The organism is Pseudomonas sp. KBN10P06128, assembly GCF_037574945.1.
Lineage (GTDB): Bacteria > Pseudomonadota > Gammaproteobacteria > Pseudomonadales > Pseudomonadaceae > Pseudomonas > Pseudomonas aeruginosa.
Genome location: NZ_JBBELR010000001.1, coordinates 1,921,390 through 2,032,629, shown reverse-complemented (window position 1 = coordinate 2,032,629; position 111,240 = coordinate 1,921,390). Strand labels below are relative to the sequence as shown.

Here is a 111,240-nt window from a genome sequence, read left to right as displayed (position 1 = left end):
TTGGCGTGGTGCCGAACCCGACTACCTCATCCGGGGCTTTGAACAAGACTTTCCAGAAGCCACCCGATACACCCTGCCGCACACGTTCCGCTTTGGCCACATGCTTTCGATCGCGGCCAGCCAGGTAATCAGCTGCAACACCAATCGCAACCCCAAGATCAGCATCTCTGCGGAGGGCACACCGCGCACGCGTATCCACTGCCTGCCGCTGGCCCTCGGGCTGGCTGACCTGGGAGAACACGTAGCAGAGCGGCTCACCTCCGGGCTGAAGCTCCAGGACATCGCGGTGCTGGTGAGGACCTACGACCTGAGCGTCACCTTGGAGCTGGATCTGCACCAACGCGGTATCCCCTATCACGTCTATGGCCGGCCGCCGCTGATGCGTATTCCCGAGATCAGCGCGCTGCTCGGTGTCCTCCAGTTGGCCAGTGGCCGCTGGAAAACCTTGGATGCCAACCAGCTCCGATACGTCATCAAGAGTTTGATGTACCGCCCTACACTCTACTTGGACAAGGCAGCAATAAACCGTGTCGTAGAGCTCGTCGTGCGTCAGCCAGAATGCCTTGTTGAAGCCATCCGCTCGACCATCACACTGCAAACCAAAGACTATCAAGCCAACCAGATTCGTGACCGTGCGGATTTGCTTGAGATCCTGGCGACCGCCACCGATCCGCAGGATAAGGTGCTCACCGTCCTGGATCGCTATCTGCTGGCAACGGAGTTCGAACGCAATATCGAAAAGCAGTCCCCCACCGCGGATCAGGCGGCTGCCGTCATGGCGAACGTCCAGGCCTTCCGTCTCATTGCCAGCCGGCATGAAGGCAGCATCGACGCGTTTCTGGATAGCATCGACCCGCTCATCGACTCATCGGCCATGGAACCACCAACAACGCCACACGTGTGGATCAGCTCCATTCATCGAGCGAAAGGGGCACAGTGGTCAAGGGTCTTCGTACCTGGAGTCGTGAGAAGCGGCTTTCCCAGAGACGACCTAAGCGCCGATGAAATCGAGGCAGAGCGCCGGCTGTTCTACGTGGCCATCACGCGCGCCGTCGATGAGGTTTTCATTGCTCACCCCAACGACCTGGAGTTTCAGCGCAGCCTGGAGCGCCCGGACATCACTGAAACGCATCCGGAAACGAGCTCCGTATCTCGCTTTCTTTGGGAGATGGATATTGCCTTGGCTCGGCATGCAGGAGCCGCTGTCGAAGAAGGACGCTTCGCGGCCCTTGGAGAGGTAGACCGCCCCGAGGTCGCGAATACCTATTTCGCAACCTTCCCTTTCTCTAAAGACTGGCGCTATGCAAAGCGCCCACAGCCGCCCTCACCCGCGTCCGCGGGAGCAAACCACGACGTCGTCGGCGCGGCAAAAGGAACGCGGGTAATTCATGCCATCTTCGGGAGTGGAACCATCGACAGATGGATCGACGATCGCGTTCTGCGAGTCGTTTTTGACGATGGGGATACGCGTCTGCTGGTGGCCAGTATGGCGCCGATGAAGATAGCGTCGGCATAAAGACGGTACTCTAGGTCAGTAAGGGCGTCACTCGACACCATGTACAAGCCAATGGGTATCACATTGCGCGGAGTTCTATCCCATTTCCACGGGCAGTTTGAAAAGGGCTGAAAACTTCGAATCTTGCCGGACGACTCATGGGTTAGGGCTTAGTAACCGCGAAGGATGTGACTGTAGTGGTCTACTGATCCCGGACACCGATTTAGGCGAAAATCCTCGCCGAGAGAGAAGTGTCTGATGAGCAAGCAACGGCGTACGTTTTCCGCTAAGCTAACAGTACCCGCTGTACATTCGTCCCCTGTTTTGGGAAAGTTTGATTTGCAGCTACATGTATCTGCGCGCGCCCCTAGAGACCTGCACAGACTGCTCGAAATGGCAGTTCATGAGTTGCAGGAGAAAATCAATACGAATGGAACTGTGGCAATGAACGAGCACAGGAAATACCCCAGAGGCATGTCGGGCACCCTGGGTAACTACCAGTTCGAGCTTGGCATTATCGGCGAGGCCAGCCATGAGTGACTCAAATGAAGCTAAGGTAGCGAAGTGGATGGAGAAGGAAACGCTGGCTGAGCATCTGGGGCCTCTGCTTGAACGTTACGATGTAAAATACCGTGGGCATGGGATTATTTATGTCGACCACGAACAATACAATATTTTAACCATTCAGCAAATTCTTGCGGACATGAGTTCCTATCTAGGCGTTTCAAAAGAGCTGATTCGCTCTAGGTTGATAGACTTTGGTTGGCTCATCGATGTCCGCAGAGTCTTGCCTGTCCGGGACAGTGCTGCGCGTGTCATTGACAATCTGGAGTCTTGGGCGGCGGACGAACCAGAGGAGAATGCCCCCGAAATGGACGATCAATATGACCGAGATTAACTCCAAGTCACGCCCTCCCTTGGCTGCGAGACTGTATGCACCCAGAACACTTTGATTTATCTAGCTCTCCATTCCTACCGGTTGCGACTGAAACCTGCTTAAGTTTGTTAGGTGCTAATGGCGCAAAATCTCTTACCGATCTGACGGATCCAGAGCTGGCTGCGATCTTGGTGATCCAGAACTTGGCGAGTGAGGCAGCGGAGCAGCTCACCTCTCATTGGGTAGAAAGTGTTCTGGCCAAGCTCATTGCTTGGGCAGTTGACACTCGGAAAACAGAGGCCCCAGGATTATTGTCGGAGGCACAACGACTTTTTGAGCCGGGTAAGTTCTACTCTGGTTGCAAGGTTGCTAAACGTTTGAATCTGCGATTTCTCCTCCCTGATGAAGTTTCAGCACGGGATTACTTGTTGCCAAATGGAAAATGGGATGTCACATTTAAGGCCCGCCACTGCAGAAATAAAAGCCCGTTTAGCGAGCAGGTAGTTACGCCCTGGCACCGTGAGCGATGGTTGACCCCTGCGCAGGACAAATTGATCAGGACTTTCCGCGCCAATCTGGATGAACACCTGCATATTCAAGGTTATGCAGGGATAGGCAAGAGCCATCTGTTAGGCGCCCTGAGAGAGTGCCTGCGCCCCGAAAACACGTTGGTGCTGGCACACACAGAGGGAAAGCTGGAAGCTCTTCGCAGACGCATGGGCGGAGCGCATGCCAAGGAAACGAGCTTTACCTTCATGAGGTTCGCACAGAGTCTTCTGCCCGTATACAGACCTCAATCTGGGAGCGCGCCGGCCAGGAACCCAAGCAAGTTAGCATTGTCGCAGGAGCTGAGTATCCTCGGTCTTGCTGGATACGATAAGCTTGCGACGCTGAATATCTGTTTGAAGGTGATCGAGCGCTATTGCCAGTCTAGAGACGTCTTGCTATCAGCCAAGCATCTACCTAAGTTTCAGCCCCCCCTGTCTAACTTGGATACCAGGGTGCTTCTGCAATATTCAAGTCGTCTATGGATGTACGTTGAGGCAAATCCAACCTTGGACAAACTGGTTGGGCTCGAGACGTTACTGCCGATAAAGCGCGCAAGTCTAGCGGGCTGTGTGGTTCCGGCGCGTTATTCCCACGTCCTCATCGACGAAAGCCAGGACCTCCCTGAATCGCTGCTTCAAATCATTGAGCGTGGCCGCCAAGTGCTAATTACCCTTGGTGATGAATATCAACAAGCCGGTGGCGCAATAGTTAATAGAAAACGTGAAGTTAGGCGAAGCGATATTAGCTATTCCGTTCGCTCAGGTCGTAACGTCGAGAGCCTGGTCAACCCACTAATCTACCGGCACTCGAAGAAAGGTAAGATCCCCTTCGAAGGCGCTAGCGAAGATGACGTCGTTATCAAATATTACCCCCAGAACTTTCTGCCCTCAGACGGTTGCGTAGTACTGACTGCATCATACTGGGACACGATGAGATGGATCATCCAGATGAACGCCGTCGAGCGACCGCTAAGTCTATGGAATGCAAACGCGCTGATGGATTTTAAGCAGTTTATGGCTACCGCCATAGCACTGTTCAAACCGGACTTCTACAGAGTCGATCAAATTAGTGGTGGACCGCATCTGTATTTTAGTGAGACGTCTAACTGGCAGCAGGTGCGTGAGGCGAACAAGTATGACGGGGCGTTTCTTTGGGTGGAGGCTGAACTGGAAAAAGGCTTCAATATTGCCGATATGAACCAGCTAAAATGGATGCTCGGCCAGCAAGACAAAAGCTGTACTATAATGATGGCGAGAGAGGCCGGAGGGATGGAGTTCGACCGAGTCTTTCTGACCCCTGAGCTACTTACAAACGAAAAATTCAAAAATTCGGATGAGTTCGATGAACAAATCTGTGCTGTATACATTGCGATATCTCGTGCAAAACGGAAACTCTACCTTCCTTGCGACGTGATCGAGTGGGTCGAACTTCACAACCGCCAGCAATTCCGCGAGCTGAGTGGCTACTAATTGAGTTTGCCCTCACGCCAATCAGCTTTGGATCCAAAAGCGAGAATGGGATTCGTTCACTCTTTGCCGCTTGCTGCCAGTCAGCATCGGGTCTCGGATTGAGATGCACTCGAAATCGCCATGCAGCTGAATGGTGAAAGATGGCACATTGCCAACAAAATACCCTTCCCCGCTACCGTTGTTTTATCGTTGTTGCCAGCCCTGATCTGGCGGAAAAGCCCGCTCCATGAATCGTCATGGAGCTTCCCATGTTTCAACTCCTTTCCTGGATATCCAGGAAGCCGTCCCCCACCCCACCAACCAAAGCTGCCCCAGGGGGATTCATCCCTCCTCTGAGCAGCATGGAACTGCTCGGCACGCCTCGGCGCCGGCAGCTACTGGAGAACATCTGGCAACGTGCCTCGCTATCCAAGCAGCAATTCGAGGAGATCTACCGGCGGCCACTGGCCAACTATGCAGAGCTGGTCCAGCAGCTCCCTGCCTCGGAAAACCATCACCATGCCCATCCAGGCGGGATGATCGATCACGGCCTGGAGATCGTGGCCTACGCACTCAAGGTACGGCAGACCTACCTGCTCCCGATCGGCGCAGCGCCGGAGTCACAGTCAGCCCAGGCTGAAGCCTGGTCGGCCGCCGCGGCGTATGGCGCCCTGGCTCACGACATAGGCAAGATCGTCGTAGACCTGCAGGTGGAGCTGCAGGACGGCAGCACCTGGCGCCCTTGGAACGGACCGATCAACCAGCCATACCGCTTCAAGTACGTGAAGTCCCGCGAATACCAGCTCCACGGCGCTGCCTCAGCACTCCTCATCCACCAACTGCTACCGCGCACGGCACTCGATTGGCTCAGTCGCTTTCCAGAGCTGTGGGCTCAATTGATCTACCTGTTCGCTGGGCAGTACGAGCACGCCGGGATCCTCGGCGAGATCATCGTGAAGGCAGACCAGGCCTCAGTTGCACAGGAGCTAGGAGGCAATCCGGATCGAGCTCTGGCTGCACCGAAGCAGTCGCTGCAGCGGCAGTTGGCAGACGGCCTTCGCTTCTTGGTGAAGGACAAGTTCAAGTTGAATCAACCTAGCGGCCCGTCCGATGGATGGCTGACCCAGGACGCACTCTGGCTGGTGAGCAAGCCTGCCGCCGATCAACTGAGAGCCTACCTACTGGCCCAGGGTATCGAGGGGGTGCCCTCCTCCAACGCGCCGTTCTTCAACATGCTTCAGGACCAAGCCGTCATCCAGACAAATGCCGAGGACAAGGCCATCTGGACGGCCACGGTAGACAACGGTGCTGGATGGAGAAACAAGTTCACGCTACTCAAGATTGCTCCAGCCTTGATCTGGACAGATGCTGCCGAGCGCCCCTCACCCTACAGCGGATCACTGGTCGTTGAAGATGGAACCGCCTCAACGGAAAAGCCGGAAACGACCTGTGAAATTCCCAACGAGCCGGCTGAACAGCAGCAAGCACCAGAAACGAAGATGACGCTCCATCAACCTGCGCCGAGCGTTGCGAAACCGTCAAACGAGATGCGGGCGATTGCGGAGCCCTCAACTGATGACCAGGAAGAAACAGACGATTTGTACGCGCTTCTTGGTAATATCACTTCGCCATCAGAAGAGCTAGACACTAGCCACGACTCACCGGCTGCTTCTCCTACGAACACTCGCGGGGAGGAGAACCTACAGCAGCCACTAGGGAACAAGGAGCCAACAGATTGCGCTCCTGAAGCAGTTGAAGATGTATTTATGCCTAGCAGAAGCACTGATCTGGGACAGGGATTCGTTGGCTGGATGAAATCTGGTATCGCGACCCGTCGCCTGTTCATCAACGACACCAAGGCTTTGGTGCATACCGTCGACGGGACCGCCATGCTGGTCACGCCAGGAATCTTCAAGCGTTATGTCCAGGAGCATCCAGAGCTCGAAAAGCTGGCCCAGGCCAAGGATACGACTGGCTGGAAGCTGGTGCAGCGCGCGTTCGAGAAACAAGGTCTTCACCGAAAGACCAGTAAAAACCTGAACATCTGGACCATCAAGGTTTCTGGTCCTCGCAAGACGAAAGAGCTCAAGGCCTACCTGCTCCAGGATCCCAAATTGCTGTTCCCTGAGCAGCCTCTGGACAACCCAAGCCTCACGGTCATCACCGATGCCGAAGGAGGTGTGGAATGACGCCGCAGCAGCTCACCGAAGAGTACATCTTCGCGCACGATCTCCGGGAAGCCAGCGCGAAGATCTACCGCGCCGCGACCAAGGCGCTGCTCAAGCACTTCGGTCCTACGGCAACCGTACAGGACGTGGACCACCGGGCTGTCCTGGGATGGCGGCGCAAGGTACTGGAACAAGGCCTGTCGAAGCGGAGCTGGAACACGTACTCGAATCATCTGCGGACGATCTGGGGCTATGCCATCGAGCACGAGCTGGTGACACACTCCCAAGTCAACCCGTTCAGAAAGACCACCGTCATCCCCCCCAGGCGAGCAAGCAAAACCGTCGCCGCCGAAGCCATCCTGCGCGCCCGCCATTGGCTCAACATGCAGGTCGGCGCCGAGCGCGGCACCGGCGAACGCGCACGGATCACGCCCGCCTGGTTCTGGCTTTGCACGTTTGAGGTCTTCTACTTCACCGGCATCCGGTTGAATGCGCTGTTGTGCATCCGCAAGCGCGACATCGACTGGGAAAATCAACTGATCCTCATCCGCGGCGAGACAGAGAAGACTCACAAAGAGTTCGTAGTGCCAATAACGGAGGGGCTTGTGCCTCACCTATCGAGGCTCCTGCAAGAGGCCGATAGAGCCGGATTCGCCGATGACGACCAGTTGTTCAACGTCAACCGGTTCTCGCCGCACTACAAGAGCAAGGTGATGAACTCCGACCAAGTCGAAGCCATGTACCGGAAGTTGACCGAGAAGGTTGGGGTGCGGATGACCCCGCACCGTTTCCGGCACACCCTGGCCACCGACTTGATGAAGGCACCCGAGCGGAACATCCACCTCACGAAGTGCCTGCTCAACCACTCGAATATCCAGACCACGATGAGCTACATCGAGGCCGACTACGATCACATGCGTACCGTGCTGCATGCTAGAAGCCTGGCCCAAGGCGCGCTAGAGAATATCAGGAAGGTGGATTACAGCGGCTCCCCGCAAGCCTCTGCCAAACCGAAACCATGCGGGCAACCTCTCGCTCGAGTGAGTGAAGCGCCGCCACCGGAGGCCAGGACAGAGCCTGCAGAACCAAGGGAGCACACACCATGGACAGGCATTCAGGGAGGTCCAACCGCGTGGGAAGCAGAAGCGCTACCACAGCCACCTGACACCTTTGAGCAAAGCGTGCTGTTCACTCTGATGGCTCAACACTTATCGAACCGTGCCGCCTCGGCGTCCGCGGCTCCCGCTGCAACAAGTGGAACTGGTGGATGGGGATCTGCCGCCCGAAGCAGTCTCGCCTAGCGATACCGGTACTGAGGGGCCGGCTACCGGACGAAAGGTAGCCGCGCCTCCCAGCAGATCGCTAGGCCTGTAGGAAAAATCTGGAATTACCGAGAGCGCCTGGATTCCAGCGCCGGCATGCTGGCAGAGCCTCGCATTTTCAAGGCCAACACCGCAGTACCCTCTGTAATCGCTGATTACGTCGGGGGCACATTGCTACGCCTGCAGAATGGTTTTAGGGCCTTAGAAACAGAAAAGCCCACCTAAAAAGGCGGGCTATTCCATATTGACATCACGTCAATGCGGGCCTAATGTTCGGCCCAGACGGCTGCAAGGCTAGAACGGTGCAACACCCCCTTCCTAGACCTACGCAACTCGCCCCTCTGAAAATGGTGGGTCGTGTAGGATTCGAACCTACGACCAATTGGTTAAAAGATAATTGGTTGCAGGCCTAGAACCCTCATCAGGAAGAAGCCAGAACTACTACCGCCGCAGCCTCTAATGACCCCACATTAGAGGCTGAGAACATGATAGCGACTTCGGTCATTTCCACGAAGGGTGGTGCAGGCAAGACTACCACCACCGCCAACCTCGGTGCGATCTGCGCCGATGCCGGCCTAAAAACCCTCCTCATCGATCTGGACCCCGTCCAGCCCTCCCTATCCTCGTACTACGAGCTTCCGGAAGTTGCCCAGGGCGGCATCTACGACCTGCTCGCCGCCAACATAACGGACCCGGCGAGGATCATCTCCAGGACGATTATCCCCAATCTGGACGTCGTGATTTCCAACGACCAGAACAATCAGCTCAACAACCTACTGCTCCAGGCACCCGATGGCCGGCTACGCCTGGCGAACCTGATGCCCGCTCTGAAAGAAGGCTACGACCTGGTGCTGATCGACACCCAGGGTGCGCGCTCAGCTTTGCTCGAAATGGTTGTGCTTGCATCGGACCTGGTTGTTTCCCCCCTCCAACCCAACATGCTTACCGCCCGTGAGTTCAACCGCGGCACCATGCAAATGCTCGACGGCCTACGCCCCTATGAGCGTCTCGGCATGCGGATCCCCAATGTTCAGATCGTCATCAACTGCCTGGACCAGACCAATGACTCCCGGGCAATTCACGAGAATGTGCGTGCCATCTTCGATGAGCATCAGGACATTTCTGTGCTCGAAACGACTGTCCCGGATGCCGTCGTGTTTCGCAACGCAGCATCGCGCGGGCTACCAGCGCACCGCCTCGAAACGCGGCAACCCTCCAATCGCACATCAGCGCCCGCGCTGGAAATCATCCGCAACCTGGCCATCGAGGTCTTTCCCGAGTGGACTGACCGCTTCCTGGCGCTGACGCCGGAGGCGGTTGCAGCACTGGTCAAGGGAGGGCGCTGACATGGCGAAGACTCCTATCACCCAAGCCCGCGACGTCGACGCGGAACTTGTGCTGCAACTGAACAAGTTCGGCAGCGCCGCCGACCTTCGGAGCCAACAGGCCAAGTTGACCGGCGCTGCGCGAGAAATACGCAAGCTGACTGGTGGCGGTACCGACCTGTTCGGGAAGCTGGGTGGCTACTTGAGCTTCGAACAAAAGCAGCTCCTACAAGACGCTGCGCGTTTGCTCGACTCGGTGAACAAGCAGATCGAGCATGCGAAGGAAAAGCGTGATCGCGACGAGAAACAAGCCAAGAAACGGCGTGAGCTGCGTGGGCGCCTGGCCAAGCAACTGGTCGCCTCGAACTACCCGCTTCCGGCAAACACGCTCGAAGAGCGGCTGGAAATACTGCAGATCGCGCTGATCTACAACCGGGCCAAGGTGTTCGATCCCCTGTACTCCACCCGAGAACTCCACTCAAGACTGAAAGGTTGGCTGGAGCGCCCCAAGAGGGACATCGGTTGGCGCAGTGAGGCCGAGTATTTCGCCAGTTGGGTAGGATGTCTGCGCAGTGAATTCATTCAAAGCCTGACCGACGAAATCGCCTACGACGATGGCAGTGAAGTCGAGGAGCGTCTGCGCGTCATCAAGCAGAAGGTCGCTGACTGCACCGCTCAAATCGCTCTGACCAGCGAGGAGCAGGAAACCCTTCGGCTCTGGAAAGACGCTCTGCAATCGGCTCCGGAGGGCTCCATATGAACCTCCAGAACCGCAACAACCTCCTCCTGAGCTTGATCGCCGAGACCCAGTTCGACGCCTACGTGCAAGGCTACATGGCCAAAGCAGGCGCTGCCGCCGGTGCTTCCGAGAATCTGCAAATCGAGGCTGAAGGTGCTGCGATGTTGCAGGGTCTGGTCGCTCCCGTTCGCGATCAGCAGCGTGCCTGTGGACAGTCCCTGCAGAACGCCCTGCTCCAAATCGCCCACGACCTACTGTTGCAGACGAAGTCGCAACTGGCCATCGCGGCCAATGCCAGCTCGATCCACGTGGTCCAGCGGGACATGAACAGGGCCATCTGGAATATCGCGACTGCCATCGATCACCTGGCCGAGTTCTCCCAACCCTCGCAGGACACTGTGAGGGTCATCGAGCGGCTGATGCTCTTCGTCGGCAGCTCACCAAGCACTGAAGGCCAGCAACTGGCCGCCGAGGCAAGTGCGGTGCTCGGCATGAGCGTGGGGGGCCTGGCATGAAACCTATGATTCAGGCCCACCTGGTCGAGCGCGATCAGTTCGGCTTCTGGACCCATCCGAACTATCCGGACCTGGCCGACAACTGCTCTTCCAACGAAGCGCAGGAAACGCTGCGCCGGCTTGGCCTTGAGTTGCAGACCGTCTTCATGGAGTCGGATGCGCCTCGCCTCTACGACTCTGCACGATCGGACCAACGATACAGCGAGTGGATCCCAACGCGGCCCGAAGGCTCCGGTTGGTTCGTGCTGTCTATCCACGATACCGAGAACGGCCCGGTGTGCCAGTACGTGAGGCCCCTCGCAGAGAGCCTCAGCCCAATCGATCTTGATGCGGCAGCAGAACAGCATGAGCGCCTGCTCAGCGAGGCTTGTGCCAAGGCCTTGAATCAGCGCGACGCCGCCCTGGCAAGGGTCGCCTCGCTTGAGTCCAAGCTGGCGGAACTGGAGAAGCAGGAGAAGCAGGAGAAGCAGGAGCCGGTAGCCTATCGAATTGAGGCCAGGGATGAACGCGGCATCGTTCGCCGCGATTATCTGTCGCGCACGCCATTGCTCAAGCCCTGCCCGCTCTGCGGCAGCACGAACATTCGTATGCTGGAACCCGAGCAGTTTGACTCTGGTGCCTGGAACTGTGCCATTGAATGCCTGGACTGCCAGGTTTACATCGGGCCGTCCTACTGCGAGCCAGACACAGTAACAGCGAGGTATTCAGCACAGGTCGACTGGAACAGGCGCCCAAGCGCAAAAAACCACGCGGACGAGCGTGAGCAGTTCTTGATGGCCAACCTGCTCGCCGCCCTGGAGGTCGCACTGGGCGACGTAGCAGCCCTGGCTATTGTCGACCGGGTAAGGCAGGTCGCAGACCGAATTTACCCCACCTCGAGCCTATCCCCTGTTCCCCAAGCATGGCTCGATGTCCAAGCCGAGCGCCGCCGGCAGATCGAGGCCGAAGGCTGGACGCCAGAGCACGACGACGAGCACAGCCACGGCCAGATGGCCCGAGCCGCCGCCTGCTACGCCCTGGCCGGATCCAGCGCTCCGAACGATGGAACCGCCGCCCTGCTGGTGTCGCTGGCATGGCCTTGGGATGAGCAGTGGTGGAAGCCAACCACCGTGCGACGAGATCTGGTCAAGGCCTGCGCCCTGGCGCTGGCTGAGATCGAGCGCCTGGACCGCACCGCGCCCGTGCAGGGCTCAACCTGCTGCAAGGGGGACGCGTAATGGACAAGCAAAAAGTCCTCGCCAAGGTCGAGAAGCTGATGGCCCTGGCGAATGCCAAGGGGGCCACGCCGAACGAGGCGGAAACCGCATTGCGCCAAGCCGCGATCCTGAAGCGCCAGTTCGACCTCAGCGAAGCGGAGATCTCGGCCCACACGGTGGAAACCGCGTGCGTACCCACACGTACCAGGCGCTCTCCAGCACCGTGGCTGCATGACCTGGCCGGGATCTGCGCCAGTTCCTTCGGCTGCGACTACCTGGCTGCTTACGCGATGCCAGCGGGCTGGACGTTCAAGTTCATGGGTCGTGGGATCGGCCCTGAACTCGCCGCTCATGCCTACTCCTCGCTCCACCACCAACTGGTGGCGGCGCGCTCGGCTCATGTCGCCCAACAGAAGCGCTGCAAGCTGTCGACCAAGCGCCGTCGCAGCAAGCTCTTCGTCGAAGGCTGGCTTCTCGCAGTGCGTTCGCTGGTACGTGACTTTGCCGGCAGGCCGGACGAGTCGACTCAAGCAGCCATCAAGGCCTACCTCGAACTACACCATCCGGCGTTGAAGTACCTGGAGCCAGCAGCGCTTACGAAGGTCCTTGCCTATGACCAGGCCTCGCTGCAAGCAGGCTGGGAGCACGGCAAAAACACTCGCCTGCACCGCGGCGTCAGCCGGCGAGTTCATGGCGCGCTCGAGCAGGGAGGTTCCCGATGACTCGCTCTGCTCTCTCGACCCTCGCCTACGAGGCCCTGGTGCGCGCCCGCCGCAAATTCAGCAACCGAGAGGAGCGCTGCATCCGCGAAACCTGGACCGCCGAACAGGAACTGGTGCTGCTGCGCCTGTATCCGGATATGCCGAACGAGGTCCTGGCAGCCAGGTTGAACAAAACGCTCCAGCAGATCTGCTCCAAAGCGTATCGGCTCGGGCTGAAAAAAAGCCCCGAGTTCTCCAAGAAGATCCGGCAGGACTGGGGCAGCGCAACTCGGTTCAAGAAGGGGCAAAAGCCCCACACATGGCTCCCAGTCGGCAGCACGCGGATCAGCGCTGATGGCTACCTGCAACGAAAGATCTCGGATACCGGCTATCCCCCCCGGGACTGGAAGGGCATCCACATCCTGCTCTGGGAAGAACACTTCGGCCCCATCCCAACCGGCCATTGCGTCTGCTTCAAGGACAACAACAAGCAGAACGTCGTCATCGACAACCTGGAGCTCATCACCCGGGCCGAACGCATGCGCCGCAACTCCATCCATCGCTATCCACCTGAGCTGAAGAGCGCAATCCGCGTCATCAGCAAGCTCAAGCGCACCATTCAGGAGGTCGAGCATGAAGAACAAGATTGAGGATCTGCGAAATCACCTCTTTGCCACCATCGAAGGGCTGCTTGACGAAGACAAGCCCCTGGATATCGAACGCGCGAAAGCGGTGGCTCATGTGGGTTCGGTGATCATCGAGTCCGCCAAGGTGGAAGTGAAAGCGCTGGAGATCATCGGCTCCCCGGACGGCAGCGGAAGCACGTTTCTGCAGATCGGCCGGGAGGACTCGAAGTGAGTGTTCTGGAACTTACGCCGCCGCACTCCGTCGAGGCGGAGCAAGGGGTACTCGGCGGCCTGATGCTGGACAACGCGGCATGGGACATTGTCGGCGATCAGTTGCAGAAGGAGGACTTCTTCCGGCATGAGCATCGGCTGATCTTCACCGCCATCAGCGAGTTGGCCGCAAAAGATGCTCCGTTTGATGTCGTGACTGTGTCGGAAGCGATCGAAGACCTTCCAGAAGCTGGCGGGCTGGCCTACCTCGGCCAGCTCGCCGACAACACGCCCTCCGTGGCCAATATCGAGGCTTACGCGCAGATCGTTCGCGATCGGGCGCACCTGCGGCAGTTGATGTCTCTCGGGCACCACTGCACCAGGACCGCCTCGAACCACCAGGCAAATCCCTCTGAGGTTCAGGAGGAGATTGAGCAGAAGCTGTTCGCCCTCGGCCAGGACCACCACAACGCCGATTTCGTCGATATCAACAAGAGCCTCACGAAGATCGTCGACACCATCGATTACCGCTTCAACAACAACGTGACGGTAACGGGGGTCCCGACAGGCCTGAAGGATCTCGACGAACTCACCGGCGGACTACAGAAATCGGATCTCATCATCGTCGGTGCCCGCCCCTCGATGGGCAAGACGTCGTTTGCCCTCAACCTGATCGACGCGGCGCTGCAGAGCGACCAACAGAAGTCTGTTCAGGTTTACAGCATGGAAATGCCGGCAGAGCAGTTGCTGTTCAGGCTTACCGCCCTGTTCGGCCACCTGGACCTGGGCAAGCTGATGAAGGGCCAACTGCAGGAGGAGGATTGGCCCAGGCTGTCTCTCGCGATCCAGCGCATAAACGACTATGGCAGCCGGCTGGTTATCAACGACCAGAGCAACCTGACGCCGACAGAGCTGCGCGCCAAGGTTCGCCGCGCAGCCAGGAAGTACGGTCACCCCGTACTGATCCTGGTCGACTACCTGCAGCTGATGCGCTGCCCAGGCCTGGAAAACCGAGCCACCGAGATCTCGGAAATCTCCCGCTCGCTGAAAGCACTGGCCAAGGAAATGGATTGCCCCGTCGTGGCCCTGTCCCAGCTCAATCGCGGCTTGGAAAACCGGCCGAACAAGCGGCCGAACAGCGCGGACCTGCGCGAGAGCGGCGCAATCGAGCAGGACGCGGACGTGATCATGTTCGTGTACCGCGACGAGGTCTACCACCCCAACACCGAGGCCAAGGGCATCGCCGAAATCATCATCGGCAAGTACCGCAACGGCCCTATCGGCACCGTTCACACCGCCTTCATCGCCAACCAGACCCGCTTCGCCGACCTTGCACCAACTTGGCAGGGAGCTCTTGCGTGAGCCCCTTCATTGAACTTCCGATCTCTCGCCGGCGGGAGCCGGCAAGGAGTCTAGTCATGCGTGACCAGCAGCCCGCTAACAATCCCCCCTCGATAGCGAGCGCCGAATGGATACAAGCCTTGCAGAACTTTTGCCACCGCGGACGGGTGTATGACGGGTCCGCCGCCAATGCCTGGCTATTGGATGCCTGCCTACTTGTTCCCAGTGCTGCCCTCATCCACGGTGTCATCGAGTACGTTCTTAACAGCCGTGAAGACATTCCATACGGAGGGCTACGCCCAAGCTGGGTAGCTCAGCGGCTCGAGCAGGAGGGATTGATTAGTCACCGGTGCGGGGCAGTCTTGCACTGGCAGGAGCACGGCTATCGCTTTTCCACGGTGGTCAGGATCGACCCCGAACAGATTTGGCCCGATAAGCGCTCGAGACCCGAAGCATTCGTTACCGGACCACTAGATAGCCAGGAGCTTGGGGTAATTGAAATCCTGGCGCATCCGAACGCCAGACGTCGTAGTCCGTCCCCGGTGCGCCTGGCAGCACTGGTTCGATCTTCGCTAGCCATACCTGCTGAGCCTCTTCATCCCATTGCAAATCCGCCAGCTCTTCATGCAGTGCTAGCCACCTATCCCGAATTGGCATCTCCCGAATGGTTTCCAGTGGCCAGGAGTAGCAACGCATGAGCGCATACTCAATGGCATCCATGCCCCATAGCCTCCAGCCTTTGTCACGTGCCAGTGAGTTACCAAGGGTACACAGCACAAAGACTTGGCTTATCCATTGCGCTCTGGCCATCGTCATAGGCAATCCGTCCCCCTTTTGTGAGTCAGGAACGCATGCCTGGATCTGGATAAGCATCTCGTCGTATCCAAAGCGGTATTCGTTCTTCATGCCGGACCTCCTGTGGTCTGGGTGGGTTTGTTTGGCGACGCCAACCTTACCACCGGATGCGTCCGGCTCCCTTTCGCGCCTGTGGCCACAGGCTGCACGACGCCCTGCCGTCCCTGCCCTCCCCTCCGATCTCTCGCCGGCGGGAGCCGGCAAGGAGTCTAGTCATGCGTGACCAGCAACCTGCTACCAATCCTCCCCAGCCTTGCGCCCAGAGTCCAAGTCCAGACTGGCTCCAAGACCTGTCCCATGCACTGATCGAGTCACTCATGGCCGAGCCCAGTGGTTTTCATGGCGAAGCACAGGCAGAGGCCTTCCTGCGAGCTCATTTGGCACGGCTCCCCCACTACGAACGACTGGGGCTGTCGAAGGCTAATCTCGTTCCCCTGATGCAAGATATCTTCAGGCAACTGCAGCACACCTTTTCTTTCCTGGGTATCGATGCGACCTGGCTCAGGCAGCGCCAGCTCGAGCGACAAGTCGCTCAGACGAATGCTTACTCTGTCTTGAAGGCACTGCAAAGCGCCGTCGCACAGTTGCGGACCCACGAAGGGCCGAGCCCCGTACTCTGGTTAACGGGGCTCGACCGGACGACCCGGCCGTTCGTTCGGGCTTCGGCATTAGAGGGAGCCCTACGCCAAGCACTTACCGACAAAGGCTGGACGACCTCGCAGATCGAGGACGCCTGGCCAAGCGCAGGCCTGCAACCTTACCTACAGGCCCTTGGCCTGTGCCGGCAGACGCTCGCCTTCGCGCTTGACGACCCCAGCCAAGCCCTGGACCTGCCAACCCAGCGTGCAGCCATCCTGGCCGCTCATGACGAACTCATCATTGAGCTGAGGGGGCGGCCTCTCTGGGAGAGCTGGAACAGTCCGCCAGCAGACTACGAATGGGGTGAGAGAGCGACCGTTCCAATGACCTCTAGCTCGTCCACGGATACTACTGGGCAAACGCTTCCCGCCACACCTCGAGGTCGTCCTTCCTACTATCTATGGGAACTGGTCCCCACACCTGTCTCTCATCGCGCCACACCCGACGCGCCTCTTCCGGGACATGAAGCGGCTCCAGCTCATCGCAAATGGCTAGCCATTTATGAGCAGGAGACAGCGCCTGCACCTGCGGCGGCGTCCAGGAGTAGCGTCTTATGAGCGCGAAATCGATCGCGACGACCTCACCCAGGGGCCAACTGTACTTCTCTGCAAGTGCAGTGCCCAAGACGTTGAGCAAATACTGCTGCTGGAGCACCACTACATCTTCAGTGGCCAGCGGCTGGTCCTTTTCCAAACCATTGTCCTTCCTATATCGCTCGATTAGGCGGGTGAGTATGCGCTCGTACGCCTTTACACCCTGCGACATCCCCTCTTTGCCTGCGTTCATGCCGGACCTCCTGTGGTCTGTCTGGTTTTGGTTCGCACCGCCGACCTTACCACCGGATGCGTCCGGCTCCCTTTTAGCAGCGACCGTCACGCCTTCAGCGCTACCGGTCCTGCAACCTCATTTTTCATCTCATCTTCAACTGCCAGTTGCTGGCCCACGCCGGCAAGGAGCCCATGCATGAACACTTCCCAGCACCTGGTCACCCACCAGTGCATGAATTGTGGCCGGCACCACCCACACCACTTGGTGCGCCAGGTTCTCCCCGCCGAGAACACCCCAGAAGGAGAAGCCGAGGTGTTGGTCTGCCCCTGCTGCGGGAGCTACGACGTCCATCAGTTGGAGGCTGTCTTTGATGAACACTGAAGCCCGCTTTCCGAGTATCCACGCCTCGGCCGCGTTCACCGACTCGGCAGTGGTTCATGCCAATCACGTTGGGGTCAACCCCATCGAGCTGGACGCCCTCAGCCAAGTGATCTCGCGCCTTTCGCGGGACGAGAGCACGGTCGCACCCAGTTCGATGGAGCGAGAGCTTCGTGAGCTGGAGGAACTGGGGTACATCGAAATCTCGACCACCCAGGCCGGGACTCTGGTGGTCACTACGCGCGCTCCGGGGCAATTGCTTTCGGCTTACTTCTGGTCGGTATGGATCCCGCGACACCTGTTCAGTTGCTCGCTGAAAGTGAGCCTGGTGCCGTACCTCTGCTGCGGCACTCAGGACTCCCAGCACCTCACCGCCGTGTTCCGCATTGCAGGCAGCAAGGACGCCGCGCGCGAGTTCCTGCATCAGTTGGCCAACAACTATCCCGGGCATGAGCCGGAGTTGCCCGAACTGGTGGCCGTTCAGGTCGGTGATGCACTCAGCAAGGAGGCCGAATCATGAAGGCGTCCCAGACCTATCAGTGCATCGTCAAGTTCGATGGCGCCGGCTTCTGGACCAATACCATTCAGAAGCAGCGTGCGACCTGCACCTGGAGCGACAAGGTTGCAGCCTCCCGCCTTGCCGAACGGCTGTTCGGCGAGGACAACGCCTACATCACCCGTATGCCGGCACAGGCAGGCGACCACGAAAAGCGCATCGAGAGCCGCTGGGAACTGTCCTGTAGAAATCCCAAGGAGGTAGCGCACGATGCCTGACGTCACCGCTTACCGGCCGGCTGAGGACGAGCTCGCTCAACTGCGCACAGAGGTCCGCATGCTGCGTTCCGCGCATGACGACCTGGCCTGCAGCCGACAGAGCGATCGTCGCAGCCTTCAGGCACTGGTGAGGCGCCTCCTGGATGCCGCCGCCACCGACAGCCTTCCCCGCTCCCTGGCAGAGATGGAGACCTGGCTGCAGCTCAACAGCGAGGAGACCACGAATGCGTAGTTTCCTTCGCGGCGCCCGGGAAAGCGTTCGCCGGCTGGTGGCCTTCGCTCAAGCAGAAGGCTGGAGCGTCGACCGCTCCGCAGGCGGCCACTTGAAGCTCAGCAAGATCGGCTGCGCCTCGATCTTCATTTCTTCCACGCCAAGCGACGCACGCGGCGAGCTCAATGCCCGCGCCCTGCTCCGTCGAGCCGACAGGCAGCGTTCCCTGAACCAGGAGTCTTTCTGATGCCTATCAAACACGCCATCGTCCACCTGATCGAGAAGAAGCCCGACGGCACCCCGGCCATGCTCCACGCACGCGACGCCGAGCTGGGCGACTCCCAGGCCATCGAGAACCTGCTGGCCGACCTCAACGAAAGCTACAACGCCAAGAACAAGGCCTGGGGCTTCTTCCAGGGCGAGTCCGGGGCCTACCCGTTCAGCGGCTGGCTCGGCGATTACCTGGAGGGCGACCGCGACTTCGTCGGCTTCAGCCGCGAAGCGGTCGAGCACCTGCAGAAGCTGATGGAGGAGTCCAATCTCTCCACCGGCGGCCACATCCTGTTCGCCCACTATCAGCAAGGCATGACCGATTACCTGGCGATCGCCCTGCTGCACCACAGCGAAGGTGTGGCGGTGAACGAGTCGCTGGAGGTCACCCCGTCGCGCCACCTGGACCTCGCCCAGTTGCACCTGGCCGCGCGGATCAATATTTCCGAATGGCGCAACAACAAGCAGTCGAAGCAGTACATCTCGTTCATCAAGGGCAAGGGCGGGAAGAAGGTCTCCGACTATTTCCGCGACTTCATCGGCTGCCAGGAAGGGGTGGATTCGCCGAGCGAGACGCGCACCCTGCTGAAAGCCTTCAGCGATTTCGTGGAAAGCGAGGACATGGCCGAGGAACAGGCCCGCGAGAAGACCGAGACGCTGGTCGACTACGCCACCTCGCAGGCGCGCATCGGCGAGCCGATGACCCTCGACGCGCTCTCGGAACTGATGGACGACCAGCAACCGCGGGCGTTCTACGACTACATCCGTAACAAGGACTACGGCCTGTCGCCGGAAATCCCGGCGGACAAGCGCACCCTCAACCAGTTCCGCCGCTTCACCGGCCGCGCCGAGGGCCTGTCGATCAGCTTCGAGGCGCACCTGCTGGGCTCCAGGATCGAGTACGACGAGGAGCGCGACACGCTGCGGATCAGCAGTCTCCCCACTCAGCTTCGCGACCAGCTCAAGCGCCGCAAGGCGGAGCAGGAGAGCACGTCATGAAAGGGGTTCGTCGCCCAATCCTGCGCTACCACGGAGGCAAGTGGAAACTTGCTCCCTGGATCATCCAGCACCTGGCGCCACATCACACTTACGTCGAGCCCTTCGGCGGCGCAGCCTCCGTCCTGCTCCGGAAAGCCCGCAGCTACGCCGAGATCTATAACGACCTCGACGGGGACGTGGTGAACCTGTTCCGCGTCGCGCGGGATCACGGTGAGGAACTGCGCCAGGCCCTGGCGCTTACCCCGTTTGCCCGGGAAGAGTTCGAAGCCAGCTACGTCGAAACAACCGATCCGCTCGAGCGCGCGCGGCGGATGGTTATCCGAAGCTTGCAAGGTTTCGGTACCGCAGCTGCGTCCGGCGAACGTACAGGGTTCCGCTCAACCTCGACCAGATCCGGTACCGGACCTGCACTGGACTGGCGCAACTACCCCGACACGCTGACCGCGATAACAGAACGCCTGCAGGGCGTGGTGATCGAGAACCGCGACGCCCTCGCGCTGATGGAGTATCACGACCGGCCGAATACGCTGCACTACGTGGACCCGCCCTACGTCCACTCGACCCGCAGCACGAAGGTGCGCCACAACGCCACCGGCAAGTCGTACCGGTACGAAATGGACGACAACCAGCACAAGGAGCTGGCGGCACTCCTCAAACGGCTGCGCGGCATGGTGGTGCTCTCCGGATATCCCTGCCCCCTCTACGACGAGCTCTACATCACCTGGCACAGAGTCGACCGCCACGCCTATGCAGACGGCTCCAGAGAGCGAATCGAATGCCTCTGGCTCAACAGCGCAGCGCTTGAGGGGTTGGCACAACTGGACTTCTTCCAGGCCAGTAATGCGTCTCCATCGCCCTCATTCCAGACCACGGCCGCTCATTACTGAGCGATCTGCAGGAGAACAACATGAAGAACGTTACTTCGATCAGCCGCAAACACGCAGAAGACAAGTTTGTTGTACGCATGCCGCAAGGGCTCCGCGATCAGCTCAAGCAAAAGGCCGCGCATAACCACCGCTCGGCCAACAGCGAGATCGTCTACCGACTGGAGCGCAGCAACGAGCTCGAGGAAGAACTCGCGCGAGCAAACCGAATGGTCGACGAGCTCCTCGCCAAAAATCAGCGCCTGCAGGCAGAGCTGGCGGCGGCGAACGCGCCTCAGGTGGCGGAGGCATGAGTATGGCCAAGATCAACCCGCAAGATCTGAAAGACCGGCTACTTGCCCCTGGTTTTACCGCGCCGCCCAAGGTTCTGGAGCAGCTGTCGGACCCAGTCAGCGACACGCCCATGGTCCTGACGCTCGACCAGGTCCTCCCCTGGCACGATAACCCCCGGACCACTCGAAACCCGAAATACGATGAGTTGAAAGAATCGATCCGGCATCGAGGCCTCGATACGCCGCCACCAGTGACTCGACGCCCTGGGGAAGACAAATACCGCATTCGCAACGGCGGAAACACTCGCCTGGAAATTCTCAACGAGCTCTACAAAGAGACCGGCGACGAGCGTTACTTCCGCTTCAACTGCCTATTCCGCCCCTGGGATCAGCAGCGCGGCGAAATCATCGCGCTCACCGGTCACCTGGCCGAAAACGATTTGAAGGGCGACCTCAAGTTCATCGAGCGGGCCGTCGGCATTCAGAAAGCGAAGGCCTTGTATGAGAAGGAGAAAGGCGAACCCGTCGGCATCCGCGAGCTGTCACGGAAGCTCACCGATGACGGCTATCCTGTTTCACACTCACACATCAGCAGAATGCTGGATGCCGTTGAGATACTGCTTCCAGCCATCCCTGTGATGCTGTATTCAGGGCTCGGTAAACCGCAAATCGAAAAACTCCTGTCACTCAGAAAGTCGGCATCCTCCTGCTGGGCACGTCTATACGCCGGTGAAGGGATTGACTTTGAAATGCTGTTCCAGGACACGCTGGCAATCTTCGACAGTAGCCCTGACGAGTTCATATTCGACCGCTTCCAGGACGAGCTCATCGATCAGATGAAGCGGCCCCTGGGCCTGCGTTATGACCAGATCCTGCTCGAGATCACCAACGGCCAGCAGGAACAGCGCCGGGGCACTCTGGTCGACCTGCCCGCACCTGCCTTACCACCTGAAATCCCACCAGTAGGGCAGGAAAGTCCTGCCGCGTCGACTACTGGACAAGCACAATCACAGAGCCCCGCTGCCGGCCTCCAAACGTCCAAGACCAATAGCCTCCCGGGTAATCCCTCTACCCCGCCAACTCCGCCGCTACCTGTACAACAGCAGCAACTGACCGATGAGGAGCGTGCAGCGCTCTTGGCAGGCCATATCGTGAGTCCGGTATCGACCAAGATCCAGCAGACTCGCCAACGTCTGGCCGCTCTCGAGGGTGAACATCTACCTGTCTTCGAAGAAACAGCTCTTCACGCAATCCCGGTGCAAGTCGGCGGCCTGCACCCGATTACCGACCTCTGGTACATCGAGCGGTCGATCGATACCTCCGAAATCCTGCGACAGCACATCGCTGATCTGGCTGAAGAAATCGCTCTGCACGTCGGCGCCCCAGGCGAGATCGTCAGGATCCAGGGCGGTGTGGGTTACACGTATCGCGAGCCCAATGAAGACCCTGAGATTACTGATTCAGCGCTGCACCTCATGACGCTGCTTCAAGCGCTCAGCGGCCAGGTCCAAGTCGTCCTGAACTCACACGACCAGCAGACCTGCCGCGACGCCCTGGGCGAGTTTCAATTCTCAGCTGGCCTCGCTCAGTTGCTGCTGGGCCAACCCACCACAGGCGATCAGCCATCCAGCCAGGCAGGCCGTCTCAATGACGAAGCCCTGGTGAAACTGTTCCGGATAATTCGTCTTGCCCGACGCCTGGTTGACCTTGAGCTGCCGCCGGCCGCCTCCGAGCAAGCAGCTACCGACCAGTGATTTCGCACGATTTGGGGAGGGATCGACATGTCGAAGTCGTTGATCAATGAAGCGGTCCTGACGCAGGTGATCAACCACCTGCGCAACGGCCAGCTCAGGCGTTGTGCCGAGATGGGACTGCGGCCGGAGATCCTGGCCCAGCTCCAACAGCCCGCCGTCATGAGCATCCTGACCAATACCCCGGTTTCTTGGGTAGACGTCAGAGTGAACATCGACGTCATGGAGAAAATCCTGGCCACAGCCGAGCGCAGCGCGCAGGAAGAGCTGCAGATCGAACGCGCACTGAAGCTGGGAGCCACCACAACGATGATTCAGAGCTTTTTCGGTCTGTCGCCGGAGGACACCGCCACCAAGCGCTTGATCTTGGAGATCCACCCGCGCCGCGGTCGCTGGCGGCAACTTGACGAACAGACCGAACGCCAGATTTGGTTCCGCTGGGAGCACCTGATGCAAGAAAACCAGGTCCGCCTTGAGGACAGCATGGAGTTGCTGGACATCGCGATGATCCTCACCGAGGAAGTCAACGCCGGAGTCGAACAAGACAGTCCAGAGTTCATCAGCCTCGCCATCGTTTGGTCTCTCATCCAGAGCTGGTTGAAAGACAGCCTCTACCAACCAAACAGGAAAGAACAGGCCAAGCCCGCCACCCTTTACCTGGCCAACGTCAGCGCTCACCTCCCCTCGCCTACGGCTCACCCGCCACAGAGCCCCCGCTTGGAGATTGAGTCTGCGCAGCAGCAACTCCTCAACCTGGTTCAGTCCGAAGGCGATACGACACCATGACAATGAGGCTGTCGCGCTTTCCCATTTCGACTCTGCTGGACTCGGCCTCGGGACATCTCGAGGCCCACTTGTTTAAGAAGCGGCTTGATGCCGAGAGCGGCGAACCGCTGGCTCAACAATATTCCGGCATCATTTTCAGCGGTAACCCGCATGAAACCGTTCCTCGGCGCCTGCTGCTGGATAAACGCCTCACCCCGCTGGAGCGGAACTGCTGGCAAGTGTTCCGCTTGCTCATCAACGACGACGGGCTGACCGCGTTCCCTACATACGAGCAACTACGCCCTTATCTCGGCATGCAGCCGGGTAAGATCGCCTCGCGCGAAACCATCGCCAAGGCACTCAAGGTCCTTCGGTTGACACGCTGGCTCAGTCTCGGCCGTCGCCTGCGCAACGACCTCAACGGGCAAGTACAGGGCAACGTCTACATCCTCCACGACGAACCGGTATCCCCGGCAGAAGCCCTGGAGCTGGACCCCGACTACATGCAGTTGCTGAGCCAGTCCACCGGCGACAGCAACCGAGCCATACGCGAAATCGGCCAGGTCACATGGCGGGAGTTCAGGGATGACCCGGACGTTGGTCGCCGCCTCCCAACCCATCTGGAGAAGCTCGAGGGACGCTTGAACCACCAGCAATGGGCTATTGATAGTCAGCTCGAAGCGGATCCAGCGGCAGAGTTCGGCATCCGAACTCTGCCCGATCTACCTCATTCAACCCCGAGTTCGGATGCCGAACTCAGTGAAATCAGCGGCAAGCAATGCGCTTTACCGCTGAGTTCGGATGCCGAACCCAGACAGAATCCGCCGAGTACGCCCTTGGTTCGGATGCCGAACTCATATAGTACGTATACATACAAACAAGATTCAGTATGTAAAAAGCCAGTACAACCGCGAACACGCGAGAAAGCACATCCGAACTGGCAGGGCCTCTTGCACGCACTGGAGGCCGAGCAACGGATCCAGGCGGTAAGCGCGCTCCGACGAGTGTCCGAGGATCTTCGGCTACCCATCATCGAGCAGTGGCAGCACCGATGTGCCGGCGGAACCGTCGGTAATCCGTTCGGCTACCTCATGACGCTCATCCAGCGTGCAGTCCAGGGAAAGTTCAACGCTTCTTGGGCTCCGGAAGAACCGGCTGAGCGAACCATCCCAGCAGCGGAACGCCCCATTCGTGCTCCAGCACCATCAAACCCCACAACGCTTGAACAGCCCCAAGTTCAACTGCGGGGTGATACCCGGACAGGGAGCGAGGTACTCAGCCGGCTCAAGGACCTCATTCGGCCCAGGCACGGATCGAGCGTGCCATCCGAGCGGGGTGATGAGCCATGAGAAAGTCTCGGTCGGGCGTCGTGTTTTTTGGTGATGCGGCCCGCATCACTCTGCCAGGTCCTGACCTCGGCACCGGTGGCGAACTGGGTGTTTCCAGTGGAAACACTCTGCCAAGGATCGACCTCGGCGCCGCCGGCGAATTGGGTGGCTCCACTGGAACCACTTCACTAGGAACCAACCTCGGCGCCGGCGGCGAGCTGGGTGTTGCCACTGGCAACACTCCGCCAGGACCAGGCCTCGGCGCCGTCGACGAGCTGGGTGGTGCCACTGGCACCACTTCACCAGGATCCGGCCTCGGCGCCGGCGGCGAGTTGGGTGGTGCCACTGGCACCACTTCACCAGGATCCAGCCTCGGCGCCGTCGACGAGCTGGGTGGTGCCACTGGCACCACTTCACCAGGATCCGGCCTCGGCGCCGGCGGCGAGTTGGGTGGTGCCACTGGCACCACTTCACCAGGATCCAGCCTCGGCGCCGTCGACGAGCTGGGTGGTGCCACTGGCACCACTTCACCAGGATCCGGCCTCGGCGCCGGCGGCGAGTTGGGTGGTGCCACTGGCACCACTTCACCAGGATCCAGCCTCGGCGCCGTCGACGAGCTGGGTGGTGCCACTGGCACCACTTCACCAGGATCCGGCCTCGGCGCCGTCGACGAGCTGGGTGGTGCCACTGGCACCACTTCACCAGGATCCGGCCTCGGCGCCGGCGGCGAGCTGGGTGGTGCCACTGGCACCACTTCACCAGGATCCGGCCTCGGCGCCGCCGACAAGCTGGGTGATTCCACTGGAATCACCCCACCAGGGACCGACCCCAGCGCCGGCGGCGAGCTGGGTGATTCGGCCCGAACCACTTCACCAGGGATCGACCTCGGCGCCGCCGGCAAGCTGGGTGTTGCGGCCCGCAACACTCTGCCAGGTCCTGGCCTCGGCGCCGAGGGCTATCAACTTCTCCCTCCCAATAGGAACCGAAAAGATGTGCGACTCAATCGTGTATGCCCCTATGGACGAACTCGAATTCGAGCGGCTGCTAGGGCTGGCAACCCTATTCAACGACAACGATGAATGGCCTATCGACTTTACGGAGCTGCAGGAACTGAGCGAGCTGCTCGGCAAGCTCAAAAGTTGCGTCGACGTAGCGATAGACAACGCCCCTGAGGCGGCCAAGAGCTGAAGGAAGCCAACCTCCATGAGCCGCAAGCGGGATGATGATGAACCCGCACTGCCAGCGGAAATACCCCAGCTGCGAACTATGTATTTCCTACTGCGCGCTCCTACCCCGATCAGCACGATGTGGCCGTACCCTTCCCTATAAAGGAACACTGCACCATGGCTGAAACCCATCGGCTTCAGATCGGCTCTCTCCGCAGCGATGTCGCCCTGACGCTTCACACCTATCACGCCGCCCGCATCTGGACCGGCCGGCAGAAGTCGGATGCCAAGCACAGCATCCTCGGCCTCTCCGGCTTCTGCGCATACGTGAATCGCATGCACCGCGGGGCAGCACAGGACGATCCGTACTCCGACTGGTGGCTGGTTCAGATCGAAGAGAAAGTCGAGAGCTGCCAAGCCGCGCTCAAGGCCATCGACCAGCGCCTGGATGACGTCATGGCCAAGCTGCCAGCGACCCTCGATATCTCCGAGAACTTGTCCGTCACACCGGTCAAGGTCCCGTTGTTCATCTCCAACCCTCTCGGCTTCAAGGCGGTCTATCTCTTGACCAACTATGACGAGCTCGCTCGCCGAATCCTGCTGGCCCAGCACGTCGGGCTGGTCGGTCGCCGCGACATGGAGGTCTGGCTCGACGAAGGCGCGTCGGTGCTGCGCAGCCTTTTTGGTCTGGCCCAGAGCTACCAGTTCTCGGGCGCCACTCGCGACGACTTCGCCGCGAACAACGCTCGCGCCGAAGCCGCGCGGAAGATGTACGAGAAGTTCGGCGAGATCCCGCAGGACATCCTGGAGGGTACCCGACGCTCGAACTTCGCTCCGCCGATCACTCGGGGCCGCTCTGACGGTGATGCCGATGATGACGCTGACCGTGTCGAGCTCGAGGACTGATCGGAATGCGGCAGCTCGATAAGGACCAGCAAGGCGCTCTGCAACAAAGTGCCTTCCGCCCACTGCAACAAACTGCCTTCCAGGCGCTGCAACACAGTGCCTCACTAAAAGGCCTTTTAAAGCCTTTTAAAGGTAAGGGGGAGCTGGCCCAGTTGGCGGAGCAATGCGAAGTCCTGGAGCAGGGATTGCTTGAGCTTGCCCAGGGACTGCTGGCCCAGGTTCGTCGCCCGCCCTTCACTCTTCTGCCCACCCGACTCATCGAGCAGCGCACATCCGCACGCACCACCTTTCTTCGCTGGCAGCACATTGCAACCCGGCGGATGGGCGTCGGGGTGTGGGCGGAAATGCTGCGCCAGGACAAGACCCCGGAATACCTGCTGCAAGACCTCTACGAGATGGAGCTGCAGCGCATCACCCTCAACATGCAGATCAGCCTGATCCACTCCATCGGCAAGCAGGCCGCCGAGTGTGCGGAAAAGATGGGCCAGGCCGAGGCCGAGTTCATGGGCCGACTGCAGCAGAGTCAGACCCGCCCTGGTTCCGTGGGCATGTAGCTGTACCGCTCTACCTTCGACGAAACGATCACCAACGGAGAGACAACATGAGCAACATCAGCAGCAAGACCGTTTCCAACACCAAAGCCCAGCCCTCCACCGAGGTCAGCGTCGAGATCATCGGCGGCAAGCCCACCACGACCAGCCTCGACGTCGCCAAGCATTTTCGGAAGAGGCACGACAACGTGTTACGGGATATCAAAAACTTGGAATGTCCCGAGGATTTTGCACTCCTCAATTTTGAGGAGTGTTCCCGCACGGGAGCGAACAACAGGCCAGAGCCATACGTGCGCATGACTCGCGACGGCTTCACCCTTCTCTGCATGGGGTTCACTGGCAAGGAAGCTATGCACTGGAAGGTCGCTTACATCAACGCCTTCAACAAGATGGAACAGGCGATCATCGAGCAACCCGAGATCCTCAGCCACAACCACCTGCTCCAGTTCGCTATCAAGACCCTCGACCTGATGCGCGACCACACCCTCGGCGAGCCGGCCCGACCCAGGACAGAACAGGTCGTATGCAACTACCTGGCCGTCGAGTCCTTGGACGCGGCGAATCCCGAGCAGATCAAGCAGGCCCTGAACTTCCTCCAGGGGCAGATCATCGGTGAAGGTGTGGCCGCCAAGTCCTTGCCCAGCGTGGCCGGCTCCTCCATCGCCAAGGACCTGCTCTACGGCTTGCTGCGCTCCGCTCATGACGCGGAGCTGCTGTTCAACTCCCTTTACGACAGCGGCGTCGAAAAGCTGGCCAGCGAAGTGTTCAAGGAGCACATGGCCAACACCTTGGCTGCAACGTCTCGGCAAACCCGTGAACTGCTCGGGTACGTGGCCAGCCGCGCCACTCGCTCCCCCTTCAAACCACGCTCCACCCACTAACCCCCGACTCAACCGACTGGAGATTCATCATGGCTACCCCCGTCTTCTGGGAAGGCAACATCGGCTCGGCGCCGGAGCACCGCAGCTTCCCCAACGGCAACAATCCCCCGCGGCAGTTGCTGCGTCTCAACGTGATGTTCGACAACTCGATTCCCGATGGCCAGGGTGGCTACAAGGATCGCGGCGGCTTCTGGTGCAGCGTCGAGTGGTGGCATCAGGATGCCCAGCGTTTCGCCGAACTGTTCGCGAAAGGTATGCGCGTCAAGGTCGAAGGCCGGGCGATCATGGACCGCTGGCCGGACAAAGAGTCTGGCGAAGAAGTACAGGCGCTGAAGGTCGAAGCCTCGCGCATTTCCATCCTTCCGCATCGCCTGGCCGAGGTCACCCTGTTGCCGTCTACCAACGGCCAGTCGACACAACATCAGCAGTCTCGGCAGGTGCCGCCGCAACCTGCTCAGCAGGATGCGCAATCGCAGCAGGACTACGACAGCGCCTTCGACGACGACATCCCCATGTAACAGGCGGCTTAATTTTTGGCCGCCCATTCGTGAAGCTGCGGGTGGCAAGCACTACTCTTCGCCGCCCGCAGCCTCTTAAAAACACTCGAGCAACTGGATCAACCACAATGATCGGAAATCGACTGAGGGAAGAAAGGCTTCGACTGGAAATGAGCCAAGACGCCTTTTCACAGCACTGTGGGGTGACGAAGAACACTCAGGTTTCGTATGAGAAGGGACGGCGCAGTCCCGATACCACCTATCTGCTTAAAGCCATCGAGATCGGAGTCGACGTTCTATACGTAGTCACTGGCCGACATGTTCCAGCGGCGGTGAAAGCGCTCACTCAAGAGCAGCTGGATATCCTCAATTACATGTCCGGAATGTCCGAGCAAAACCGCGCCGATCTCGTTCGCGTGGGAAGGGCAATGTATGACGCCAACCAGTTTCGAAGGATGGCGCCTGCAAACTCCCTGTCTTAATTTTGGCCGCCCGTTCGTGAAGTCTCTGGTGGCAAGGGCTTCCGATTCGGAAATCTCGACCAGTACGAGGTGCAGTGTGTCAAAGAAAGCTACCGATACCGACAAGCTGGACAGACGACACTTCAACGATCCCCACCGGACTGTACGGGCTATTGGTGCTGAGGCCGCGCGGAAAGGGCTACGGGTGTTCGACTGCCCCTACAGTCATCCTGCGATGCGGGCGTCCTGGTTGAAAGGGTTTGCCCAGGAGCAGCAACAGCAGCTCGACTTCTGATCGATCCCGCTCTACAGCACCTCCCGAAAACTGCAACAGCGTACCGTCCATTTCGCATTGTTGGCCCGCTCTCTGACCGCGACAGTTCGACCGACTGTTCCGAGAGACTCCGCCGATGCACCTTGTAATCATTGAAGCCCCGGGCAAGCTGAAAAAGCTGCGGTCCCTTCTCCCCTCCATTCGTCCCGACGTGACCTGGCAGGTCGAGGCGACAGCCGGCCACATCAGAGACCTCCCCGTTCACGGCCAGGATCCGCAGATGCTCACCGTCGGCGTGGGCCAGGATTTCAAACCGCACTACCAGATCCTCTCGGGCAAGGAAAAAGCCGTCGCACGGCTGAAGGATCTGCAGCAGAAAGCTCTGGAGATCTACGTCGCATCCGACCCGGATCGGGAAGGCGAAAGCATCGGCTGGCACATACTCCAGGCTGCCGGGATCAAGAACTACAAGCGCGTTGCCTTCAAAGAGATCACCAAGTCATGCATCAGCGCCGAACTCAGCTCGCCGCGTCGCCTGGACCTCCCGAAGGTCGCCTCGCAGGAATGCCGTCGCGTCATCGATCGCCTGGTGGGGTATCTGGTCACGCCAGAGTTGCGGCGCGTGATGGGCAGGCCAACCACCGCCGGGCGCGTGCAGTCCGTCGCTGTGTACCTGGTGGTCCTGCGAGAGCGGGAGATTCGCGCCTTCACACCAATCAAGCATTTCGGGGTGGAACTGGCCTTCGTTTCGCCCAGCGACGGCCGCACCTGGAAGGCGGAGTGGGATCCAGTGCCCACGTTTGCCAGCAAGGAATTTCCGTATATCCAGGATCGTCAACTCGCAGAACTGGTGGGGGCTATACGCAATGTGATCGTCGAGACCTGCATTGATGGCGAAGAAACCGATATGCCTCCGGCGCCGTTCATCTCCTCTTCGCTCCAGATGGCAGCCGGAAATGCACTGAAGTGGTCACCCGACAAGACGATGAAAGTCGCCCAGCGGCTGTATGAACAGGGGCTCATCACTTACCACCGAACGGACAACCCCAATATTTCGAAGGACTCGATGCCGGATATCCGTGCTGTCGCCAAAGCCTTGGGGCTGAAGTGTGTAGAGCAACAGCGAATGTTCAAAGCGGACCAAGACGCTCAGGAAGGCCACCCCGCCATCACCCCTACCGACTGGATGGCCGCTACCGCCGGTGAAACTGCTGATGAGCAGGCGCTGTACCAGCTCATTCGAGTTCGCGCGCTTGCCAGCCAGATCGAAGCTGCCGTGTACGCAGTGAGAACCATCACCCTCCTGGGCGTCGGCCCCGACAAAAAGCCACTGCGCTTCGGCGCCAAAGGGAAGCTGTTGAACGTGCCTGGATGGAGAAAACTGCTGCAGGGCGATGATGCCGAGGAGCAAAAGAACGAAACGCCTTCAAGCCCCATCCCGGCGCTGGAGCCAGGCCAGATACTCAAGGTCTACAGCGGCGAGGTCCTGGAGAAGAAAACCACCCCTCCCAAACGCTTCACCGATGCCAGCCTGGTGGGCGAGATGAAGCGCCGCGGGATTGGTCGGCCATCCTCCTACGCCTCGATCGTGAAGAACATCATCGACAAGGGCCAGGTGCAGATGAAGGGCCGAAGCCTGATCCCCGGCGAGCTGGGCGAGGCCACCATAGCGCTCCTGGAGCACAACTTCAGCTTCCTCAGCCTCGACTTCACCCGCAACCTCGAGGTCGCCCTGGACCGGATCGCCAACAGCGAGGACACCTACATGAACGTGGTCCAGCAGTTCTACCAGCTCCTGCAGTCAGAGCTGCAGACGCTGCGCGCGCTCCCCAGCGCACAGGGCGACCCGCGAGCAAGCTCTACCGCCAGCGCTCCCTCGGCGCCGGCCAGTGACTTCCTCTGCGGCAAGTGCGGTCTGCCCCTGGTCCACCGAAAGAAAGCCGGCAAGGGCGGCTTCGACTTCTGGGGTTGCAGCGGCTATCGCAGCACCGGCTGCAAAGTCAGCTACCCCACCAAGGACGGCCAACCTGACTTCGACAACCCGCGCGGGCTATAGGTAAATACATGAACATGCAGACCAGCACCGACAGGAACCTCAATTTCGACTTCGTGCGCAGGCAAGTCGAGCAACCGCCAGCATGGGCATCAGAGGTCCTGCTGTCGTGGGAGGAAGCCTACCCCCAGGAAAAGCACGCCTTCCTTCAAAGCCACTACTGGACCGAGACGGGATCGATCAATGTGTTCCGCGTCGTGGGTACCGACCGCAAAGACTACCGGGGAAGGTCCTGGCTCGACTTCCTCACTGGCGGCAAGCGAATGCAGCGAAACCTGCAGGCCTTGCTGGACAACCCGAGCTACTACCTGCAGCCAACGGAGCGTAGGCCCGCGATCCACTACAACACGCTCGATGGCTTGAGCTTCTACGTCGGCTCCGACGGCAACCACCGCACCTGTATTGCTCGATTCTTCCTGGCCGAGCAGCAGAAGAGCCAGCTCCACGACGTGACGCTCAACCACTACCAGGTCAACGACGCCTTCTACCGCCTGTACGGGCAACTCCGGCAACAGGTCCTGCTACAAGGGCTGCCTGTACAAGTTCATCCGGAGCGCGTGCAGTTGGGCCGGGAAGATACTGCTGGCTGGAAGATGGATACCTACCAGACCACTTTGAACTGGCTGAACCTCAAGACTCAGGAGGAAATATCTCTGAACGAAGCCCAGGCGCGGGAGCAACTCATCGACCTCATTCGGAGAAAACCATCTGAAGAGCAACCGCGAGGCTGGAAGGCAAGGCTGAAATGTCTCATCTCAGGCTGAGCTCGCGGTCAGACCTGCAAGAAAATTCAGGCCGCGTGGCCTGAACATTTCCCATCGATCCGAAGCACACCAACCGGCCACAGTGCTACTCGCTTACACAGGAGCAAGCGCGTGGTACCACTCGACAATGCCTCCCCTAGCGGGCCGCTACAGGATCCATCCCTGGCCCGCTACAGCGAGCGGCAGCTCGCCGTTGCCAACACCTGGGCAACCCATTTTTCCCTCGCAGGGACAGCTCGAACCAAGTTCATCCGTCACTACCTGCGCAGCACCTCTACGACCAGGTGCTGGTGCATCACCGTCGCTGCTGACAACGGTGTGCGCTACACCATCATGCGTGCAGGGCCACTGCTCCAGGTATTCGACGGTCAACTAATCGGTGCGTGGGAGTGCAAGCCTGCCCATCGTATCCCGGCAAGCACGCCGTCCCCAGCAGGGGCGTTGAAGCTGCTACAGCGCCTTCAAAAGTTCGACGACGCAGTTGCTGTACTCAGCTCATACACCAGACGAGCGCACGACCTAGCCACACAGATGGCCAGGGACGATCTCGGACTTCAACATCGCCTCGTGTATCCGAGCCACAGCAACAAGCGCTACTACGCACCAAGGCGCCAGTTCTACTTGAAGCAGATCGGAGCGGTCTTGCGAACCTTCAGACAGCTCCTGGACCAAGACCTGCTGTTCGCCATCTGCTCGGTTCGGTGCCTCTCGCCCCAGCTCTACAACTGGCTGGCTCAAGGCAATCAGGCGCGCCGGCTGCAGATGCTGAAGGCTCAGCCGGTCTTGACGCCGCTACTGGTGGATTGCGAGGAGGGAGTCTGGCCTCACACGACGACCAACGACAACGGCGAGAGCATCTGCCATTTCCTTCCTTGCCCTTTTTCCCTGCTTGACAGTGAACGACCGCAGGCCGCCGCCGTGCCATGCGACTTGTACCTCGATATGGGCCGTATTCTTGGGCAGGTCGCGGACGAAGGGATTTCGGTCATCAACTTTTTCGCCTGGCTATTTCAGGCGCCACGGTCCTCGATTCGATTTCTTAGTCACGTCAGTCCCGGCCGTGCGGGAGGAGCTCTCTTCCATCGCAAACGGGAAGGCCGATATTCGGGATGGCATGCTCTCCTACTGGCAGCATCGTTAGGTAACCGGCGGCCGATCACTCGCGCTCAATGGACAGCATTCTATGCCGCCTACAATGCGATCCCTTGGCAAATTCACAACGCCAAGCCCGACTACAACCGTCTCTTCAACGGCTGCCCGTCGGATTGGCAGGATCCGGCATGGCTTGCAATCACTGCACGGCTGAGCGACATCAAGGAATTCTATTCCGCCCTCGACCAAGGGAACTCACAGGTTGTTCGGCAGGCGCGCAGCGCCCTGAAAGCGTATCTGGGTCATTGTACCTACCGACAGGCTGGCAACCTGGTGGACGACTACCACCAGGTCCAGAGGGAACTGCGTGCTGCAGTGCAGAGCAGCCTGCCCGATCTGGTCGACACCGACGAGTACACCACCTGGGAGGGAATGCTGCATGTCGGCCTTGTCGATTGCCCTAATGGCCTGCAGATCGTCGAGCTCCGCTGTCCTGCCGACCTCTATGCCGAACATATCGCTCTGGCACATTGCATCGATAGCTACGACCAGGCCGCCTACCGAGGAGACTGCCGACTGCTCTCAGTACGTGAGGCTGGTCGTCCGCTGGCCTCTGCCGAATTGGAGCTCAGGCGTGAGCATGGCGAGCCTCTAGGTAGGCCCTGGAATCCCAAGCACCTTTCCACGGTGCAACTGCGCGAACTCGATAATGACCCCGTGCCGGCCGACTCTCCTGCCGGCCAGGCATACCGCTGGTTCATGGAACGGATTCGCTCTGGAGCCATAGCGACGAACCTGAACTGGCCCGACATGACCGTCTACATGACGCGCTTCGCCGATGGTCGCTGGAAGGCGGGCCTCGCCGAAGCCACGGCGAAGTGGCTGCTCACTCGGTTGGAAAACCGATGAGCCGTCCACGTCTGGTCAACCGTACCTCCGCGACTCCTTCGACGCTTCTGCAGCGGGCTATCTTCGACGGCTACGACTTCGGCTTGAAGATCCCCTACATCGCAGGCAGCAACCGCGCGCTGCTGGAACTGTCCGGCTTCTTCATCAGCGCCCGGGAGCATCCGTTGCACCGCTACTGGCGGGTCCCCAAGGGCAAGTTGCTGCCCGAACTGGACTCGCTGTACAACCGACTCGCCGAGCTCGCTGGAGGCCTCCACTCACAGTCTTGGCGGGACTTCAGCGGCATGGTCGAATCTGCACAGGCCTCGCTTGACCGACAGGCCTTCACCTGGGGTTTGCTGCTGCGCATCGCGCCGCTGGCCGAGGGCGGCGTCTTGCTGTCAGGCGAGTTCCATCCCGGTGTGGTGGCGGTGGCTCGGCGGATGCGCGGGGTGTTCCTGCGCCCATCGAGCTCCTGGCGCATCGACGCCACACCTGAGCTGCTCCGCAGCAACCTGATCCTGGAGCTTGGCCTCGCCGAGGAACAATTCGAGATCCTGGATACCGTCCAGGAGCTGCTCAGCGACGGTAGCTTCGCACCGGCGACCGAGCTGCCCAGCATGAGCATCGGCGGTCCACAGCAGGAACCGGCAGCGCCATCCCTGGAGGACGAGTCAGCTTGTGACATCTACCTCGCCGCGGTGCCAGAGATCGAGCGCACCGAGTACAGCTCGGCTGATATCGAGGCGGCGCTTCAGGGCTACTCGCTACTGGCCCACCAGCCTGCCGGCATCGCTCACCTGCTGCAGAGAACCAGCGCCCTGTTGGCCGACGACATGGGATTGGGCAAGACCCGCCAGGCGGTCATCGCCGCTTCGATCCGAGCGGCGGGCAGGCCAATTCTGGTCATCACCCTGGCCACCCTGTTGATCAATTGGCAGCGCGAAATCCAGCAGGTCTATCCCTCGGCCACCGTGGCTATCCAGCAGGACAACCCAGAGGCGCAGTGGATCCTGGTCAACTACGAGCAGTTGAGCCCCTTCGTCGCCAACGCTTCGCGCTTCGCCGTGATGGTCATCGACGAGGCGCAGCGGATGAAGGAACCGACGGCGCAATGCACGCGGCACGGTTTCGACATTGCCGCCCAAGTGCCGAACCGCTACCTGCTTACCGGCACGCCGGTGCTCAACCGTGAAACCGAGCTGCACACCCTGCTTCGCCTCTCAGGCCACCCCATCGGCCAACTGCCGCTGAAAGAGTTCTGCGACCGTTTCGCCGGCAACCCGGAGTTCCGCCAGAGTCTGCGGGCGGAGCTGGGTGACTGGATGCTGCGCAGGCGCAAAGATGTGCTGCCCAGCCTCAAGGGAAAGCAGCGGCAGTTGCTGAAGGTGGCCCTCTCCACCGAGGAACGCCAGCAATACGACGTGCTGCGCCTCGAGGACCGACCGGTCTTCGCGCGACTCGGCGCGCTGCGGCGTTACCTGGAAACGGTGAAGGTTCGCGTGGCGATGGACCTGTTGAGCGAGCTCGACGCCGAGGACAAGGTGATCCTGTTCTGCGAGTTCAAGCCGACCGTGGCTGCGCTGAAGGAACTCTGCGAGCAGGCCGGGCTCGGCTGCGTCACGCTGGTGGGCAATGATTCGCTCACCAAGCGGCAGAAGGCGATCGATCGCTTCCAGCAGGATCCCGACTGCCGGGTGTTCATCTGCACAACGGCGGCCGCCGGGACGGGCAACAACCTCACTGCGGCGAACTACGTGTTTTTCCTCGGCCTGCCCTGGACTCCCGGTCAGCAGGAACAAGCCGAAGACCGCGCGTACCGCAACGGCCAGCTCCGCATGGTCGTGGTGAAGATCCCACTGGTCGAGGGCACGATCGACGAGCAGCTGTGGCAACTGCTCAACGCGAAACGCCAGGTTGCCCAGGACCTCATCGAGCCCGAGCAGGTCGACGGAAACCGTGCGCTTTTGGCCGCAAGCCTTGCCGAACGCTGATTACTCGGGTTGAACCAGCCGCTGATCGACACAGCAAAAAAACTACTCGCACCAACCGAGCACTTCCTGCTGCAACACGGAGGAGCAGGAAGCAAGCTCGATCACAACGACACGACTGTTCAGCAGGAGATGCCCCAAAAATGAGATTCGAGCAGCCCTCACCGACTATCGACTACAGAAGAAATATGGTGCTGCAAGCGTTGCTGAAGATCGAGGCGCTCTACGAGCTCGCACATGCCGCCTCTCCAGAGCTGCTAGCAAACATTAAGGAAACGCTGGCCGACCCAGATAGACTTTGCGAAATGGCGACAGCAATCGCCTTATATTACCTTCACCGGGAACCTACAGTTCCAGCGCTATACATAGAACTCGTCGAGGATGAAGTTGCACGCTACCCCTTCACCTATGACGAGATAGAGTCAGTGATGGATTCAAAGATTAGGGAAGTCCTATTCCCTAGGTATGAGCGATACCACGATACATGAGTGAGCCCAGCAACTCGATTCACCAGTGATAGCCAAGGATCGGGAGAGAGAACTCTAACTGGACGAGTTCTCACTGAGCATGCGGGCGGGCGGTCAGATCAACTCCCAGAGCTCGCATTACTGCCAGCATGGTTTTCAATGTAGGGTTCCCGCGCTCACTAAACGATTTGTAAAGCTGCTCCCTGGCCAAACCCGTTTCCTTGGCCAACTCCGTCATCCCCTTGGCGCGGGCCACGACTCCCATAGCCTTAGCGATATAGGCGGTGTCTCCAGTATCCAAAGCGTCTGCGATGAACAGAGCCATGGCCTCCGGGCTATCCAGCGCTTGCGCGGGGTCATAATCATAAATTTGCTCGGTCATTGCGGCCTCCACTCATTTGCCAGGCGTTTCGCCATTTCTATATCCCTGGCCTGGCTGCTCTTGTCTCCACCACATAGCAGGATGACGATTTCCGTCCCGCGCTGCTGGAAGTACACCCGATAGCCTGGGCCATAGTGAATCCTCAACTCGCTCACACCCTGGCCGACTGGTGACACATCGCCGGGTAGTCCATTCGCCAATCGGAAGATACGGGCGGCGATCACGGCCTTTGCCCGCCGATCCTTTAGCTTGCTTTCCCATGCCATGAAAGTGGCGGTTTGTTTGACTTCAACCATGGATCAACTGTGACTTATAAATCACAAACAGTCAATCGCTCGCAGCCTTAGCACACGCTTTGTTCCAAATTCTGTTGGCTCCCCTTGAAGCACAATCCTTCGGATAGGCAAAATAAATCCCCTCCCCTGTTGCCGAGTATTTCCTGCTGAAGCATGGCGATTGGCCTGCCATTGTGTGCCCCATCATCAAAGGGGGCCTCAATGACCAGGCAGTTGACCACTCTCACGCTGTGCCTGCTGCTCGCCAGCTGCACGACCCACAAGGCTGAGCCGGCCAGGCCCGCCTTCGACAGCAGCCGCAATCCAGACCTGCTCTCACCGGACCTGTACCCGAATGGCGTACAACCGGAGAAGGAGCCCGTCGTGCGCTACGGGCGCTACACCCTGGTCAGCACCCAGCCGGACGCTGGCCAGCGCGACCTGATGGCACAGATCATCGACGTGACCATCCCGTCGAGCATGAACCCGAGTGTCAAGGATGCCATGCAGTACGTGATGAGCCGCTCGGGTTACTCGCTGTGCCCGGCAGAGGCCGGTCATGTGAACATCCTCTACACCCGGCCGCTGCCGGCGGCTCAGTACAAGCTCGGCCCCATGACCCTGCGCAACACCCTCCAGGTCCTCTCCGGTCCAGCCTGGCAGGTTAAGGTCGACGAAGTGGCGCGGCAGGTCTGCTTCGTGCTTCGCCCGGGCTATCAACTTCCCCCGGCGCCGAGGCCGAAACCAGTCCAGCAACTGTATGCGAAGCCCGCTGCCCCAACTCCAGCGGCGGTAGCGCAACCCTCCTCCACGGAGAAAGTCAGCACGCTGGAGTCGCCCGTCGTGGTCGCCTCGGTGCCAACGCCGGCGCCGATCACAACCAGCCCCGCTCCGACCAAGAAGCCTGAATCCACCACTGTGTTCCCCCCAGCAGCACCGGCCAAGGATGGCCACCCCTCTTCTCCTCCCGCGGCTTTGGCACCGATCAAGCCCTTGGCTTCCGCCGTGAAGTCCATGCCGCCCACTCCGGCCGTGGCTTCCGCCCCTCCGGTCAAGGTGCTCACGCCGGCGGAGCCGAGCCGGCAGTTGGCACAGTCCTGGTCAGCCGAGACGGGATCAACCCTGCGCGACACCTTGGAAGCCTGGGCCAAGCGCGCACGCTGGACGGTCCGCTGGGAGCCGCAGGATCTCAACTATCCGATCGAAGCTCCCCTGAGCTTCCACGGCTCCTTCGAGGACGCGGTATCCGAGCTGTTCCCGCTGTATGACGCTGCCGAACGGCCCTTCCTGGTGAACGCCAGCCGCCCGCAGTCCCTGATCATCATCAAGGAGCGCAAGAACTGATGCGTGCCCCCCTGAAGAACCTCTTGCCTTGCCTCCTGATCCCCGCGCTGGCCAGTTGCTCGGTCACGCGGGTGAACGAGTCGGCGGATCGTGTCGAAGCTACGGCAGATTCCGCGTCGACGATCGCAGCACAGATGCGCAACACCCGACCGGATCGCCGCGATACGGTGGTGTTCTCCGACAAACCCTGGGTCAGCACGAAGCCCCTGAGCGTTTCGCACACCTTGTCCAGTGACTGCATCGTGACGTGGCGCCCTGCAGGCGCAGCGTCGCTGCAGGAGGCCGCCCAGGAAGTCATCAACCAATGCCACCTGGCGGTCAGTATCACGCCCGACGCGCTGAACCCGGCCGCTTTTGCCCTGCAACCTCAGCAGCGCGCGAGCAACGCCCCGCCGCCCATCCAAGGCGGCCAGGACATGGCCACCATGCTGTTTCCTGCCTCCGTCGCCAACGGCATGTCCCTAGGTGCCGGCGGCAGCATGGGATCGAGCTTCGGGTCCTACGGCCCGCGGTCGCTGTACAACATCAAATGGAACGGCAAGGTCAGCGGGTTCCTCGATCTCATCGCCGCCCGCGCCGGCGTGTCCTGGCGCTACAACCCAACCGAGAAACGGGTCGAGTTCTACTACCTGGACACTCGGACCTTCCGCATCTACGCCTTCGACGACGTCAACACGGTGGACTCCACCGTGCGTTCCGGTATGACGACGGCCGCCGGCATCAGCGGGGATGGCTCCGGATCCACTGGACAGAATGGCAGCTCCGGCATCAGCGGCGACTCCGGCAGCAAGCAGACCACCAGCTCCGAGCTGAAGACCTCGATCCTCAGCGACATAGAGAACAGCATCAACTCGATGCTGACGCCGAGCATGGGACGCATGTCGCTGTCGCGTGCCACGGGCACCCTGACCGTCACCGACCGACCAGAGGTCCTCAACCGCGTCCAGCAGTTGGTCAACCGGGAGAACGAGAGCATCACCAAGCAGGTGCTGCTGAACGTCAACGTGCTCTCGGTCGCCCTGACCGACAAGGATCAACTGGGGATCGACTGGAACCTGGTCTACAAGTCGCTCAACAACAAGTGGGGCATCGGCCTGAAGAACACCATGCCAGGCATCGATCAAAGCGCGATCTCCGGCTCCGTGAGCATCCTGGATACCGCCAACAGCGCCTGGGCAGGATCCAAGGCCATGGTCCAGGCGCTGGCCCAGCAGGGCCGCGTCTCGACCGTCCGCTCCCCGTCCGTGACCACGCTCAACCTCCAGTCGGCGCCGATCCAGATCGGCCGCTACGACAGCTACCTGGCCTCCAGCCAGATCTCCAACGTCGCCCAGGTCGGCAGTACCACCTCGCTGATCCCGGGCGCAGTGACCAGCGGCTACAACATGAGCCTGCTGCCGTTCGTGATGGAAAGCGGCGAGATGCTGCTGAAGATCAACATCAACATGACCTCCCGGCCGACGTTCGAAATGCAGACCAGCGGAGACTCCAAAGCCCAGTTCCCGAGCTACGACATCCAGCTGTTCGACCAGAAGGTACGCCTGCGCAGCGGCGAGACCTTGGTGCTCTCCGGCTTCGACCAGACCACCGAGGATACCAACAAGGTCGGCACCGGCGACGCCGGATTCTTCGGCCTTGGCGGCGGGCTGACCCGCAATACCAAACGCGAGGTCATCGTGGTGCTGATCACCCCCGTCGTGCTGGGCTGAACCATGGAGAAACCTGACATCGGTAGCCGTGGACCAGACGTCTCGATCCTGAGCTACCACGGCAACAAGTTCGTCAGCGGCCTGTTCTGGCGGCCGCTATCCAGCCAGCGGCAGTACATGAAGGAAGCGCGCAAGCTGGGCAAGGAAGAGCATCTGGACATCGTTGCCATCCGCCATTCGCCGACAGTGATCCAGGCCGGCTTCGTTTCGAAGTCGCAAGGCGCAGTCAAGGGCATGTACTCCCTGGCCTCGGCGCTTTCAGGCCAGTTCGAAGGCGACTTCCTGGCCTGCTGGAAGGTCGACGAGGACCGCTACGCACTGGTCGCCACGCTCGATGGCGCGATCGTCCCCGGCCAGGACCTGGTCACCACCTTCGACGAAGCCAGGGACCGGGTCAGGAAGCTCTCTACGCGCGGCGTGCTTCGAAACGCACAGGTCTTCGTTCCCGAAGGATTCGATTTCCCCGTCAAGGACTTCGACATCGAGGAACTGCTCGCGCCGAAGCGCCTGCGGCGCGACTACCGCCTCCGGCAACTCACCTTCGGCTTGTCCGCCAGGGAGTGGACGGCAGTGGCCCTGCTCGGTTGCCTGGTAGGCGGGTCGCTAACCGCCTACTACCTATGGAATGCCCACCAGCAAGAGCTCGCCAGACAAGCCGCGCTCCTCGAGGAGCAGAGGCGCCTCGCCGAGCTGGCCGAGAAGAACGCCCAGGCCAAGCAGCCGCTGGACCTGGCGTCATTGCAGAAGCCCTGGACGCTCATGCCTGACCTCGAGGACATGCTACGCGCCTGTAGCAAGGCAACGGGGGTACTGTCGCTGTCGATCCAGGGCTGGCTCTTCGAATCCAGCAAGTGCGACGGCAGGGTCCTGGTCGCCACCTACCACCGTACCGGCAACAGCACGGCAGCCGACCTGACAGCGGCCAGCCAGCACCTGTTCGCCGACCGCCCCGCCTTCGTCATCGACAACGGCAACACCGCGGCCCTGAAGGTCGACCTGAAAGTCGCCATCGGTAGCGATGAGCCGCTGCAGCCAGCCGACGACGCGCTGCAGGCGCTCACCAGCCATCTGTACCGTCAGGGTGTCGAGCCCAAGCTGTCGATCAGCCAGGAGACAACTCCGCCCCTTCCTGGCGCGGAAGCGGCGAGGGAGCAGCAAGTGGTGTTGCCTTCCTGGAAGAAATTCACCTTCAGCGCCCAGACCAGGCTCCCGGCAGACCTGACCTTCCAGGGGCTGCCCGCCGCCGGGGTCCGCATCACCAACCTCGAAACCACGCTCAAGGACAGCCAGTTGGACTGGACTGTCACAGGAGAAATCTATGCGAACTGAGCCGATCGGCATGGCCGTGGCCGTGCTCTTCCTCCTCGCGTCCGGCCAGGCCTGCGCCGGCACCGTTGGCGAACTGGCGGAGATCCAGGCCCAGGCCATCCTCACCGAGGCCAAGGTGCGTCTGGCCACGGCGCAGCGGCAACTGGAGGGCAAAGGCGAAACCGGCCAGATCGTCAGCGCCCAGGGGCAGACGTTCGCCATGCCGGTGCCGGCGGCGCCGCCGACGATCACGCAGCCGGTTCCGCCGGTGGTGCGGACCATCTACGGCGCCGGAGGCAAGATGACTGCCACATTCTTGTTCCCGGGCGGGTACGAGATTGACGCCGCCAGCGGCGCGGAGCTGCCGGGCAACTACCGCGTCGAGTCGATCTCCCTGGACCAGGTCGTACTCACCGACAAGGACGGCAACCGCGTGCCCGTGGGCTTCTCCAGCGTTGCCCCCACCCAAGCCGCCTCCTCGGCCCAAGGCGCCTCCGTTCCGCCGGCGCTGCCCGGGGCGGTACCGCAGCCGTTCATCCAGTAGGTACCGCCATGACGAACCTTCAAATTGCCGCGCTTGCACAGCCCTCCATGGTGACCCAACTGCTCACCGCCGACGGTGGCGAGTGGGAGGTCTCGAAACACCTGCAAGAGATCATGGCCCTGGCCGCCGACGGCACGCTCTATCTATCGGAGAGCCACCAGAACGACATTCACGTTCTGTCGTTCATCGACCGTCTCGATCGCCGTGGCTTCCGATACCAGCTCAACCTCACCGACCTGCAGACCATTCACCAGCTCTACCGCGCCGTCGCCATGGACGGCCTGGTCGATAGCGATGGCCAGCGCGCCACCCAGATGCAGGAGCGCGTGGTCAAGATCATTCGTAAGGCCACTGAGCTGCGCGCCAGTGACGTGCATTTCGTCGTGAGTCCCGCCGGCACCGGCAGCAAGATCCGTTTCCGCGTCGACGGCCTGCTGAAGACCGTCGAGCAGTACCGCAGCCAGGAACTGCACGAACTTTGCGCAACCATCTACCAGTCCATGTGCGACGTGGCCGAGCCGCTTTTCAAGCCACAACTTGACCAGGACGCGCGGATGAGCCAGGCCTTCGTCGAGAAGCTGAACCTGTTCGGCGCCCGGATCGCGACCCGCCCGCGCGCCGGTGGGTTCCTGATGATCCTGCGGCTGCTCTACGACGATACCGGCCTCGACAGCCTGGAGCAGCTCGGCTACCTGCCCGAGCAGAACGCGCTGTTCGATCGCATGATGCGCATGCCTTACGGCATCAACATCCTGTCCGGCCCCACCGGGTCAGGGAAGTCGATGACCTTGAAGGTCACCATGGAAGGACTCGATAAGCTGCATGGCGGATCCAAGCATATCCTGACCATCGAGGATCCACCGGAATACCGCATTCGCGGCGAAGGCATCAACCAGACCCCACTGGTCTATGACGCCACTGACCCAGACGCAGAACGCCAGGCCTGGGCCGCAGGCATCGCCAACGGCATGCGCCTGGATCCGGACTACATGATGATCGGCGAAGTGCGCGACCTCTTCGCCGCTGTCGCCGCCTTCCGTGGCGCGATGACCGGGCACGGCCTGTGGTCGACCCTGCACACCAATAGCGCGATCGGCATTGTCCAGCGCCTCAAGGACCTGGGTGTCGACCCCGGCTTGCTGTTCGATCCGGCCCTGCTGACCGGTCTGATCAACCAGAGCCTGCTGCCCAAGCTCTGCCCCCACTGCAAAGTGCGCTTCCAAGACCACCAAGACCAGCTCGCGCCCGATCTGGTCGAACGGGTCCAGCGCTTGACCGATGTTTCCCAGGTGTACGTCAAGGGGCCTGGCTGCCAGGCCTGCCGTGGCTCCGGAGTCAACGGCCGCTCGATCGTCGCCGAGGTGGTGCTGCCCACCCTGGCCTTCATGCGTGTGTTCGCCAAAGGCGGCCCAGCCGAGGCACGCAACTACTGGGTCAAGACCATGCAGGGCATCACCAAGCACGCCCACGCCATCCGCCGCATCAACGAGGGCATGTTCGACCCGCAGATAGTCGAGGATTTCATTGGGCCACTCGACTTCGATGAGCATCTGCTCGACGACAGCTTCTACTCGCAGGAGGCGTGCTGATGGGGGGCTTCTGGGAGCAGTTGCAGTTCGCCTTCTACAGCAAGCAGTTCGGCCGCAAGGAACGCCTGCAGTTCTACGAAAGCATGTCCACCCTGCTCGAAAACGGGGTCCCGTTGAAGGACGCTGTGGCAGAGGTGCACAAGATCTTCGCTCATGAGGGACAGCATCCGTTTCATCCGGTGGCCATCGCCAGTCGCGAAGCGCTGATGGGGCTGTCCAACGGCAAGCGTCTGGCCACCGCCATGGCGCTCTATCTGCCCGCCCAGGAGCGAGCGCTGATCGAGGCCGGCGAGATGAGCGGCAACCTGGTTCAGGCCATGGGCGATGCCGTCTCCCTGGTCGAGGCCCAGGCCAGGATCCGCGCCACCATCTGGCAGGCGCTGCTCTATCCCTCGGCGCTGTCCGCCATGATGGTGTTCCTGCTGTGCATCGTGGCCTATCGCATGGTCCCCAGCCTGGCCAGGCTCTCCGATCCAGTCACGTGGACCGGCCCGCTCGCCACGCTCAACGCCATTGCCAGCTTCGTCACAGGACCTGGTATCTACGTTCTGGTCGCCGTCATCACCCTCACGGTGGTGGTCATCGTCACGTTACCGACCTACCGCTGGAAAGGCCGGGTCTGGCTGGACCGGATGCTGCCGCCCTGGTCCATCTACCGCATGCTCCAGGGCACCACCTTCCTGCTGAACATGGCCGTCATGCTCAACGCCGGCATACGCCCCTACGACAGCCTGGCCAGCATGATCAAGATCTCCCCGCCCTGGCTGAAGCAGCGCTTGGAAGCTGCCCGCTACGGCGTGGGCCTGGGCCAGAACCTGGGAGTCGCCCTTCGCAGCGCCGGTCACGATTTCCCCGACCGACAGGCCATCCAGTACCTGTGCATCCTCGCCAACCGGGGAGGCTTCTCCGAAGCTCTGGTCAAGTTCAGCCGCCGCTGGCAGGAGACCAGCCTCAAGCAGATCGAGCTGGCCGCCGGGCTGGTGAAGAACTTCGCCCTGATCTTCATCGGCGCGCTGATGATCCTGGTCCTGCTCGGCGCCTACCAGGCACAGCAGCTCATCCAATCCATGAACCACTGAAACCTCACCAAGGAGCGCTCCATGAGCACTACGCAACGCACCTCCCGTCCGACGCAGGGCGGTTTCGTTTCCATCGAGATGATCATCGTGCTGATCATCATCGCCATCGGGGTCGGCCTGGGCCTGGCCGCAGCGGCTGGGATGTTCAGTTCGTCCAACGCCAACGAGGAACAGCGCAACATCAGCGTCATTGCGGCCAACGCACGTGCCCTGAAGACCTCTTCGGGCTACGGCTCCAGCGGTACCAACCTGATCCCGAGCCTGATCGCAATCAACGGCGTGCCGAAGAACATGAGTGTCTCCTCCGGCGTCGTCTACAACGTCTACGGCGGATCGGTCACTGTCTCGTCCACCGGCATGGGCTTCTCGATCACCACCAGCAAGCTGCCCAAGGATGCCTGTATCACCCTGGGCACCAAAATCGCGAAGAACACCTTCGAGCAGACCAAGATCAACAGCGGCACCGCTATCACTGGTGAGGTCACCACTGCGGCTGCGACCCAGGCCTGCAGCAGCGATAGCAACAGCATTACCTGGACCTACAGTTCGTGAGTGTGAACCCGATCATTCAGGCTCAGTTCGTCGACCTTTACCTCGGTGAAGGCTTCGCCGACGTGAAGGGCCTGGCCGGCGTCGGCGCGCGCCGAGTCGAGGTGCCTCGCGAGTGGGAGTCGCACGCCCAGGAACTGCTCCAGCTCTGCAGGCAAACGCTGGAGGAGCTGCAGGATCCCGAGTTCGCCATCGTCGTCGACGGTGTGCTGCTGCGCGTCACCCAACTGGAAGATGCTTTCAACGGCGGGAGTGTCTTCGTGCTGCGCCGGTCGACAGCCCAAGTTCGAAGCTTCGAGGATATCGGCTATCCGAGCGAGGTGGTCGCTACGCTCCTGAACCCGCAACTGCAGGGCTTGATCCTGTTCTGTGGCGATATGGCGACCGGCAAGACCAGCTCCGCCGCCTCGCTGATTCTCGCCCGACTGCAGACCCTGGGCGGGGTTGGCTTCACAGTCGAGGATCCACAAGAAACCAATCTCAGCGGCCAACATGGACTCGGCCGCTGTATCCAAGTCAGAACCTCACGACGCTCGGGAGGCTACAGCGAAGCCCTGTTGCGCACCCTGCGTACCGGAGCCGACCTGATATTGATCGGCGAGATCCGCGACGAAGACACCGCCTATCAGGCTTGCAAAGCTTCGCTGAACGGCAACCTGGTCATATCGACCATCCACGCCAAGAACTGCCCGCAAGCCATCGAACGGCTGATCACCCTGGCCAAACCCCTCGCGTCCAATGCCTACGACGTCGTGGCTGAAGGCATTCAGGCCGTGATCTGCCAGGAGTTGGTAAGTGATGGCGGCGCTCGAAGACTGCACGCAGAACCGTTGCTTTTCACCGGAGTGGACTCCGTCGCCATGCGCGATAAGATCCGCCGGCAGCAGATTCATCTACTTGAGGACGATGTGAATCGCCAGGCTCGCAAAAGCCTGTGGGAGCCTATCTATGAATAACCTCAAGCTCAGCCGCGGCTTTATCTCAATTGAATTAATGATCGCCTTGATCGTTATCGCCATCGCGACTACCGGCGGGATTTCAGTCTTGATGAGCTATCTAGACGGCCTGAATGAACAGCACGCGGCCCAGCAGCAACAGCAGGTGGCCAAGGCAGCGGAGAAGTACCTGAAGGACAACTTCAGCACGGTTCTGGCCAGCGCCGGCGCCACGGCCCCGGCGGTGATCACCGTCCCGATGTTGCGCAACACCCGTTACCTGCCCGCAGGCTTCCGCGACACCAACATCTACGGCCAGCAATACCAGGTACTGGCCCGCAAGCCGGCGGCCAACCAGCTCGAAACGCTGATCGTGACCACGGGTGGACAGGTAGCTTCCGAACTCTCGATCCGCCGGATCGCGCAGCTCATGGGAGCCACCGGGGGCTACATCTCGAAAACCAACACCAGTGTCGCCCAGGGCGCCGCCTGGCAGGTGGCCTTGAGCAATTTCGGTAGCGCTCCCGGCGCTGGACACCTGGCGACGGCGCTGTTCTTCCAGGACGGCGCCATTGCCAACGAGTACCTCTACCGCAATGCCGTCCCGGGTCATCCCGAGCTCAACCGGATGAACACGGCATTGAATATGGGCGGCAACAATATCGCCGCAGCCGGAGCGGTCACCGCCAGCGGAAACATCACGACCAGCGCGGACATCAGCGCGCGCAACGTGACAGCCACTGGCACGGTGAAAGCCGGCACTGCTGACGTCGCCGGCGAGACGTACACCGGAGGCTGGTTCAGGACCCGCGGTAACTCAGGTTGGTACAACGAACGGTGGGACGGTGGCTGGTATATGAGTGACAGCACATGGGTCAGGTCGTGGATGAACAAGAACGTTTATACCGGCGGAGAATTGAGAGGGGGAAAGCTCAGCTCCGAAGGTAGAACGACCGTCGGCGAGTACCTTCAGATCAATGGTTTGGCGGCAGAAAATGCAGGATGCGCCCCCAATGGCCTGGTAGGCAGAGACAACAGCGGCCCCCTATTCTGCACCGATGGGCTGTGGAAACGGCCCAGTGGCGTGAATATCGCCACCCCTGTGGTGCTGGCACAGTATCCCGCCGATAACCGACCCCGCACCCACTGCCAAGCGGTATCCAGGGACGCGCTGATCAATGGCTCCGGCCCCGGCGTTCTGCGCCTGGAAGTCGATGGCGTGATCGTTGGTCAAGCGCGCTCCACCGCTGGGCGAAACGCTGACGTAGTTGAAGACGCCTCGATCTCCGCCATGGTGAAAGCCGGACACCGGTTCTGCCTTTACAGCACCGTTGTGCTCGCAGGATTCGGCAACTCCGCCGGCATGCGTGTGACGGCCACCTACCTCAACTAGGGAGTCCTCCAGATATCATGCCGCTGCTCTGGATTGCCCTATTGCTCACCCTGCTCACCGGAACCTGGCTGAGTGTACAAAGCGACCACGCGACCTCGAGCGCCGAACTGGCCGAGGTCGATACCCTGGCCAGGAGCTTGCTGCTCTACCGCTCCAGGCTGGCGGAGTACGCACACGCCAACCCCGGTTTCAGCGGTTCGCCGGCGGACTCCGCTCTTGGTTTACCGGCCTGGTTCCGCAAGCCAGCGCGGCTTCAGGGCTACATCGCCGCCGACACCAGCTACGCCTTCATCGCCTCGCCGCCGGCAGGGCTGGCGGCAGCCGTGGATGCCGGTACGGAATCCGACCTAGTTGGTGTCAGGCGCAACGGCCAGTTAGTCACGCGCCGCCTCGGAGCCACTGCCATTGCGCTCCCTGCGCCCATCCCCGAGGGCGCGGTGGTCGCGGTCAAATAACCTCCAGAGGCCAGTAAACCCCGGCGCTGCTTGATAAACCAGCCTTCTGAACACATAATGCCATCAACTTTGATTTCACCCCGCTGGCTACTGACGGTCATCAGTAGCGCCCTGGTGATGCAGGTTCGCCTCATCTCCAAACCGTAAGCACGCTACAACACCGGGTGGGGCGTGCGGATCTGGTTGAGAATTCTCCCTGTGTCTCCCTGTTCTTTTGCTTGTCATGCAGCCGTCAACTCGTGTCGAGCGAGTTTAAAGGCACATAGGGTTCTCAAGAGGTTCGGTGTTTCCTCGATTTAAGGGTCGTACTGGTGTTACGGCCCCTCCTTTTCCCCTCTCCATGGGTAGCCTGATGCTCCTGCTCCAGGGGCATCAGGCTACCCATCGGGATCCTTCTCCCTGCCGGTGGCCCGCCGGTGATACGCAGGGCTCCCTTTGTACGCGGATGCGTGCCTACTGTTTGCTGGCCAAGCCACGATAATGGCCGGGTGATGGGATCGAGACGATCAATGCCCAGGGATCGACGATTCAACCACAGGTGGCTCACTTGACTCCCCTTCCAGACACGGCTGGGGAAACCTTTGACAGGGTTTCTACCAGCCGCGCTCTTCCGCCCTCGCTCTCCGCCCGCTGTATCCTGCATCCGCTCCCCCTCCTGCTTGACCTTGACACTTTCGCCCCCTGCTTCGATGATGAACGCGTGATCTGCTGACGTTGTCAGCGACATGCCCCCATGCAGCTCGGATCCGAAATGCTGCAGCACAGCCCACCGTGTTGATCCAACCCAAGACCGCATAGCTTCTGGTAGCGCGGTCGGTCGGCCTCGGTCGATAGAAGCTCCCTTCCGCAACCCAGCGGGGAATCCACTTCCCCGCCAGGGCCAGTGTTTTCTCCGCACCCTCAACCTGCAGGAGAAACACCATGTCCAAGCAATCCACCAGCTTCGAAATCGGCTTTGCCCTCGGCAGTGTTGTGCGTGAGTTCCGCAGAGCGCTCAGGCGCCCTCCGGTCGTAGTGCAAGCACAAGCGCCGGTTGCGTTGAGCGTCCAGCGCATCGATCCTGCCTTCCTGGCCGGCCCGACCGCTGGCGAGCTAGAACACATCAGCGACATCCCAGCCATCGTCCGGCTGAAGAATGTCAACCTGAATGACTGGTATCTAGCCAATACGCGCGAGGTGCAAAAGCCCAAGCGCGCACGCAAACCCAAGCCGGCCAAGGCGACCGCCAAAGCTGAAACGCCAGTCAGGAAGGAGCTCAAGATGGGTTCCCTCGACCATTTGATTGCACCCAACTCCGAAAGCGAAATGGGGAGGCCCCCTCTCCAGTTAGAGTCCCTGAACGATCATGAGATTGCTCTTTTGCCAGCACCTCCTGGTAGCGCAGTCTCTTGGGAACTCCATCGGCGTACTCAGGAGCAATACCACCAACGCTGGCAGGACTACTTGTCCACCATGACGGATGAACAAGTAGCTGCTCTCGGCCGCTAATAGCCACTGCTACCACCCCCAACCCTGCCGGGAACCATCCCGCAGGGTGGTTTTCCGGCATTTTTCGAGGAAAACCATGGGTTCCGCAAAACTTTCCGCAATCGCAGAAGATCTACGCAAGATTGGAACCACGGCGGTAGCCGCTGGTTTGATCGGTATTTTTCTCGGCGAGCATCGCATCCTGACTGCCCTTGCGCTGTCGGTAGGTGTGGTAATCTGGTCTACAGGTATCTACCTGACTCAGGAGGAATCTTGAGATGAGCCAAACGACTTTCGGCGTGATCATGCTGACCGCCTTGCTTGTAGTGTGCTTGTCGATGGCGGCCTGGGCCGATTGGCCCAACCTCAAGCGCAAGCTTACGAAGTTTAACCATCGGCACCGCCCGCACTGACCTCAAGCCCCTCCGTGTGAGGGGCTTTTTCATTCGCGGGGGCTTGACAACTGCAACAGGCCTTTTCATTCTTTGCACCGTGAGCTGCTGACGTTGTCGGCAATCCTCCCCCAGTAGTCATGATCTGAAAGACTACGACACGGATTTCCGTGTAGATCGAACCCAAGATCGCACCAGCTTCCGGTAGCGCGATCAATCAACCACAGGTTGATGGAAGCCCTCTCCCTCAGATTTACCTCCCAATACCGACCCATGCGGGGAATACTTTTCCCTGACGGGCAAGGTGTTTCTCCGCTTTCGCTTACGAAACTGGAGAACCATCATGAGCAACAACACCCAAGCCCAAGAAGCCAAATATTTCGACCTGCACACCACCGGTATCGGCTACCTCAATCGCATCCGCGAAGTACCGATCCGCCGAGGTGAACCGTTCCTCGCCGCTACTGTTGCTGCCCTCCATGGCGCGGCAGACAGCGTGGAATACTCCTACATCGATTGCAAAGTGGTCGGCGCCCAAGCTGAAAAGCTTGTCCGCCGTTGCAAGGAAGCAGTCGAGGCCGAGAAGAAGGTGCTGATTTCTTTCCGTATCGGCGACATCTGGGCGGATCCCTTCACCTACGAGAAAGGCGAGAAAAAAGGCCAGTCCGGCGCAAGCCTCAAAGGCCGGCTGCTCTTCATCTCCTGGATCAAAGTGGATGGCACCACCGTCTACGATGCGAAGGAAGAAGCTGAGAAAGCCCAGCAAGGCCAAGGCGAACCGCAAGGTGAACCCGCAGCCCCCGCTGAGCACGCTGAACAAGCCGCTGCTTGAGCACGGCTTGATCGAATACCGGCCCTCATCCCGAGGGCCTTTCACTACCTACGCTATGCGCCACTCTTCATCGCATACCCACCCGGGGGGCACCATCTCCCCCAGGGCGTGGTGTTCTCCATTATCTGGAGATCATCATGAGCAATATCCAAATCGTAGATCTGCCCGCCCTGCCGGAAGTAGAGGAGGTTAGCCTCAGCGACGTCGAGGACGAGCTGCTGCTCAGCAGTCAGTTCTGCAACTTCGCCTGGCTGTTCCTAGCCAGCAACAATGCCCAGGTATCTGCCTTGGCCTAACCGCCAGACATTTCCCATTTAGGGGACCTCAGTCCCCTTGGGACTGGTGTTTCCTACCGAAAGGAGAATCACCATGCAATACGGAAAGCGGGCACTCGCCCATCTTCGTCTCGAACTGCCGCTGCAGGTTCTTATGTCCAACGCCGGCTTTTATATCGGCACCCTTGATGAAGAAGGACCAGCTTCGCGCGAGTCGGTTGAATACTACCCCTCCCGCGAACTTGCCCAACAGGCATTAGACAACGGCACGTGGTCGCAACGGGAATATTAAGTTTTACCCTTTTGCCTATGTGCCTCTGCTAATTCAACCCAGACGGGGTCATCCCCCTGTCGGGTGGTGACTTCTCCGAATTGCGTTAACCGCAACGACTCTACATCACCAGGGCGCTTCGGCGCCCCTTACTTCCCCTGGAGGTCCATAGTCTCTAAGGGCATGGGCTTCCCGGCTACTGGAGATACCCCATGACTCAATATAATCCGTTTATCCACGGCTATACTGACTTCAGAATCGAGCGAACGCTACAGATAACATACGAAGATGATTGCCCCCCCTGCTATCGCGCGTTGCATCCATCGCAGCAAATCCTCTCCGATACTCAACTACAGTGCTTTCCATGCATCTTCAATGACGACTTCGCCCTAGTTACTGAAGGTCGAGAGATCGATACTGCACTTTCTGACCGCTGTCCTTACAACGGTCTGGTGCGCAATGTGCTCTACGGCATCCTTGCCGAGCAGGACGGTCAGCAAAAGCACATAGGCGATCTGTATTCCTTGGCCGAAGCCCAGAGTGTCGTTCGTCACCTTTCGTTCGGTGGCGGTTACAACCGCTGCTGGGAGATCAGAAAAACACATCTACCCATCAGCGCGTGGAATAGCCTCTACGAAAGGTTCTCGACCAAGATGCCAATCCGCTTGCCCTCGGTGTTGGTATCGCTCTTCTGGTGTAACGAGCACGGTGCGGTGGGCTTTCGCTTGCACAACACCCCTTGGACGGATGAGTGTCTGGAGATCCTGGAGATGACCGCAGCCGCTCTTCGACAAGAACAGCTTGCCTTCGGCCTCGACGAACACCTGGTCGATCTACTTCACCTCGCGGGACAAGCAGACATTCGGTTCCTGGTACTCGATCCATTCGCGCCCACGCTTAAGGGCCTGCCACTTTATGACGATTGAGCAATCCGGCCGGCGGGACATCCCGCCAGCCCTCGAATTCGAATTGGCTCGCTGTCGTTGACAGCGCCTCCCAAGGAGCCAGGGTTTAAGGCTCCGGCGCGCAAGCGCTAACCCACCCAAGACCGCCACAGCACTCGGCAGCGCGGTCGCATCACGCAAGTGATGGAGTGCATCCTACCCACCCACGCGGGGACCTCATCCCCGCGGGAGAGGCCTGCGTATTCGGAGACCTCTCATGACCTCTCTCAACAACCACTCCAGCGCAGGCCACACTGCTGCGTACCTCAAACTCCCGATCGTTCTCACCAACGCGGCCTGGCTGCGCCTGGTCTATCTCGCCAACCCTGCCAGGGTCGACGAGATGGGCACCCGGCTGGCCAGTGTCGTTCAAACCGCCTGGCAGGAGCTTTCGCTCCAGCCGACCGCGAAGCACATCCAATTCCACCTGTACCACAAGGAGGAAGAGGGGCAGGACCGCGCGCTCGCGCTGCTGGTCCTCTCGATAGTCGAGCCGTCCGATGAGCCTTCCTACCTGCGCATCGAGCTGCAGGAAGAAAGCCTCCCGGGCAACCCGGATACCGAGTAGTTCTCCCCTCACCACGATCCCGCTTCGGCGGGATCATCCTTTTCGCAGGTCACGCCATGATCAACATACCCGGCCAGTTGGCCATTCGAACCATCAACGGTCGCAATGGCGAGTTCAACGTGGGAAAGCTCTCGACCTCGATCGGGGAGTTCGTCATCAAGGACGCTCTCCTGGACCAGCACATCGAAGGCAAGTACCGCGGTGATTTCGCCATCACCGAGATCCGTCCCTCCTACTACACCACCGGCGGCCGGCTGGTCGTCGAGATCCGCGCAAAGCTGGACAGCATGACGCTGGACGACGTGGACAACCTCAGCGACGAGGAGGCAGAGCGTCTCTCTGGCAATGAGGTGGATCCGCTCGACGAAGTGCCCGCGATCCAGCAGCCCACAGTAGCCCCGGCGGTACCGCCGAAGTCGCCCCAGAAACCGAAGCCTCTGCGCCCCGCTGCAACAGGGGAGGACGCGCCTTTCGGTATGTCCCCTCCGGCTCCTGCAGAGCAGGCCGCCACTCCGGACACAGACGCAGATGCAGAGCTGTTCGGGACGGTCTGGCCGCTAGGCGAAATCGTCAAGCTGGACACCACGGTCGACCGCAAGCGGCTACGTCAACAGTGCGTGCGGCTCGGCGCGCTGGGCTATGAGCTCGACTTCAAACAACAAGTGTGGACCCGCAAGGAGGCCGCATGAAATCGATCTACAACACCCCAGGCTTCAGCGAGGAGTTGTTGCTGGTTTGCGCCTCGCTGCGCGAGGTCGGACTGGACAATCTGGCTGACCAGTTCCGCGATGCAGTGTTCGACCGATCCGTCGTCGACCAGGCCATCATCGCACTGCGTGAGCGGGTGAAGACCCCTTCGCCGGAGCATGCGGCCGACAACGAGCCATGGCTGTACTGCGACTGGCAGGCCAGGCAAACAGCTTACCGGCTCCTCCAGCGCCTTGAGCGCGCAACACGCTGAAGCATCACCCTACCCACCCCTGCCGGGTTCTCCCGTCAGGGAGACCTGGCCAACCACAGGAGCACACCTATGGGATGGCTTTTCTCACATCAGACGAAGGAAGACCTGCTGCGTGAGCTGCTGGCCCCAACCAGTACTTTCGCAGGCAGCACCAAGGTGCTGGCACACGCAGTCTCCGGCAATGAACTTTGGACTGTCGTAAAACGAACCTTCCACCTTGCCGGATTCTATTTCGGCAAGCCGGCCGGTCACTCGATCACCATGATCGAGCTGCACTTGCTGGACTGCTCGGCCGGGCAATGGGGCTACAAGACCATTCCAGAAAGTGCCGGCCCGTTCTACTACGGCTGTCCGCTGGAGTTCCTGGACCTGGCTCACGATGAGGTCAACCAGGAGTGGCGTGAACGTCTGACGCACGAACACCAAGCCTGACCGCACCAACCACTTCCCTTGAGGGGCGCCCTCGAGGGCGCTCCTCGTCTACCACCAGGAGCGCACCATGAACCCGCTGTTCACCAACCTCACCCAGGAAACCCTCGCTTACCTCGAGGACCAACTGTCCAACAACGACGTCGCCGGCGACGACGAGCTCATCGACCTGTTCATCGAGGAGCTGTCGCTGACCTTGGAGCAGGCGGAAGCGGCTGTCGCGCTACGCGATCAGTACCTCTGCCAGGTCTTCCTGGTCGGCCAAGGGCCGCTGCACCGTCCTGAAGCCGATGGGCTCAGCTTCGACCCTCACACCAAGAGCGTTCGGTGACCACCACGCTCCCCTGCACCAGTTGGACTACACCCCCGAGGGGCTTCACCGCCCCTCGAGGGCGGCGTGGCTCCTCCTTCAAGGAGGTTCCTATGCCCAGTCCCACCCCGCTCTACCAGATCGAAGAATGCCCAGACCTGTACGTTGACGCCTGCGTGTGCGACGAGCAGCGCAACCTGGTCTTTCTTTCGGCCTGGGGCCGCGACACCGTGACACAAGAGTTCCTGGCCAGGCTGACGCTGGACCGGGAAGAAAATGGCATCGACCATTTCCACATTATCGTGGACGGCCGGCGCTTACCTGTCTTCCCAAACCAGGATCTCCTGGAGAAACGCACCACCCGCCAGTTCCGCGGCACGTTGTTCGGCAGCCTGCTCAACCTCTGGCTGTTCGATCGGCGCGCCTCGGCGCCCGACCGAGGCAATCACCTCGCCTTCGCACTCCTGCAGCGCGATGAGGATCCACACCAAAGGCTCTGGCCGCTGGTGATGGAGACCTGTCCGCTCCCCCTCCTGCAGCACTGGCGCGAGCCAGTGATGGAGGTCCTCACCCAGCACCAGATGTTGACCGCCCTGCCAGGGACGATCGGCAACGTCTGCGCCTGGCGACTCGCCCTGCGGGTCGACGTGCTCGAGCCCACCCTCGGTGAGCTGATCCGCGAAAGCATTCTTACCACCGATGCTCAGGCACAAGCCTGAGCCATCCCTCTCAGACTCAAGGAGGCCCCATGGCCCTCATGTTCCCGCGCTTGGCGCGCAACTTTGCACGCAACGGCTACTTCCCTACCGATGAGGTCACCCTCGAACGCGCTCTGCAAGCCCTCGCTCCCGCCCCGTCGGGCAGGATGAGGATCTGTGATCCCTGCGCCGGTGAGGGGGTTGCCCTGGCTGAGGCAGCACACATCCTCGGCCGCGACAAGGTCCAAGCCCTCGCTGTCGAGTACGACCGCGAGCGCGCCGACCATGCTCGAGGCTTGCTTGAGCGAGTGCTGCACAGTGACCTTTTCGACACCATGATCAGCAGGCAGTCGTTCGGACTGCTCTGGCTCAACCCGCCTTATGGCGACCTGGTGGCGGACCACTCCGGTGCGTCGCAGTACCAGGGCAGCGGCCGCAGGCGTCTGGAGAAAGCGTTCTACCAGCGCTGCCTGCCGTTGCTGCAGTACGGCGGCGTCATGGTCCTGATTGTTCCTCACTACGTCTTGGACGATGAGCTGACCGGTTGGTTGAGCAACCACTTCACCGGCCTGCGCATCTACGCAGCCGCGGATCCTACCTTCAAACAGGTGGTGATCTTCGGCATCCGGGTCCGTCGACAGGACCTGGCCCGGGCGGACGCCAATCAGGTGAGGTCTCGCCTGCAGGCGATCGGCGCGGGCCAGGAAAAGGCCGAGGAAATTCCAGCGGCTTGGCCGTGGGAACCCTATGTGGTTCTGCCGGCCACCAGCGAGCTGGAGCACTTCTATCGAGTAACCCTGGAGCCGGAGCAGTTCGCCGGCGAGATCCAGCGGCTGCGAGGTCTCTGGCCTGACTTCAACCTGCACTTCGCGCAAGCGGGGCTGCAGCCCCGCCCACCAGTCCGCGAGCTGTCTCGCTGGCACCTGGCCCTGGCCTTGGCCGCCGGCGCGATTTCCGGCGTCGTGCGCTCGAAGTCGGGCCGGATCCTGGTCGTGAAGGGTGACACCTACAAGGACAAGGCCCGCAAGACCGAATTCACCGAAGACGAAGACGGCAACATCACCGAGGTGAGGATCCTCACAGACCGTTTCATCCCGATCATCCGGGCATGGGAAATGACACCCTCCTCGGTCAATCAGGGCCGCGTGCTGACCATCAGCTCGTCGGCTGCGACCACGGAAGAGGCTGAAGAGCCCCAACCTGAGCCGGCCCCCGAACCGCTGCTGTTCAGCCCTGGCCAAGTCGTAATGACCGCTGCCGTGAGCCACCTGGTGGAAACCGGTCAACTCAACCCAGCGCCTTTGCTGAACCGCCATCTGGCGGGAGATTGGGGGACGCTGGACCAGGAAGACTGGAACACCAACCAGAGAGCCCTGAAGTTCGGCGATAGGCTGCTGTCGTCCTACGACATCGATGCCGGCGGCGAATCCAGGCTCTGGATCATCACCGAGGCAGACCGCAGCTCAACCACGCTTTTGCTCCCTAGCGACTACTGACCTCGCCCCCACGGCGATTCCTTCCACTCCACCCTGCAGGGTATGGCGATACCCGAAAGGGACGTGCATGCCCTGCTTTCTTCCTTCACCTGCAGGAGATGCACATGAACGCTCAGACCCAACCGGCCGCCCTGGCCGCCTCCTCCCTGAACATCAACCTGACCGACTTCATCGACGAGTTCGGCGACGAGCTCCTGGAGTCGCTCAATCGCTCCAACCCCCCGGTCTATACCGGCTCCGACAACGCTCACCGCCAGTTGGTGATGGACCGACTCAAGCGCAAGCCCTTCGCGGCCCAGGCCGAGGTCGTCCAGGCCATCACCGCCCTGCTGCTGGACCGTAACGAGCAGGCCGGGATCATCAACGCCGAGATGGGCACCGGGAAAACCATGATGGCCATCGCTGTCGCAGCGGTCATGCACGCGGCCGGCTATCGCCGGACCCTGGTTGTCTCTCCGCCGCACCTGGTCTACAAGTGGCGCCGCGAGATTCTGGAGACCATCCCAGCCGCCCGCGTCTGGGTACTCAATGGCCCAGATACTCTGCTCAAGCTGCTCAAGCTACGAGATCAGATGGGCGACGCCTACGACGGACGCCAGGAGTTCTTCATCCTCGGCCGCGTGCGGATGCGGATGGGTTTCCATTGGCGGCTCGCCTGCTGGAAGAAGCGCGCCGCCGGCGGCCAATTGCTCGCTGCGTGCCCGGATTGCGGCCAGGTCCTCGAGGACCTGGAAGGCAACCTGGTCACGGTTGAGGAGTTCGAGCGTGGTGACCGTCGACGTACCTGTTCCTCCTGTCGTGGGGCGCTCTGGACGCTGATCCGGCCAGGCAAGCCTGACGGCGGCAACCGGCGCGCAACGATCCTCAAGTCGATGTGTCGGATTCCAACCATCGGCCCGGTCAGGGCGGAGCGCCTGCTGAACGACTTCGGCGAGGACTTCCTGGCCACGATGTTGGTGGACAACGTCTCGGAGTTCATCAACCTGATGGACGCCAAGGGCGACTTCGTCTTCAGCGATCGGCAGGCCAAACGCATGGAGCGATCGATGGCGAACATCGAGTTCGGCTTCGGCGAAGGCGGCTACCAACCGACCGAGTTCATAAAAAGACAACTTCCCAACGGCTACTTCGATCTGTTGGTGGTGGATGAGGGGCATGAGTACAAGAACAGCGGTTCGGCCCAGGGCCAGGCCATGGGCGTTCTCGCAGCCAAGGCACGGAAAACCGTGCTGCTGACCGGAACGCTCATGGGCGGCTACGCCGACGACCTGTTCTACCTCCTGTTCCGCATCCTCACCCAGCGCATGATCGAGGACGGCTACCGGCCCAACGCGCGTGGCAGCATGGCTCCAGCAGCCATGTCGTTCATGCGCGACCACGGCGTGCTCAAGGACATCTACACCGAACGCGATGGTGACTCGCACAAGACAGCCCGGGGCAAGAAGCTCTCGGTACGCACGGTGAAGGCTCCCGGCTTCGGCCCGAAGGGCATCCACCGCTTCGTATTGCCGTTCACCGTGTTCCTGAAGCTCAAGGATATCGGTGGCAACGTACTGCCCGACTACCAGGAGGAGTTCGTCGACGTGCCGATGGCGCCTGATCAGGCTTCGGCCTATCAGCGCCTGGCGGCCACGCTGACAGCGGAGCTCCGCCAGGCTCTGGCGCGACGAGATACCACGCTCCTGGGCGTGGTCCTCAACGTGCTGCTGGCTTGGCCGGACTGCTGTTTCCGACCGGAGATCGTCAAGCATCCGCGAAGCCGGGACACACTGGCCTTCGTGCCAGCGATCTTCGGCGACGAGCAGTTGATGCCCAAGGAGCAGGCGCTGGTGGACCTCTGCCTCGAGGAGAAAGCGAAGGGCCGCAAGGTTCTGGCATACACCGTCTACAGCGGGACGCGCGACACCACGTCCAGGCTGAAGAAAGTGCTCGAGCAATCCGGGCTGAAGGTGGCAGTGCTACGTGCTTCGGTCGATACCGCTCGACGCGAGGATTGGATCCTCGACCAGGTCGATCGCGGCATCGATGTGCTGATCACCAACCCGGAGCTGGTGAAGACCGGGCTGGACCTGCTGGACTTCCCGACCATCGCGTTCCTGCAGACGGGGTACAACGTGTACACCTTGCAGCAGGCCGCGCGGCGGTCGTGGCGGATCGGGCAGAAGCACCCGGTGCGGGTGGTGTTCTTCGGCTACGCCGGCAGCTCGCAGATCACCTGCTTGCAGTTGATGGCGAAGAAGATCGCTGTGGCTCAGAGCACGTCGGGAGACGTTCCCGAGTCAGGTCTCGATTCGTTGAACCAGGACGGGGACTCGGTGGAGATGGCGTTGGCACGACAACTCATTGCAGCATGAACTCATAGGCCACCTTCGGGTGGCCTTTTTTTATATCAGCTTGGACGTACAGCGCCCTTGAGTAACTGCCAAGACAGTAAGACAGCATCATCCGCCCCAACCTCCTTTGCCGCCCAGCGCTGGACTGCCTCAATGTCAGTGTCGTATTCGATGGGGAATTCAATGTCTATTTGTCTCGTATGCCTGTTGGAAAGCCCCTTCCCCTGGCGCACGGACATGAAATGGACGTGGTATCGCGGCATGGCCCTTTTCTCTCCTACCTAGTGACCGTTTTATATTCAGCGAATAGATCGCCAGCAAACTCACGTCGCTTCCCTCAATCAGTTTGCCGCTGCTGGCGATGGTATGCGCCGGTATTTTTCGGCCTCGTCCAGCTGTTTGGCCAGGAGCATAACATCGGCCTCATACTCTGCGATTACCTTGTCACGCACGGCCACCGGGCCGAACCACAAGATAGCGAACGTGAAAATACAACCCAGGACGAAGGCCGGCATTGCGACCATGAAAACCCAAGCCTGGCGGCTTGGCTCTTGGTTCTTATTTTCCGTGAGCCTGGGGTAGAACTGCTTAGTCATGAGCATTTTCCTCGGTAATCAGACCTTTGCCAACTCGCCCTCCAGAACTCGCAAATGAGTGGGTCGATGAGGCAACCACGCCCGAACGGGCAGAGCAGATGGTACTGCAGGAAAGTGAGGCTCCAGAAGTGTTCACCTGGTATCGCGTCGACCGCGCGGTCGGCAATGTTCGCAATCAAGGGGTACACCTCATAGAGCCTCAGCGGACCGGGTAGGCTTAGTTCAACTATCGGCTGCCAGGAATTGCAGGAGGAAGTATCTGGCGATGAATCGGGGCGTTATCCTTCCCCTGTCGCCAGCGACGAAGGTCCTCGCTCACCCAATCATTCAGTGAGGCCGCGGACAAGGTTCCCCCATTCTTCAGGTAATATGCAACCTCCGCCATAGCTTGGTGATAGCCGCGCCGGTAAGTACCCTCTATTTGTGAATCGGCAGGACCAATATCTGAGCCTGGCCCCAACTTACCATTAACCATCCTCTCGAGAAGACTGTTTTCACCACTCATAATAACCCCCTATGGTTATAAATCAGTTTTACAAGCTTGATACAACCAAGGAACCTTAACCATTTTTCTCAATGTTCTTCAAGTGCATCAAGGGAGCAATTCGTCATAGCTTAATTCCTAGGAATAGCCTTTCAGTCAACCTATAGGCAACTGGCCGAGCACCAAAAGCGTGCTCAGTGCATGGTAGCGAGCCAGGTATTCGCTCCATGCCTCATCGACGTGCGCGCTCTCAATCCCTGCCTCCCTCTTGCGATAAAAAGCAGCCACGGCGGCCAGTTCCTGGCGCGCTATATCGATGATGGTTTGTTCGAGCTGGGGAAGGTCTGTATTCATGGCCTAGGGCTTCCTCGAAGCAGTGTTAACCAGAAATGACGCAGCCTGGATGCGTGTGAAGGGCACCCAGAGTCGACTGATCTTCGCATAGCGAATCAGGCCCGGCGATTCGCCAGAATCCTATCCAAAAAAATCCCACCCCCACTCACCGAGTATTTCCTACTGCCTCAATGGGGGCAGTCTGAGAGGGTGTCTCTGGCTTCGCGCGAGGACACTCATGAAACGCCCATCCCCTGCATCAATGATTCTTGGCCTCTGCTTGACAGCAATGGCCGGCCTGCTGGGCTACCAGCAGTACCAACTCATTCAGCTCCGATCAGGCGTGGACAGTGCCGCGGAAAAGACCTCGCTAGAGGCGATCCTGGCGCGCTTGAATCGAGTCGACGAGCGCCTCGACGCCGTGGATGGACAGCACCTGGTCAGCAACGAGGACTTCCGCTCAGGCCAGCAGGCGCTGTCCAACCGCATTGACGCCGCGCAGGCCTTCGCCAAGCAGGCCTCCGACGCCGTCGAGAACCTGGCTCAAACCACCGCCTCGGCCGGCGATCTCCTGGTGCTCAAGGCAACAGTGGAGACGCTGGACGGTTCTGTCCGCACGCTGCAAGAGAAGCAAGCCAAGGCTCCGCCGCTGATCGTGCCTCCACCGAAGCGCGGTGCCTTCCCTGTCAAGCCCAAGCCGAAACCCAAGCCGATCGAGCCTCCGCCCTTCTCGATCCTTGGCGTGGAGTATCGCGGGGGCGAACGGTTTCTGTCGGTTGCACCTCCGGGATCCACCCAGCTCAGCCAGATCTACCTCATTCGCCAAGGCGATGCCGTCGCCGGCACGACCTGGCGACTGACCGACCTTGACGATCGTACCGCGCACTTCGACGTCGCCGGCGCCTCGCGCAGCGTTCGCATCCAACCATAGGACCCCGCCCATGATCAGAACCGTATCGCTCCTGTCCGGCCTGGTGCTGCTGCTGAGCTATCCCGCAGTCGGCCAGGAGGCTGCGGCAAGCCGAGAGACCAGCAGCCAGCTGTCCGGTAGCCAACTCGGCACGCTGAAACAGCAGACATCTCAGAGCGACCTGGCCCAGGAGTGGGGACTGAACCAACAGGAATGGACCCGCTACCAGACGCTCATGCAAGGCCCCAGGGGCGTGTACTCGCCTGGCATTGACCCGCTGACTGCGCTGGGCATCGAGGCGCGATCGGCAGAGGAACGGCGGCGGTATGCCGATCTACAGGTCCAGGCCGAACGGCGCCGGGTCGAGAAGGAACTCGCCTACCAGCGCGCATACGACGAAGCCTTCGCCCGCGCCTATCCAGGCGAGGGGGTGATCCGCCTCACCGAAAGCAGCACGGCCAACCCGTCGGGCACCCCGAACATGAGCCCAGCGTTGCAGAGCAGCGGGCGCCTGGCCCTGTTCGTCCAGGACAACTGCACCGCCTGCATCCAGCGGGTCCGCGACCTGCAGCAGCAGAACAAGGAGTTCGACCTCTACTTCGTCGGTAGCCAGAACGACGCAGAGCGAGTGCGGCATTGGGCAATCCTCGCCGGCGTCGACCCGAAGAAGGTTCGCAGCAAGCAGATCACGCTCAATCATGACGAGGGCCGCTGGATGGCCCTGGGACTGGGCGGGGCCCTTCCCGCCCTGGTCCAGGAGGTGAACGGCCGATGGCAACGTCTGTAATCCGCGCCCTCCAACTGGCCGCCCTGCTGGTCCTGGCCAACATCGCTCAGGCCGCCGTGGATCCACCGCCGGCGTATAAGCAGATCGCCCTGCCCAAAGGGGTTCCGGCCGAGGTGCTCTACTCGGTCGCGCTGACCGAGAGCAAGGTCCTGCTGCGCGGCGAATACGTTCCCTGGCCTTGGACATTGAACGTCGCCGGGAAATCCTACTACTACGCGACCCGCACCGCCGCCTGCACCGCGCTACTCGCGGCGATCAACCTCTACGGGGCCAAGAGCGTCGATTCCGGCCTCGGCCAGGTCAACATCGGCTGGAACGGACATCGTTTCTCCAGCCCCTGCGAGTCCCTGGATCCGTACAAGAACCTGGACGCCACCTCCGACATCCTGATCGAGCAGCGGGACGCCCTGTATGCATCCGCCCCGGGAAGACCGGTGGACTGGATCCAAGTTGCCGGCCGCTACCACCGCCCCGCCGGCGGCGCGCCTGCCGCCAAATACCGTAGGACGGTATCCCGCCACCTTAGCCAAGTCCTCGGCGTCAACCTACTGGTGACCAATCCATGAAGAAGATCCTTGCCACGCTGGCATTTTGCACGGCGTTCGCGACTCAAGCCTGGGCCGCCGGGCTGATCGTTGTCGAAGACCTGGGCGGCGCCTCGGCGCTCCCCTACTACCAAGGCCTGGATCCGCAGCCATCCGCTGCCGCACCAGGACCTGGCGACCTGGGCGTCCGTGGCTCAGGTGCGTTTCCAGTTCGCTCCGCCCGTCTTTCGCCAGGACAGGTCCAGGGGCGCGCCATCAACGCTCCAGGCCTGCAACCGCTGTTCCTGGTCGGCGACGACACGCTGTCTCAAACCTGGCTGAAAGAGCGAGGCGACGAGCTCCGAGACCTCCAAGCCGTGGGCCTGGCAGTGAACGTGGCCAGCGAAGCGCGCCTGACGGAGATCCGGGCCTGGGGGAAAGGACTTCAGATATTGCCGGCGCCGGCGGACGACCTGGTCGACCGGCTAGGGCTGCAGCATTACCCCGCCCTCATCACATCCACCGCCATCCAGCAGTAGGAGTCCTCATGACTACTCATCTGATCACCCTGGTCATCAAGCAGCCGAGCGACGCTCAGGCACGCCAACTCATGTACCAGGAGTTGCTCGGCCTGATCTCACGCTACGGCGGTGAGGTGACGTCCAAGGCCTTGGAGGACGAGTCGACCCTCTGCGAGCTGCTGGAACAGATGCTGCCTGATGATGAGGTAGAGCAAGCCAGGAAACAGGTGCTGGAACTTCATGCCAAGCGCCGCCAACCGGGCCGCCTGGACTCGCCGGCGAGCCTGAAGGTGTAACCCATGGCTGGCCAGTACCCGCTGGAAGCGCTCTTGCGGCCGGCCGTGGAGCTCTACACCACCACCGTGTGCTTCACCGCGGCCGCGCTCTGTATCGTCGCGCCGTGGACGTTCGCCCTCACTCCGCTGTTCGGCATCGTGGCCGCACTGGGCTTCGCCTGGCTGGGTATCGTGCGGCTGAAGCAGGCCGGCGTGGTGCTCCGCTACCGGCGGAACATCCGCCGACTGCCGAAGTACACGATGACCAGTGCCGAAATGCCGGTCAGCAACGAACACTTGTTCATCGGCAAGGGCTTTCGCTGGACGCAGAAGCATACGCAGCGCCTGGTAGATACCTACCTGCCCCAGTTCGCCTCCTACGTCGAGCCCTCGCCGCTCTACGAGCGCGCGCGCCGGCTGGAGAAGCAGCTTGAGTTCGCCCCCTTCCCTCTGAAGCTGGTCGCCAAAGCCACTGCCTGGGACGTGGCCTGGAACCCCGCACGGCCGCTGCCGCCCGTGGGCGGTTTGCCTCGGCTCCATGGCATCGAGCCGCGCGAACAGGACGTAGGCCTGCAACTGGGCGAGCGCGTCGGCCACACACTGGTACTCGGCACTACGAGGGTGGGTAAGACGCGACTCGCGGAGCTGTTCATCACCCAGGATATTCGCCGTACCCACTGCCGGGGCCGACGCCGGCGGGCGAAGATGGGCCGGCGGACCCAGACGGTTCACCACGGCCACCGGCGCCGGCGCGCAGAGGAGCAGCCGGACTACGAGGTGGTGATCGTCTTCGACCCGAAAGGCGACGCTGACTTGCTGAAGCGTATGTACGTGGAATGCGAACGTGCCGGCCGCCTCGATGAGTTCTACGTGTTCCACCTCGGCCACCCTGACCTGTCGGCACGCTACAACGCCGTCGGCCGGTTCGGCCGGATCTCCGAGGTCGCCACCCGCGTCGCCGGCCAGCTCTCCGGCGAAGGCAACAGCGCGGCGTTCCGCGAGTTCGCCTGGCGGTTCGTCAACATCATCGCCCGCGCGCTGCACGCGCTGGGTATCCGCCCGGACTACCAGCAGATCCTCCGGCACGTCGTGAACATCGATGCGTTATTCGTCGAGTATGCCCAGAAGTACATCAGCGAGCACGACCCGAGGGCCTGGGACACCATCATCCACATCGAGGGCAAGCTCAACGACAAGAACGTGCCATTCAACATGAAAGGGCGGCCCTTCCGTGTCGTGGCCATCGACCAGTACCTGACACAGAAACGCATCGCCGACCCGGTCATGGAAGGCCTGAAGAGCGCCGTGCGCTACGACAAGACCTACTTCGACAAGATCGTGGCCTCGCTGCTGCCGCTACTGGAGAAACTCACTACCGGGCGGATCTCGGAGCTGCTTTCGCCCAACTACGCGGACCTCAACGATCCGCGACCGATCTTCGACTGGATGCAGGTCATCCGCAAGCGCGCCGTGGTCTACGTCGGCCTCGACGCACTATCGGATACCGAGGTCGCCGCCGCGGTGGGCAACTCCATGTTCAGCGACCTGGTCTCGGTGGCGGGTCACATCTACAAGCATGGAGTCGATGACGGCCTGCCCGGCTCACTCGCCGGCGGCAAGGTCCGCATCAACCTGCATGCCGACGAGTTCAACGAGCTGATTGGCGACGAGTTCATCCCCATGGTCAACAAAGCGGGCGGCGCCGGTGTGCAAGTGACGGCCTACACCCAGACCATGAGCGACATCGAGGCCAAGATCGGCTCCCGCGCGAAGGCCGGTCAGATCATCGGCAACTTCAACAACCTGTTCATGCTGCGGGTGCGCGAGACCGCCACGGCCGAACTTCTGACCAACCAGCTCCCCAAAGTCCAGATCTACACCAGCACGCCAGCGAGCGGCGCCAACGACGCGATCAACAACAAGAAGGCAGCCTTCACCTCCAGCTCACACGACCAGGTGCAGATGACCAGCGTGCCGATGCTCGAGCCGGCCCACATCGTTGGTCTGCCCAAAGGACAAGCGTTCGCGCTACTCGAGGGCGGCAATCTCTGGAAGATCCGAATGCCGCTGCCGGCGGTCGATCCCGACGAGGTGATGCCGAAAAGCCTGCAGGAGCTGGCTGCCGGTATGCGCAAGGGCCAGGCCGCAAACAGCGAGTGGTGGGAGGCACCGGGATACTCCGCCCTGCAGGATGGTCTGCCCCAGGACCTGGTCGACGATTTCCGTCACCTCGGCGCCGGTGAGGATGCCGCCTGATGGCTGAAGTCACTCAACGTGCAGAGCAGCAACAAGAGAGCCAGAAGACCCTTGTCGGCACCATCATCAGTACGCCCTTCCAATTTCTCGGCGTGATGTTCGGTTCGCTGGTCGGCGCAATCATCGTGGAGTGGGTTTGCCTGTATTTCTTCTGGCCTGACGCGGGCTGGAAGCATGCCCAGGCCATGTTCGAGTACGAACTCAGTTGGCTGTCGCAGGGGCTGCTACACAGCGTCGTCGTGCAGGAGCCAGGTCGAACCGCCACCTGGCTGGCCCAGTTGGCCTATGACTGGTTGTTCGTGAAGACCGGGATAGTCGACTGGATGACCAACATGACCACCATCGCGCAGGCAGGGCCACGGAGCCCTCTGGACGTTCGCTATCTCACCGCCCAGGGTGTCTCCACGCTGCAGAACTACGGCCTGGCCGCGCTGTACACGGTGCTGACATTCGTCGTGCGCCTGGTGATTCTGGTCATGACGATCCCGTTGTTCCTGATGGCCGCGTTCACCGGCCTGGTGGACGGCCTGGTGCGCCGGGACCTGCGCAAGTTCGGCGCCGGCCGGGAGTCCAGCTACCTCTACCACAAGGCGCGCGGCAGCATCATTCCGCTAGCGGTCGTCCCTTGGACCCTCTACCTGGCGATCCCCATCAGCATCAACCCCTTGCTCATCCTGCTGCCCTGCGCCGCGCTGCTCGGCGTAGCGGTGTGCATCACAGCATCCACCTTCAAGAAATACCTCTAGTCCTCGAGGAGACGCTCATGGCCCTACCGCTGAAACACCTCTTGCCTTCGCGCGACACGGCTCTACACGCCAGTTGGATCACGCTGACTGTCCTTGTACTGCTGCTTTCAGCGGCTGTACTCATGACGATGGGCAGGCTCAAGGAGGCCGGCACGTATTGGCAAGTTCTCGTTGAAGTCGCCCTGGTATTGCTGTCAGTCCAATGGTTGCTCACCGCAGCCTGGGTTCGAGTTGGTACTCGTCGTGGTCCATGGACCAGACAGGCCGTTTTAACTCCGCTCGCCTGGCTCAGCGTGACCTCGGTTCTATACGTCTATGCCGTGGCACAGGTGATAAATCGGTTGATTCCAACAATGGAGACGATAGTCCCCCACGCTACTACAGGGGCCGCCGAGGGTGCGGCATTTCTCACGCTATGTGCCGGATTTTCACTATGCCTGGCGACTATGACAATGGTCATTACGCACCTTTGCTACCTGTGTATTCGTCACCGGCGCACTATCGGTTGAGCACCTCGAACCAGTGAATCAACCAAGGCACAGCATGTGATCTCAACTCGCTAGATGAGAACCACGCGACAGCAAAAAGCAGAATCAAAAAGATCAACGCAAATCGCCAAATTTTCATTTCGATGCCTTCAGGGAGACGAACGACAAATGATGCCATGCCCTGACTAGCTCCACAGCCACAGCCCCCTGTTTAACCAGACACCTACCAATCTGGAAGCCCTCGTATCTCCGGAGACACCTATGCAGTGGACTCACGAACAGTCACCGATCATCCAGTCGAAGGCATCGAAGATCCTGGTGCGGGCCTTCGCCGGCACTGGCAAGACGACCACCCTGGTGGGCTTTGCCAAGGCGAACCCTACCCTGAGAATCCTCTATCTCTGCTACAACAGCTCGGTGGAGAAAGCCGCGAAGGGCAAGTTTCCCCGCAACGTAGTCTGCAAGACCGCCCACAGCCTGGCTCATGCGGTGTACGGCATCCAGTACGCCCACAAGAAGACGAAGAACCTGCGTCTGACCGATATCGCCCGCGGACTCGATACCCAAGACTGGGAGTTGGTACGTGACGTGCTGGCCACGCTGAACAACTACATGGCCAGCGCCGACGCGGAACTCGGCCGACCGCACTTCCCGCGCTTCCGCGACAAGGCGTTCCTCACCAGTGCCCAGGAACGCTTCCTCAAGCAGGGCCTGGACATGGCGCGAGTAGTCTGGAGGCGCATGGTCGACCTCCAGGACACCGGCATGCTGATGCCCCATGACGGCTACCTGAAGCTGTATCAACTGAGCAAGCCCGATTTGAGCCAGCGCTTCGACTGCATGCTCCTGGACGAGGGACAGGACATCAACCCAGTGATCGCGGACATTGCCCATTGGCAGCGCATCAGAATGGCTATCGTCGGCGATCCCCATCAGCAGCTCTACCGGTTCAGGGGCGCGGAAGATGCCCTGAACAGCGACTGGATGGTCGGCGCCGAGGAGCACTACCTGACCCAGAGCTGGCGGTTCGGCCCCGCGATTGCGCACGTGGCCAACATCATCCTCTCCTACAAGGGCGAGACACGGAAACTTCAAGGACTGGGCCCGCAGACGCTGGTGAAAAAGTCCCTCCCGGCGGACCTTCCTCACCGCACTTTCATTCACCGCACCGTTATCGGCGTCATCGAAAATGCCCTGCAGCGTGTGCGCAATAATCCGGCACCCAAGTTCTACTGGGTAGGCGGTATCGACAGTTACTCGCTGCGCGACCTGGAGGACCTGTACGCATTCAGCCGAGGCCTGCACCAAAACGTCCAAAACAAGAAGCTGCTCCGTGACTACCGCGACTACACCCAGTACGTGGAGATCGCCGAGATCAGCCAGGACGGTGAAATGCTGCGCTCGATCAAGATCATCTCGACCTACCCTGATCTACCGGCGCGGATCCTCGAGCTTCGCTCACTGACCCTTGACAATGAGCTGGACGCGACGATCACCCTGACCACCGCACATAAGGCCAAAGGGCTGGAATGGGATTTCGTTTGCCTGTACGACGACTTCAACGCGGATCCGCTGGCACCCGACACCGACCCGGGCAAGCGCGACGATGAGCTGAACCTGATCTACGTCGCAGTGACCCGCGCGATGAAGATCCTCGCCATCAATAGCCTGGTGCTATCGATCATGCAGCGGTACGTGGACGACAGAAAGCTGAAGGAGCAGATAGCTAGCTGTGAAAAATGACTCAAAAAAATGATATTGGTCACAGCGAATGCCTGACATTGACATAAGGCAAAGAGATTTGTAGCCAACTCATTCAGCCTAGGAAGTACTCACACCAAGACTTTAACGTTAGGTCACAGCGGAGCATTGAGATGAAGCTTATCCTTGATTTCGACGGACGCCTTCTAAATCCAAGCAACATGCTAGAGGCCCTATCAAAAGCAGGAAAGAATACAACCATCAGCATAAGCAACGCGCAAGCATTAAATATAGACACTCTTCTCAAGGCAACAACCACTGCAGAAAACACAAAAAACCTCTCAACAACTTTCAACGGCGCAGAGCTGACTGCTAACAACCTTCAGGAAGTCATAAACTTAGCAGGATCATTAACCAGAGTATCCACAATAGCCGCACAAGCCATTAATATAAACACACTTCTTTCCGCAATATCTACAGCAGGCAACTCAAAGAGTTTTAGCGCAGAATTCAATGGAGCCCAACTCAGCAGCGACAACCTACTTAGAGCAGTAAATGCGGCAGGCACAAACACTAGCATAAGCGTCAACACCGCACAAGCGACAAATATAACCGCCCTTCTTCAGACTATTCATGCAGCAGGTAACACAAAAACATTCAGCGCAGAGTTCAATGGCGCTCAACTTACTTCAAACAACATTCAACAAGCTTTAGACGCCGCAGGAACCCGAACATCCATTAGCGTCAACACCGCTCAGGCGGTTAATATAAGCACCCTGCTAGCCCTCATCAACTCTGCCAAAGACACGAAAAAATTTAGCGCCGACTTCAATGGTGCACAACTAACAGCAGACAACCTTCAGCAAGCGATCAGCGCTGCGGCCGCGGGAACCAGTATCAGCGTCAACACCGCTCAGGCGGCGAATATATCCATCCTTTTACAGGTCATCAACATCGCGGGCAACACTAAAAAATTCAGCGCCAACTTTAATGGTGCCCAACTCACTTCAAACAACATCCAGCAGGCGCTGCGAGCGGCAGGATCAAACACATCAATCAGTATGAACTCCGCACAATCCGCCAACCAAAGCACTCTACTTGAACTTCTAGACATAGCAAGTTCCAGCAAGCAATTCCAAGCCAATTACAACGGCGGCATGTCTAATCCGAGCAACCTACAACAGATAGTTTCTCGTGCAGGCGCTAGTGCAACCGTGTTTATTTCCGACGCACAAGGCCTACCAATCGCAAATATCCTTACCCTTATATCATCTGCCGGATGATGACTTATAGCCGTGGATGAAAAACACACCATCCACGGCTATACCCTAGTCCATACTGCCTTTTATCTGAACTAGCCTTCCATCGACAAACCTAAGCTTCTGGTACCAACCATTCCTTGGTCCGTATACCCAGTTTTCGACAGTAGCAGCCCCCCGCACTATATAGCCACTACCATCCACTGCGGGCCCTTCAACTTTACGGCTATCAGGGTTGCCGCACTTCCTAAGCACATCATCAATCAAGTCACCCTCACTAACAATTGCCGACCCGCATCGTAATGTAGCGGCAGCCACCCCATAACTGTCCAACATAGCAGCCATGGCTAGCAAAACTCCAATAGAGATGTTTCTAAGCATCAGCCGTCTCCCTTAGAAATATATATGAAATATACACCCAGACGTCCATACGTGTCTCTAAACCCGCCAACCACCAGAAATTCACTGGTGCTAGGCCTAGTATTTTCGGTTGAGGCCCTCCTCCTGCTCTTGAAACCGTGCGGTTCTACTCGAACCACTCCAGGAGCACGTAATGAAGCAGACCTTCGAATACCATGTCGAAAACATCGTTATTCCCTACAAAACCCTCACCAAGGGCGTCGCGATGTTCAAACACAAAGAAGATACCTTGGAACCCGACGACCACGCCTTGCTCAACCCTCTGCGCTGGGCCGAGGTCGTGCGTCTGGGCCAGGAAGGCTGGGAGCTGGTGAGCGTTCAGCCACTCATGCGGGGCGTAACCGAGATCGGCAATCAGAACGCCCAGGGCTGGGCCTGGGGCATCGCTCTGCCCGTCAGCTACCTGCTGTTTTTCAAGCGCGCAACCTCATAAAAAAATACCCCGGACCCGCGCCGAGTATTTCTTGCGGAATGGAATCAGGGCGATCGGCAAGCTGATCGCACCCTGATCTGCAAGAGATTCGCCGTGAACACTCCACATCCATCCCTTCGCCGAAGCTGCCTGGCCGCCTTGGCCTGCAGTGCGCTGGTCGCACAGGGAGCCTTCGCAGCGAGCGCCTCCGAGCAGGCGAACCTGGAGGTGATGATCCGGCAGCTCAACGCCCTCGAGGACACCGCCCGCCGCAGTGCCCAGGGCGCCGATGAGCCCGGACAGCGCTTCTACTTCGACTACTCGCGCCTGGCCGCTGACCTGCAGCGCATCCGCCAAGGCCTGCAGGACTACATGACACCCAGCCGCGCCCAGCCGCGTGACCCTTCCGACCTGTCCGGGAATTACACCCTGCGCGGAGGGCCGATGCCGTGAGCATGAGTGGAGCCCAAACATCAGCGTTCCAAGCCGCCGCTGGCTTTCCCCCATCGGCCGGCGAGGGGTTGTTCGTTGGAGCAGCGATGACCTTCCTTCTGCTGTGGTCCGCCTGGGCGATGTACAGCACCTGGCGCGGCTGGGCCACCAACAACCTCGACAGCGCCACTGCCGGCGCTTCCGCGATACGGATCTTGGTCCTCCTCGGCATCACCTCTTTCTTCCTCCTCAGCTGACCCATACGGAGACACTCATGCTGAAATTCACCCTCCAGAAACTGTCCACCCTCTGCCTGCGCCTGGCTGCCATCTCTTTGGTACTCCCAGGCGTCGCCTTGGCTGCACTCCCCAAGCCCGAGGCGCCTAGCCGCGGGGAAGGATCGGGGATCATGCAAACCATCCAGAACTTCGGCTATGACGGAGCGATGCTCCTCGCGCTACTCATCTGCGTGGCTGTCTTTCTGGGAGTCTCCTGGCATACCTACGGCACCTATCACGCCATCCATGATGGGAAAAAGAAGTGGTCGGATCTCGGAGCGGGCGTGGCCGTAGGCATCGGCCTGCTGATCTTGATCATTTATCTCGTCACCAAAGCCACCACCATCATGTAAGGGCCTTCCCATGCCCGAAGAACATCTGTTTCAGGATGGGACCCTCAGCTTCCTGCCGACCCGTTTGAACCGGCAACCGGTGGTCATCGGCGGTCTGACTGCGGACGAAATGTGGATCACGGTCCTCACCAGCGGAGCAGCCGGGTTCGTTCTTGGCATCCCGGCTGCCTTGGTCGCAGGTAACGCGGCCTGCATTCCACTGGGCGCGCTGCTGGTAGGCGCCCTCGGCCTGGGTATCGGCAGCCGCATCCTGCGGCGGATGAAGCGGGGGCGGCCCGATACCTGGTTCTACCGCCAGGTGGAGCTGGCCCTCTCGCTGCGCTTTCCCGTCTTCGGCAACCGTCGCCTGGTGACGCGCTCCGGCGCCTGGACCAGTCGACGCACGGAGTCCCCATGAGTTTCAGAAAACACACCGCGCAACAGCAGGCTCACATCAACACCTTCCGGTTCATCACCGGCTTCTTGTGCATGGTCATCGTGGTGCTGGCCTACTGCGTCTGGGAAGCCCGCAAGGACCTCTGGATCCACATTCCGCCCGACTTGCGTTCAGGGAGCACCCGGTTGTGGTGGGACATTCCGCCGGAGAGTGTCTATGCGTTCGGCCTCTACATCTTCCAGCAGGTACAGCGTTGGCCCAAGGACGGCGAGGTGGACTACAAGAGCAACCTGTTCCGCTACGCCGCCTACCTGACGCCTTCCTGCAAAGTCTTCCTGGAGAAGGACTTCGAGTTTCGTCGTAACGCCGGCGAGCTCAGGGGGCGAGAGCGCACCACCTCGGAAATCCCCGGTCGGGGCATTGGCGAGAGCGATGGCCGCGTGATCCAACACTCGATCAATGACTGGACCGTCAACCTGGACATGGACAGCACGGAGTATTACGCCGGCGAAAAGATCAAGCGCGCGCTGGCCCGCTACCCGTTGCACGTCATCCGCGCCGACGTCGACCCGGAGACCAATCCCTTCGGCCTGCAGTGGGACTGCTACTCCGATACGCCTCAACGTATCGAGCTTGAGGAGCCGGCCGCCCCCACCAAGCGGGAGGGAGGTCTATGATCCGGAAGTCGACAGGCTCGCTCTTGCTAATGCTTGCCCTACCCACACTGGCCCACGCGGTGGAGATTCTGCGCTGGGAGCGCATTCCGTTGGCCATTCCATTGACGGTCGGCCAGGAACGCATTGTCTTTGTCGACAGAAACGTGCGAGTTGGCGTTCCTCGGGATCTGCAGGGCAAGCTGCGCGTCCAGAGTACCGGCGGCGCACTCTACCTGCTCGCCAACGAGCCGATTCCTCCAGCGCGCCTGCGCCTACAGGACGCGACCAATGGCGAGCAGATGCTCATCGATATCGCCGCCACCGAAGCAACGGCCGACCAACAGCCGCGCGAGCCGGTCAGGATCGTCGCCGGCGAGCCAGTGGCTCCGCATTATGGCCAGTCCCGGGAAGCCCAGCCATCGGCAGCAGCGAAACAGACCGAGCACGCAGAAGCACCGAAGGCCGTGCCGCGCGAAACGCCCGTCCCCGTGGTTCTGACGCGCTATGCGGCGCAGATGCTCTATGCCCCGCTTCGCACGGTGGAACCGGTGGATGGCGTCGGTCAGGTGCGCGTCAAGCGACAGCTCGACCTGACCACCCTGCTCCCCAGCCTACCCATCACGGCTACCGCCTTGGGCGCCTGGCGGCTGGACGACTACTACATCACGGCGGTGAAGCTGCAGAACGCCAGCGCCCAGCACCTGGCCCTGGATCCCAGGGACCTGATGGGCAATTTCGTCGCCGCGACCTTCCAGCACCCGTACTTGGGGCCCCGGGGCGACGCCTCCGACACCACTACCGTGTATCTGGTGACGCGCGGCCGCGGCCTTGCCGACGCGCTCCTGCCCTCCTCCATCAGCCAGATCGATCCCAAAGGAGGCCGTCGTGGCGCTGACCGGTAATCCCCTCCTGAAATTGCTGGTCGTCCCCGTCGTGATCGGCGCCATCCTGATCGGCGTGAGCATGATGGGCAAGAAAGAAAGTGCGCAGTCACAAGGCGCCGCAACCCCGACGGTAACGTCGGAAGAAGCGGCAACCCTGGGCATCGACGGCGACACGCCCGCCGACACACTACGCACCATCGTGGCGGAAAGCCGGCAGCTCAAGGACCAGATCAGCAAGGTGATCCAGGAGAATGACTCGCTCAAAGCCGCCAATGAGAACCTGCAGGGCCGCCTGCGCAACATCGATCAGAACATAGAGCAGAAGCTCAACAATACCGCCCAGGAACTGCAGCAACAGCAGGAAAACCGTAGCCAGACGATCCTGGACCAGGTACAGAAACGGCTCGAGAACCTAACCCACATTCCCGAGGCCGGTGACACCGACCTGCCCGTCGGGTTCGGCGTGCGACCAGAGGATGGCCAGCACTTTCAGGGAGCGGGCTCGTCTTCATCGGATATCGTCTGGATCGAGCCCCAGGACGCCCGCGCGGTCGATGCCAATGGCCAGCCGCTGGCCGCCGGCTCCACCACCCAACCGAGCGGATTCAGCTTCCCGACCTCCTTCGGCAATGCGGTCGATCGCGGACAGAACGCGCTGGAGCGGATCGATGACGGGCTGCACCCCGTCGGCCAACAGCGATCCGACCTGGAAAACCGCAAGCTCGTCCGCAAGACCTACACGCTGCCGCAGAACTCGACGCTCATGGGCTCGGTGGCCATGTCTGCGCTGATCGGTCGTGTGCCGGTCGACGGGACGGTCAATGATCCTTACCCGTTCAAAATCCTCATCGGCCCGGACAACCTCACCGCCAACGGCATCGAGCTGCCGGACGTCGCCGGCGCGGTAGCCAGCGGGACCGCCTCGGGCGACTGGACACTCTCCTGCGTGCGTGGGCAGATCCGCAGCCTCACGTTCGTGTTCAACGACGGGACCGTGCGCACCTTCCCGGCGCCGGCCGAGGAGGTGAATGACAACCAGAGCAACAACAACCAGACCGCCAGCGCCGACCAGAAAACCATCCAGGGCGGCCTCGGCTGGATCAGCGACCCCTACGGCATCCCCTGCATCGCCGGTGATCGCCGATCCAATGCCAAGGAGTACCTGGGCAATCAGAGCCTACTCACGGCTGCCGGGGCCGGCATCGCCAAGCTCCTGGACGCCGACGAGAACAACACCAGTACCGTCTTCAGCGGCAACGGCACCAGCTTCGGGACGACCGGAACCAACAGCAACTCGGCCCTCAACAGCATCCTCTCCGGCGGCGTCGGCGATATCCGGCAGTGGATGAACAAGTTGTACGGGGAGGCCTTCGCCGCCGTCTACGTGCAGCCAGGTGCGCGGGTCGCCGTGCATCTCGATCAGCAACTGGCGATCGACTATGAACTCAAGGGCCGCAAGGTCGATTACAGCTCTGGAGCCGCTCATGCAACAGCAGACTTGGACTAACCCCCTTCTTCGTCTCTGCGCCGGCCTGGCCTGCGCGCTGGTTCTGGCAGCGTGCTCCACCAGCAAGGAGGAGATGCTGCCCCACGGCGAGGCCAACATGCTCGACGTCTGGGAGCGAGGTGCGACCAGCTCGATAGGCAACAGCCGTGGCCGGCTGCTCCTCGATGCCAGGCAAACGCTGCGGCGCCCAATCGATCCGCAGCAGGCTGCCTCCGCGAATGACCAGGCCGACTACACCCGCACGGCCAGCAACGAGATCCACAGCCAGTTCAAACGACTGCCCAATCCCGACCTGGTCATGTATGTGTTCCCGCACCTGGCCGGCAGCGATCCCGCCCCGGTCCCGGGCTACACCACCGTGTTCCCCTTCTACCAGCGAGTCCAGTACGCCATGCCGGGCGAGCGCACGGAGGCCTACTGATGGAATTGCTTCAATTTTTTCGCCGCCGCGCCCAAGGACATGACGCGGCTATTCAGGAAGGGCAGAACACCGCTCCACAAGAAGCCAAAGTCCAAGACGCACTACGGGAAGAAGCCACCGAGCGCTATCTGGCGCGACTGGCCGCCATGGGTATTCCTCTGCCCAACACCGGGAGCAAGAATGGCGCCACGCAGGCTGAAGCGTCACGCCTCTACGATCACGACCCATCGTTCGTCGACCTGCTGCCCTGGGCTGAGTACCTGCCCGACGAACAGGTGATGCTCCTGGAAGATGGGCGTTCGCGTGCCGTCTTCTTCGAGCTGGTGCCCTTGGGCACCGAGGGCCGCGACCCCAATTGGATGCAGAACGCCCGGGACGCATTGAAAGAAGCCCTGCAGAACTCCTTCGACGAGCACGAAACCTCGCCCTGGATCGTCCAGTTCTACGCCCAGGACGAGATCAGCTGGGACAATTTCCAGGAGCAGTTGAGGCAGTACGTCCATCCTCGAGCGCGAGGATCGGCCTTCAGCGAGATGTACCTGGCGCTCATGAAGCATCACCTGGAGGGCATTTCGAAGCCGGGCGGACTGTTCGTCGACACCGCCGTCAGCAAGCTGCCCTGGCGAGGACAACAGCGGCGCGTGCGGATGGTCGTCTACCGCCGGATCCGCAAGGCGGATGCGCAGATTCGCGGACAGGACCCGACGGCATATCTGAAATCCATCTGCGAGCGTATCCAAGGCGGCCTGGCGAACGCCGGCATCGTCGCTTCGCGCATGAGCGGCCAGGACGTCAGGAACTGGTTGATTCGCTGGTTCAACCCGCACCCGGATCACCTCGGCAAGACCGATGCGGATCTACGTCGCTTCTACGAACTGGTATGCCGGCCGGACGAACCGATCCTGCAGGACGAGTTGCCGCTGGCCGACGGCACCGACTTCTCCCAGAACCTGTTCTATCGGCAGCCTGTTTCCGATGCCACCCAGGGCGTATGGCTCTTCGATGCCATGCCGCACCGTGTGATCGTGGTCGACCAGTTGAACAAGGCGCCGCTGACAGGCCACTTCACTGGCGAGACGCTCAAAGGCGATGGCCTGAACGCCCTGTTCGATCGCATGCCCGAGGACACGCTGCTGTGTATCACCATGGTGGTGACGCCGCAGGACATGCTGGAAGGGCATCTGCAGCAGCTCTCGAAAAAGGCCGTTGGTGACACCCAGGCCTCGATCCACACCCGCGAGGACGTGGCCACCGTTCGCCGCCTGATCGGCCGGGAGCACAAGCTCTATCGCGGTTCGATCGCTCTGTTCGTGCGCGGCCGCGACCATACCCAGCTGGAGGAGCGCTGCATCACCCTGAGCAACGTGCTGCTCGGCGCCGGCCTTGTGCCGGTCGAACCGCAGAACGAAGTCGGACCGCTGAACAGCTACCTGCGCTGGCTGCCCTGCAATTTCGATCCGAACGAGAAGCGAGCCCTGGAGTGGTACACCCAGATGATGTTCGCGCAGCACATCGCCAACCTGTCGCCCATCTGGGGGCGCACCACCGGTACCGGGCACCCTGGCTTCACGCTGTTCAACCGTGGCGGTGCGCCGTTGACCTTCGACCCGTTCAACAAGCTGGACCGGCAGATGAATGCCCACGGCTTCATCTTCGGGCCAACCGGGTCCGGCAAGTCAGCGTCCCTGACCAACCTCATCAGCCAGATGCTCGCCATGTACCTGCCACGGATGTTCGTCGCGGAAGCGGGCAACAGTTTCGGCCTGCTGGCCGACTTCGCCAAGCGGTTTGGCCTCTCGGTCCACCGGGTCCGCCTCGCCCCGGGCTCCGGGGTCAGCCTGGCGCCGTACGCGGACGCCATCAAGCTGGTCGAGAGTCCCGACCAGGTGAAGGTCCTGGATGCCGAAGACATCGAGGCCTCGGACTCGGTCCAGGGCAGCAAGGCCGACCTCGAGGACGACCAGCGAGACATCCTGGGCGAGATGGAGATCGTCGCCCGCCTGATGATCACCGGCGGCGAGGAAAAGGAAGACGCGCGCCTGACCCGTGCCGATCGCAGCGCCATCCGCCAGGCGATTCTGGCGGCGGCCAGGACCTGCGCCGCCGCGAACCGCACGGTGCTGACCCAGGATGTGCGCGATGCGCTCTACCAGGCCTCCAGGAGCGATGGCTCCGCGCCAGAACGCCGCGCGCGCCTGGCCGAAATGGCGGAAGCCATGCAGATGTTCTGCATGGGTGCCGACGGCGAGATGTTCAATCGCGAAGGCACGCCCTGGCCTGAAGCCGACCTCACCGTGGTGGATTTCGCGACTTACGCGCGCGAAGGCTACGCCGCCCAGCTCGGGATCGCCTACATCTCGCTGCTGAACACCGTGAACAACATCGCCGAACGCGACCAGTTCAAGGGCCGGCCCATCGTCAAGATCACCGATGAGGGGCACATCATCACCAAGCACCCGCTGCTGCTGCCCTACGCCATGAAGATCACCAAGATGTGGCGGAAACTGGGCGCCTGGTTCTGGCTCGCCACCCAGAACATCGACGACATCCCAGCCTCCGGGGCGCCGATGCTTAACATGATCGAGTGGTGGCTGTGCCTGAACATGCCCCCCGACGAGGTAGAGAAGATCTCCAGGTTCCGCGAGCTGTCGCCGGCGCAGAAGTCGATGATGCTCTCGGCCCGCAAGGAAAGCGGCAAATTCACCGAGGGCGTGCTCCTGGCCAAGGGCAAGGAGTACCTCTTCCGTGTGGTTCCCCCGAGTCTCTACTTAGCCCTGGCCATGACCGAAAACGAAGAAAAGAACCAGCGCTACAACATCATGCAAGCCACCGGCTGCGACGAGCTCGAGGCGGCCTTGCAGGTCGCAGCGGATCTAGACAAGGCGCGCGGCCTGCCGCCCTTCCCCATTATTTTCCCAGACCAACCGGCAGTGGAGTGCCAGGACGAATGAGAGCTCTGAATTCGCTGACCCAGAACCTGATCGACAACCTGACCCAGATCCTGCAGAACCCCGAAGAAGATGCCCTGCAGACGCTCAGGATATGCGCTCCTGTACTGATCGAGGAGCTGCAGCAGATTCAACTGAGGGCGGTCGATCGCCGGGACATAGTCCCGCAGATAAAGCAGCTCCTGGATGAATGGCTGCAACAGCATCCACAGCCTGATACGGCCCAACAGGCGCTCATCGAGGCCGTGGACCGTGCGGAAGTCCTACAGCGGAGGCAAGCGTGAGACTGTTGAAGGGCGGCTGGGCAGCGAAACGATTTCAAGGTCCCGCCCTGCCCTGGGCGGGGCTGCTGCTGGTCTTGCTGGCTGTCTCCGCCCTAGGGGTCGAGCTTCTGGTGAAGGGTCTACCAGCCAACCACAGCCTCTACGGCGATGCGAAGGCGCGCTGGACGATCAATGAATACGCCGACCTGGAGTGCCCCTTCTGCAAGGTCTACACACCGCGGCTGAAGCGCTGGGTAGACAGCCATCCGGACGTGAACCTGGTTTGGCGGCATCTTCCCCTGCAGATGCATGGCGAGGCGGCCCGCCATCAGGCTCGCCTGGTGGAGTGCGCGGGGATCCAAGGCGGCGCCAAAGCCTTCTGGAGCGCTATCGATGCGATCTTCGCTCAGTCGGCCGGCAACGGGGGCGGGCTGCCTGGCGGCACATTGCACTTTCCTGAACTGGACCAGGCTCGACTGGAAAAATGTGCGAAAGACATGGACCTGGTGGACCGGTTGATTAAGACGGACATCGACACTGCACGGTCGAACGGCATTACAGCGACCCCGACCCTGGTCATCCGGGACAACCAGACGGGAAGAAGCGTGAAGCTGGAGGGCATGGCCGACGAGACCACGTTGCTGTCGGCGATCGACTGGTTGGCCAGGGACCACTAGCGTCGCTCTAGGAGCGTCTGGACGAAGAAATCGGAGAGGATGCCAACATCCATTTTTTGGGACTCCAGAATGCTCTGCACGTCACCTGGCAGCATCTCAACCTCATCCCCGTCCACGATCTTTACAATCTTCTTGCGGCCGGAGCTGGTGAGGCTGAGCTTGAACTCCATCGCCGGCCGGGCATTGATATAGATGCTCTCGAGCAAGCGCTCCATGATGTCGACTCCCACGTTAATATCAACTAGCCATCTATCAACCGCTAAGTATGCCCTCCAGATGACGATGGAGTCACCCCTGCCGCTGTTGGCAGCAGCTCTGGATACGGCTCGAAAAATACACTGCCGACGGGCTGATGGTTTCCTGCTGCCCCATCGCAAGCGATCCTGTCTGCTGTCTATACCTTCCTCGAACCGGTACAAACCCGCACCTCTTCATCGCTTCCCCAAATGGGCCGCCACACCCCCTGGCTATCGGCTTACTCTTGGTACTACTCACTAGCGCGTGCCTGACCTAACCAAGACTACAAAACGATAGACGGTTCATCTTTCCTCATAACTTGAGGTTACTATTGAATCTCATCCAACCCTCAGGATTAAGGAGATTGGAATGTTTATTAAAATTCTTCGAGTTATATTCTTATTGCCTATAGTTGGTTTGACACAGCAGGCTGCTGCCTCCCCGCCCGCAGAGTCACACTCGAATGAACAATCTAAATCTTCGTGTATCGATGTCCAAGTCAATGGAGCGCGTAGCCTGTCTTACAACTGCATGGCTCAGCAAATGACTCCCCCCAAAGAGGATCCTCGGCGTCGGAACCCTACCTTAAACTCCACATTAGCGTCTGAACGCGCCACTCGCCTGCCACCCACACAGACAGGACTTTTTACCAGCCTTCATCAACGTGCCATATCGAACTCGAAAGACTAGCCCTCAGCCAAACGACTTCCAGCCTATGCAGGGCGCTCAATAGAGTGCCCTGCAGCACATTCACAAGCTGATTACCTTGAAATAAAAGCCTATAAGCGCATCCTTAGTTCAAAACCACATTTATTATTCCTGACACATTCTGGACCTCACCATACACTGCCCGTCCATCACGATAACTGTAGCTCATTATCACTGGAATCGTTGTTTTAAAGGCAGTGCAACTGTAGTTTACAACAACAGATCCGCCATATGGCTCAACACCCAATTGAATGTCGGTCGGGCCGACCCATGACACATTACACCCTTGAGATGAATTCCCGGGTGTATTGTAACCAACACATCGTAGATCTGATGTTCCCCTGCTAACACCGTCTGGATATAAATTGGCATAACGTGGAGCATAAAGATTTGCCCGGCAAGATGTTGTAAACTTCCTATCTCCGCTGGCAGAAACAGTGACCGTTCCTGGTGAAGGCATTGCCGAAATGATCATCCTTTGCAGAGGAGGGAGTGTAGGCGCCCTTTGACTCGACTTCATATTAGTTGGAAGAATCGAACAAACTACAACATCTTCAACATTCACACCCTTTGAGACTTCCCCTAGACTTGTTATTTCAACCCCACCCTGCGCCCGACATATCTCACTTCCATCATTTGAGCCCTCATCAGCACATGCGAAATTGCTAGCCACCAAAAGCACAGTCGACATAAAAAGTAATTTTTTCATTTCAAAAGACCTCTCCATGCTAAAAATTATTTATTCAGTGAATACCCAGTTCATTGGGCGGCTTTCGTATCAGCTTCTCTGATTCAAGAACACGCCCCTCAATTGGATCGCAGTTCAGCCGATTCAACCTCACACTCCCCTCTTCATTATCATTAACTCCGGAAATCTTCTGCTCTCTCTCAAAGCAGTGCTGCCCAATCTCATCCGCCCCACCTCCACCACCGACACACCCATAGATGAGAGCAATTAAAGAAAATAGAGAAAAGCACCTATATCCGCCCCAACCACCCATCTTCATACCGCAAGAAAAATACAACATTTGCGTCACACCTTTGTAATTCTCAAGAGTTACCCTTCACCTAGAAAAACCTACCCCCAATTTCGCTTCAATTCTGTTTCAGAAGACAACAACTATCTAATTTACTAGTATGAATCTCAGCGCAGCCTTCCTGCCTCTTAGCAACAAAAATGACTGTTTCGACAGCGACTGCTCAGTCCGCGCAAACACCTGAAAAAAAGATGGCTTGGAAGCTCACTTCTACCTTATGAGTTACCAGGCTCCCTCCTCTGCACCATGCGCCAACAATTCGCCATTACAGCGGTAAAAAATACCCCGGCGACGTAGTGATGATTTCCTGCTGCCCTATCGGAAGCGATCCTGTCTCCTACCTGTACCTATTCGAACCGGTACAGACCCATGCCTCTTCATCGTTCCCCCCCAGCCTGGTGGCCACGCCCCCTGGCCGTTGGCTTACTACTTGTACTGCTGACCGGCGCAAGCCAGGCCGAAACCTGGGTCATCACTGACCAGGCCCATCCGGTCACCGCCACCGGATCATCGCGAGTCCTGCTCCTGGATGCCCAGCAACACCTTGAGGAGCAACTGACTGACGCTCTGCCCAAGGATCCTCAACAAGCTCAGGTAGCGTTTCAGCAGTTGCTACAGAGCCCCGAGGGGCGACGCCTGCAGGCAGAGCTGGTGAAGGCACAACAAGACGTCACCGATGCGTGGAGTCTCGGTGTCGAGAAGATCCCTGCCGTGGTAGTCGACAGGCAGTACGTGGTCTACGGCGAACCGGACGTACCGCGCGCTCTTGAGCTGATCGCCAAGGCCAGGAGGACGCGCTGATGACCAGCCTCAACCTCCGCCGCCTGGCAGCGGCGGCCGCCACCTTCAGCCTCTCGTTCACGGCCGCGGCCGCGATCAACAGCGCCGCCATCGTCTCCTCCACCCTTTCCCCTCAGTGCCTCGAATACAAGGTCGTCGGGATCTGCTACTGGCTGCTCTGCGGCCCGCATGGCTGCAAGGTGAAGACGTCGGTCAAGGTCCGCCACTACGTGCCTGACGCAGTCGTCTCCAGCTATGCGAATACCGGGAGCAACCCCTGGACCGAGGTGTCGGCGCTGGGCACACCGAATCCCCTCGCCCAGGCCGGCAATGACGCGACCACCAACTACAAGGCCGAGAACAGCATCGGCCGCTTCAAGGAAGCGGATGTGATCGGCCATCCTGGCGGGGCCACGTTCAGCCGGTTCGCCAGCGCCTCTGGGTACGTTTGCCCTGGCGCCACCTTCCCGCTGGTGCCGTACTTCCTCAGCACACTGGACGCCATTGGCTGGCGGCATGGCATTCCCGAGCAGGTGTACCCCGAAGCGTTGGTCCCAGGGCTGCGCGAGGTGGGTGGAATCTTCTCCGGCGACATGTGGGGGAACCTCTATCCGCGCAGCGGATTCCTGCACCAGACCGACGACTACAAGACGGCGGCCGTCATCGCCCAGCGCGCCGGCGACATCACCACGCGAATCGGCCAGCTCCACGTCTACCTCCCCATGCGCTCAGCACCCAAGGACGGCTACTGGCCGGCGGGCGAGCTGAAAGAGGGCGATGCCTCGACCGGGAAATGGCAGGAACTGACCCCGTCCCTGAGCCTCAACTGCGCGGTGTTTCCCAACTCAGGGCCGAAGACGCAAGCCGTCGACGGCGATTACGCCTGGGCGCTCTGGCGTCCCTACTCCTGCTGCCAGCGCAAGGGGCAGATCTTCCTCGGCAGTACCGACTTCCAATAAGGACACGGAGACGAATCATGCGAATGAACATCACCTCGGTCGCGCTGACGTGCCTGCTCGCAGCGCAACTTGCCCAGGCCGACGACCCGATCAATGTGTCCAAGACCGGCACGGTTCTCAGCGACGAGGTCCTCTACAGCATTGGCGGCGGCAGTGCGGTGAGCATGGGCAGCGCCGGCCAGATGGACTCGATCGGCGTCGGCTTCGGCTGGAACAACGACCTTATGTGCGGAAACATGAACCTGAGCACCACCCTGGAGAACCAGCTCAACGGTGCCACACAGGGTTTCCAGAACATCATGGGCTCAGTCATCCAGAACGCGACCGGCGCGGTCATGTCGCTGCCGGCGTTGATCATCCAGCGCGCGAACCCTCAGCTCTACAACCTGATCACCAATGGCATCCTGCAGGCGCGGATCGACTACGACCGCTCGAAAGGGACTTGCAGAGCGATCGCCGAGAAGATGGCTGACATCGCTGGCGAGCAGACCGGCTGGGGGAAAATCGCCGAAGGCCAGGCCCTGGGTGCCACACTGGCCTCTGGCGGGAAAGACGCCGTATCCGCCCTCGAAGCAGTGGAGAAGAAGGGCGGCAACGATGGCATAACCTGGGTCGGTGGAGACAAGGCCGGCGGCTCCGGCCAGAAGCCCATTCGCATCGTCAACGACGTGACCCGGGCGGGCTACAACCTGTTGACCAGCCGCTCAGTGAATGACTCGTCGAGCGTGCCTTCCGCCACTTGCAACAGCGGCCTGGTCTGCAACACCTGGTCCTCCCCCCAGGAAGCCGCCGCGTTCGCCACCCGGGTTCTGGGCGAACAACAGCAACAGACCTGTGAAGGCTGTCAGAAGACGGTGACGGCGGCAGGCGTCGGCCTGACCCCGCTGATCCAAGAGACCTACGACAAGAAGCTCCAGTCGCTGCAGGAGCTGCTGTCGAAAAGTAAGCCACTGACCGCCGAGAACCTGGCTGCGGCCGGCACCGATGCCTTGCCGATCACCCGCGGCGTCATCGAGGCGCTGCGCGACGAGCGTGACCAGGACGTCCTGGCGCGCCGCCTGGCGTCCGATGTCTCCCTGATGGACGTGCTCAGCAAGGCCCTGTTGTTGCAGCGCCTGATGTTCGCCGGCGCCAAGGAGCCCAACGTCGCCGCCAACGGCCTGGCCACCCAAGCCGTCGATCAGCAGACCAGCCTCCTGCAGCAGGAGATCTCCAATCTCAAGACCGAACTGGAACTCCGTCGCGAGTTGGCCAGCAATTCGCCCATGCGGGTCATCGAGCGCGGGCAACAGCGCGCCTCAGGGTCCAGTGGCGTGTTCGAGTCGGCGCCCGATGCCGATCGCCTCGATCGCCTGCAGGCCCCCTCTGCCGCCGACGGCAAGACGGGAGGGAGACCGTGATGGCAGATACGCTCACCACCCGAAAGCTCCTCGGCCAGCTACTGGTCGGAGTGCTGATCGTCGTCGGCCTGGCAGTGGTCGGTACGCTGCTCAGCCTCTTCGCCCTGAACCACTTCGGTGGCATCCAGGGCCTGGAGGCCTGGCGGCAAAGCAACTACTGGAGTTTGTTCGCCTGGCGGGCGCTGCTGTACTGCGCCCTGGCCATCGCCTGGTTCCGGCTCAAGCAGCGCAAGGAACTGAGCGCGCATGAGCGGCAGCGCATTCGGCGGATCGAGATCCTGGTGCTGTTGCTGGTCCTGCTCATCGAATTCAGCAAAGCCTACTTCCGCACGGGAGGCGCAGCATGACCTTCATGACCAATGACTACCTGGAGTATTACCTCACCCTCCTCGGTTGGATCATCAACAACGGGATCTGGAACATGATCTCGGATACAGGGCTGTTCGCGGTGCCCTTCGTGGCCATTGTGATGCGTGAGTGGCTGAAAGTTCGCGGGGAAGGCGCCGACGAGGGCAACAAAGGCGTGCTGTCTCTGGCCCGCATCGAGACGCATATCTACGTCGGATACATCGTGGTCGCCCTGGCGGGAATCCCGGTCGTCAACGTGAGCTTCGACACCATCGAGTTCGACCAGGCCCGCGCCCAGCAGTGCCAGTACAACCTGCCGGCGCCGGCAGACACCGGCTGGTCGACCTCCTTCAGCAGCCTGGCCGGCAAGAGTGCGCAGATGCCGCTCTGGTGGGCGATGATGCACGCCCTGTCCAAGGGCTTCACCGCCGGCGCGGTCGCGGCCATTCCGTGCGGCACGGATCTGCGGCAGATGCGAATGGAAGTGGACAATACGCGCGTGAACAACCCGCTGCTGGCACAAGAAATCGCTGACTTTTCCAGGGACTGCTACGGACCTTCCCGTGCGCGGCTGTTCATGCGGCAACCCGATCTGGGCTCCATCGCCGAGGACAACAAGGCGCTGCAGGACCTGAACTGGATCGGCTCCCGATTCCTGTTGAACACCCCGGGGTACTACGACACCGACTACTCGAAGAGTCCCCGTCAGTCGTGGCCCTACAACGCCACCCGCGACGCCGGGCTGCCCCAGGTGGGCGGTGGTGGTGGCTACCCAACCTGCAAGCAGTGGTGGGCTGACTCAGGGATCGGCTTGCGTGATCGGATCAAGGGCCAGGTGGATCCGGACCTGATGACCAGCTTCCTCAAGTGGGCGAAATGGCTGAACCAGGACGAGGTAACCGAGGCAGTCATTCGCCAGGTGATCTCCCCCTCCAGCCAGGTCAAGGGCAACGTCTATACCGATTACGGCGGGCAGGTTGGCGGCACCGTCTGGAACGGCATCGCGAGAACCGCAGGAACCTTCGGCGTTGCCCTGGGCAGCCTGGCCTATTTCCCAGCGATGGATATGGTCCGCCAAGCGCTGCCAATGGTGATGTCGTTCCTCAAGATGGCCATGGTCATCTGCATTCCGATGGTCCTGGTCATCGGCACCTATCAACTGAAAGTTGCCATGACGATGACGGTCGTCTTCTTTGCAATGATGTTCGTCGACTTCTGGTTTCAGTTAGCCAGATATATCGATAGCACGATACTTGATGCTTTCTATGGTTCGGGATCACCACATCTTTCATTCGACCCGGTCATGGGACTGAATACGGCGACTCAAGATGCAATCTTGAACTTCGTGATGGGTTCTATGTTCTTGATACTACCTGCGCTCTGGATCACCGCCATCGGATGGGCAGGGCTTAACGTTGGAAGTGTTGTGGACGGGCTGTCAAAAGGCACAAAAGAGGTACAAAAAGCTGGAGGAGAAGCCGCAGACAAGATTAAACAGAAGGCACTCTAAAAAAGATAAAAAACGAGACTCTGCTAGGCTGGAGTCTCGTAATTAAACATTATATTTACTCGTCATCATCGTCATCCACCCTACGGCCGGCTCTATAGTAGCCATATCCCTCCGGACCGTATCCAGTACCATACGAGATTTGACTATTGTCTTTTGAAATATCTAAGTTTCCTTTTACCAAAACCAAACTCATCAGCCCAAACGACAACAAAGTCATGAAGGCGCTTGCCAGCCAGGTAAAGTTCTGAACAAGCACCACGAACAGCACCACCAGAAGACTGACTCGTTTGACACAGCGCACAGTAGGCCGACGATCATGCAGGCAGAAACGCACAAGCGTACCCAGGCCAAAACCGACCCGGGAGGCAATACCTTTGTTGGTGTGCGCGTTCATGATCAATCTCCTGGCTCCCAAAGGGAGGCATCTTGCTATCACCTATACGCCGAAAAAGATGATTTGGCAAGCCTTATGGCATATTATGCCACTAGCTATCTGTGGACTGGAGCACCTAATGGCAACCCGAAATGTCGTCCTTCCTGACCCGATGGAGCAGGACATCAACGAGCTGGTGGAGACCGGCCGCTATCAGAACCGCAGCGAGGTCATCCGGGCAGGCCTGCGCCTGTTGCTGCAGCAGGAAGCCCAGAATAGCGCCAAGCTCGAAGCCCTCCGCAACGCAACATCCAGTAGCCTGATACAGTTGGAACGCGGCGAGTACGACGAGATCACCAGCGACGACCTGGCCCAATACCTCGACGAGCTCGGCAACCAGGCGAGCCACTGAAGCATGGCCAAGTACCGCATCTCCCATGATGCCCAAGCGGACATCGTCGATATCCTGCGCTTCACCCACAACCGCTTCGGCGATGCCGCGCGCCGACGTTACCAGGCACTCATAGGGGCGGCGCTGGAAGCAGTTGCGACAGACCCACAACAGGTAGGCAGCATCAGCCGTGAAGAATTGGGAGCTGGCCTGCGCAGCATCCACCTCGTTTACTGCCGCTCGATGCCCAACGTCGGTAAGGTTGTTCGGCCCAGGCACTTCGTCTTCTACCGGGTTGCGACAGACCAGGTGCTCGAGGTGGTTCGCGTGCTTCACGACTCGATGGAGCTTGAGCGTCACCTGGCTCGCAACCGATTACGTTGAAGCCAAATATCATCGTTCGCCGGGCAGCAAGTCACCCAGCACCCTCCGCGCCGCCTCGACCAAGCTACGGTCTCTACGCGGATGATCCTCGGGCAAAGCAATCAAACGCTGGAAATACTGACGGTTAAATACAATCGACTTCTTATATATGTCGATAGCCTTTCCTTTCCGCTCTGTGGAAACCAGCATCTCCATCCCCTCGATCAACTCACCCTCAAGGCTGTCCTTACGAAACCGGTGCTTCACAAAGCACATATTGAGATCGAAATACTCCTTCCTCCCTGACGCATCCACCTTCGAGGAAACTCGGCCATATTCATCAATCGAGGCTGCTGACACTTCAGTGGAGACTGCCTTGATAAGCTCATCATCAAGTAAAAGCTGTCCGAAAAGACTCTGAGAATCAGCCATATAGGCAAATATCCAGGGGATATTGGTCAGCGTTGCCCCAGTATAAAGATATCCTTTCTCCCTTCTGTACTGTTCCAGCATCCGGATAGCCAGGTTTTGAGAGATATTCACACCCAGTTCTTTCCGCAGCAGGTAGACAACCCTGTCGAACTGCTCGATCAGTATTTTTAGTATTTTCAGAGGCGTGCCGTCTACCGAGGCTTTTCGCTCTGTCTTTTGGTGTACCCTTGGTTTGAAATAAGGGCAGTTCTCTCGCGCCTCCTCATCCGCTTCGGCAAGATCTCGAACCGAACGAGCGTAATGACGCCCATAAGGACGAGTCACATTGGCGGGCAAATGATAAAGACCTATGATTTGTACTGGATTGTCGCAGGCGGGACAGACAGCGAAATGTCCCTCCGTACCATTTTCAGAGGTGGAGAACCAAGGCTCCTGGCGTCGCGTTTCTTCTTCGAAACGTTCGCGCTCGATTGGTCGCTCATCGGTTTCCTCTGGCTTCAACTTGTAGACATCCATAGCGCACCGCTCTCCATGAAAATAATCAATTCAGCCTGTATCGATTAGCCATCCGGCTCCACCAGCCCTCGGGAAGTTCGGGGACCACCCCTTCATGCTCGGCCATTTTCAAGCACTGAAGAACGGTGCTCAAGCCAAGGGAGAAGGCGTGATGTTTATCCTGCAGCGCAAAGATGAGCTCGTCATGGCACAGGCTCCCGCTGTCATCCCCGTTTTGCTCTTGGAGTAGCTCCGCCCGGTTATTCAGTATGTCGTCATGATTCATCGTATCCATCTCCTGTCTGACTCGGCCAGATTGGCCAGGTCCGCAACGAGAAAGTGCCCGGTTACAGGGTGCGGCGCCTCGAAAAAAACAAACCTGCCCCATGAAGTATTTTTCCGGCGACACCGGAGCACAAATGGCCAAAGGGTGAAATGGGCTTGAAGGGCGAAGGGAATGGTTCACAAGGGTAAAAGCCCTACCCGAAAGGGCCTGCCGGAAGGCAGAAAGGGCTGCGTTCGCGCCGGCGAACACGAAAAGGCTACGGGTGAACATCCACCAGCAGGTGCCCAATGGTTAAGCCTGGCCCAGTTCCTCCCAGGCAAAGCACAAGACGGGCCTGTCAGTAATTTCGTGTTTGGGGCATAACATGAGGTCAAGGAGTGTCTATGTCTCGCAAACCAAGAACCCAGCCGGCAGCGTTGCCTGTGATTCCTTCCGAGTTGCTGGAGTCGTTTGGTGACGGCTCGATGACGGCCGAAGCTATCAATGCGGCGTCCCTGGCTTTCAAGAAGGCCCTGATCGAGCGGGCCCTGGCCGGTGAGCTGAACCATCACCTGGGCTACCCGGCCGGCACAGCCAAGCCCGAGCGGATGAGTAATCAGCGCAACGGCAAGGGGGCCAAGACGGTGCTGACCCAGGAGGGGCCGATCCGTATCGACGTGCCCCGAGATCGCGAGGGCAGCACGGCACAGACGTCTCGCCGGACTTCATCAGCTCGGTCACTGACGAGGTTATGGCCGAGGTCACCGCCTGGCAGGCCAGGCCGCTCGAGCCCATGTATCCGGTCGTGTTCTTTGACGCGCTGCGGGTCAAGATCAGGGAGGATGCTGTCGTGCGCAACAAGGCCGTCTATCTGGCCCTGGGCGTGCTACCCGACGGCACACGCGATATCCTGGGTTTGTGGATTGAAGGCACCGAAGGCGCCAAGTTCTGGATGAAGGTCTTCAACGACCTGAAGACCCGGGGCGTGGGCGATATCCTGATCGCCGTGACTGACGGGTTGAAGGGTATACCCGAGGCGCTGGCCGCGGTGTTCCCGGCCACCACACTGCAAACCTGCATCGTCCATCTGATCCGCAACAGCCTCGATTACGCGAGCTGGAAGGATCGCAAGGCGCTGGCCGCCGCGATCCGACCGATCTATACCGCTGTCAGTGCTGAAGCGGCCCTGGCCGCGCTTGACGCCTTTGCCGATGGGCCGTGGGGTCAGAAGTTCCCCACCGTCTGCGCGGCATGGCGCAATGCCTGGGATCGCGTGATTCCGTTCTTCGCCTTTGCGCCGGAGATCCGCAAGGTGATCTACACCACCAACGCCATCGAGAATGTCAACTCGCAGCTACGCAAGATCATCAAGACCCGGGGCCATTTCCCTACTGACGAAGCCGCCTCCAAGTTGATCTGGCTCGCGCTGCGAAACATCACCGCCAAATGGAGCCGATCCGCTCACGACTGGAAGCAAGCCATGAACCAATTCGCTATCCTTTACGCTGACCGATTCAGTCGCCCTTCCGTGTAATTCTCTACCCGCCCTAAACACGGAATTTATGACACCCCCCACAAGACCGAGCTGGCATATTGCCAATAAAATACCCTACCCCGCTACCGTTGTTTTATCGTTGTTGCCAGCCCTGATCTGGCGGAAAAGCCCGCTCCATGAATCGTCATGGAGCCTCCCATGTTTCAACTCCTTTCCTGGATCTCCAGGAAGCCGTCCCCCAGCCAACTAACCAAAGCTGCCCCAGGGGGATTCCTCCCTCCTCTGAGCAGTATGGAGCTGCTCGGCACACCTCGGCGCCGGCAGCTACTGGAGAACATCTGGCAGCGCGCCTCGCTATCCAAGCAGCAATTCGAGGAGATCTACCGGCGGCCACTGGCCAACTATGCCGAGCTGGTCCAGCAGCTCCCTGCTTCGGAAAACCATCACCATGCCCATCCAGGCGGGATGATCGATCACGGCTTGGAGATCGTGGCCTACGCACTGAAGGTACGGCAGACCTATTTGCTCCCGATCGGCGCAGCGCCGGAGTCACAGTCAGCCCAGGCTGAAGCCTGGTCGGCCGCCGCGGCGTATGGTGCCCTGGCTCACGACATAGGCAAGATCGTCGTAGACCTGCAGGTTGAGCTGCAGGACGGCAGCACATGGCACCCTTGGAACGGACCGATCAACCAGCCTTACCGCTTCAAGTACGTGAAATCCCGCGAATACCAGCTCCACGGCGCTGCCTCAGCACTCCTCATCCACCAACTGCTACCGCGCACCGCACTCGATTGGCTCAGTCGCTTTCCAGAGCTGTGGGCTCAATTGATCTACCTGTTCGCAGGTCAGTACGAGCACGCCGGGATCCTCGGCGAGATCATCGTGAAGGCAGACCAGGCCTCCGTCGCGCAGGAGTTGGGAGGTAATCCGGATCGAGCGCTGGCTGCACCGAAGCAGTCGCTGCAGCGGCAGTTGGCAGACGGCCTTCGCTTCTTGGTGAAGGACAAGTTCAAGTTGAATCAACCTAGCGGCCCGTCCGATGGATGGCTGACTCAGGACGCACTCTGGCTGGTGAGCAAGCCCGCGGCCGATCAGTTGAGAGCCTACCTGCTGGCTCAGGGAATCGAAGGGGTCCCCTCCTCCAACGCGCCATTCTTCAACATGCTCCAGGACCAGGCCGTCATTCAGACGAACGCCGAAGACAAGGCCATCTGGACGGCCACGATAGACAATGGTGCTGGGTGGAGAAACAAGTTCACGCTCCTCAAGATCGCTCCAGCCTTGATTTGGGCTGACCCTGCCGAGCGGCCTGATTCCTACAGCGGATCACTCGTCATTGAAGAGGGCAACGCCTCCCCTGAAAAGCCGGAAACGACCTGCGAAATCCCCAACGATCCGATTGAACAGCAGCAAGCACCAGAAACCAAGATGACGCTCCGCCAACCTTCGCCGAGCGTTGCGAAACCGTCAAAGGAGATACGGGCGATTGCGAACCCGTCAATTGATGATCAGGAAGAAACGGACGACTTATACGCGCTTCTTGGTAATATCACTTCGCCACCAAGCGGGCTAGACACTACTAGCCACGCCTCACCGGCTGCTTCTCCTACGAACACTCGCGGGGAGGAGAACCTGCAGCAGCCATTAGGAACCGCGGAGCCAGCAGATTGCGCTCCTGAAACAGTTGAAGACGTATTTATGCCTAGCAGAAGCACTGATCTGGGACAGGGATTCGTTGGCTGGATGAAAGCTGGCATCGCGGCCCGTCGCCTGTTCATCAACGACACCAAAGCCTTGATACATACCGTCGACGGGACCGCCATGCTGGTCACACCAGGAATCTTCAAGCGTTATGTCCATGAGCATCCAGAGCTCGAAAAGCTGGCCCAGGCCAAGGAGACGACCGGCTGGAAGCTGGTGCAACGCGCGTTCGAGAAACAGGGTCTTCACCGAAAGACCAATAAGAACCTGAACATCTGGACCATCAAGGTTTCTGGTCCTCGCAAGACGAAAGAGCTCAAGGCATACCTGCTCCAGGATCCCAAACTGCTGTTCCCTGTGCAGCCTCTGGACAACCCAAGCCTCACGGTCATCACCGATGCCGAAGGGGGTGTGGAATGACCCCACTTCAATTGACCGAGGAATATCTCTTCGCACACGACCTCAGAGAGGCCAGCCAGAAGACCTATCGAGCAGCAACCAGAGCGCTCATGAAGCACTTCGGCAGCACAGTCACCGTGCAGGAAATCACTCATCGGAGTGTATTGGAATGGAGACGAAAGGTATTGGAGCAGGGGCTATCCAAACGCAGTTGGAACACTTACTCGAGCCACCTGCGCACCGTTTGGGGATATGCCATTGAGTACGAACTGCTGACCCACAGCCAAATCAATCCTTTCAAGAAAACCGGAGTGACGCCGCCAAAGCGGCCGAGCAAGACAGTAGCACTCGATGCCATACAAAGCGCTCGCTCCTGGCTGAAAGTGCTAGATAGCTCCGAGCACTGCACGGGGGAACGCGCACGAATCACTCCGGTTTGGTTCTGGCGGTGCGTATTCGAGACATTCTACGAAACCGGCATCCGTCTGAATGCGCTGCTGTGCATTCGTAAGTGCGATGTGGACTGGAAAAGAAAAATGATCCTGATCCGGGCTGAGACAGAGAAAACCCACCGAGAGTTTTCCGTCCCCATCACCGATGGGATAGCCCCCCATATACGGCGGCTACTCCAGGAAGCCGAGCAGGTAGGCATGAGCCACCACGACCAGCTATTCAATGTGAATCGTTTCTCACGCCACTATGCACGCAAGGAAATGAATGCCGACCAAGTCGAGGCGATGTACAGAAAGTTGACCGAGAAGACCGGGGTACGAATGACGCCCCATCGATTCAGGCATACGCTGGCGAGTGACCTGATGAAGCAGCCCAAGCGAAACATCCATGTCGCCAAGAGCCTGCTGAACCACTCGAACATTCAAACGACGATGAGCTACATCGAAGTGGACCTGGATCAGATGCAGGCCGTGCTCGACGAAAGGCGACAAGCGCACGATGCGTTGAGACACCGGCACAAAATCGACTACAGCCGCTCGCCACAGGCTGCCGCGCCGGTTCCGCCTTCTCGCTCCGAGCAGCCATCGGCTGCACAGCCACCCTCTTCACGCGCCAAGCAACCATCGGCAACGCGGGCTGCACGGCCTGCCGCCCGTGCTCGTGCGCCGGAGTCGGCTCAACCAGTGACGCGCTTGTCTCTTCCCCCTCCTGTCATCAGCGAGATGCCGTGTCTTGGTGTCGAGAGCAGGGCTTCGCCACCGCCAGAGCGCTTCGAGCAGACGGTCGTGATGGGCTTGATAGCGCAGTACATGGCACGCTCTGCCTCAGCGGTAATGACCGCGGCGAGGCCGGAACAGGGGCGCTCACCCCGGTGGGGGGAGTGCCAGCCAAAGCGGGATTACCTAGCACGATGAAATGCAGGCAGCTTTCCGACGAGCGGTAAGCCCGTTGTAACTCGATCGCCCGCCCGGTAGAAAGACGGGAATGGCCGAGAGCATCCGGTTTCCAGGCGTCAACATGCTGGCGGAGACGTGTACAGCGGTGTGCCCGCTCATCTACCCCCTTTAATCGCTGATTACACCGGGGGCGTTTTGGCACGTCTGTCAGAAGGAATCAGGGGCCCAAAAACGAAGAAACCCACCAATTACGGTGGGTTATCTCATATTGACATCATGCCAGAGGGGGCCTAATGTTCGCGGCAGACGGCTGCGTGCGGCTAATATGCGCTTGGCTTCTTCACCCGCTATCATCACACCCGCTTTTCAAAGTGGTGGGTCGTGTAGGATTCGAACCTACGACCAATTGGTTAAAAGCCAACTGCTCTACCGACTGAGCTAACGACCCAACGCGAGGCGTATAATACTGATTTCTAACGTAAAAACAACACCTCTCGCGAATTTTTTTCAGAAATATGGCGTCGGGTCGGAAATACCAGCCGCCGCGAAGCCATCCGCACGCAGCCGGCAGCTATCGCATTTGCCGCACGCACGTCCCTGCTCATCGGCTTGATAACAGGACACCGTCAGGCCGTAATCCACCCCGCGCGCCACGCCCGCCTGGATGATCTGCGCCTTGGACAGATACTGCAGCGGCGCCTGGATGCGGAAGCCATTGCCTTCCACGCCCGCCTTGGTTGCCAGGTTCGCCATGCGTTCGAAAGCCTCGACGAACTCAGGGCGACAATCCGGATAACCAGAGTAATCCACCGCATTCACACCGATGAAGATGTCACGGGCATCCAGGACCTCGGCCCAGCCCAGGGCGAGCGAGAGGAACACCGTATTGCGCGCCGGCACGTAAGTCACCGGTATACCTGCGCTAGGCGACTCGGGCACCGCGATGCTCTCGTCGGTCAATGCCGAGCCGCCCATGCCATTGAGGTCGAGCCCTATCACCTTGTGCTCGATCACGCCCAATTGCCGGGCCACGCGCTCGGCGGCCTGCAGCTCGGCGCGATGGCGCTGGCCGTAGTCGAAACTCATGGTGTAGCAGGCGTAGCCGTCGGCCTTGGCCATGGCGACAACGGTGGCGGAGTCGAGGCCGCCGGAGAGCAGGATGACCGCTTTCTTCTGGTTCATGATGGATTCCTCGTCTCAATGGCCAGGTTCGTCGTTCCAGAGAATCTTGTGCAGTTGCAATTGCAGGCGGACCGGCAGGTTGTCGGCCACGATCCAATCGGCCAGTTCGCGCGCGCTGACCTGATAGTGGCTCGGCGAGAACAGGACTTCACCGGCACGCTGGTCGAGGCGGTACTCGATCAGCTTGGATACCGCCCAGTCGTAGTCCTCTCGCGAACAGACGACAAACTTCACCTGATCGTTGTCGGTCAGCAACGGGATATTTTCGTATCGGTTGCGTCCGACCTCGCCAGATCCCGGCGTCTTGAGGTCGAGAACCTTGCTTACGCGCGGGTCGACCCGTGACACATCGAGGGCCCCGCTGGTTTCCAGGGAAACCTCGTAGCCGGCGTCGCAAAGCCGCTCCAGCAGAGAAATGCAATTCGGCTGGGCCAGCGGCTCCCCGCCGGTCACGCAGATGTAGCGAGGCTTGTAGGTGGCAACCCGCTCGAGAATAGCGTCCAGGCTAACGACGTCGCCGCCGCTGAAGGCATAGGCGGTATCGCAATAGTGACAGCGCAGGGGGCAGCCGGTCAGGCGCACGAAGACCGTCGGCAAGCCGGCGGTACGTGTTTCCCCCTGCAACGAGTAGAAAATCTCGGTGATGCGCAGGGTCTGTTGCATATTCAGCCACGGGCGTGACGACTGAACAGGTCGTCCGCCTCCGTTGCGGTAAATGAAGGGGCGCCACGGAACGTATCCTGTCGTGGCACTCGAAATCCCGGAAGGTCTCGCGAGGAGAGGCACGAAGATCAGCCGAGCTGAAACCATGCAGCTTCACGGGGGCGCCGATTCTAACGAAAAAACCCGCGACAGGCGCGGGTTTGTTCATCGGGAACGGGGTCAGCGAAGGTTCTTCAGGTCGCGCTGCGCCAGTTGGGCGGCCGAAGTGCCCGGGTACTGGGAAATGACCTGCTGGAGGATGCCCTTGGCCTTGTCGTTGTTACCCAGGCGACGCTCGACGTCCGCCAGCTTGTACAGCGAGTCGGGCACCTTCTGGCTGCTGGGGTAGCTCTGGCTGACCCGCGCGAAAGCCTGGCCGGCACCTTGCAGGTCGCCCTTGGCCAGGTTCACCTCGCCGAGCCAGTACTGGGCGTTGCCGGAGTACTGGCTGTTCGGGTACTTGCGCAAGAAGGCATTGAACGCCTGGCTCGCCTTGTCGAAATCCTTGCTCTTTATCAGGTCGAAGGCCGCGTCGTAGTAGAGCTTCTCCTTCGCCGGGTCGCCCGGCTCGCTACTCGGCGCCGGTGCGTTGTTGCCTGCGGGAGCCGCAGGCGCCCCATTGGCATTGATGGCGCCAGCAGGTGCGGAATTCTGTGCAGCGGGAGCGCCACCACCGGAAATCCGACGGTCGAGGTCCTGGTAGCGTTCCAGGCTTTCCTGCTTGAGCTGCTGGATCTGGTTCTGCTGTTCCTCGAGCGTGCCACGCAGGCGAGCCAACTCGTCCTGCATCTGCTGGAGCTGCATGAACAGTTCGCCCTGCACGGAGGTGGGGGTTGTCACCCCACCTCCGGCAAAGGCGCCGCCGGCACCTGCCGTGCCATACCCGGAAGGAGGAACGTTGCCGCCATTGTTGGCGGCAACGCCGTCATACACAGGAACTTCCGCCCAGGCCGCTAATGGCAGGCTGAGCGCGAGGAACGTCAGGACACGCAGGTGCTTGGGCATAACGACTTCTTACTTCTTCAGCTCGACGCGACGGTTCTGAGCCCAGGACTGCTCGTCGTGGCCGGTAGCGACCGGACGCTCTTTACCATAGGAAACCAGTTCCAGCTGGGCCGGCGAAACGCCCTGCAGCACCAGGTAGCGCTGAACGGCCTTGGCACGACGCTCGCCCAGAGCCATGTTGTACTCGCGGGTGCCGCGTTCGTCGGTGTGGCCTTCCAGCACTACGCGCTGACCGCTGCCTTTCAGGTCTTTCGCGTGTACGTCCAGAGCGCGCATGGCTTCCGGCTTCAGGTCGGAGCTGTCGTACTCGAAGTAGAAGGTGGTGATCGCACGCAGAGCGGCTTCGTCGCTCAGGCTGCCGTCAACGGCACCGCTGTTGGCGCCATAGCCTGCGTTCGGGTCGACGCCGCCATTGGCACCTTCACCGGAAGCATCGCCGCCCTTGGAGGAGCAACCCACAGCCACAGCCATGGCCAGAGCCAGCGCAGCAAATTTGCCGAATTTCAGCATTTCCATCATGTAACTCCTAATGAACCCCAGTGTATAAGTTTGTAACCGTTGGCGACCGTCAGTTCAGGTAAGGGGACCAGGAAGGCTCGCGCACATCGCCCTGAGCGGTAGGGAGAGGTATCCGTACGCGTCCGTTGATGGATACGAGCATCAGCACGCCCCGGTCCTGCTGGCGGGTGGCGTAGATTAGCATGGTGCCATTGGGCGCAACAGTGGGCGAATCGTCCAGAGTGGTGTTCGACAGCACCCGCAGATTGCCGCGCTGGAGGTCCTGGGCGGCGATCTGGAAGTTGGTGTAGCCCTGCTGGCGGTGAACCATTACCAGGGTCTTCTCGTCGGCCGAGAGTTTCGGGTTGGCGTTGTAGTTGCCGATGAAGGTTACCCGGTCCACGGCACCGCTGTTCACGTTCATCTTGTAGATCTGCGGCTTGCCGCCACGGTCCGAGGTGAAGTACAGGGTAGAGCCGTCCTTGCCCCAGAAGGGTTCGGTATCGATCGCCAGGTTGTTGGTCAGGCGGCGCAGGGCGCGGCTGCCAAGGTCCATGACGTAGATTTCCGGGTTGCCGTCGCGCGACAGGACGAAGGCCAGGCGGTTGCCGTCAGGGGAGAATGCCGGAGCGCCATTCAGGCCCTCGAAATTGGTGATCTGCTCACGACGGCCAGTATCGACGTACTGGATGAAGATACGCGGGCGCTTCTGTTCGAAGGAGACATAGGCGATACGGCGGCCATCGGGCGAGAAGCGCGGCGACACGATGGGCTCGCGCGACTGCAGCAGGGTCACCGGGCGGGCGCCGTCGTAGTCGGAGCGCTGCAAGGTGTAGCGGGTGTTGTCGACCGAGAAACGCTCGGCGGTGACATAGAGCATCTTGGTGGAGAACGCGCCCTTGATACCGGTGAGCTTCTCGAACGACTGGTCGGCGATGTAGTGCGACATGTCGCGGAGCTGATCGGTGCTGCCGGTCACGCTGCCGGTCAGGACCTGCTGCTCGGTGCCGACATCGAACAATGCGTACTGCACCTGCAGGCGTCCGCCGGCAGGCACGATGTTGCCGACCATCACGTAGTTGACGCCAACTGCCTTCCAGTCACGGAAGATCACTTCGCTGGCCTGCGCCGGCTGGCTGATCATGTTCTGCCGGGGCAGCGGCTCGAAGTAGCCGGAGTTGCGCAGGTCGTTGCCGATGATATTGGACATGTCTTCCGGCAACACGTTGCCCCCCTGGAAGCCGAACGGCACCACGGCGATGGGAATGGCACGGTCGTTACCGCTGGAGATCACCAGCGGGTCGGCAGCCTGCGCAGCACCTGCCACCAGGGCCAGGGCGAACAGCGCAATGCGAATCAGGGTACTCACAGACTCAAATCCTCCGGTTTAAAGATGATGCGGCGCTGACGATACAGGCTGTCGAAGGTAGCCCGCGGCAATTGCTGCATCTCGGGAATACGGCCGACGTTGCGCACCGCCGCCACCGCCGAACTGTCGAAAGGCTTGTCGCCACTCGAACGGCTGACGCTGGCATTGGTGATGGTACCGTCCGGCAGCATTTCGATCAGTACTTCTACGCTCATTCCATTACGCGCCGATGGAGGACGCCGCCACTGCTGGCTCACCAGGTTGACGATCAGGTCGTCGAGACTGCCGGTGACCTCGCTGCCCACCTCGTCGGCCAGGGCCTGCTGGCGCTCGGTCGTATCCGAAAGCAACTCGGCCAACGCCTGCGCCTTCTTGTCCTCGGCAGCCTTGCGGGCTGCCGCGGCAGCGGCGGCGGCCTTTTTCTTGGCGGCCTCGACGGCGGCTTTCTTCTTCGCCGCTTCCGCAGCAGCCTTCTTCTTGGCCTCCTCGGCCGCTTTCTTCTTCGCGTCCTCGGCTGCCTTTTTCTTGGCGTCGTCAGCGGCCTTTTTCTTGGCCTCGTCCTCGGCGCGCTTCTTGGCTATGTCAGCCTGCTTCTTCTGTTCGGCGGCCTTGGCCTCGGCAGCTTTCTTGGCTTCATCGGCCTTCTTCGCCTCGGCGGCTTTCTGGGCCTCGGCCTTTCGAGCCTCGTCAGCCTTCTTTTGTTCCGCCGCTTTCGCAGCAGCGACCTGCTGCTGTTCCAGCTTTTGTTGCTCGAGTTTCTGCTGCTCGAGCTTCTTCTGTTCGAGCTGCTCGACTTCGTATTGCTTGGAGGCGGTCTTCTTCGCCTCGCCAGCGATCTTCTGGTTGGTCTGGGTCGTCGCCTGGCTCTTCGACTTGAGCTGGTAGAGCGTGGCCTGCACGATCGGCTTGGAGGGAGGAAGCTCCGGAGCAAACGCCCAGCTGACGAACAGCATGGCGAAGATCAGAACGTGCAGGACCACCGCCAGGACGACGGGCCAGAAATAACTCTCGGAAGGCGAGCGCTCGAACTGTTGCTTCAAGATCAGGGGGCCTCGGTAATCAACCCGACGTTGGGCACACCGGCCTGCTGCAAGGCACCCATGGCGCCAACCACCGCACCATAGTTCACCGCCTTGTCGCCGCGGATGAATACCTGGGTGTCCGGACGGGCACTCATGATCTTGGTGACTGCATCGGTCATCTGTTCCAACGACACGGCACTATCGGTCTGTTTTTCAGTATCCACTTCGCTGCCGACGTTCCAGTAATAGGAACCGTCGGCTTTCACCGAAAGGGTCAGGACCTGCTTGTTGTTGTCCTGAGGCAACGCCTCGCTGGACACCTTCGGCAGGTCGACCTTGACCCCCTGGTTGAGCATCGGCGCGGTCACCATGAAAATCACCAGCAGTACCAGCATCACGTCGATGTAAGGCACCACGTTCATTTCCGCGACCGGCTTGCGCTTGTGACGAACCCTTGCCATATCGGCTTACCTCTCAGTCGTCTTAGTCGTCGCTGGTGTGCACCTTGCGGTGCAGGATGGCCTGGAACTCGTCGGCGAAGGTGTAGTAACGACCGATCAGCATCTCAGAACGTGCGGAGAAGCGGTTGTAGGCGATGACCGCCGGGATCGCGGCGAACAGGCCGATGGCGGTGGCGATCAGCGCTTCGGCGATACCCGGGGCGACGGTGGCCAGGGTAGCCTGCTGCACGGTGGCCAGGCCACGGAAGGAATTCATGATACCCCAGACGGTACCGAACAGGCCGACGTACGGGCTGGTGGAGCCGACGGTTGCCAGGAACGGCAGGCTGGCCTCGAGTTTCTCCTCCTCACGGGAGATGGCCACACGCATGGCGCGCGCCACGCCCTCCATCACCGCATCGGGATCGACGCCGGGCTGCTGGCGCAGACGGGAAAACTCCTTGAAGCCGGCACGGAAGATCTGCTCGACGCCGGAGTCCGGGTCCGGATTGCTACCGGCCTGGCGGTACAGCTTGGACAGGTCGATGCCCGACCAGAAGCGTTCTTCGAAGGCATCCAGTGCCTTCTTGGCGGCGCGCATGGCGTTACCGCGCTGGAAAATCATGATCCAGGATGTGACCGAGGCGGCCACGAGGGTCAGCATGACCAGCTGCACCACGATACTGGCGTTGCTGATCAGGCTCCACATGGAGGTATGGTCGACGACGTTCGGTTCCACTTTAATCTCCTGCTGAAAAAGAATCCGGGCTTCCGGCAAAAGCCGCACGCAACGTTTCGGGGATAGCACGTGGCTTCAGGGTGTCCGCTCGCACGCACGCCACCAGGAACCGCCCCTCGCAGAGCAGGACGGAGTCCGACGCTCGACGAACCTGTTGACGAAACTTCAGGCTCGCCCGGTTCAACTCCTCGACCTCGGCGCTGACAAGCAGTTCATCGTCGAGCTTGGCCGGGGCGTGGTAACGCGCCTCGGCGGAGTGCACGACGAACAGCAGATTGTCGCCGACCAGTTGCGATTGGGCGAACCCCAAAGCTCGCAGCCGCTCGGTCCGAGCCCGTTCCATGAACTTGAGATAGTTGACGTAATAGACGATGCCGCCGGCATCCGTGTCCTCGTAATAGACCCGGAAACGCTGCTGGAACGGCTTTCCCCCGTGTTGCGCGCGCATACTCTAGAACCAAGTCCCGGCTTTGCCAATCGGCAATCGCCCACAAATGCAATTAATTACCATCTTCAGACGTGAACAGATCCGTCGTCACCCCCGGCCCCAACCTTTTCGGAATATTCAGGCCAAAGTGCAGGTACGCATGGCGTGTTACCACGCGTCCCCGCGGTGTCCGCATGATGTAGCCCTGCTGGATCAGATAGGGCTCCAGTACATCTTCGATCGTGTGCCGCTCCTCGCTCAACGCCGCAGCCAAGTTGTCGATTCCTACAGGCCCGCCATCGAACTTGTCGATCATGGTCAGCAACAGACGACGGTCGAGGTGGTCAAAGCCACGCTCGTCGACATCGAGCAGGTTCAATGCCTTGTCGGCGATCACCCGGGTAATGTCGCCCTGCCCCCGGACCTCGGCGAAGTCGCGTACCCGGCGCAGCAGGCGATTGGCGATTCGCGGCGTACCGCGGGCGCGCTTGGCGATTTCCGCCGCGCCCTGCGGCTCGATCTCCAGGCCGAGAATGCCGGCCGACCGACTGACGATGGTCGCCAGGTCCTCGACGTTGTAGAACTCCAGGCGCTGGACGATACCGAAGCGATCGCGCAGTGGATTGGTCAGCATGCCGGCACGAGTGGTCGCGCCGACCAGGGTGAACGGCGGCAGGTCCAGCTTGATGGAGCGGGCCGCGGGCCCTTCGCCGATCATGATGTCCAACTGGAAATCTTCCATGGCCGGATACAGCACTTCTTCGACGATGGGCGAAAGACGGTGGATCTCGTCGACGAACAGGACGTCGCCGGCCTCCAGGTTGGTCAGCAACGCGGCGAGATCGCCGGGACGCTCGAGCACCGGCCCGGAAGTACTCTTGATGGAAACGCCCATTTCCTGGGCGATGATATTCGCCAGGGTCGTCTTGCCCAGCCCCGGCGGACCGAAGATCAGCGTATGGTCGAGCGCCTCCTGGCGGCCGCGCGCGGCATGGATGAACAGCTCCATCTGCTCGCGCACGCTGGGCTGGCCGATGTAGTCGGCCAGCTTCAGCGGGCGAATGGCGCGGTCCAGCTGCTCATCGCGTTCGCGACCGGAAACGGCGGATATGAGGCGATCAGGCTCGATCATCGGGCGCCACCTAGACCATGCCCTTCAGGGCCTGGCGGATCATTTCTTCGCTGGACAAATCCTCTCCCGGTACGGCTGCGACGGCACGACTGGCTTCCTGTGGCTTGAAGCCGAGGGCGATCAGCGCGCTGACTGCATCGGCCTCGGCGCTTGAGACTGTAGCGCTGGCACGGGGTTCCATCACCAACGGTGCAATCGTGGGCATGTTTTCCCAAGCCTTGAAGCGGTCCTTCAACTCCACAAGCAGGCGCTCGGCGGTCTTCTTGCCAACACCGGGGATCTTCACCAGGGTGGAGGTGTCCTGTGCCTGGACGCAACGCACCAGTTCGTCCACTTCCAGGCCCGACATCAGCGCCAGAGCCAGTTTCGGACCCACGCCGTTGAGCCGGATCAGCTCACGGAACAGCTCTCGCTCGCGCTTTTCGGCGAAGCCATAGAGCAAGTGCGCATCCTCACGCACAACCAGATGGGTATGCAAGGTCACCGGCTCGCCTACCGAAGGCAACCGATAGAGGGTCGTCATCGGCACTTCCACTTCATAGCCGACGCCATTCACATCGAGGATCAGGTGCGGCGGCTGTTTCTCCGCCAGGGTGCCACGCAAGCGTCCGATCACGAAGAGCTTTCCTTATTCAAAGACGCAGGCGCCCGCCACGTCGGCGTGCGCCCACCAGGCCATGGGGGACCAGACTCTGTTGGGTATGGGCATGACACAGGGCGATGGCCAGGGCATCGGAGGCATCGATCTGCGGTTTCTGGGTCAGCTTCAACAGATGCATGACCATCATCTGCACCTGCTGCTTGTCTGCACCGCCGGTCCCCACGACTGCCTGCTTGACCTGCGAGGCGGTGTACTCCGCCACGCTCAACCCCTCCTCCATTGCCGCGACGATGGCCGCCCCCCGCGCCTGCCCCAGCTTCAGGGCCGAATCGGCGTTGCGCGCCATGAACACCTGCTCGATGCTCAGGGCCGTCGGGCCATGGGTGCGGATCACCTCGCGGACGCTGCGAAACACCACGTGCAGACGCTCGTGCAAGGGGCCGTTACCGGTCCGTATGCATCCGGACGCCACGTATTCGCAACCGCGCGCCGTTTCCCGCACCACGCCGAAGCCGGTGATGCGCGAGCCCGGGTCAATCCCTAGAATCAAAGTCATAAGCTGGATACTAAAAGCCGGAAGCGGGGTTCGAACGCATCAAGCGTACCCCACTTCCGGCTTCGCGTTATCGCTCCGATCGGCTCAGCCGAGCTGCGCCATCACGTCGTCCGGGATATCGGCATTGGAATAGACGTTCTGCACGTCGTCCAGGTCCTCGAGCATGTCGATCAGCTTGAGCACCTTCTGCGCGGTTTCCAGGTCCAGGGTCGCGGTGGTCGAAGGGATCATGGTGACTTCGGCTTCGTCGCCCTTGAATCCGGCGGCGGCCAGCGCCTCGTTCACGGAAATGAAGTCGGCGAAGGTGGTGAACACGTCGATGGAGCCATCGTCGTTGACTACCACGTCATCGGCGCCGGCCTCCAGAGCTGCGTCCATCAGCGCTTCCTCGTCCACGCCGGGAGCGAAGCTGATCTGTCCCTTGCGCTCGAACATGTAGGCGACCGAACCATCGGTGCCCAGGTTGCCGCCACACTTGCTGAAGGCATGACGCACTTCCGCAGCTGTACGGTTGCGGTTGTCGGTCATCGCCTCGACGATAATCGCTACGCCGCTCGGCGCATAGCCTTCATAGGAAAGCTCGACCATGTTGTCGGCATCGTTGGAGCCGACGCCGCGTGCAATGGCACGATCGATGGTATCGCGGGTCATGTTGGCGGTCAGCGCCTTGTCCACGGCCAGGCGCAGACGCGGGTTGTCCGCCGGTACGCCGCCGCCCTGCCTTGCAGCGACGGTCAGCTCACGGATCAGCTTGGTGAATATCTTGCCTTTCTTGGCATCTTGCCGCTCTTTGCGGTGCTTGATGTTGGCCCATTTAGAATGACCAGCCATAACTCACTCCGTATTGCTCTCTCGGCAGGAGGCGCCGCAAGCGGCGCCACCGCGGGTTGATTCGAATCACTCGGCCTTCGGCTGCTCGCGCAGGCGAATGTGCAGCTCGCGCAGGGCCTTGCCGTCCACGGAACCCGGTGCCTGGGTCATGACGTCGCCAGCGCTCTGGGTCTTCGGGAAGGCGATCACTTCGCGGATCGACGATGCACCGGTCATCAGCATGACCAGGCGATCCAGGCCGAAGGCCAGGCCGCCATGCGGCGGCGCACCGTACTTGAGCGCGTCGAGCAGGAAGCCGAACTTCTCTTCCTGCTCCGCCTCGTCGATGCCCAGCACGCGGAACACCGCCTGCTGCATGGACTTGTCGTGGATGCGGATGGAACCGCCACCCAACTCGGTGCCGTTGAGCACCATGTCGTAGGCGCGGGAAAGCGCCGCGCCCGGATTGGCCTCAAGCTCGGCCGGGGTGCACTTGGGCGAGGTGAACGGGTGGTGCAGCGCGGACAGCGAGCCGTCGTCGTTCTCCTCGAACATCGGGAAGTCCACGACCCACATGGGCGCCCACTCCCGGGTGAGCAGCTTGAGGTCATGGCCGACCTTGATACGCAGCGCGCCCAGGGCATCGCAAACGATCTTGGCCTTGTCGGCGCCGAAGAACACGATGTCGCCGTCGACCGCGCCAACGCGATTGAGGATCACGTTCAGGTTGGCCTCGGGGATGAACTTCACGATCGGCGACTGCAGACCTTCCACGCCCTTGGCGCGCTCGTTGACCTTGATGTAGGCCAGGCCCTTGGCACCATAGATGCCGACGAACTTGGTGTAGTCGTCGATCTGGCTGCGCGGCATGGAGGCGGCGCCCGGTACACGCAGGGCGGCGACACGCCCCTTCGGATCGTTGGCCGGACCGGAGAAGACCTTGAACTCCACTTCCTTCAACTGGTCGGCGACGTCCACCAACTCCAGCGGGATGCGCAGGTCGGGCTTGTCCGAACCGTAGCGGCGCATGGCCTCTTCGAACGGCATGTGCGGGAACTCGTCGAACTCGACGTCCAGCACTTCCTTGAACAGCTGGCGCACCATCTTCTCGGTGATGCCGATGATGTCGCTCTCGTCGAGGAAGCTGGTCTCGATGTCGATCTGGGTGAATTCCGGCTGGCGGTCGGCACGCAGGTCCTCGTCACGGAAGCACTTGGCGATCTGGTAGTAGCGATCAAAGCCGGCGACCATCAGCAGTTGCTTGAACAGCTGCGGCGACTGCGGCAGGGCGAAGAAGTGTCCCGGGTAGGTACGGCTCGGCACCAGGTAGTCGCGCGCGCCTTCCGGCGTCGGCCGGCCGAGGATCGGGGTCTCGACGTCGAGGAAGCCGTTGTCGTCCAGGTAGCGGCGAATGCTGCTGGTGATGCGCGCGCGCAGCTTCAGCTTGGCAGCCATCTCCGGACGACGCAGGTCGATGAAGCGGTAGCGCAGGCGGGTTTCCTCGCCCACATCGGAATATTCATCCAACGGGAACGGCGGAGTCTCGGCCTGGTTCAGCACTTCCAGTTCGTAGCCCAGTACCTCGATGGAGCCAGACGCCATGTTCGGGTTGCGCGCGCCTTCAGGGCGCAGGCGCACCTTGCCGGTGATCTTCACCACGAACTCGCTGCGCACCCGGTCGGCCTTGGCGAAGGTTTCCGCACGGTCCGGATCGAACACCACCTGGGCCAGCCCCTCGCGATCGCGCACATCGAGGAAGATCACTCCACCATGGTCGCGGCGGCGGTGAACCCAACCGCAAAGGGTGACTTCCTGGCCGTCCAGGCTCTCGTTCAGTTGGCCGCAATAGTGGCTGCGCATCATGGTGTGGTTCGCTTCTCGTAAGTCTTGGATTCTGTGGAGCCGCCGGCTGCCTGGCGACCATTGCCGGGCTCTCGCCGGCCCTGACCGAGCACCGGAACCATCGGTACGCCCCCGGAAGGACATCTCCCGCGCTGCCCGGTGAACGGCAACGGCGAAGCACCCGCATCCGGGCCCACTTCGCATTGAAGGCGGGGATTATAGCCTGAAAAATCCATGGCTTGCAGCCAGCCCCGCCGGCCTGTCACGCGGGAAGCCAGGCCGTTGAACGGAAGCATTTCGCCGCACCCTGCGAACCATTCGCTTGACCGGGCAGTCGGAATAGATTCTCCCTATCGCCGCCTTTGACATAGACCAAGAGCGCTGGGAAAAACCCTGTGTTAGCCTCACTCCAAATGTTTCGGAGTGCCCCATTCACAAGGCCGACTGAAAGGAGAACGCCATGGAAATCAATATCGGAATCGGCGAACAGGATCGCGCAGCCATTGCCGAGGGCCTGTCGCGGCTACTGGCCGACACCTACACCCTCTACCTGAAAACCCACAACTTCCACTGGAACGTCACCGGCCCGATGTTCAATACGCTGCACCTGATGTTCGAAGGTCAGTACACCGAACTGGCCGTTGCCGTGGACGACATCGCCGAGCGCATCCGGGCCCTGGGCTTCCCGGCGCCCGGCACCTACGCCGCCTACGCCCGCCTGTCGTCCATCAAGGAAGAGGAAGGCGTGCCGGAAGCCGAGGAGATGATCCGGCAACTGGTCCAGGGCCAGGAAGCCGTGGTGCGCACCGCCCGCAGCATCTTCCCGCTGCTGGACAAGGTCAGCGACGAACCCACCGCCGACCTGCTCACCCAACGCATGCAGGTACATGAAAAGACCGCCTGGATGTTGCGCAGCCTTCTCGCCAGCTGATCGTCGATCGCTCGATAGAAAGCGGGGCCCGCCTCAGGGCCCCGCCCTCCCCTCCGGCGCCAACCGCTTGATTTGAGTAGCCTCCTGCTTTCCTGTTAAATAGCCGCCGTGCGTCACACGCATAGGCCGGCCGTCCTTCCGCACCTTTCGTTTCATGCACCGAAGCGCTGTCCGGCTACTTGATCGTTACCCCATCAAGGTGAACTCATTGACATGTTGAAAATCGTCCTTCTGGTCACGGGCGTCGCCGCCCTATTGCTGTCCTTCATTCCCAGCCTAAGAACCGAAGCCACACCCTTCCTGCAACATCCCGATGCCATCTACCTGGCCATTCTGGGCCTGATCAACCTGCTCTTCGCTCCCGTACTGCAATCGTCACATCCAACCCGCCCGCTGCAGGCCGGCGCAGCCGCCCTGCTGGTCCTGGGCGTCGTCCTGCAGGCACTGATCCTGCTGGCGCCGCTGCCGACCATCGCCGACCAGCCGGCGATCGTCCTGCCCCTGCTAAGCCTGGTGCTGGCCACGGCCCTGCAACTGGCGGGCAGCCTGAAGCCCGGCAAACCGGTCTCGCGCAGCGCCAGCGCCCCGACGGCCCTCGGCGGCAGCCAGGACAGCGGCAACCGGGAGACCGGTACCGTGAAGTGGTTCAACACCTCAAAAGGTTTCGGCTTCATTTCCCGCGATTCGGGCGAGGACATCTTCGTCCACTTCCGAGCGATTCGCGGCGAAGGCCACCGCATCCTCATCGAAGGCCAGCGCGTGGAGTTCTCGGTGGTACAACGGGACAAGGGCCTGCAGGCGGAAGACGTAATCGCCTCCCGCCGCTGACCGCCGCGAAAAACAGAAAACCCGCCGAACGGCGGGTTTTTTGTGCATTCAATAATGGGGAGGAGGCGCTTCGTCTTCCCCCGCCTCGCCCACCAGCCCCTGGACGTCTTCCAGACGCTTGATCAATGCCGCGACCTGAAGCTGCAGTCGCTCAATGCTGCGCTGCTGCTCGACCACCACATCGTTGAGAGCCTGCAAAGTGTCATCCTGGAAAGCCTGGCGGCATTCCAGGTCATCCATGCGCGCGTCCAGCTCCATCTAGGCCTCCCCGGCAAAACGGAAGCCGTCGGTCAGCACCATCCGCAACTTGCCGCGGATCGCCTCGACCTGCTCGGAAGAATAAGGCTGAGCCGGATGGCGCCCCCAGACAGGGCCGGGCCAGGCGTCGTCGCCACGTCGCCGGACGATCACGTGCATGTGGAGCTGGCTGACCACATTGCCCAGGTTAGCGACATTCATCTTGTCCGCACGGAAGGTGTCCTTGAGCACCTCTGCCAGCAGCGTGGCCTCGCGCCACAGCGCCTGCTGGTCATCGACATCGAGCTGGAACAGCTCGGTGACATCCTCCCGCCTCGGCACCAGGATGAACCACGGATAGCGGGCATCGTTCATCAGCAGCAGGCGGCTGAGGGGAAAGTCGCCGAGCAACAGGGTGTCCTGCTCCAGCCGGGGATCCAAAGCGAACATACTGACCTCTCCTGTTCGACCGTCATTCATGGACAGCTTAGCCCCTCCTTCCGAGAAGGGACCCGCCATAACTGCCGCGCAGGATACTTCGCCGCCCGGCCAAAGCAAGCCCGCACATCCGCCCGCCCCAGCTTGGCGCGCCTCTCCTGCCGAACGCCCCATAAGATGCCGGTCGAATGAATACAGCGCGATGCCGAACATAAGACATGCCGTGGATACAAACGCATTCGCCACAGACAACTCGATGGCAACCAACCCTTGAAGCAGACGGATTACAAACAGGTTTCAAGGCATGATTCGTTTGCTTTCAAACAGAATAGCTTCGCTCTCGAAGAGACCAACTGGAATACATAGGCGAAGCCGTTTTCCAATTTGTGCACGGAGTTTGCTTATACCTCTTTCATCACAGTAAGAGGGGCCGTACGGAACATGACATTTTTATTACAAGACCCCGCCAATCGGGAAAAGCGACTTGAGAAGCGACCTCAACAAGAGTGACCAAGCCCGCGACATACGTCATTTTTTCAACTGCGCACCTACGCAGATGCGACATACGTCATGCAATTTTGCGACAACGCCGTAAAGAATCCGTCGCTTCGGAACCTCAACTATCGCCAAGAAACACTGCGTGCTATAAGTTAGCGCCGACAAGAAGAACTAGCCGTCACTGCGGCACTGTGATGGCAGAGATAATTTCAAAACCAAAGGAGCAATCACAATGAAAGTGATGAAGTGGAGCGCCATTGCACTGGCGGTTTCCGCAGGTAGCACTCAGTTCGCCGTGGCCGACGCATTCGTCAGCGATCAGGCCGAAGCGAAGGGGTTCATCGAAGACAGCAGCCTCGACCTGCTGCTCCGCAACTACTATTTCAACCGTGACGGCAAGAGCGGCAGCGGGGACCGCGTCGACTGGACCCAAGGCTTCCTCACCACCTATGAATCCGGCTTCACCCAAGGCACCGTGGGCTTCGGCGTCGATGCCTTCGGCTACCTCGGTCTGAAGCTCGACGGCACCTCGGACAAGAGCGGTACCGGCAACCTGCCGGTGATGAACGACGGCACGCCCCGTGACGACTACAGCCGCGCCGGTGGCGCCGTGAAGGTACGCATCTCCAAGACCATGTTGAAGTGGGGCGAGATGCAGCCGACCGCTCCGGTCTTCGCCGCCGGCGGCAGCCGCCTGTTCCCGCAGACCGCGACCGGCTTCCAACTGCAGAGCAGCGAACTCGAAGGGCTCGATCTCGAAGCGGGCCACTTCACCGAAGGCAAGCAGGGCACCACCACCAAGTCGCGCGGCGAACTCTACGCAACCTATGCAGGCGAGACCGCCAAGAGCGCCGATTTCATTGGGGGCCGCTACGCAATCACCGATAACCTCAGCGCCTCCCTGTAGGGTGCTGAACTCGAAGACATCTATCGTCAGTATTACCTGAACAGCAACTACACCATCCCACTGGCATCCGACCAATCGCTGGGCTTCGATTTCAACATCTACCGCACAAACGATGAAGGCAAGGCCAAGGCCGGCGACATCAGCAACACCACTTGGTCCCTGGCGGCAGCCTACACTCTGGATGCGCACACTTTCACCTTGGCCTACCAGAAGGTCCATGGCGATCAGCCGTTTGATTATATCGGCTTCGGCGAGAACGGTTCCGGCGGCGGCGGTGACTCGATTTTCCTCGCCAACTCCGTGCAGTACTCCGACTTCAACGGCCCCGGCGAGAAATCCTGGCAGGCCCGCTACGACCTGAACCTCGCCTCCTATGGCGTTCCCGGCCTGACTTTCATGGTCCGCTATATCAATGGCAAGGACATCGATGGCACCAAGATGTCTGACAACAACGTCGGCTATAAGAACTACGGCTACGGCGAGGACGGCAAGCACCACGAGACCAACCTGGAAGCCAAGTACGTGGTCCAGTCCGGTCCGGCCAAGGACCTGTCGTTCCGCATCCGCCAGGCCTGGCACCGCGCCAACGCCGACCAGGCCGAAGGCGACCAGAACGAGTTCCGCCTGATCGTCGACTATCCGCTGTCGATCCTGTAATCGACCGACAGGCAACGAAAAAACCCGGCATCGCCGGGTTTTTTCTTCTCGGCGGCAACGCGCCTATAAAGGAAGGGCGTAGGTACCGGTCACATGGGCCACCAGGTCTTCCTCATTACTCTGCGAAAACACCCCGACCTCGCAGACGACCTGGCGCCGCCCCAGCTTGAGGATGCTCGCCTCGGCCAACAGGTCCTCGGGCCTGGGCTTGCTGAGGAAGTTGATGTTCAGGTTCGAGGTCACGGCCATCTCGACCGCCCCGAGACGCCCGAGAATGACCGCGTACATCGCCGCGTCGGCCAGCGCCATGATGGTCGGGCCGGACAACGTTCCACCGGGACGCACCAGCTTGCCGTGAAAAGGTATGCGCGCCAGCGCATGTCGTTCGTCGAGACGCTCGACACGAAAATCGATGTCCTCGGCCATGGGCAGCCCCATGCGGATCAACGCCTGTACCTGCGCCGCGTTCATTGCCTGCTGACTCCTCATCATCGATGGCCGGCGCCCTGTACGCAGCCAGACCGGCACCGTACAATGCCCAGCCATTCCTCCCGATACAACCGACATAACGGCCAAAGATGCGTACCAGTCAGTATCTGCTTTCCACGCTCAAAGAAACCCCCGCCGACGCGGTGGTAATCAGCCATCAACTGCTGCTTCGCGCCGGCATGATCCGTCGCCTGGCCTCGGGTCTCTACACCTGGCTGCCAATGGGCCTGCGGGTACTGCGCAAGG

124 protein-coding genes, 1 tRNA gene and 4 pseudogenes (2 of these 129 cut by a window edge) are annotated in these 111,240 nt (G+C 60.4%); 100 read left to right on the top strand and 29 right to left on the bottom strand.

What is annotated here, in order from left to right; all coding sequences use genetic code 11:
* The 14 genes and pseudogenes from VQ065_RS09695 to dnaB form a co-directional block, all read left to right on the top strand.
* Positions 1–1,516, top strand: partial view of an ATP-dependent helicase gene (locus tag VQ065_RS09695; RefSeq protein ID WP_169309823.1) — the 3' portion only. It extends 737 nt beyond the left edge of the window; 1,516 of the gene's 2,253 nt are visible here — the last part of the coding sequence; its start codon lies beyond the left edge, outside the window; the stop codon is at positions 1,514–1,516.
* Between the two features lie 237 nt (positions 1,517–1,753).
* Positions 1,754–2,035 (top strand): hypothetical protein, encoded by a 282-nt coding sequence (locus VQ065_RS09690; RefSeq protein WP_123788624.1) that lies wholly within the window; start codon positions 1,754–1,756, stop codon positions 2,033–2,035.
* On the top strand, positions 2,028–2,393 hold the full coding sequence (locus VQ065_RS09685; RefSeq protein WP_023098801.1) for a hypothetical protein: 366 nt from the start codon (positions 2,028–2,030) through the stop codon (positions 2,391–2,393). Before VQ065_RS09690 ends, VQ065_RS09685 begins: the two co-directional genes overlap by 8 nt.
* Before the next feature lie 35 nt (positions 2,394–2,428).
* Complete coding sequence (locus VQ065_RS09680; RefSeq protein ID WP_003086135.1) at positions 2,429–4,390, top strand: hypothetical protein; 1,962 nt, start codon at positions 2,429–2,431, stop codon at positions 4,388–4,390.
* Positions 4,391–4,638: 248 nt separating this feature from the next.
* Entirely contained in the window at positions 4,639–6,558 is a 1,920-nt protein-coding gene (mobH, locus tag VQ065_RS09675) for a MobH family relaxase (RefSeq protein WP_023098802.1), read from the top strand.
* Complete coding sequence (locus tag VQ065_RS09670; RefSeq protein WP_003086133.1) at positions 6,555–7,838, top strand: site-specific integrase; 1,284 nt, start codon at positions 6,555–6,557, stop codon at positions 7,836–7,838. The genes mobH (VQ065_RS09675) and VQ065_RS09670 overlap by 4 nt, the downstream gene beginning before the upstream one ends.
* A 506-nt stretch (positions 7,839–8,344) precedes the next feature.
* Positions 8,345–9,205 carry a ParA family protein gene (locus VQ065_RS09665; RefSeq protein WP_012076835.1) on the top strand — a complete coding sequence of 287 codons (861 nt, stop codon included), beginning with the start codon at positions 8,345–8,347 and terminating at the stop codon, positions 9,203–9,205.
* A gap of 1 nt (position 9,206) precedes the next feature.
* Positions 9,207–9,944, top strand: a complete 738-nt coding sequence (locus VQ065_RS09660; RefSeq protein ID WP_012076836.1) for a hypothetical protein — start codon at positions 9,207–9,209, stop codon at positions 9,942–9,944.
* A complete protein-coding gene (locus VQ065_RS09655; RefSeq protein WP_012076837.1) occupies positions 9,941–10,438 on the top strand; it encodes a hypothetical protein in 498 nt (165 codons plus the stop codon). The genes VQ065_RS09660 and VQ065_RS09655 overlap by 4 nt, the downstream gene beginning before the upstream one ends.
* Before the next feature lie 5 nt (positions 10,439–10,443).
* Positions 10,444–11,190: pseudogene (locus tag VQ065_RS31975) on the top strand (hypothetical protein); the annotation flags it as partial.
* A gap of 464 nt (positions 11,191–11,654) precedes the next feature.
* A complete protein-coding gene (locus tag VQ065_RS09645; protein WP_023082032.1) occupies positions 11,655–12,356 on the top strand; it encodes a DUF2786 domain-containing protein in 702 nt (233 codons plus the stop codon).
* A complete protein-coding gene (locus VQ065_RS09640; protein ID WP_023082033.1) occupies positions 12,353–12,985 on the top strand; it encodes an HNH endonuclease signature motif containing protein in 633 nt (210 codons plus the stop codon). Before VQ065_RS09645 ends, VQ065_RS09640 begins: the two co-directional genes overlap by 4 nt.
* Positions 12,969–13,193, top strand: coding sequence for a hypothetical protein (locus VQ065_RS09635; RefSeq protein ID WP_012076841.1), 225 nt, complete (start codon positions 12,969–12,971; stop codon positions 13,191–13,193). The genes VQ065_RS09640 and VQ065_RS09635 overlap by 17 nt, the downstream gene beginning before the upstream one ends.
* On the top strand, positions 13,190–14,533 hold the full coding sequence (dnaB, locus tag VQ065_RS09630; protein WP_012076842.1) for a replicative DNA helicase: 1,344 nt from the start codon (positions 13,190–13,192) through the stop codon (positions 14,531–14,533). The genes VQ065_RS09635 and dnaB overlap by 4 nt, the downstream gene beginning before the upstream one ends.
* Positions 14,534–14,971: 438 nt before the next feature.
* Here the strand turns inward: dnaB and VQ065_RS09625 are convergent, their stop codons facing one another.
* Both VQ065_RS09625 and VQ065_RS09620 read right to left on the bottom strand, forming a co-directional pair.
* Positions 14,972–15,418: a hypothetical protein gene (locus VQ065_RS09625; protein ID WP_021263367.1), complete on the bottom strand. Its 447-nt coding sequence runs from the start codon at positions 15,416–15,418 to the stop codon at positions 14,972–14,974.
* A 936-nt stretch (positions 15,419–16,354) separates the two neighbouring features.
* Positions 16,355–16,792 (bottom strand): hypothetical protein, encoded by a 438-nt coding sequence (locus tag VQ065_RS09620; RefSeq protein ID WP_010792221.1) that lies wholly within the window; start codon positions 16,790–16,792, stop codon positions 16,355–16,357.
* A 177-nt stretch (positions 16,793–16,969) separates the two neighbouring features.
* On the opposite strand from VQ065_RS09620, the gene VQ065_RS09615 reads away from it, so the two are divergent.
* The 24 genes from VQ065_RS09615 (at position 16,970) to VQ065_RS09500 (ending at position 36,418) form a co-directional block, all read left to right on the top strand.
* The gene (locus tag VQ065_RS09615) at positions 16,970–17,155 is read left to right on the top strand and encodes a hypothetical protein (protein WP_010792222.1); all 186 of its coding nucleotides are present in this window, start codon (positions 16,970–16,972) and stop codon (positions 17,153–17,155) included.
* Positions 17,145–17,672: a hypothetical protein gene (locus VQ065_RS09610; RefSeq protein ID WP_003120967.1), complete on the top strand. Its 528-nt coding sequence runs from the start codon at positions 17,145–17,147 to the stop codon at positions 17,670–17,672. The genes VQ065_RS09615 and VQ065_RS09610 overlap by 11 nt, the downstream gene beginning before the upstream one ends.
* Entirely contained in the window at positions 17,669–17,926 is a 258-nt protein-coding gene (locus VQ065_RS09605) for a hypothetical protein (RefSeq protein ID WP_004352848.1), read from the top strand. Before VQ065_RS09610 ends, VQ065_RS09605 begins: the two co-directional genes overlap by 4 nt.
* Entirely contained in the window at positions 17,919–18,158 is a 240-nt protein-coding gene (locus tag VQ065_RS09600) for a hypothetical protein (protein WP_010792223.1), read from the top strand. Before VQ065_RS09605 ends, VQ065_RS09600 begins: the two co-directional genes overlap by 8 nt.
* Positions 18,151–18,384, top strand: a complete 234-nt coding sequence (locus VQ065_RS09595; RefSeq protein WP_003103841.1) for a hypothetical protein — start codon at positions 18,151–18,153, stop codon at positions 18,382–18,384. The genes VQ065_RS09600 and VQ065_RS09595 overlap by 8 nt, the downstream gene beginning before the upstream one ends.
* Complete coding sequence (gene yejK / locus VQ065_RS09590) at positions 18,384–19,406, top strand: nucleoid-associated protein YejK (protein ID WP_012076845.1); 1,023 nt, start codon at positions 18,384–18,386, stop codon at positions 19,404–19,406. The genes VQ065_RS09595 and yejK overlap by 1 nt, the downstream gene beginning before the upstream one ends.
* Positions 19,403–20,293, top strand: coding sequence for a DNA adenine methylase (locus VQ065_RS09585; protein ID WP_012076846.1), 891 nt, complete (start codon positions 19,403–19,405; stop codon positions 20,291–20,293). Before yejK ends, VQ065_RS09585 begins: the two co-directional genes overlap by 4 nt.
* Positions 20,294–20,313: 20 nt before the next feature.
* Positions 20,314–20,583 (top strand): ICE element conjugation transcription factor TprA, encoded by a 270-nt coding sequence (gene tprA / locus VQ065_RS09580; protein WP_012076847.1) that lies wholly within the window; start codon positions 20,314–20,316, stop codon positions 20,581–20,583.
* Positions 20,580–22,316, top strand: a complete 1,737-nt coding sequence (locus VQ065_RS09575; RefSeq protein ID WP_340080391.1) for a ParB family protein — start codon at positions 20,580–20,582, stop codon at positions 22,314–22,316. The genes tprA and VQ065_RS09575 overlap by 4 nt, the downstream gene beginning before the upstream one ends.
* A gap of 27 nt (positions 22,317–22,343) precedes the next feature.
* Positions 22,344–23,099, top strand: a complete 756-nt coding sequence (locus tag VQ065_RS09570) for a DUF2857 domain-containing protein (protein ID WP_003125263.1) — start codon at positions 22,344–22,346, stop codon at positions 23,097–23,099.
* A gap of 2 nt (positions 23,100–23,101) precedes the next feature.
* On the top strand, positions 23,102–24,427 hold the full coding sequence (locus VQ065_RS09565) for an STY4528 family pathogenicity island replication protein (RefSeq protein ID WP_071534719.1): 1,326 nt from the start codon (positions 23,102–23,104) through the stop codon (positions 24,425–24,427).
* A gap of 996 nt (positions 24,428–25,423) precedes the next feature.
* Entirely contained in the window at positions 25,424–25,594 is a 171-nt protein-coding gene (locus tag VQ065_RS09560; RefSeq protein ID WP_024100016.1) for a hypothetical protein, read from the top strand.
* Between the two features lie 155 nt (positions 25,595–25,749).
* Positions 25,750–26,478, top strand: coding sequence for a PFL_4669 family integrating conjugative element protein (locus VQ065_RS09555; RefSeq protein WP_023082037.1), 729 nt, complete (start codon positions 25,750–25,752; stop codon positions 26,476–26,478).
* A gap of 5 nt (positions 26,479–26,483) precedes the next feature.
* On the top strand, positions 26,484–27,032 hold the full coding sequence (locus tag VQ065_RS09550; protein WP_016851606.1) for a DUF3158 family protein: 549 nt from the start codon (positions 26,484–26,486) through the stop codon (positions 27,030–27,032).
* A 47-nt stretch (positions 27,033–27,079) separates the two neighbouring features.
* Positions 27,080–27,910, top strand: coding sequence for a Rha family transcriptional regulator (locus tag VQ065_RS09545; protein ID WP_012076855.1), 831 nt, complete (start codon positions 27,080–27,082; stop codon positions 27,908–27,910).
* A gap of 29 nt (positions 27,911–27,939) precedes the next feature.
* A complete protein-coding gene (locus VQ065_RS09540; RefSeq protein WP_012076856.1) occupies positions 27,940–28,428 on the top strand; it encodes a single-stranded DNA-binding protein in 489 nt (162 codons plus the stop codon).
* A gap of 149 nt (positions 28,429–28,577) precedes the next feature.
* Positions 28,578–28,889, top strand: a complete 312-nt coding sequence (locus VQ065_RS09535) for a helix-turn-helix domain-containing protein (protein WP_003461002.1) — start codon at positions 28,578–28,580, stop codon at positions 28,887–28,889.
* Between the two features lie 76 nt (positions 28,890–28,965).
* Entirely contained in the window at positions 28,966–29,163 is a 198-nt protein-coding gene (gene crpP, locus VQ065_RS09530) for an ICE-associated protein CrpP (protein ID WP_003109353.1), read from the top strand.
* Between the two features lie 115 nt (positions 29,164–29,278).
* On the top strand, positions 29,279–31,198 hold the full coding sequence (gene topA, locus VQ065_RS09525; RefSeq protein ID WP_003120981.1) for a type I DNA topoisomerase: 1,920 nt from the start codon (positions 29,279–29,281) through the stop codon (positions 31,196–31,198).
* 8 nt (positions 31,199–31,206) lie between these two features.
* Positions 31,207–31,959 (top strand): hypothetical protein, encoded by a 753-nt coding sequence (locus VQ065_RS09520; RefSeq protein WP_003120982.1) that lies wholly within the window; start codon positions 31,207–31,209, stop codon positions 31,957–31,959.
* A 111-nt stretch (positions 31,960–32,070) separates the two neighbouring features.
* Entirely contained in the window at positions 32,071–33,960 is a 1,890-nt protein-coding gene (locus VQ065_RS09515) for a hypothetical protein (RefSeq protein ID WP_003448700.1), read from the top strand.
* Positions 33,957–35,933, top strand: coding sequence for a DEAD/DEAH box helicase (locus VQ065_RS09510; RefSeq protein ID WP_010792226.1), 1,977 nt, complete (start codon positions 33,957–33,959; stop codon positions 35,931–35,933). The genes VQ065_RS09515 and VQ065_RS09510 overlap by 4 nt, the downstream gene beginning before the upstream one ends.
* A 9-nt stretch (positions 35,934–35,942) precedes the next feature.
* Positions 35,943–36,077, top strand: a complete 135-nt coding sequence (locus VQ065_RS09505; RefSeq protein ID WP_033179080.1) for a hypothetical protein — start codon at positions 35,943–35,945, stop codon at positions 36,075–36,077.
* Complete coding sequence (locus VQ065_RS09500) at positions 36,074–36,418, top strand: hypothetical protein (protein ID WP_003448665.1); 345 nt, start codon at positions 36,074–36,076, stop codon at positions 36,416–36,418. Before VQ065_RS09505 ends, VQ065_RS09500 begins: the two co-directional genes overlap by 4 nt.
* Positions 36,419–36,488: 70 nt before the next feature.
* Here the strand turns inward: VQ065_RS09500 and VQ065_RS09495 are convergent, their stop codons facing one another.
* Together VQ065_RS09495 and VQ065_RS09490 are read right to left on the bottom strand one after the other, a co-directional pair.
* Positions 36,489–36,779: an addiction module antidote protein gene (locus tag VQ065_RS09495; protein WP_003448662.1), complete on the bottom strand. Its 291-nt coding sequence runs from the start codon at positions 36,777–36,779 to the stop codon at positions 36,489–36,491.
* Positions 36,776–37,075 carry a type II toxin-antitoxin system RelE/ParE family toxin gene (locus tag VQ065_RS09490; protein ID WP_003120987.1) on the bottom strand — a complete coding sequence of 100 codons (300 nt, stop codon included), beginning with the start codon at positions 37,073–37,075 and terminating at the stop codon, positions 36,776–36,778. Before VQ065_RS09490 ends, VQ065_RS09495 begins: the two co-directional genes overlap by 4 nt.
* Positions 37,076–37,276: 201 nt before the next feature.
* Here VQ065_RS09490 and pilL2 point away from each other — a divergent pair, with 201 nt between their 5' ends.
* The 25 genes from pilL2 (at position 37,277) to VQ065_RS09365 (ending at position 58,956) form a co-directional block, all read left to right on the top strand.
* Positions 37,277–38,398 (top strand): PFGI-1 class ICE element type IV pilus protein PilL2, encoded by a 1,122-nt coding sequence (gene pilL2, locus VQ065_RS09485; protein ID WP_003448658.1) that lies wholly within the window; start codon positions 37,277–37,279, stop codon positions 38,396–38,398.
* The gene (gene pilN, locus VQ065_RS09480; protein WP_003123331.1) at positions 38,398–40,107 is read left to right on the top strand and encodes a PilN family type IVB pilus formation outer membrane protein; all 1,710 of its coding nucleotides are present in this window, start codon (positions 38,398–38,400) and stop codon (positions 40,105–40,107) included. The genes pilL2 and pilN overlap by 1 nt, the downstream gene beginning before the upstream one ends.
* A 3-nt stretch (positions 40,108–40,110) precedes the next feature.
* A complete protein-coding gene (gene pilO2 / locus VQ065_RS09475) occupies positions 40,111–41,436 on the top strand; it encodes a type 4b pilus protein PilO2 (RefSeq protein WP_024947295.1) in 1,326 nt (441 codons plus the stop codon).
* Entirely contained in the window at positions 41,426–41,959 is a 534-nt protein-coding gene (pilP, locus tag VQ065_RS09470; RefSeq protein WP_003120993.1) for a type IV pilus biogenesis protein PilP, read from the top strand. Before pilO2 ends, pilP begins: the two co-directional genes overlap by 11 nt.
* A gap of 8 nt (positions 41,960–41,967) precedes the next feature.
* Entirely contained in the window at positions 41,968–43,548 is a 1,581-nt protein-coding gene (locus VQ065_RS09465) for a GspE/PulE family protein (RefSeq protein WP_003120994.1), read from the top strand.
* Positions 43,548–44,627, top strand: a complete 1,080-nt coding sequence (locus VQ065_RS09460) for a type II secretion system F family protein (RefSeq protein ID WP_003123335.1) — start codon at positions 43,548–43,550, stop codon at positions 44,625–44,627. The genes VQ065_RS09465 and VQ065_RS09460 overlap by 1 nt, the downstream gene beginning before the upstream one ends.
* Before the next feature lie 21 nt (positions 44,628–44,648).
* A complete protein-coding gene (locus VQ065_RS09455) occupies positions 44,649–45,179 on the top strand; it encodes a type 4 pilus major pilin (protein WP_003120996.1) in 531 nt (176 codons plus the stop codon).
* Positions 45,176–46,132: an ATPase, T2SS/T4P/T4SS family gene (locus VQ065_RS09450; RefSeq protein ID WP_003448639.1), complete on the top strand. Its 957-nt coding sequence runs from the start codon at positions 45,176–45,178 to the stop codon at positions 46,130–46,132. Before VQ065_RS09455 ends, VQ065_RS09450 begins: the two co-directional genes overlap by 4 nt.
* Positions 46,125–47,504, top strand: coding sequence for a shufflon system plasmid conjugative transfer pilus tip adhesin PilV (pilV, locus tag VQ065_RS09445; protein WP_003099769.1), 1,380 nt, complete (start codon positions 46,125–46,127; stop codon positions 47,502–47,504). The genes VQ065_RS09450 and pilV overlap by 8 nt, the downstream gene beginning before the upstream one ends.
* Before the next feature lie 17 nt (positions 47,505–47,521).
* Positions 47,522–47,959, top strand: a complete 438-nt coding sequence (gene pilM / locus VQ065_RS09440; protein ID WP_003120998.1) for a type IV pilus biogenesis protein PilM — start codon at positions 47,522–47,524, stop codon at positions 47,957–47,959.
* A 921-nt stretch (positions 47,960–48,880) separates the two neighbouring features.
* Positions 48,881–49,447, top strand: coding sequence for a hypothetical protein (locus VQ065_RS09435; RefSeq protein ID WP_003120999.1), 567 nt, complete (start codon positions 48,881–48,883; stop codon positions 49,445–49,447).
* Positions 49,448–49,523: 76 nt separating this feature from the next.
* Positions 49,524–49,703 carry a hypothetical protein gene (locus VQ065_RS09430; protein WP_004347955.1) on the top strand — a complete coding sequence of 60 codons (180 nt, stop codon included), beginning with the start codon at positions 49,524–49,526 and terminating at the stop codon, positions 49,701–49,703.
* Between the two features lies 1 nt (position 49,704).
* Positions 49,705–49,839: a hypothetical protein gene (locus VQ065_RS09425; RefSeq protein WP_003121000.1), complete on the top strand. Its 135-nt coding sequence runs from the start codon at positions 49,705–49,707 to the stop codon at positions 49,837–49,839.
* Between the two features lie 322 nt (positions 49,840–50,161).
* Positions 50,162–50,650 (top strand): STY4534 family ICE replication protein, encoded by a 489-nt coding sequence (locus VQ065_RS09420; protein ID WP_003448595.1) that lies wholly within the window; start codon positions 50,162–50,164, stop codon positions 50,648–50,650.
* Between the two features lie 137 nt (positions 50,651–50,787).
* The gene (locus tag VQ065_RS09415; protein WP_003121002.1) at positions 50,788–50,946 is read left to right on the top strand and encodes a hypothetical protein; all 159 of its coding nucleotides are present in this window, start codon (positions 50,788–50,790) and stop codon (positions 50,944–50,946) included.
* 73 nt (positions 50,947–51,019) lie between these two features.
* Positions 51,020–51,217, top strand: a complete 198-nt coding sequence (locus VQ065_RS09410; protein WP_003448593.1) for a hypothetical protein — start codon at positions 51,020–51,022, stop codon at positions 51,215–51,217.
* Between the two features lie 191 nt (positions 51,218–51,408).
* On the top strand, positions 51,409–52,122 hold the full coding sequence (locus tag VQ065_RS09405) for a DUF5983 family protein (RefSeq protein WP_003121003.1): 714 nt from the start codon (positions 51,409–51,411) through the stop codon (positions 52,120–52,122).
* A 235-nt stretch (positions 52,123–52,357) separates the two neighbouring features.
* Positions 52,358–52,708: a hypothetical protein gene (locus VQ065_RS09400; protein WP_003099791.1), complete on the top strand. Its 351-nt coding sequence runs from the start codon at positions 52,358–52,360 to the stop codon at positions 52,706–52,708.
* 56 nt (positions 52,709–52,764) lie between these two features.
* Positions 52,765–53,397 carry a DUF3275 family protein gene (locus VQ065_RS09395; RefSeq protein ID WP_003099792.1) on the top strand — a complete coding sequence of 211 codons (633 nt, stop codon included), beginning with the start codon at positions 52,765–52,767 and terminating at the stop codon, positions 53,395–53,397.
* Positions 53,394–53,669, top strand: coding sequence for a hypothetical protein (locus VQ065_RS09390; RefSeq protein WP_003099794.1), 276 nt, complete (start codon positions 53,394–53,396; stop codon positions 53,667–53,669). Before VQ065_RS09395 ends, VQ065_RS09390 begins: the two co-directional genes overlap by 4 nt.
* Positions 53,670–53,738: 69 nt before the next feature.
* A complete protein-coding gene (locus tag VQ065_RS09385) occupies positions 53,739–54,101 on the top strand; it encodes a hypothetical protein (protein WP_003099795.1) in 363 nt (120 codons plus the stop codon).
* Positions 54,102–54,168: 67 nt separating this feature from the next.
* Complete coding sequence (locus tag VQ065_RS09380) at positions 54,169–54,429, top strand: hypothetical protein (protein WP_003099797.1); 261 nt, start codon at positions 54,169–54,171, stop codon at positions 54,427–54,429.
* A gap of 92 nt (positions 54,430–54,521) precedes the next feature.
* Positions 54,522–55,127, top strand: a complete 606-nt coding sequence (locus tag VQ065_RS09375) for a hypothetical protein (RefSeq protein ID WP_003099799.1) — start codon at positions 54,522–54,524, stop codon at positions 55,125–55,127.
* Positions 55,128–55,156: 29 nt separating this feature from the next.
* Positions 55,157–56,602 carry a DUF6094 domain-containing protein gene (locus tag VQ065_RS09370; RefSeq protein WP_003099801.1) on the top strand — a complete coding sequence of 482 codons (1,446 nt, stop codon included), beginning with the start codon at positions 55,157–55,159 and terminating at the stop codon, positions 56,600–56,602.
* A gap of 104 nt (positions 56,603–56,706) precedes the next feature.
* Positions 56,707–58,956: a DEAD/DEAH box helicase gene (locus tag VQ065_RS09365; protein ID WP_003099803.1), complete on the top strand. Its 2,250-nt coding sequence runs from the start codon at positions 56,707–56,709 to the stop codon at positions 58,954–58,956.
* A 320-nt stretch (positions 58,957–59,276) separates the two neighbouring features.
* On the opposite strand, the gene VQ065_RS09360 is transcribed toward VQ065_RS09365, so the two are convergent.
* Entirely contained in the window at positions 59,277–59,531 is a 255-nt protein-coding gene (locus VQ065_RS09360) for a hypothetical protein (protein ID WP_003099808.1), read from the bottom strand.
* Between the two features lie 41 nt (positions 59,532–59,572).
* On the opposite strand from VQ065_RS09360, the pseudogene VQ065_RS09355 reads away from it, so the two are divergent.
* Positions 59,573–59,746 (top strand): annotated as a pseudogene (locus VQ065_RS09355) (DUF159 family protein); the annotation flags it as partial.
* 425 nt (positions 59,747–60,171) lie between these two features.
* On the opposite strand, the gene VQ065_RS09350 reads toward VQ065_RS09355, so the two are convergent.
* Positions 60,172–60,369: a hypothetical protein gene (locus VQ065_RS09350; protein ID WP_003099811.1), complete on the bottom strand. Its 198-nt coding sequence runs from the start codon at positions 60,367–60,369 to the stop codon at positions 60,172–60,174.
* A 217-nt stretch (positions 60,370–60,586) separates the two neighbouring features.
* Here VQ065_RS09350 and VQ065_RS09345 point away from each other — a divergent pair, with 217 nt between their 5' ends.
* The 10 genes from VQ065_RS09345 (at position 60,587) to VQ065_RS09300 (ending at position 69,839) form a co-directional block, all read left to right on the top strand.
* Entirely contained in the window at positions 60,587–61,279 is a 693-nt protein-coding gene (locus tag VQ065_RS09345) for a hypothetical protein (RefSeq protein WP_003123350.1), read from the top strand.
* A gap of 10 nt (positions 61,280–61,289) precedes the next feature.
* Entirely contained in the window at positions 61,290–62,045 is a 756-nt protein-coding gene (locus VQ065_RS09340; RefSeq protein WP_033896057.1) for a TIGR03759 family integrating conjugative element protein, read from the top strand.
* Positions 62,030–62,611 carry a hypothetical protein gene (locus VQ065_RS09335; protein ID WP_003121011.1) on the top strand — a complete coding sequence of 194 codons (582 nt, stop codon included), beginning with the start codon at positions 62,030–62,032 and terminating at the stop codon, positions 62,609–62,611. The genes VQ065_RS09340 and VQ065_RS09335 overlap by 16 nt, the downstream gene beginning before the upstream one ends.
* Positions 62,608–63,108, top strand: coding sequence for an integrating conjugative element protein (locus VQ065_RS09330; RefSeq protein ID WP_003121012.1), 501 nt, complete (start codon positions 62,608–62,610; stop codon positions 63,106–63,108). The genes VQ065_RS09335 and VQ065_RS09330 overlap by 4 nt, the downstream gene beginning before the upstream one ends.
* A gap of 8 nt (positions 63,109–63,116) precedes the next feature.
* The gene (locus VQ065_RS09325) at positions 63,117–63,386 is read left to right on the top strand and encodes a hypothetical protein (RefSeq protein ID WP_023082675.1); all 270 of its coding nucleotides are present in this window, start codon (positions 63,117–63,119) and stop codon (positions 63,384–63,386) included.
* Positions 63,387–63,389: 3 nt separating this feature from the next.
* Complete coding sequence (gene traD, locus VQ065_RS09320) at positions 63,390–65,621, top strand: type IV conjugative transfer system coupling protein TraD (protein ID WP_023082676.1); 2,232 nt, start codon at positions 63,390–63,392, stop codon at positions 65,619–65,621.
* A complete protein-coding gene (locus VQ065_RS09315; protein ID WP_009316301.1) occupies positions 65,621–66,367 on the top strand; it encodes a TIGR03747 family integrating conjugative element membrane protein in 747 nt (248 codons plus the stop codon). Before traD ends, VQ065_RS09315 begins: the two co-directional genes overlap by 1 nt.
* 17 nt (positions 66,368–66,384) lie before the next feature.
* Positions 66,385–66,876, top strand: coding sequence for a hypothetical protein (locus VQ065_RS09310; RefSeq protein ID WP_023980742.1), 492 nt, complete (start codon positions 66,385–66,387; stop codon positions 66,874–66,876).
* A gap of 240 nt (positions 66,877–67,116) precedes the next feature.
* A complete protein-coding gene (locus tag VQ065_RS09305) occupies positions 67,117–68,598 on the top strand; it encodes a UvrD-helicase domain-containing protein (protein ID WP_003117073.1) in 1,482 nt (493 codons plus the stop codon).
* Positions 68,599–68,729: 131 nt separating this feature from the next.
* Entirely contained in the window at positions 68,730–69,839 is a 1,110-nt protein-coding gene (locus tag VQ065_RS09300; RefSeq protein WP_003121016.1) for a hypothetical protein, read from the top strand.
* Positions 69,840–69,884: 45 nt separating this feature from the next.
* Here VQ065_RS09300 and VQ065_RS09295 read toward each other — a convergent pair whose 3' ends face one another.
* A complete protein-coding gene (locus VQ065_RS09295) occupies positions 69,885–70,151 on the bottom strand; it encodes a DUF2845 domain-containing protein (protein ID WP_223195009.1) in 267 nt (88 codons plus the stop codon).
* A gap of 217 nt (positions 70,152–70,368) precedes the next feature.
* On the opposite strand from VQ065_RS09295, the gene VQ065_RS09290 reads away from it, so the two are divergent.
* The 12 genes from VQ065_RS09290 (at position 70,369) to VQ065_RS09235 (ending at position 79,442) form a co-directional block, all read left to right on the top strand.
* The gene (locus tag VQ065_RS09290) at positions 70,369–70,668 is read left to right on the top strand and encodes a hypothetical protein (protein ID WP_003117075.1); all 300 of its coding nucleotides are present in this window, start codon (positions 70,369–70,371) and stop codon (positions 70,666–70,668) included.
* Positions 70,669–70,761: 93 nt separating this feature from the next.
* A complete protein-coding gene (locus tag VQ065_RS09285) occupies positions 70,762–71,100 on the top strand; it encodes an integrative conjugative element protein, RAQPRD family (protein ID WP_003158157.1) in 339 nt (112 codons plus the stop codon).
* Positions 71,097–71,336 (top strand): TIGR03758 family integrating conjugative element protein, encoded by a 240-nt coding sequence (locus VQ065_RS09280; RefSeq protein WP_003121019.1) that lies wholly within the window; start codon positions 71,097–71,099, stop codon positions 71,334–71,336. Before VQ065_RS09285 ends, VQ065_RS09280 begins: the two co-directional genes overlap by 4 nt.
* 17 nt (positions 71,337–71,353) lie before the next feature.
* Positions 71,354–71,710: a TIGR03745 family integrating conjugative element membrane protein gene (locus VQ065_RS09275; RefSeq protein WP_003117077.1), complete on the top strand. Its 357-nt coding sequence runs from the start codon at positions 71,354–71,356 to the stop codon at positions 71,708–71,710.
* Positions 71,711–71,720: 10 nt separating this feature from the next.
* Positions 71,721–72,107, top strand: a complete 387-nt coding sequence (locus VQ065_RS09270; RefSeq protein WP_003117078.1) for a TIGR03750 family conjugal transfer protein — start codon at positions 71,721–71,723, stop codon at positions 72,105–72,107.
* On the top strand, positions 72,104–72,763 hold the full coding sequence (locus tag VQ065_RS09265; RefSeq protein ID WP_003117079.1) for a PFL_4703 family integrating conjugative element protein: 660 nt from the start codon (positions 72,104–72,106) through the stop codon (positions 72,761–72,763). Before VQ065_RS09270 ends, VQ065_RS09265 begins: the two co-directional genes overlap by 4 nt.
* On the top strand, positions 72,760–73,644 hold the full coding sequence (locus VQ065_RS09260) for a TIGR03749 family integrating conjugative element protein (protein WP_003121020.1): 885 nt from the start codon (positions 72,760–72,762) through the stop codon (positions 73,642–73,644). Before VQ065_RS09265 ends, VQ065_RS09260 begins: the two co-directional genes overlap by 4 nt.
* Complete coding sequence (locus VQ065_RS09255) at positions 73,628–75,133, top strand: TIGR03752 family integrating conjugative element protein (RefSeq protein ID WP_023094359.1); 1,506 nt, start codon at positions 73,628–73,630, stop codon at positions 75,131–75,133. The genes VQ065_RS09260 and VQ065_RS09255 overlap by 17 nt, the downstream gene beginning before the upstream one ends.
* Positions 75,111–75,554 carry a TIGR03751 family conjugal transfer lipoprotein gene (locus VQ065_RS09250; protein ID WP_012076874.1) on the top strand — a complete coding sequence of 148 codons (444 nt, stop codon included), beginning with the start codon at positions 75,111–75,113 and terminating at the stop codon, positions 75,552–75,554. Before VQ065_RS09255 ends, VQ065_RS09250 begins: the two co-directional genes overlap by 23 nt.
* A 146-nt stretch (positions 75,555–75,700) precedes the next feature.
* The gene (locus VQ065_RS09245) at positions 75,701–78,505 is read left to right on the top strand and encodes a conjugative transfer ATPase (RefSeq protein WP_025297860.1); all 2,805 of its coding nucleotides are present in this window, start codon (positions 75,701–75,703) and stop codon (positions 78,503–78,505) included.
* Positions 78,502–78,786: a hypothetical protein gene (locus VQ065_RS09240; protein ID WP_003099860.1), complete on the top strand. Its 285-nt coding sequence runs from the start codon at positions 78,502–78,504 to the stop codon at positions 78,784–78,786. The genes VQ065_RS09245 and VQ065_RS09240 overlap by 4 nt, the downstream gene beginning before the upstream one ends.
* Positions 78,783–79,442, top strand: a complete 660-nt coding sequence (locus tag VQ065_RS09235) for a DsbA family protein (protein WP_003109405.1) — start codon at positions 78,783–78,785, stop codon at positions 79,440–79,442. The genes VQ065_RS09240 and VQ065_RS09235 overlap by 4 nt, the downstream gene beginning before the upstream one ends.
* Here the strand turns inward: VQ065_RS09235 and VQ065_RS09230 are convergent.
* The gene (locus VQ065_RS09230; protein WP_003109406.1) at positions 79,439–79,657 is read right to left on the bottom strand and encodes a hypothetical protein; all 219 of its coding nucleotides are present in this window, start codon (positions 79,655–79,657) and stop codon (positions 79,439–79,441) included. The genes VQ065_RS09235 and VQ065_RS09230 overlap by 4 nt on opposite strands.
* A 2,136-nt stretch (positions 79,658–81,793) precedes the next feature.
* Here VQ065_RS09230 and VQ065_RS09225 point away from each other — a divergent pair.
* The 5 genes from VQ065_RS09225 to VQ065_RS09205 are packed head-to-tail and all read left to right on the top strand — an operon-like array spanning position 81,794 to position 86,421.
* On the top strand, positions 81,794–82,225 hold the full coding sequence (locus VQ065_RS09225; RefSeq protein WP_003111736.1) for a TIGR03757 family integrating conjugative element protein: 432 nt from the start codon (positions 81,794–81,796) through the stop codon (positions 82,223–82,225).
* Positions 82,225–83,163 (top strand): TIGR03756 family integrating conjugative element protein, encoded by a 939-nt coding sequence (locus VQ065_RS09220; protein WP_126122900.1) that lies wholly within the window; start codon positions 82,225–82,227, stop codon positions 83,161–83,163. Before VQ065_RS09225 ends, VQ065_RS09220 begins: the two co-directional genes overlap by 1 nt.
* A gap of 17 nt (positions 83,164–83,180) precedes the next feature.
* The gene (locus VQ065_RS09215) at positions 83,181–84,563 is read left to right on the top strand and encodes an integrating conjugative element protein (RefSeq protein WP_116560594.1); all 1,383 of its coding nucleotides are present in this window, start codon (positions 83,181–83,183) and stop codon (positions 84,561–84,563) included.
* On the top strand, positions 84,563–84,910 hold the full coding sequence (locus VQ065_RS09210) for a hypothetical protein (RefSeq protein WP_012076881.1): 348 nt from the start codon (positions 84,563–84,565) through the stop codon (positions 84,908–84,910). Before VQ065_RS09215 ends, VQ065_RS09210 begins: the two co-directional genes overlap by 1 nt.
* On the top strand, positions 84,907–86,421 hold the full coding sequence (locus VQ065_RS09205) for a conjugal transfer protein TraG N-terminal domain-containing protein (RefSeq protein WP_033896058.1): 1,515 nt from the start codon (positions 84,907–84,909) through the stop codon (positions 86,419–86,421). Before VQ065_RS09210 ends, VQ065_RS09205 begins: the two co-directional genes overlap by 4 nt.
* Before the next feature lie 55 nt (positions 86,422–86,476).
* Here the strand turns inward: VQ065_RS09205 and VQ065_RS09200 are convergent, their stop codons facing one another.
* Entirely contained in the window at positions 86,477–86,815 is a 339-nt protein-coding gene (locus VQ065_RS09200) for a hypothetical protein (protein ID WP_025297857.1), read from the bottom strand.
* A 118-nt stretch (positions 86,816–86,933) separates the two neighbouring features.
* Here VQ065_RS09200 and VQ065_RS09195 point away from each other — a divergent pair, with 118 nt between their 5' ends.
* Both VQ065_RS09195 and VQ065_RS09190 read left to right on the top strand, forming a co-directional pair.
* A complete protein-coding gene (locus tag VQ065_RS09195; protein ID WP_025297856.1) occupies positions 86,934–87,206 on the top strand; it encodes a type II toxin-antitoxin system ParD family antitoxin in 273 nt (90 codons plus the stop codon).
* A 3-nt stretch (positions 87,207–87,209) separates the two neighbouring features.
* Positions 87,210–87,569: a type II toxin-antitoxin system RelE/ParE family toxin gene (locus VQ065_RS09190; protein WP_025297855.1), complete on the top strand. Its 360-nt coding sequence runs from the start codon at positions 87,210–87,212 to the stop codon at positions 87,567–87,569.
* A 9-nt stretch (positions 87,570–87,578) separates the two neighbouring features.
* Here VQ065_RS09190 and VQ065_RS09185 read toward each other — a convergent pair whose 3' ends face one another.
* Positions 87,579–88,496 (bottom strand): hypothetical protein, encoded by a 918-nt coding sequence (locus tag VQ065_RS09185; protein ID WP_023082681.1) that lies wholly within the window; start codon positions 88,494–88,496, stop codon positions 87,579–87,581.
* A 25-nt stretch (positions 88,497–88,521) separates the two neighbouring features.
* Positions 88,522–88,761, bottom strand: a complete 240-nt coding sequence (locus VQ065_RS09180) for a hypothetical protein (RefSeq protein WP_023082682.1) — start codon at positions 88,759–88,761, stop codon at positions 88,522–88,524.
* A gap of 383 nt (positions 88,762–89,144) precedes the next feature.
* On the opposite strand from VQ065_RS09180, the pseudogene VQ065_RS09175 reads away from it, so the two are divergent.
* The 3 genes and pseudogenes from VQ065_RS09175 (at position 89,145) to VQ065_RS09165 (ending at position 93,702) form a co-directional block, all read left to right on the top strand.
* Positions 89,145–90,274: pseudogene (locus tag VQ065_RS09175) on the top strand (IS256 family transposase).
* Positions 90,275–90,433: 159 nt separating this feature from the next.
* The gene (gene mobH / locus VQ065_RS09170; RefSeq protein ID WP_022580137.1) at positions 90,434–92,356 is read left to right on the top strand and encodes a MobH family relaxase; all 1,923 of its coding nucleotides are present in this window, start codon (positions 90,434–90,436) and stop codon (positions 92,354–92,356) included.
* Positions 92,353–93,702, top strand: a complete 1,350-nt coding sequence (locus tag VQ065_RS09165) for a site-specific integrase (RefSeq protein WP_235195419.1) — start codon at positions 92,353–92,355, stop codon at positions 93,700–93,702. The genes mobH (VQ065_RS09170) and VQ065_RS09165 overlap by 4 nt, the downstream gene beginning before the upstream one ends.
* A 354-nt stretch (positions 93,703–94,056) precedes the next feature.
* Here VQ065_RS09165 and VQ065_RS09160 read toward each other — a convergent pair.
* From VQ065_RS09160 to aspS, 15 genes are all read right to left on the bottom strand, one after another.
* A tRNA-Lys gene (locus tag VQ065_RS09160) sits at positions 94,057–94,132 on the bottom strand.
* Positions 94,133–94,191: 59 nt separating this feature from the next.
* The gene (queC, locus tag VQ065_RS09155) at positions 94,192–94,866 is read right to left on the bottom strand and encodes a 7-cyano-7-deazaguanine synthase QueC (protein WP_003086132.1); all 675 of its coding nucleotides are present in this window, start codon (positions 94,864–94,866) and stop codon (positions 94,192–94,194) included.
* 15 nt (positions 94,867–94,881) lie between these two features.
* The gene (gene queE, locus VQ065_RS09150; protein ID WP_003086131.1) at positions 94,882–95,529 is read right to left on the bottom strand and encodes a 7-carboxy-7-deazaguanine synthase QueE; all 648 of its coding nucleotides are present in this window, start codon (positions 95,527–95,529) and stop codon (positions 94,882–94,884) included.
* A gap of 219 nt (positions 95,530–95,748) precedes the next feature.
* Positions 95,749–96,573: a tol-pal system protein YbgF gene (gene ybgF / locus VQ065_RS09145; RefSeq protein ID WP_003120698.1), complete on the bottom strand. Its 825-nt coding sequence runs from the start codon at positions 96,571–96,573 to the stop codon at positions 95,749–95,751.
* Between the two features lie 9 nt (positions 96,574–96,582).
* The gene (gene pal / locus VQ065_RS09140) at positions 96,583–97,089 is read right to left on the bottom strand and encodes a peptidoglycan-associated lipoprotein Pal (protein ID WP_003111417.1); all 507 of its coding nucleotides are present in this window, start codon (positions 97,087–97,089) and stop codon (positions 96,583–96,585) included.
* A 52-nt stretch (positions 97,090–97,141) separates the two neighbouring features.
* Positions 97,142–98,440, bottom strand: a complete 1,299-nt coding sequence (gene tolB / locus VQ065_RS09135; protein ID WP_003086128.1) for a Tol-Pal system beta propeller repeat protein TolB — start codon at positions 98,438–98,440, stop codon at positions 97,142–97,144.
* Positions 98,437–99,480, bottom strand: coding sequence for a cell envelope integrity protein TolA (gene tolA / locus VQ065_RS09130; protein ID WP_003086127.1), 1,044 nt, complete (start codon positions 99,478–99,480; stop codon positions 98,437–98,439). Before tolA ends, tolB begins: the two co-directional genes overlap by 4 nt.
* Before the next feature lie 2 nt (positions 99,481–99,482).
* Entirely contained in the window at positions 99,483–99,923 is a 441-nt protein-coding gene (gene tolR / locus VQ065_RS09125; protein WP_003086126.1) for a protein TolR, read from the bottom strand.
* Between the two features lie 22 nt (positions 99,924–99,945).
* Positions 99,946–100,641: a protein TolQ gene (gene tolQ, locus VQ065_RS09120; protein WP_003086125.1), complete on the bottom strand. Its 696-nt coding sequence runs from the start codon at positions 100,639–100,641 to the stop codon at positions 99,946–99,948.
* 1 nt (position 100,642) lies between these two features.
* Positions 100,643–101,089 carry a tol-pal system-associated acyl-CoA thioesterase gene (gene ybgC / locus VQ065_RS09115; RefSeq protein WP_003086124.1) on the bottom strand — a complete coding sequence of 149 codons (447 nt, stop codon included), beginning with the start codon at positions 101,087–101,089 and terminating at the stop codon, positions 100,643–100,645.
* A 52-nt stretch (positions 101,090–101,141) separates the two neighbouring features.
* Complete coding sequence (ruvB, locus tag VQ065_RS09110) at positions 101,142–102,200, bottom strand: Holliday junction branch migration DNA helicase RuvB (protein WP_003086123.1); 1,059 nt, start codon at positions 102,198–102,200, stop codon at positions 101,142–101,144.
* A gap of 10 nt (positions 102,201–102,210) precedes the next feature.
* Positions 102,211–102,816, bottom strand: a complete 606-nt coding sequence (ruvA, locus tag VQ065_RS09105) for a Holliday junction branch migration protein RuvA (RefSeq protein WP_003086122.1) — start codon at positions 102,814–102,816, stop codon at positions 102,211–102,213.
* A 16-nt stretch (positions 102,817–102,832) separates the two neighbouring features.
* A complete protein-coding gene (gene ruvC, locus VQ065_RS09100; protein WP_003112575.1) occupies positions 102,833–103,357 on the bottom strand; it encodes a crossover junction endodeoxyribonuclease RuvC in 525 nt (174 codons plus the stop codon).
* An 84-nt stretch (positions 103,358–103,441) separates the two neighbouring features.
* On the bottom strand, positions 103,442–104,188 hold the full coding sequence (locus VQ065_RS09095) for a YebC/PmpR family DNA-binding transcriptional regulator (RefSeq protein WP_003086107.1): 747 nt from the start codon (positions 104,186–104,188) through the stop codon (positions 103,442–103,444).
* Positions 104,189–104,254: 66 nt separating this feature from the next.
* Complete coding sequence (aspS, locus tag VQ065_RS09090; RefSeq protein ID WP_023098803.1) at positions 104,255–106,030, bottom strand: aspartate--tRNA ligase; 1,776 nt, start codon at positions 106,028–106,030, stop codon at positions 104,255–104,257.
* A 439-nt stretch (positions 106,031–106,469) separates the two neighbouring features.
* On the opposite strand from aspS, the gene VQ065_RS09085 reads away from it, so the two are divergent.
* Positions 106,470–106,940: a Dps family protein gene (locus VQ065_RS09085; protein WP_003086103.1), complete on the top strand. Its 471-nt coding sequence runs from the start codon at positions 106,470–106,472 to the stop codon at positions 106,938–106,940.
* A 213-nt stretch (positions 106,941–107,153) separates the two neighbouring features.
* Positions 107,154–107,768, top strand: a complete 615-nt coding sequence (locus VQ065_RS09080) for a cold-shock protein (protein WP_003086101.1) — start codon at positions 107,154–107,156, stop codon at positions 107,766–107,768.
* 48 nt (positions 107,769–107,816) lie between these two features.
* Here VQ065_RS09080 and VQ065_RS09075 read toward each other — a convergent pair whose 3' ends face one another.
* Both VQ065_RS09075 and VQ065_RS09070 read right to left on the bottom strand, forming a co-directional pair.
* Positions 107,817–108,026: a SlyX family protein gene (locus tag VQ065_RS09075; protein ID WP_003086099.1), complete on the bottom strand. Its 210-nt coding sequence runs from the start codon at positions 108,024–108,026 to the stop codon at positions 107,817–107,819.
* Complete coding sequence (locus VQ065_RS09070) at positions 108,027–108,455, bottom strand: HIT family protein (protein ID WP_003086095.1); 429 nt, start codon at positions 108,453–108,455, stop codon at positions 108,027–108,029.
* Positions 108,456–109,173: 718 nt separating this feature from the next.
* Between VQ065_RS09070 and oprD the strand changes: the two are divergent.
* Positions 109,174–110,505 (top strand): annotated as a pseudogene (oprD, locus tag VQ065_RS09065) (outer membrane porin OprD).
* 63 nt (positions 110,506–110,568) lie between these two features.
* On the opposite strand, the gene VQ065_RS09060 reads toward oprD, so the two are convergent.
* Entirely contained in the window at positions 110,569–110,976 is a 408-nt protein-coding gene (locus VQ065_RS09060; protein ID WP_003086091.1) for a PaaI family thioesterase, read from the bottom strand.
* Positions 110,977–111,083: 107 nt separating this feature from the next.
* Here VQ065_RS09060 and VQ065_RS09055 point away from each other — a divergent pair, with 107 nt between their 5' ends.
* On the top strand, positions 111,084–111,240 hold the start of the coding sequence (locus VQ065_RS09055) for a proline--tRNA ligase (RefSeq protein ID WP_003086089.1). It continues 1,559 nt past the right edge of the window; the window shows 157 of its 1,716 coding nt (coding positions 1–157); its start codon is at positions 111,084–111,086; the stop codon falls past the right edge of the window.

Excerpts from the sequence above, each read along its gene's own strand:
- VQ065_RS09690 (WP_123788624.1), top strand. The coding sequence starts at position 1,754 with ATGAGCAAGCAACGGCGTACGTTTTCCGCTAAGCTAACAGTACCCGCT.
- VQ065_RS09685 (WP_023098801.1), top strand. The coding sequence starts at position 2,028 with ATGAGTGACTCAAATGAAGCTAAGGTAGCGAAGTGGATGGAGAAGGAA.
- VQ065_RS09680 (WP_003086135.1), top strand. The coding sequence starts at position 2,429 with ATGCACCCAGAACACTTTGATTTATCTAGCTCTCCATTCCTACCGGTT.
- mobH (WP_023098802.1), top strand. The coding sequence starts at position 4,639 with ATGTTTCAACTCCTTTCCTGGATATCCAGGAAGCCGTCCCCCACCCCA.
- VQ065_RS09670 (WP_003086133.1), top strand. The coding sequence starts at position 6,555 with ATGACGCCGCAGCAGCTCACCGAAGAGTACATCTTCGCGCACGATCTC.
- VQ065_RS09665 (WP_012076835.1), top strand. The coding sequence starts at position 8,345 with ATGATAGCGACTTCGGTCATTTCCACGAAGGGTGGTGCAGGCAAGACT.
- VQ065_RS09660 (WP_012076836.1), top strand. The coding sequence starts at position 9,207 with ATGGCGAAGACTCCTATCACCCAAGCCCGCGACGTCGACGCGGAACTT.
- VQ065_RS09655 (WP_012076837.1), top strand. The coding sequence starts at position 9,941 with ATGAACCTCCAGAACCGCAACAACCTCCTCCTGAGCTTGATCGCCGAG.
- VQ065_RS09645 (WP_023082032.1), top strand. The coding sequence starts at position 11,655 with ATGGACAAGCAAAAAGTCCTCGCCAAGGTCGAGAAGCTGATGGCCCTG.
- VQ065_RS09640 (WP_023082033.1), top strand. The coding sequence starts at position 12,353 with ATGACTCGCTCTGCTCTCTCGACCCTCGCCTACGAGGCCCTGGTGCGC.
- VQ065_RS09635 (WP_012076841.1), top strand. The coding sequence starts at position 12,969 with ATGAAGAACAAGATTGAGGATCTGCGAAATCACCTCTTTGCCACCATC.
- VQ065_RS09625 (WP_021263367.1), bottom strand. The coding sequence starts at position 15,418 with ATGAAGAACGAATACCGCTTTGGATACGACGAGATGCTTATCCAGATC.
- VQ065_RS09620 (WP_010792221.1), bottom strand. The coding sequence starts at position 16,792 with ATGAACGCAGGCAAAGAGGGGATGTCGCAGGGTGTAAAGGCGTACGAG.
- VQ065_RS09615 (WP_010792222.1), top strand. The coding sequence starts at position 16,970 with ATGAACACTTCCCAGCACCTGGTCACCCACCAGTGCATGAATTGTGGC.
- VQ065_RS09610 (WP_003120967.1), top strand. The coding sequence starts at position 17,145 with ATGAACACTGAAGCCCGCTTTCCGAGTATCCACGCCTCGGCCGCGTTC.
- VQ065_RS09605 (WP_004352848.1), top strand. The coding sequence starts at position 17,669 with ATGAAGGCGTCCCAGACCTATCAGTGCATCGTCAAGTTCGATGGCGCC.
- VQ065_RS09600 (WP_010792223.1), top strand. The coding sequence starts at position 17,919 with ATGCCTGACGTCACCGCTTACCGGCCGGCTGAGGACGAGCTCGCTCAA.
- VQ065_RS09595 (WP_003103841.1), top strand. The coding sequence starts at position 18,151 with ATGCGTAGTTTCCTTCGCGGCGCCCGGGAAAGCGTTCGCCGGCTGGTG.
- yejK (WP_012076845.1), top strand. The coding sequence starts at position 18,384 with ATGCCTATCAAACACGCCATCGTCCACCTGATCGAGAAGAAGCCCGAC.
- VQ065_RS09585 (WP_012076846.1), top strand. The coding sequence starts at position 19,403 with ATGAAAGGGGTTCGTCGCCCAATCCTGCGCTACCACGGAGGCAAGTGG.
- tprA (WP_012076847.1), top strand. The coding sequence starts at position 20,314 with ATGAAGAACGTTACTTCGATCAGCCGCAAACACGCAGAAGACAAGTTT.
- VQ065_RS09575 (WP_340080391.1), top strand. The coding sequence starts at position 20,580 with ATGAGTATGGCCAAGATCAACCCGCAAGATCTGAAAGACCGGCTACTT.
- VQ065_RS09570 (WP_003125263.1), top strand. The coding sequence starts at position 22,344 with ATGTCGAAGTCGTTGATCAATGAAGCGGTCCTGACGCAGGTGATCAAC.
- VQ065_RS09565 (WP_071534719.1), top strand. The coding sequence starts at position 23,102 with ATGAGGCTGTCGCGCTTTCCCATTTCGACTCTGCTGGACTCGGCCTCG.
- VQ065_RS09560 (WP_024100016.1), top strand. The coding sequence starts at position 25,424 with ATGGACGAACTCGAATTCGAGCGGCTGCTAGGGCTGGCAACCCTATTC.
- VQ065_RS09555 (WP_023082037.1), top strand. The coding sequence starts at position 25,750 with ATGGCTGAAACCCATCGGCTTCAGATCGGCTCTCTCCGCAGCGATGTC.
- VQ065_RS09550 (WP_016851606.1), top strand. The coding sequence starts at position 26,484 with ATGCGGCAGCTCGATAAGGACCAGCAAGGCGCTCTGCAACAAAGTGCC.
- VQ065_RS09545 (WP_012076855.1), top strand. The coding sequence starts at position 27,080 with ATGAGCAACATCAGCAGCAAGACCGTTTCCAACACCAAAGCCCAGCCC.
- VQ065_RS09540 (WP_012076856.1), top strand. The coding sequence starts at position 27,940 with ATGGCTACCCCCGTCTTCTGGGAAGGCAACATCGGCTCGGCGCCGGAG.
- VQ065_RS09535 (WP_003461002.1), top strand. The coding sequence starts at position 28,578 with ATGAGCCAAGACGCCTTTTCACAGCACTGTGGGGTGACGAAGAACACT.
- topA (WP_003120981.1), top strand. The coding sequence starts at position 29,279 with ATGCACCTTGTAATCATTGAAGCCCCGGGCAAGCTGAAAAAGCTGCGG.
- VQ065_RS09520 (WP_003120982.1), top strand. The coding sequence starts at position 31,207 with ATGAACATGCAGACCAGCACCGACAGGAACCTCAATTTCGACTTCGTG.
- VQ065_RS09510 (WP_010792226.1), top strand. The coding sequence starts at position 33,957 with ATGAGCCGTCCACGTCTGGTCAACCGTACCTCCGCGACTCCTTCGACG.
- VQ065_RS09500 (WP_003448665.1), top strand. The coding sequence starts at position 36,074 with ATGAGATTCGAGCAGCCCTCACCGACTATCGACTACAGAAGAAATATG.
- VQ065_RS09495 (WP_003448662.1), bottom strand. The coding sequence starts at position 36,779 with ATGACCGAGCAAATTTATGATTATGACCCCGCGCAAGCGCTGGATAGC.
- VQ065_RS09490 (WP_003120987.1), bottom strand. The coding sequence starts at position 37,075 with ATGGTTGAAGTCAAACAAACCGCCACTTTCATGGCATGGGAAAGCAAG.
- pilL2 (WP_003448658.1), top strand. The coding sequence starts at position 37,277 with ATGACCAGGCAGTTGACCACTCTCACGCTGTGCCTGCTGCTCGCCAGC.
- pilN (WP_003123331.1), top strand. The coding sequence starts at position 38,398 with ATGCGTGCCCCCCTGAAGAACCTCTTGCCTTGCCTCCTGATCCCCGCG.
- pilO2 (WP_024947295.1), top strand. The coding sequence starts at position 40,111 with ATGGAGAAACCTGACATCGGTAGCCGTGGACCAGACGTCTCGATCCTG.
- pilP (WP_003120993.1), top strand. The coding sequence starts at position 41,426 with ATGCGAACTGAGCCGATCGGCATGGCCGTGGCCGTGCTCTTCCTCCTC.
- VQ065_RS09465 (WP_003120994.1), top strand. The coding sequence starts at position 41,968 with ATGACGAACCTTCAAATTGCCGCGCTTGCACAGCCCTCCATGGTGACC.
- VQ065_RS09460 (WP_003123335.1), top strand. The coding sequence starts at position 43,548 with ATGGGGGGCTTCTGGGAGCAGTTGCAGTTCGCCTTCTACAGCAAGCAG.
- VQ065_RS09455 (WP_003120996.1), top strand. The coding sequence starts at position 44,649 with ATGAGCACTACGCAACGCACCTCCCGTCCGACGCAGGGCGGTTTCGTT.
- pilV (WP_003099769.1), top strand. The coding sequence starts at position 46,125 with ATGAATAACCTCAAGCTCAGCCGCGGCTTTATCTCAATTGAATTAATG.
- pilM (WP_003120998.1), top strand. The coding sequence starts at position 47,522 with ATGCCGCTGCTCTGGATTGCCCTATTGCTCACCCTGCTCACCGGAACC.
- VQ065_RS09435 (WP_003120999.1), top strand. The coding sequence starts at position 48,881 with ATGTCCAAGCAATCCACCAGCTTCGAAATCGGCTTTGCCCTCGGCAGT.
- VQ065_RS09430 (WP_004347955.1), top strand. The coding sequence starts at position 49,524 with ATGGGTTCCGCAAAACTTTCCGCAATCGCAGAAGATCTACGCAAGATT.
- VQ065_RS09425 (WP_003121000.1), top strand. The coding sequence starts at position 49,705 with ATGAGCCAAACGACTTTCGGCGTGATCATGCTGACCGCCTTGCTTGTA.
- VQ065_RS09420 (WP_003448595.1), top strand. The coding sequence starts at position 50,162 with ATGAGCAACAACACCCAAGCCCAAGAAGCCAAATATTTCGACCTGCAC.
- VQ065_RS09415 (WP_003121002.1), top strand. The coding sequence starts at position 50,788 with ATGAGCAATATCCAAATCGTAGATCTGCCCGCCCTGCCGGAAGTAGAG.
- VQ065_RS09410 (WP_003448593.1), top strand. The coding sequence starts at position 51,020 with ATGCAATACGGAAAGCGGGCACTCGCCCATCTTCGTCTCGAACTGCCG.
- VQ065_RS09405 (WP_003121003.1), top strand. The coding sequence starts at position 51,409 with ATGACTCAATATAATCCGTTTATCCACGGCTATACTGACTTCAGAATC.
- VQ065_RS09400 (WP_003099791.1), top strand. The coding sequence starts at position 52,358 with ATGACCTCTCTCAACAACCACTCCAGCGCAGGCCACACTGCTGCGTAC.
- VQ065_RS09395 (WP_003099792.1), top strand. The coding sequence starts at position 52,765 with ATGATCAACATACCCGGCCAGTTGGCCATTCGAACCATCAACGGTCGC.
- VQ065_RS09390 (WP_003099794.1), top strand. The coding sequence starts at position 53,394 with ATGAAATCGATCTACAACACCCCAGGCTTCAGCGAGGAGTTGTTGCTG.
- VQ065_RS09385 (WP_003099795.1), top strand. The coding sequence starts at position 53,739 with ATGGGATGGCTTTTCTCACATCAGACGAAGGAAGACCTGCTGCGTGAG.
- VQ065_RS09380 (WP_003099797.1), top strand. The coding sequence starts at position 54,169 with ATGAACCCGCTGTTCACCAACCTCACCCAGGAAACCCTCGCTTACCTC.
- VQ065_RS09375 (WP_003099799.1), top strand. The coding sequence starts at position 54,522 with ATGCCCAGTCCCACCCCGCTCTACCAGATCGAAGAATGCCCAGACCTG.
- VQ065_RS09370 (WP_003099801.1), top strand. The coding sequence starts at position 55,157 with ATGGCCCTCATGTTCCCGCGCTTGGCGCGCAACTTTGCACGCAACGGC.
- VQ065_RS09365 (WP_003099803.1), top strand. The coding sequence starts at position 56,707 with ATGAACGCTCAGACCCAACCGGCCGCCCTGGCCGCCTCCTCCCTGAAC.
- VQ065_RS09360 (WP_003099808.1), bottom strand. The coding sequence starts at position 59,531 with ATGACTAAGCAGTTCTACCCCAGGCTCACGGAAAATAAGAACCAAGAG.
- VQ065_RS09350 (WP_003099811.1), bottom strand. The coding sequence starts at position 60,369 with ATGAATACAGACCTTCCCCAGCTCGAACAAACCATCATCGATATAGCG.
- VQ065_RS09345 (WP_003123350.1), top strand. The coding sequence starts at position 60,587 with ATGAAACGCCCATCCCCTGCATCAATGATTCTTGGCCTCTGCTTGACA.
- VQ065_RS09340 (WP_033896057.1), top strand. The coding sequence starts at position 61,290 with ATGATCAGAACCGTATCGCTCCTGTCCGGCCTGGTGCTGCTGCTGAGC.
- VQ065_RS09335 (WP_003121011.1), top strand. The coding sequence starts at position 62,030 with ATGGCAACGTCTGTAATCCGCGCCCTCCAACTGGCCGCCCTGCTGGTC.
- VQ065_RS09330 (WP_003121012.1), top strand. The coding sequence starts at position 62,608 with ATGAAGAAGATCCTTGCCACGCTGGCATTTTGCACGGCGTTCGCGACT.
- VQ065_RS09325 (WP_023082675.1), top strand. The coding sequence starts at position 63,117 with ATGACTACTCATCTGATCACCCTGGTCATCAAGCAGCCGAGCGACGCT.
- traD (WP_023082676.1), top strand. The coding sequence starts at position 63,390 with ATGGCTGGCCAGTACCCGCTGGAAGCGCTCTTGCGGCCGGCCGTGGAG.
- VQ065_RS09315 (WP_009316301.1), top strand. The coding sequence starts at position 65,621 with ATGGCTGAAGTCACTCAACGTGCAGAGCAGCAACAAGAGAGCCAGAAG.
- VQ065_RS09310 (WP_023980742.1), top strand. The coding sequence starts at position 66,385 with ATGGCCCTACCGCTGAAACACCTCTTGCCTTCGCGCGACACGGCTCTA.
- VQ065_RS09305 (WP_003117073.1), top strand. The coding sequence starts at position 67,117 with ATGCAGTGGACTCACGAACAGTCACCGATCATCCAGTCGAAGGCATCG.
- VQ065_RS09300 (WP_003121016.1), top strand. The coding sequence starts at position 68,730 with ATGAAGCTTATCCTTGATTTCGACGGACGCCTTCTAAATCCAAGCAAC.
- VQ065_RS09295 (WP_223195009.1), bottom strand. The coding sequence starts at position 70,151 with ATGTTGGACAGTTATGGGGTGGCTGCCGCTACATTACGATGCGGGTCG.
- VQ065_RS09290 (WP_003117075.1), top strand. The coding sequence starts at position 70,369 with ATGAAGCAGACCTTCGAATACCATGTCGAAAACATCGTTATTCCCTAC.
- VQ065_RS09275 (WP_003117077.1), top strand. The coding sequence starts at position 71,354 with ATGCTGAAATTCACCCTCCAGAAACTGTCCACCCTCTGCCTGCGCCTG.
- VQ065_RS09270 (WP_003117078.1), top strand. The coding sequence starts at position 71,721 with ATGCCCGAAGAACATCTGTTTCAGGATGGGACCCTCAGCTTCCTGCCG.
- VQ065_RS09265 (WP_003117079.1), top strand. The coding sequence starts at position 72,104 with ATGAGTTTCAGAAAACACACCGCGCAACAGCAGGCTCACATCAACACC.
- VQ065_RS09260 (WP_003121020.1), top strand. The coding sequence starts at position 72,760 with ATGATCCGGAAGTCGACAGGCTCGCTCTTGCTAATGCTTGCCCTACCC.
- VQ065_RS09250 (WP_012076874.1), top strand. The coding sequence starts at position 75,111 with ATGCAACAGCAGACTTGGACTAACCCCCTTCTTCGTCTCTGCGCCGGC.
- VQ065_RS09245 (WP_025297860.1), top strand. The coding sequence starts at position 75,701 with ATGGGTATTCCTCTGCCCAACACCGGGAGCAAGAATGGCGCCACGCAG.
- VQ065_RS09240 (WP_003099860.1), top strand. The coding sequence starts at position 78,502 with ATGAGAGCTCTGAATTCGCTGACCCAGAACCTGATCGACAACCTGACC.
- VQ065_RS09230 (WP_003109406.1), bottom strand. The coding sequence starts at position 79,657 with ATGGAGCGCTTGCTCGAGAGCATCTATATCAATGCCCGGCCGGCGATG.
- VQ065_RS09225 (WP_003111736.1), top strand. The coding sequence starts at position 81,794 with ATGCCTCTTCATCGTTCCCCCCCAGCCTGGTGGCCACGCCCCCTGGCC.
- VQ065_RS09220 (WP_126122900.1), top strand. The coding sequence starts at position 82,225 with ATGACCAGCCTCAACCTCCGCCGCCTGGCAGCGGCGGCCGCCACCTTC.
- VQ065_RS09215 (WP_116560594.1), top strand. The coding sequence starts at position 83,181 with ATGCGAATGAACATCACCTCGGTCGCGCTGACGTGCCTGCTCGCAGCG.
- VQ065_RS09210 (WP_012076881.1), top strand. The coding sequence starts at position 84,563 with ATGGCAGATACGCTCACCACCCGAAAGCTCCTCGGCCAGCTACTGGTC.
- VQ065_RS09205 (WP_033896058.1), top strand. The coding sequence starts at position 84,907 with ATGACCTTCATGACCAATGACTACCTGGAGTATTACCTCACCCTCCTC.
- VQ065_RS09200 (WP_025297857.1), bottom strand. The coding sequence starts at position 86,815 with ATGAACGCGCACACCAACAAAGGTATTGCCTCCCGGGTCGGTTTTGGC.
- VQ065_RS09195 (WP_025297856.1), top strand. The coding sequence starts at position 86,934 with ATGGCAACCCGAAATGTCGTCCTTCCTGACCCGATGGAGCAGGACATC.
- VQ065_RS09190 (WP_025297855.1), top strand. The coding sequence starts at position 87,210 with ATGGCCAAGTACCGCATCTCCCATGATGCCCAAGCGGACATCGTCGAT.
- VQ065_RS09185 (WP_023082681.1), bottom strand. The coding sequence starts at position 88,496 with ATGGATGTCTACAAGTTGAAGCCAGAGGAAACCGATGAGCGACCAATC.
- VQ065_RS09180 (WP_023082682.1), bottom strand. The coding sequence starts at position 88,761 with ATGAATCATGACGACATACTGAATAACCGGGCGGAGCTACTCCAAGAG.
- mobH (WP_022580137.1), top strand. The coding sequence starts at position 90,434 with ATGTTTCAACTCCTTTCCTGGATCTCCAGGAAGCCGTCCCCCAGCCAA.
- VQ065_RS09165 (WP_235195419.1), top strand. The coding sequence starts at position 92,353 with ATGACCCCACTTCAATTGACCGAGGAATATCTCTTCGCACACGACCTC.
- queC (WP_003086132.1), bottom strand. The coding sequence starts at position 94,866 with ATGAACCAGAAGAAAGCGGTCATCCTGCTCTCCGGCGGCCTCGACTCC.
- queE (WP_003086131.1), bottom strand. The coding sequence starts at position 95,529 with ATGCAACAGACCCTGCGCATCACCGAGATTTTCTACTCGTTGCAGGGG.
- ybgF (WP_003120698.1), bottom strand. The coding sequence starts at position 96,573 with ATGCCCAAGCACCTGCGTGTCCTGACGTTCCTCGCGCTCAGCCTGCCA.
- pal (WP_003111417.1), bottom strand. The coding sequence starts at position 97,089 with ATGGAAATGCTGAAATTCGGCAAATTTGCTGCGCTGGCTCTGGCCATG.
- tolR (WP_003086126.1), bottom strand. The coding sequence starts at position 99,923 with ATGGCAAGGGTTCGTCACAAGCGCAAGCCGGTCGCGGAAATGAACGTG.
- ybgC (WP_003086124.1), bottom strand. The coding sequence starts at position 101,089 with ATGCGCGCGCAACACGGGGGAAAGCCGTTCCAGCAGCGTTTCCGGGTC.
- ruvB (WP_003086123.1), bottom strand. The coding sequence starts at position 102,200 with ATGATCGAGCCTGATCGCCTCATATCCGCCGTTTCCGGTCGCGAACGC.
- ruvC (WP_003112575.1), bottom strand. The coding sequence starts at position 103,357 with ATGACTTTGATTCTAGGGATTGACCCGGGCTCGCGCATCACCGGCTTC.
- VQ065_RS09095 (WP_003086107.1), bottom strand. The coding sequence starts at position 104,188 with ATGGCTGGTCATTCTAAATGGGCCAACATCAAGCACCGCAAAGAGCGG.
- aspS (WP_023098803.1), bottom strand. The coding sequence starts at position 106,030 with ATGATGCGCAGCCACTATTGCGGCCAACTGAACGAGAGCCTGGACGGC.
- VQ065_RS09085 (WP_003086103.1), top strand. The coding sequence starts at position 106,470 with ATGGAAATCAATATCGGAATCGGCGAACAGGATCGCGCAGCCATTGCC.
- VQ065_RS09080 (WP_003086101.1), top strand. The coding sequence starts at position 107,154 with ATGTTGAAAATCGTCCTTCTGGTCACGGGCGTCGCCGCCCTATTGCTG.
- VQ065_RS09075 (WP_003086099.1), bottom strand. The coding sequence starts at position 108,026 with ATGGAGCTGGACGCGCGCATGGATGACCTGGAATGCCGCCAGGCTTTC.
- VQ065_RS09070 (WP_003086095.1), bottom strand. The coding sequence starts at position 108,455 with ATGTTCGCTTTGGATCCCCGGCTGGAGCAGGACACCCTGTTGCTCGGC.
- VQ065_RS09060 (WP_003086091.1), bottom strand. The coding sequence starts at position 110,976 with ATGAACGCGGCGCAGGTACAGGCGTTGATCCGCATGGGGCTGCCCATG.